This window comes from Burkholderia sp. USMB20, assembly GCF_000949135.2.
Lineage (GTDB): Bacteria > Pseudomonadota > Gammaproteobacteria > Burkholderiales > Burkholderiaceae > Burkholderia.
In genome coordinates this window covers 344,646-458,583 of sequence record NZ_JTAN02000018.1, presented here as the reverse complement: position 1 = coordinate 458,583, position 113,938 = coordinate 344,646, and the positions used below count along the sequence as shown (strand labels likewise).

Sequence of the window (113,938 nt, the reverse complement as noted above, 5' to 3'; positions counted from 1 at the left end):
CACGGTCGCCGCGTTGGCCGGATCGTCGAGCTGGAGGTACAGGCCGACGATCGCATGCGGCACGACGATCAGCACGAGCCCCGACAGCGACATGAACGCGACGCCGAGGCCGAGCGCGACGAAGCCCGCATGCCGCGCGGCGACCGGCTGGCCGGCGCCGACCCAGTAGCCGACCCGCACGTTGGCGGCCTGGCCGATCGCGAGCGGCACCATGAACGCCACCGACGCGACGTTCAGCGCGATCTGGTGCGCGGCAAGCGACGTCGCGCCGAGCACGCCGATGGTCAGGCCCGTGGCGAGAAACAGCGTCGATTCGACCCCGTACGTGATCGCCACCGGCCAGCCGATGCCGATCAGCTCGCCCATCATCGGCAGTTTCGGGCGGGCGGCGGTCACGAAATGGCGGAACCGCTGGCGGCCGTGCAGCAGCCAGATCAGCGCGAGCGCGGTGAGCCAGATGGTGATGGTCGTCGCGACCGCCGAGCCGAGGAAGCCGAGCCGCGGCAAGCCGAATGCGCCGTGGATCAGCCCGTAGTTCAGCACGCCGTTCACGCCGACCCCGCCGATCGACACCCACAGCAGCCGCCGTGCGGCGCCGATCGCCGGCAGGAAGGCGCGCATCAGCCCGACGCCGATCAGGCTGCCGAGCGCCGCGAACCGCAGGATGCCGGTGTACTCGCCGACGTGACGCGCGAGCGTGGGCGGCTCGTGGAACATCAGCAGGATCGGTTCGGACAGCGACAGCGCGACGATCGCCGGAATCGCGAGCAGCACGGACAGCACGAAGCCGGTCCAGTAGATGTGCGGCACGCGGTGTTCCGCCTGCGCGCCGCGCGCATGCGCGACGCTCACGCTGACCGACGACAGCACACCCTGCAGCACGGTCACGATGACGAAGAAGAAGTTCGCGCCGAGGCCGCCGGCCGCGAGTGAATCGGGGCCGAGCGAGCCGAGCAGCACCGTGTCGGTGACGCTCATCGCCATTTGCGAGAGTTGTGCGATCGCGAGCGGCGCGGCGAGGCGCGCGGTATCGGCGGCATGACTGGACAGCGACGGCGGCGCGGCGGCCGTCCGCGTAAGACCGGAATGCGACATGGAATGGGCGCTCGCGCGGGTGCGGGCCCGCGCTGTCTGTATTTATTTTGAGAGACGGCTAGCTTACGGCTTTATTCGAACGGTGTCGAACGCGCGCGCCGATGGCCATGTCACGGTCAGGGGGAACCGCTATGCGTCGTGAACCGCGATCCGCGTATCGCCGAACAGCACGACCTGGCCCGCGCGGATCTTGCAGGTCTTGCGCAGTTCGACCACGCCGTCGACTTTCACCGCGCCGGACGCGACGAACATCTTCGCGGTGCCGCCGCTGTCGGCGAGGCCGGTGATCTTGAGAAGGTTGTGCAGCTCGACGTATTCGCCGGTCAGCGTGAAATCCAGGTTGGGCATGACGAAGGAGGCGCGCGATGCGCGGGAGGAATCGCCCCGCATCATACGGCACCGCGGGCCCGCGCGCGAGTGCGGCCGCGCGCGCATGTTTGCGCCCCGTAGCTGTTAAGGACTGTGAGCGATTCGTCAGCAAATGAAACGGTGGGTAACAGTCTGAGAGATTCGAGAACCGGCCGTGCCGCCCGCGGGTCTTTCATCGTACCTGCTGCGTGTCGCGGCAGGGGACGCGACGGAGCGTATCGATGCGCTCCGCGCCCACAACTTCTTGAGGAGGATTGTCATGTCCAAGATTCGTACGATGCTGATCGGTGCCGCGCTGACGGCGTTCGCCACTTCGGCCGCATTCGCGCAGACCGGCGTCGCGGCGCAGGGCACCGCAGGCGCCGGCGTGCAGACGCAGGCGCCGGCAGCGGGGGCAGGCGCAGACGCGGGTATGCAGGGTGGTGCCGGCGCGAATGCGTCGGGCAACGCGGTCGGCGGCGCAACCGATGCGGTTGGCGCGGCAGCCGACGGCGCGAAGGATACGGCGGCGTCGTCGGTCCACTCGACCAAGAAGCACGCGAAGCATGCGGCGAAGTCGGCCAAGCATCACGCCGGCTCGGCGAAGTCGAAGGTGGGCGACGAAGCGGTCGAAGGCAGTGCGTCGGCCGGCGTGCAGGGCGGTGCATCGGCCTCGGGCGTCGCGCAGTAAGCGGCACCCCGACGTCGCACGACGCTCGCCCCGGACGGCGCGTCGTGACGGCGATCGACCGGCGGCCCGGTTCGCTTCGCGCGAACCGGGCCGTTCTTCATGCGTGGACGCGGGCCGTCACGGCCGGCGCTGCTCCGGCCCCGGTCCGTGCGCCGGTCGTGCCGCGGACGGGGTAAATACGCTGCGCAGCCACGCGGCGAGCCGCGTGAATACGTCGTATGGCTCGTCGACGAAGATCTCGGGCTTCAGCAGCCGCAGGTATTCCATGATCTGCTGCGCTTCCTGTTTCTGGAACGAGCCGTGCGCGAGCCCGAGCCGCAGCAGGCCGCGCAGTTCGCCGAGCTTGTCGCGCGCGGCGCTGCCGACGCTCATCTCGCACGCGAGCTTCGCCTCGTAGATGCGCTGGCGCAGCGATTCCGCGAGCCGCCACGCGGGCGTCTGCATCGATTCCTCGAGCGCCTGGATGTCGTGGACCGCGCTCTTGATCTGCGCCGCGAGCGGATCGACCAGCGACGCATCGCCCTGCGCTTCGGCGACGATCGCCTTGGCCCAGTCGCGGCACGCCTTCGCAAGCTCGTCGGGCGTCCATTCGGAGCGCGACGCGAAGCCGAAGCCGAATTCGCCGGCCTGCCGCATCAGGATCGCGACGACGTCCGGGAATTCCTTGTCGAGCGTGCGCTTCGCCCACGCGTACTGGCCGCCCTCGAGCATCCGCTGCACGGCGTGCTCGGTCAGCGGCACCATGTTGTCGAGCAGCTTGGCGCGCAGGAAATCCTCGAACGACGGCGTCGCGAACTGCGGGTCGAGTTTCAGCGACACGCGCACGAACGCGTCGTAGTCCTTGCGCAGGGACGCAAGCGTATCGTCCTTGAGGGAAAGGGTGATCTGGCCCATGAATCGTCTCGATGGCGGCCCGCGCGGGCCGGCGGCCGACATCGCGCACCGGTGCGGGCGCGGCGTCGACGGACCGGTTCGCGCCGAGGCCGATGGCGGGTCTTCACTTCCTATATCGGCGCGCCGGACGGAAACTTGAGCGCGGCCGGCGAGGTCCGCTCAGGCCGGCAGCCAGTGCGGCATCACGACCCCTTGCCAGAAGAAGAACACCGCGAGCCCGACCGCGATCGTCACGAGCGGCCGGCGTGTCGTCGCCGACACGAGCACGGCGGCGAGCGCGCCGACCAGCTGCGGATTGCGCCAGGTCAGCTCGGCCGTGCCGCCGTGCGGCGAGACGGTCATCGGCACGATGATCGCGGTCAGCACGGTGACGGGCACGAAGCCGAGCGCGGTTCGCACGAGCGGCGGGAAGGTCAGCCGCTCGCCGAACAGGAACAGCGTCGTCCGGATCGCATAGGTGATCACGGCCATCCCGAGGATCAGCAGCGCGTAGCTCACGATGCGGCCTCCGTGCGTGAAGCGGTGCGCGAACGCTCGTGCAGCAGCGTGAGCGCGACGCCGACCACGACGCCGGCGGCGACCGCGCCCAGCAGCCCGAGCTTGTACGGCCAGCCCTGCCAGAAGTACGCGAGCGTGCCGGCCGTCGCGGCGGCCGCCAGATAGCGCAGCGTGCCGAGCTGCGGGACGACGATCGCGATGAAGGTCGCCGCCATCGCGAAATCGAGGCCGAGCGACTGGAGGCCCGGAAAGGCCGCGCCGAAGCCGATGCCCGCGAGCGTCCAGACCTGCCAGTTCAGGTACATCGCGAGGCCCGAGCCGAAGAAGTAGTGCGGGCCGATCGCGCCGGGCGGGAAGTGGCGGTAGTGCGCGTAGGCGACCGCGAACACCTCGTCGGTCATCAGCGCGCCGAGCGTCGCGCGCCAGCGCAGCGGCAGGTGCGCGACATACGGCGCGAGCGTCGCGCTGTACAGCAGGTGACGCAGGTTCACGATCAGCGTCGTCGCGAGCACGACGACGAAGCTCGCGCTGCCCGCGATCAGGCCGAGTGCGATGAATTGCGCGGAGCCCGCGAACACCGCGAGCGACATCAGCGCGCCGTGCCATGCGGCGAGCGGGCCGCCGCCGACGAGCGTGCCGAAGATCACGCCGAACGGTGCCGCGCCGATCATCATCGGGATCGTGTCGCGTGCGCCGTCGAGCCATTCGTTGAGCGGGCGGCGAGGCGGGGGCGTAGGTGTGGGTGTGGGGTTCAAGGGGCGCGTCTCCATGAAATGGAGGATAGCGGGGCGATGCAGCGGCGGCTTGTATGTTCTTGCGCCCGCACGGGTGCCGACGGCGCTGCGTGCGTGCGGGTTGCCGTCCGTCGTCGAATGCAGGGAGCGGCGTCAGCGCGCCTGCCAGCGTCCGGGCGGCACGCCGAACATTCGTTTGAAATGCCGCGTGAAGTGACTCTGGTCGACGAAGCCGCTGGCCGCGGCGACATCGGCGATCGGCACGCCCGCGCGCAACGGCGCAAGCGCGCGCTGCAGCCGCAGCTGGTTGCGCCACGCATGTGGCGGCATCCCGGTCGTGCGCGTGAACAGGCGCGCCGCGTGAAACGGCGACAGGCCGGCGGCCTGCGCGACGTCGTCAAGCGTGACCGTGCCCGTGAGATCGGCGGCGAGCCGCTCGCGCATCGCGTCGACGCGCGGTTCGTCGGCCGCGAGCGCCGCCGGTTGCAGCCGCGCGTCGGCATGGCGCGCGATCAGTGTCGACAGCGCATCGAGCATCGCCGTTTCGGCGGCGAGCGGATCGTACGCGCGCTGTGCCGCGGCGGCCGGATCATTGGCGGCCGGCTGCTCGTGGGGGTGGAACGGCGGCATGCGTTCGCTGCCGGCCTCCATCATCCGGTGGGCCAGCGCGAGCCGTGCCGCGAGATCCGTGTCGCGGATCACGTCGGACGGGAACCATGGCGCATCCTGCGGCCGCCCCGCGATCGCGCTCGCGAGCGCGCGAATGTAGTCGACCGGCACGTAGCTCACGCGATAGCACCAGCCTTCGTCGGTCGCGCGCGAGCCGGTGTGCACTTCGCCGGGATTGATCACGGGCACGGTGCCCGTTTCGGCGACATGGCCGCTGCCGCGACAGGTGTAGCGCTCCGCCCCCTCGAGGATCACGGGGATCGTGTACGCGTCGTGCCAGTGCGGCGCGAACGTATGGTCGCGATAGGTGGCGGTGAGCAGATCCGCGTCCGGCAGCAGCGGCGTGCGCCAGTAACGTGCGGAGTCCGGAAGAAGGCGGGGGGCGGACATGGTCGGGCGCGAGGGCGGTCGAATCGACAGTGTAGCGCTCGCGCGCCCGGCCGGCGCGGGCTTACTTGACCGGAATCGTCGTGCCGGCCGGCATCGGCACGGCGGTCACGGCGTTCTTCGGGCTGCCGCTGACGATGCGGTCGCTGTAGGTCAGGTAGACGAGCGTGTTGCGCTTCTTGTCCACCACGCGCACGACGTGCAGCGTCTTGAAGATGAACGACATCCGTTCGCTGAACACGTCGGTCTGCTGCTTGAGCGGCTCCTTGAAGCTGAGCGGGCCGACTTGCCGGCACGCGATCGACGCTTCGCTCGGATCCTCGGCGACGCCGAGCGTGCCCTTGATCCCGCCGGTGCGCGCCCGCGACACGTAGCAGGTGACGCCCGTCACGAGCGGATCGTCGTACGCTTCGACGACCACGCGGTCGGAGCCCGTCACGCGGAAATGGGTGTTGACGCTGCCGACTTCCTCCGCGTGCGCGAGCGGCGCGGTGGCAAAGGCGGAGAGCAGAAGGGCGAGCGACGCGGCGGAAAGGAGGCGGTGCTTCATCGACGGAACCGGATGCGAATGCGGGACAGAAACTCTAGCATGCGCGGCGGTGACCGGCGGGCGCCGGAAAAACAAAAGGCCCGTCGAATGACGGGCCTTTCGCTGTCTGGCTCCCCGACCTGGGCTCGAACCAGGGACCTACGGATTAACAGTCCGGCGCTCTACCGACTGAGCTATCGGGGAATAAATCGGTACATCTGCTTGCGTGTTCGGTAACCAACAAAAAACCCGTCCACTTTCAACGGGCTTTTGTTTTTTTGGCTCCCCGACCTGGGCTCGAACCAGGGACCTACGGATTAACAGTCCGGCGCTCTACCGACTGAGCTATCGGGGAACAAACAACAACAGCAGAGAAACGAGATTGTATGGAGTGTTCGCTAACCTGTCAACACTTTTGAGCGGCGGCGCACCAAAAATTTTTTCCGGCGCCGCTGCGCGATCAGCGCTCGAGCAGGTGCAGCTTGTCCTGCACGTCCTTCCACTCGTCCGCGTCGGCCGGTGCCGGCTTGGTCTTCGTGATCGACGGCCAGTCCTTCGCCAGCTCGGCGTTCAGCGCGGTGAACTGCTGCTGGTCGCCCGGAACGTCTTCTTCGGCATAGATCGCATTGGTCGGGCACTCGGCGACGCACACGGCGCAGTCGATGCACTCGTCCGGATCGATGGCGAGAAAGTTGGGACCTTCACGGAAGCAATCCACCGGGCACACATCCACGCAATCCGTGTATTTGCACTTGATGCAGCCTTCGGTCACAACGTGAGTCATTAAAACGCTCCTGCTTGGCGGTATATATGGGGTGGCGTGTGCGCCAAAAGCGGCATTGTAACTGAAGCGCAAAACCCGCATGGCGTGGTCGGCTTTCCGGCTTATATCGTTTCGTGATTAGTTTATGGGGCTGGCGGCGGGCGCGGCGCGTGCGGCCGTGCGCCCGGCGCGTCGGGCAGGGTGGTTTCACGATGGTCGGGCCCGCATTCGGGTAACATGGCCGACAGACCGGGCGGCGCGCGGTGCGCCGGGCCTGTCACGATATTGGCGGTGCCGCAAACATGATCATCACTTCGCTGCTCGACACGGATCTCTACAAGTTCACGATGATGCAGGTCGTCCTGCATCACTTTCCTGCCGCAAACGTCGAGTACCGGTTCCGGTGTCGCACGCCCGGCGTCGATCTCGTGCCGTACATCGACGAGATCCGCGACGAGGTGCGCGGCCTGTGTGCGCTGCGCTTCACCGACGAAGAACTCGACTACCTGCGGCGCATGCGCTTCATCAAGAGCGACTTCGTCGACTTCCTCGCGCTGTTCCACCTGAACGAGAAGTACATCTCGATCACGCCTTCGCCGAAGGGCAACGGCGAGATCGACATCGTGATCGAAGGGCCGTGGCTGCACACGATCCTGTTCGAGATCCCGGTGCTCGCGATCGTCAACGAGGTCTATTTCCGCAACACGCAGCGCGAGCCCGACTATCGCGAAGGCCGCGAGCGGCTGGGCGAGAAGATCAAGCTGCTCGGCGCGAAGCCCGAGTTCGCCGACTGCAAGATCGCCGACTACGGCACGCGCCGGCGCTTCTCGAAGGTCTGGCACGAAGAGGTCGCGCTGACGCTGCGCGACGGGCTCGGACCGCAGTTCGCGGGCACGAGCAACGTGTTCTACGCGATGAAGCACGGCCTGACGCCGCTCGGCACGATGGCGCACGAATACCTGCAGGCCTGCCAGGCGCTCGGCCCGCGGCTGCGCGATTCGCAGACCTACGGTTTCGAGATGTGGGCAAAGGAGTATCGCGGCGACCTCGGGATCGCGCTGTCGGACGTCTACGGGATGGACGCGTTCCTGAACGACTTCGACATGTACTTCTGCAAGCTGTTCGATGGCGCGCGCCACGATTCGGGCGACCCGTTCGAGTGGGGCGAGCGCATGCTGCGCCACTACGAGGCGAACCGCTGCGATCCGCGTACCAAGGTGCTCGTGTTCTCGGACGCGCTCGACATCCCGAGGGTCATGCAGCTGTACGAACGGTTCCGCGGCCGCTGCAAGCTCGCGTTCGGCGTCGGCACCAACCTCACGAACGATCTCGGCTACGTGCCGCTGCAGATCGTGATCAAGATGGTCCGCTGCAACGGCCAGCCGGTCGCGAAGCTGTCGGATACGCCGGGCAAGAGCATGTGCGACGACAAGGCGTATCTCGCGTACCTGCGCCAGGTGTTCGGCATCGCGCAGCCGGCCGACGACGCATCGCAGTAAGCGCCGGCCATGCGGCCAGGTGCGTCGCGGCGGGGGCGGCCGGTATAATCCGACGGTATCGCACGCCAACGTCACGAGGACCGTTCATGGACACTTCCGCTGCCCGTCGCCAGATCCTCGCACGCATTCGCGCGGCGCAAGGACGTGCGCCCGAGCCCGATGCAGCGGAGCTCGACGGCGTCGCCGACTATCTTGCCCGCCATCCCGAGGGGCCGCGCCCGCCGATGCCGGCCGACCTCGTCGCCGCATTCGTCGATGAAGCGGCGCGCCTGTCGACGACGGTCGACGAAGTCGCGACGCTGGCCGACGCGCCCGCCGCCGCTGCCCGCTATCTTTCCGCTCACGGCTTGCCGATGCAGGCCGTCGCATGGCGCACGCTGGCCGAGCTCGACTGGGCCGGCGCCGGCCTGTCGGTCGAATGCCGCAAGCCGCGCGACGGCGACCTCGTCGGCCTCACCGGCTGCTTTTGCGCCACCGCCGAAACGGGCTCGCTGGTGCTGCTGTCCGGCCCCGACACCTATGCATCGGCCGGGCTGCTGCCGGAAACCCACATCGCGATCGTGCCGGCGTCGCGGATCGTCGCGGGCCATGAAGACGCATTCGCGCTGATTCGCGCGGAGCGCGGCGAATTGCCGCGCGCGGTCAATTTCGTATCGGGCCCGTCGCGCACCGGCGATATCGAGCAGACCATCGTGCTGGGCGCACACGGCCCGTACCGCGTTCACGCGATCGTCGTGCGCGGTGCATGACGATCGCGTCCGATCGATCCTCACTCGACTCACTCGCACAAGGAAGTTCTGCATGAAACGACATGCCGCCTGGGCGGGCATGGCGTCGGGAGCCGCGCTTGGCGCCGTTCCCGCGCTCGCATCGGCCGCCACGCTCGACGGTGCCACGCTGTCCGCACTCTGGGGCATTCCGTTCGCCGGGGTCCTGCTGTCCATCGCGGTGTTCCCGCTCGTCGCGCCGGTGTTCTGGCATCACCACTTCGGCAAGATCGCCGCGGCGTGGGCGATCGCGTTTCTGGTCCCGTTCGCGGTCGCGTTCGGCGCGGGCACGGCGTTCGGAACGCTGGTGCACGCGCTGCTCGAGGAGTACATCCCGTTCATCGTGCTGCTGACCGCGCTGTATACGGTCGCCGGCGGCATTTGCGTCAACGGCAACCTGCACGGCACGCCGAAGCTGAACACCGCGATCCTCGCGCTCGGCACGCTGCTCGCGAGCGTGATGGGCACGACAGGCGCCGCGATGCTGCTGATCCGGCCGCTGCTGCGCGCGAACGACAATCGCAAGCACGTCGTGCACGTCGTGATCTTCTTCATCTTCCTCGTCGCGAACGCGGGCGGCTCGCTGTCGCCGCTCGGCGATCCGCCGCTGTTCCTCGGCTTCCTGAACGGCGTGAGCTTCTTCTGGACGACCACGCATCTCGCGCTGCCGATGCTGTTCATCTGCGCGGTGCTGCTGACGCTGTTCTTCGTGCTCGATACGTACTTCTACCGGAAGGGCGGCGAGGAGCGGCCGGTCGTGCTCGACCCGACACCCGACGATGGCGCGCTGTCGATCGACGGCAAGGTCAACTTCGTGCTGCTCGCGGCCGTGATCGGCCTCGTGCTGATGAGCGGCATCTGGAAGCCGGGCATCGCGTTCGACGTGTGGGGCACGCACGTCGCGCTGCAGAATCTCGTGCGCGACGTCGCGCTGGTTGTCGTGGCACTCGCGTCGCTGGCGCTGACGCCGCGCTCCGCGCGCGAAGGCAACGCGTTCAACTGGGCGCCGATCGAGGAGGTCGCGAAGCTGTTCGCGGGGATCTTCGTGACGATCGCGCCGGTGATCGTGATCCTGCGCGCGGGGGCGGACGGTGCGTTCGCGCAGATCGTCCATCTCGTGACGGGGTCGGACGGCAAGCCGATCGATGCGATGTACTTCTGGGCCACCGGCCTGTTGTCGTCGTTCCTCGACAACGCGCCGACCTACCTCGTGTTCTTCAACCTCGCGGGCGGCGACGCGCAAGCGCTGATGACGGCGGGCGCGACGACGCTCGCCGCGATCTCCGCGGGGGCCGTGTTCATGGGCGCGAACAGCTACATCGGCAACGCGCCGAACTTCATGGTGAAGGCGATCGCGGAATCGCGCGGCGTGAAGATGCCGAGCTTCTTCGCGTATCTCGGTTGGGCGCTCGTGATCCTGGTACCCGTATTCCTGCTGACGTCGTGGATCTTCTTCCCGGCGTAGGCTGACGATTTTCAACCAAGCGCGGACGGTTCCGGCGGCGCACGATGCGCCGCGTTCCGGCCGCGGCATGCGGAGATGGCGATGCAGAAGATCCTCGTCGCACGTCCGATCTTTCCGGACGTGATCGAACGGCTTGAGCAGTATTTCGAAGTCGACTGGAACAACGGCGACGCGCTCGCCCCCGATGCGCTCGCCGCGCGTCTCGCGGACAAGGACGGCGCGCTGACGGCGGGCGACCCGGTCGGCGCGGCGGCGCTCGCGGCGGCGCCGCGCCTGCGCGTCGTGTCGAACATGGCGGTCGGCTACAACAACTTCGACATGGCCGCGTTCAACGCGGCGAACGTGCTCGGCACCAACACGCCCGACGTGCTGAACGAGTCGACCGCGGATTTCGGCTGGGCGCTGATGATGGCCGCCGCGCGCCGGATCGCCGAATCCGAGCACTGGCTGCGCGCCGGGCACTGGCAGAAGTGGGCGTACGACGGTTTCCTCGGCGGCGACATTTACGGCTCGACGCTGGGCGTCATCGGCATGGGGCGCATCGGCCAGGCGCTCGCGCGCCGCGCGCGCGGCTTCGGGATGCAGGTGATCTATCACAACCGGTCGCGGGTCGCGCCCGAGATCGAGGCCGAGCTGAACGCCGAATACGTGTCGAAGGATGCGCTGCTGGCGCGCGCCGATCACGTCGTGCTGGTGCTGCCGTACACGAAGGAGAACCATCACACGATCGGCGCGGCCGAACTCGCGAAGATGAAGCCCACCGCGACGCTGACCAACATCGCGCGCGGCGGCATCGTCGATGACGCGGCGCTGGCCGTCGCGCTGCGCGACGGGACGATCGCCGCGGCCGGCCTCGACGTGTTCGAAGGCGAGCCGAGCGTGCACCCGGCGCTGCTCGAGGTGCCGAACGTCGTGCTGACGCCGCATATCGCGAGCGCGACCGAAAAGACGCGCCGCGCGATGGCGAACCTCGCGGCCGACAACCTGATCGCCGCGCTGGGCGAAGGGCCGCGCGCGGGGCAGCCGCCGAATCCGATCAACCCTGACGTGATCGGGAAGCCGCGCGCATGACGACGATGTTGTTGCTGGCGGCGGTCGTCGTGCTGGCCGTCGCGCTGGCGGTGGCGATCGTCGCGATCGTGCGCGGCGGCGGCCGCCACGACGACGCGGCCGTGCTCGGCGACCAGATCGAGGACGCCGCGCACGCGCAGGCGCTCGCGGTCGAGCGGCTCGAACGCGAGCTGCGCGGCGAGATCGTCGAGAACGCGCGCGGTTCGCGCACCGAGCTGGCCGGCAGTTTCTCGCAGCTTCAGCAGACGCTCGCGACGCAGCTGACGAGCATCGCGACCGTGCAGAACAACCAGATCGACGGTTTCGCGCAACAGCTCGGCAAGCTGGTCGCGGGCAACGCGCAGCAGTTCGACGCGATGCGCGAGAGCGTGCAGCGCCAGGCGCAGCAGGCGCGCGAAGAGCAGACGGTCGCGCTGCGGCTGTTCGGCGACACGCTGAACCGGCAGCTCACGCAACTGACCGAGGCCAACGATCGCCGGATCGGCGAAGTGCGCGCGACGCTCGAACAGCGATTGAAGGAAATCGAGACGAACAACGCGGCGAAGCTCGAGGAGATGCGCCGCACCGTCGACGAGAAGCTGCATGCGACGCTGGAGCAGCGGCTGGGCGAATCGTTCAAGCTCGTGTCGGATCGGCTCGAGCAGGTGCACCGCGGGCTCGGCGAGATGCAGACGCTCGCGGCCGGCGTCGGCGACCTGAAGAAGGTGCTGACCAACGTGAAGACGCGCGGCACCTGGGGCGAGGTGCAGCTCGAAGCGTTGCTCGAACAGATGCTCACGCCCGATCAGTATGCGAAGAACGTCGCGACGGTGCCGAAGAGCAGCGAACGCGTCGAATTCGCGATCCGGCTGCCGGGCCGCGAAGCCGGCACGCGCGACGCGCCGCCGGTGTGGCTGCCGATCGACGCGAAGTTTCCGCGTGAGGACTACGAGCGGCTGATCGATGCGCAGGAGCGCGCCGATTCGGTGGCGGTCGAGGAGGCGGCCCGTGCGCTCGAGGCGCGCGTGCGGATGGAGGCGCGTACGATCGCCGAGAAGTACGTCGCACCCCCGCATACGACCGATTTCGCGCTGCTGTTCCTGCCGACCGAGGGGCTTTATGCGGAGATCCTGCGCCGCCCGGGGCTGACCGACCTGCTGCAGCGCGACTATCGCGTGACGGTGGCGGGGCCGACCACACTGACCGCGTTGCTGAACAGCCTGCAGATGGGCTTCCGCACGCTCGCGATCGAGCAGCGCTCGAGCGAGGTGTGGCAGGTGCTCGGTGCGGTGAAGACCGAATTCGGCAAGTTTGGCGACGTGCTCGCACGCACGAAGGCGCAGCTCGAGACGGTCACGCGTTCGATCGAGGCCGCCGAGCAGCGCACCCGCGTGATGAACCGCAAGCTGAAACAGGTCGAGGCGTTGCCGGGCGAGACGGCGGCCGGGCTGCTCGGCGCGGAAGCCGCCGACGGCGCCGATGCGGACGACGCATGACGCATCCCGCATGATGCGCGCAGCCCGAAACCGGCTGGAACGAAAAACGGGCGCCGCGGCGCCCGTTTTCCTTTGACACGGCGACCGGCGTAGCCGGCGCGCGTTCAGCGTGCGGCGAGCGCGTCCAGTGCGTCGCCGGTGACGCGTACGATGCGCCACTCCGGCAGCACGGTCGCGCCCATCTTCTCGTAGAAGTCGATCGCCGGCTGGTTCCAGTCGAGCACCGACCATTCGAAGCGAGCGCAGCGGCGCTCGACGGCGAGTGCCGCGAGGTGCTGCAGCATCGCGGTGCCGAGGCCCGTGCCGCGCTGCGACGGCTGCACGTACAGATCCTCGAGATACAGCCCGCGACGGCCGAGGAACGTCGAATAGTTGTGGAAGAACAGCGCATACGCGACGATCGCGCCGTCGCGCTCGGCCACCAGCGCTTCGGCGGCGGGGCGTTCGCCGAACAGCGCGTCGGCCAGGTCGGCGTCACTCGCGACGAACAGGTGCGTGAGCTTTTCGAACTCGGCCAGCTCGCGCATCAGCGCGAGGATCGCGCCGACGTCGCGCGTTTCGGCCGCGCGGATCAGCGGTGCGCCGCTCACGCTTCCTCCGGCGGATCGGACAGCACGATCTCGATGCCGCCGAAGCGCGACGCGACCCAGTTGTACGCGTGGCAGGCGATCCACAGCAGTACGAAACCGAGGATCGCGTTCAGCAGCAGCGCGCTCAGGATCGTGCTCAGTTCGACCATCCCGTAACGGATGTACGCGACCAGGATGCCGAGCAGCACGATCGGCACGCTGAACGTCAGGTAGACGAGGATCAGCGCCTTCGCGGTCTGCCCCGCGGCGATCGACGAGATTTGTTTCTTCATGTGCGGATTGCCCCCGTAGAAATATACCGATTGGAATTCAGATCAGGCCGTCGAGCGGCAGGATGTCGACCGGGGCGCCCGCGTCGACTGCCGCGGAATCGTGGCCCAGGACGATGAAACAGTTGGCGGCCGCAAGGCCGCTCAGCGATGCGGAACTCTGCGAACCGGCCGGCGCGACGTCCCACTGGCCGTCGGCGGCGCGCGTCGCGATCGCACGCAGGTATTCGGTACGGCCCGGACGCTTTTTCAGCGCCTGCGTGCTGCGTGCCGTGTACATCGCCGGCGGCGGCGTGTGCGCGCCGGCCAGCGTCAGCAGCGCGGGGCGCACGATCGCGTAGAACGTCACGGCGGAGGCGACCGGATTGCCGGGCAACCCGAAGAACAGCACATGGCCGTCGCCCGTGCGCGCGAGCGTGCCGCACGCGAGCGGCCGGCCGGGCCGCAGCGCGAGGCTCGCGAAGGTCACGTCGCCGAGCCGCGCCATCACGTCGCGCGTGAAATCGGCTTCGCCGACCGATACGCCGCCGGACGTGATCACCGCGTCGGCCTGTGCGGCGATCGCATCGTGCAATGCGCGTTCGAGCGCGGCGGGATCGTCGCGGACGATCCCGAGATCGAGTGCGTCGATGTGCAGCCTTTCGAGCATCGCGACCAGCATCCCGCGATTGCTGTCGTACAGCGTGCCGCGGCCGAGCGGCTCGCCGGGTTCGCGCAGTTCGTCGCCGGTCGAGAACACGGCGACGCGCACGCGGCGGCGCACCGTGACTTCGCGCAATCCGAACGATGCGAGCAGGCCGAGATCGGACGGGCGCAGGATGCGGCCGGCGGCAAGCGCGCAGGCGCCGCGCGCGAGATCCTCGCCGGCCCGGCGGCAGTTTGCGCCGCGCGCGACCTCGTGTGCGGCGAAGCGGATGACGTCGCCGTCGACGCGCACGCGCTCCTGCGGAATGACCGTGTCGCATCCGGCCGGCATCGCCGCGCCGGTCATGATGCGGATGCACGTGCCGGGCACCACGGCCCCATCGAACGGATGGCCGGCGAGTGCCGTGCCGGCGACCGTCAGCGCGATGTCGGCGGCCGCTGCCAGCGCGAGTGCGCTGCCGTCGAATGCGTAGCCGTCCATCGCCGAGTTGTCGTATGCGGGAATGTCGAACGGCGCATTCACGTCGGCCGCGAGCACGCGGTCGAGGGCGTCATGCAGCGGCACCGTTTCGCACGCGTCGACCGGCACCGCGAACCGGCACGCGAGCGCCTGCGCATCGGCGAGCGACAGCGGGGCCGCGGAATCGGGTGCGGTTCGGGAGGCGGGCGAGGATTGCGTGATCATCAGTCGGACTGCGCCGCAAGGCGTATCGGGTTCGTGGCCGGTGGCGCGCGGAGGGCGCCGAAGCGCGAAGGCGCATGCGGCGGGCGGGAACGGATGCCGGTGCCGTCAGCGGCGGGCAAGCGCGGCGAGTTCCTGCCAGGAATTGGCATTGTAAAACGCACGCTCGTCGCGAAACTCGACTTCGACCGTCTTGTGGCGTGCGTACCACGCACGCACCTTGCGCTCGCCGGCCGCGAGCCTGGCCGCGAGATCGTCGGCGAGCGACGCGCGCAGCAGCGCGAAGGTCGGCTGCGGCGAACGCGCGTGGTGCGCGTCGACGGTCACCGCCATCGCGATGTCGGCCTGCCGCGCGTCGAGCGCAGCGTGCAGCCGCGCGACGAGGTCGGCCGGCAAATAGGGCGTATCGCACGGCGAGCACACGACGAGCGGTGCGCGCGCCGCGCGCATGCCGGCGAGCAGGCCCGCGAGCGGGCCGGGGAAATCGGGGGTTTCGTCCGGCACGATGCGCGCGTCGAACGGCGCACCGAGTTCGGCGTAGCGCGCGGCGTTGCGATTCGCGCTGATCAGCGTCTCGTCGACCTGCGGTGCGAGCCGGCGCAGCACGTGCAGCGCGAGCGGCGTACCGTCGAGCAGCTGCAGGCCCTTGTCTGCACCGTCCATGCGCGTCGCGCGCCCGCCCGCGAGCAGCAGGCCGGTGATGGAAGGCGAGGCGGAAGCGGACATCGCGGGAAAGTGGGACGGGCGGCGCGCGTCAGCCGCCGATGTACGACATTTCGACGCGCTTGCCGGCGCCGTCGGGCGCGGCGTCGGCGGCCGCGCTGCCGCGCAGCTGCGAGTAGCGGTCGGTGCGGGCCTGCCAGATCCGGGCGATCGCGGTCGCGATCTCGGCGTCGCTCGCGCCGCCGCGCACCAGTGCGCGCAGGTCATGGCCGGTCGACGCGAACAGGCACAGGTACAGCTTGCCTTCGGTCGACAGCCGCGCGCGCGTGCAGTCGCCGCAGAATGCCTGCGTGACGCTCGAGATCACGCCGATTTCGCCGCTGCCGTCCGCGTAGCCCCATCGCTGCGCGGTTTCCGCCGCCGTGTGCGGCTCGAGCGGCACGAGCGGGAACTGCTCGGCGATCCGTGCGACGACGTCCGCGGACGGCAGCACTTCGGTCATGTTCCAGCCGTTCGACGTGCCGACGTCCATGTATTCGATGAAGCGCAGGATCACGCCGGTGCCGCGGAAGCGCTCGGCCATCGGCAGGATCTCGCCGTCGTTGGTGCCGCGCTTCACGACCATGTTGACCTTGACCGGCGCGAGGCCCGCGGCCTGCGCGGCGAAGATGCCGTCGAGCACGTCGGCGCTCGCGAAGTCGGCGTCGTTCATGCGCTTGAACAGCGTGTCGTCGAGCGCGTCGAGGCTGACCGTCACGCGTGTGAGGCCGGCATCCTTCAGCGCGCGCGCCTTGCGCGCGAGCAGTGAACCGTTGGTGGTCAGCGTCAGGTCGAGCGGGCGGCCGTCGTGGGTCGTCAGGCGCGCGAGGCGCTCGATCAGGAATTCGAGGTTCTTGCGCAGCAGCGGCTCGCCGCCGGTGATCCGGATCTTTTCGACGCCGTGTGCGACGAACAGCCGTGCCACGCGCTCGATCTCTTCGTGCGTGAGCAGGGCGCTGTGCGGCAGGAACGGGTAGTCCTTGTCGAACACGTCCCGCGGCATGCAGTACACGCAACGGAAGTTGCAGCGATCCGTCACCGAGATGCGCAGGTCGCGCAGCGGCCTGGCGAACGTGTCGGCCAGGGCGCCGTCAGGGGTATGCGCGACGCCGGAGATATCCGGCATCCCGCTGACGTCGGCGAGGGGAATGATGCGTCGGGACATGTTGAAAGAAGTGCGAGCCAGTCTTCTATTTTAGCCGCAAGCGGCCGGCCGGGCCGGTGGGCGGAAACCCGCAGCGCGGACATGAAAAAGCCCGCCGGAGGCGGGCTTTTCCTGGTCGGGCGATGCGCCGCTTAATGGTGCGACGTCTCGACCTGCTGCATCGGGGTCGTATCGACCGGCGGCAGCGCCTTGCGCTCGCGCGGCACGCGGGCCGGACGCGGCAGGCGCGACGCGGCTTCCTGGGCAGCGCGGAACTTGTCGGCATCCGTGTTTACCCACACGAGGCCGGCTTGTTCCAGCACGACGTCGAGGCTCGCCGAAGCGGGCGCAGCGGCCGGTTCAACCGGCGCCGGCGCGGGCGCGGCAACGGCTTCGACCGGGGCCGGTTCGACGGCTGCCGGCGCGACCGGTGCTGGGGCGACCGGTGCCGGTGCGACTTCAACCGCGGCGACCGGTGCCGGTGCGGCTTGCTCGACGGGCGCGGACTGCGGCGCTTCGACGGCAGCCGGCACTTCGAACGCATCGGTCGGCGACACCGCGACCGGTGCCGGGCCGGCTTCCGGAGCAGCGGCCGGCGCGACCGGTACCGATTCGGCGACCGGTGCAACCGGGGCGGGCTCGATCGGCGCGACCGGCGTCGCTTCGACGCGAACCGGTGCCGGTTGCGGCTCGACCACGGCCGGCTCGACCGCTTCGGCACGCTGTTCGACTGCGGCCTCGGCTGCCACGGCGCCCGCTGCGGCGACCGCTGCCACGGCGACCGGTGCGGCCGTATGGGCCGGCTCGACCGCGCGCGGGGCTTCCGTCGTCACAGCTTGCACGGCTTCGCCGTCCGCGCCTTGCTCGGCGTGGTCGACGACTGCGCCTTCGTCCTCGCGCTCGCGACGACCGCCGCGGCGACCGCGGCGGCGGCGACGACGTTCCTCGCCGTCACGTGCGCCGGCTTCCGCGTCGGCTGCGACATCGGCGCCCGGCAGGGCGACGGCTGCGGCCTGGTCGGCTTCCGCTTCCGGATGGTTCTCGCCACGGGTGACGGTCTCGAGCGTAGCCGCGTGTTGCGTCGGCTTGCGGCGCTCACCGCGCTCGCGACGTTCGCCGCGTTCCTGGCGCTCGCCGCGGCCGGCTGCCTCGACGGCTTCCGGCTGCTCGGTGCGCTCGCGCGGTTCGCGGTTCTCGCGCGGTTCGCGCGGCTCACGGCTTTCACGCGGCTCGCGCGGTTCGCGGCCTTCGCGCGGGCCACGGCCCTCGCGACCTTCGCGGCCCTCACGACCTTCACGGCTTTCGCGCGGCTCGCGGCCTTCACGCGGTTCGCGACCCTCGCGCGGTTCACGCGGCTCGCGCGCTTCCTTGCCTTCGCGCTCCTGGCGTTGCGACTGGCCACGGCCTGCCGCTGCCTGGTCGCGACCACCCTGAGCCTGCTGGGCGCCGCCACGACGATTGCGGTTGCGATCGCCGCCGCGCTGCTCGGTCTTCTCGGTCCGCTCGCGGGCCGGACGGGCAGCCTGTTCCTTGGCCGGTGCCGGTGCGACCGGCGCGGGCGCCGGAGCCGGCGACATGCCGAACAGACCCTTCAGCCAGCCGATGAAGCCGCCGCTCGCCGCGGCGACCGGTGCGGGTGCCACAACCGGCTCGACCGGGCGCTGCGGTGCCGGGCTCGGCGCCGGACGCTCGGGCGTGATGCCCTTGACCGCCGCTTCCTGCTTCGGCTTCACGTCGGCCGCGCGCTTGCTGTAGCCGGTTTCCGACTCCAGTTCGCGGGCGGCTTCCTCGGCCATCTTCCAGGACGCGCGCGGATCGTCGAGGCGCGCGTCGTCATGGCGCAGGCGCTCGAGCTTGTAGTGCGGCGTATCGAGGTGCTTGTTCGGGATCAGCACGATGCCGACCTTGAAGCGCGACTCGATCTTGTTGATTTCCTGGCGCTTTTCGTTGAGCAGGAAGGCGGTCACCTCGACCGGCACCTGGCAATGGATCGCCGCGGTGTTTTCCTTCATCGCTTCTTCCTGAATGATCCGCAGGACTTGCAGCGCGGACGATTCGGTATCGCGGATGTGGCCCGTGCCGTTACAGCGCGGGCACGTCACGTGGCTGCCTTCCGACAGGGCCGGACGCAGGCGCTGGCGCGACAGTTCCATCAGGCCGAAGCGGGAGATCTTGCCCATCTGCACGCGCGCACGGTCGTGCTTGAGCGCGTCCTTCAGGCGTTGCTCGACTTCGCGCTGGCTCTTCGCCGACTCCATGTCGATGAAGTCGATGACGATCAGGCCGCCGAGGTCGCGCAGGCGCAGCTGGCGGGCCACTTCGTCGGCCGCCTCGAGGTTCGTGCGGGTCGCCGTTTCCTCGATGTCCGCGCCCTTGGTCGCACGCGCCGAGTTCACGTCGATCGCGACGAGCGCCTCGGTGTGGTCGATCACGATCGCGCCGCCCGACGGCAGCGGCACCGTGCGCGAGTACGCGGTCTCGATCTGGTGCTCGATCTGGAAGCGGGAGAAGAGCGGCACGTCGTCGTGGTAGCGCTTCACCTTCGACACGTTGTCCGGCATCACGATGTCCATGAACGCACGGGCCTGATCGTAGATCTCGGTCGTGTCGATCAGGATTTCGCCGATATCGGGCTGGAAATAGTCCCGGATCGCGCGGATCACGAGGCTCGATTCCAGATAGATCAGCATCGGCTGGCCGGCATTGCCGCTTTGCGACGCCGCTTCGATCGCGCGCCACAGCTGCAGCAGGTAGTTCAGGTCCCACTGCAGTTCCTCGGCGCTGCGGCCGATGCCCGCGGTGCGGGCGATCATGCTCATGCCGTCCGGAATCTGCAGCTGCGCCATGGTTTCGCGCAGTTCCTGACGCTCGTCGCCTTCGATCCGGCGCGACACGCCGCCGCCGCGCGGATTGTTCGGCATCAGCACGAGGTAGCGGCCGGCGAGCGAGATGAAGGTCGTGAGGGCGGCGCCCTTGTTGCCGCGCTCTTCCTTCTCGACCTGGACGATCAGCTCCTGGCCTTCGCGCAGGGCATCCTGGATGCGCGCGGAGCGCATGTCGATGCCTTCCTTGAAGTACTGGCGGGCGACTTCCTTGAACGGCAGGAAGCCGTGGCGGTCTTCGCCGTAGTTGACGAAGCACGCTTCGAGCGACGGCTCGATGCGCGTGATGACACCTTTGTAGATATTGCCTTTGCGCTGTTCGCGCCCGGCTGTCTCGATGTCGATGTCGATGAGCTTCTGCCCATCGACGATGGCGACGCGCAGCTCCTCCTGCTGCGTCGCATTGAACAGCATGCGTTTCATGAACGACTCCAGGCGGCTCTGCTGCCGGCGCCTCGCGGTTGTCAGTCGCGAGGGCGGGAACGACGGCAGGCCGCGCCTTGTTGTGTTGTCACAAGCACGCTGGAGCGGGAAGGATGGCGGGGAGAATTGCCTGAAGAGGCGCTTGGGCCCGAAAGACGGGGCCGGCGGCCATAGGGCACCTGCGAACACGGCTTCAAAGCACGGCGTCCACACACCGCACGCTGCGAAAGCGCGCTAAGCCTGAGACCGGGGCACTGCCACGGGGCGCGCGCAATGCGTCGCGCGCGCCGACGGGCGGCAGATGCTGCGGCTTGGGCCGCAGCGGGGAGTATCGAATCCAGCCCGACTTTCCCGCCTGGGGTGTACTTCCCTGGTTTGACGTCGCCAAGCCCCGCACGCTTCGCGGGGCCAAATCGGGCGCAACGCCGTAATTTTCGCAACCGGCAGCCTGCGGACGCACCTCGCGCCGTCGGGCTGCCGATCAAATTCTTTTCAACCAACTTTCCGTTACCGCGGCGCCTGGTCGACCGAATCCGCCTGTGGGCGCGATCCTTGCCGACGGCCGGCGCCGTGCGTGCAACTTGCTGCATCTCTTTGATTAGGGGCGAGCAGCAGACCCCCGGCGCAAGTAAAATAACGGTTTGCGCTTGCGCCTTGCCCGATTCCGTCGGGACCGGCCTGTCAGGCCACCCTCAACGTCAGGCTGGGCAAAATTATATTCAGTATGAATGAGTTAGGCAAAATATCCCAGAATTCAGTCGCAAGCGGCCAGGTATCGATGATCCAGATCGACGAAAACTCGGCCGGTCAGCGGATCGACAACTTCCTGTTGCGCGTCTGTAAAGGCGTGCCCAAAAGCCATATTTACCGGATCCTGCGCAGCGGCGAAGTCCGCGTGAACAAGGGTCGGGTCGACGCCCAGTACCGTCTCGCGTTCGGCGACCTCGTCCGCGTGCCGCCCGTGCGGGTGGCGGCGGCCGACCTCGCGCGTGCCGACACGCCGATCGTGCCGCCCGCGCAGTTCGAGGTGCTGTACGAAGACGACGCGCTGCTCGTCATCAACAAGCCGGCCGGCGTCGCCGTGCACGGCGGCAGCGGCGTCGCGTTCGGCGTGATCGAGCAGATGCGCCAGGCCCGCCCGCGCGCGAAATTCCTCGAACTCGTGCACCGGCTCGACCGCGAGACCTCCGGGATCCTGATGCTCGCGAAGAAGCGCACGGCGCTCGTCGGCCTGCACGAGCAGATCCGCGAGAACCGGATGGACAAGCGCTACTTCGCGTGCGGACACGGCGAATGGCAGCCCGACTGGGGCCGCCGTCGCGTGGTGAAGGTCCCGCTGTTCAAGTATTCGACCCCGGAAGGGGAGCGGCGCGTGCGCGTACAGGACGATGGCCTGCCGTCGCACACGGTGTTCAACCTGATCGAGCGCTGGCCGGACTACGCGCTGGTTGAAGCGGAACTCAAAACGGGTCGGACCCATCAGATCCGGGTGCACCTCGCGCATCTCGGCCTGCCGATCGCCGGCGACGCCAAGTATGGCGATTTCGCACTGAACAAGGCGCTGGCGCGCGCGAACGCGCAACCGTCGCTCAAGCGGATGTTCCTGCATGCGCACCGGCTCAAGCTCGCGCATCCGCTGACCGGCGAGGCGCTGCAGTTCGATGCGCCGCTGCCGGACGAATGCCGGCGCTTCCTCGATCAACTCAGCGCTCTGCGCGATACCGCCTGACTCGCATGGCCCGACAGCAATTTGATCTGATCGTCTTCGACTGGGACGGCACGCTGATGGATTCGACTGCGCACATCGCGCACAGTATCCAGGCCGCCTGCCGTGATCTCGGCCTGCCCACGCCGTCGGACGAGGCGTCCCGCTACGTCATCGGCCTCGGCCTGCGCGATGCACTGCAGATTACTGCTCCGACCCTCGATCCGTCCGACTATCCGCGGCTGGCCGAACGCTACCGCTATCACTACCTCCTGGACGATCAGCGCATCGAGCTGTTCGCCGGCGTGCGCGAACTGCTCGCGGAATTGCGCGATACCGGCTACCTGCTCGCGGTCGCGACCGGCAAGGGCAGGGTCGGGCTGAACCGCGTGCTCGACCAGTCGAAGCTCACGAGCCTGTTCGATGCGACGCGCTGCGCCGACGAAACGTTCTCGAAGCCGCATCCGGCAATGCTGCACGAACTGACCCGTGAATTGGGGCAGGATCTCGCGCGTACCGTGATGATCGGCGACACCACGCACGACCTGCAGATGGCCGCGAGTGCGGGGGCGGCCGGCATCGGCGTCGCGTACGGCGCGCACACGGCCGATGCGCTGGCCGCGTTGACACCGCGCTTCGTCGCGCCGGACGTCGGCGCACTGGCCGCGTGGCTGCGGGAGCACGCATGAGCGCGGCGCCGGATGCCGTGCGCGTGTGCGCATCGGACGCGCTGGCCGACGGCGGTGCCGGCGTGCGCGTCGATGCGACGCTGCGCGGCGAGCAGGCGGTCGTGTTCTTCGTGCGCTACGAAGGCCGTGCATACGGCTACCTGAACCGCTGCGCGCACGTGCCGATGGAGCTCGACTGGGCCGAAGGGCAGTTCTTCGAGTCGTCGGGCCTGTACCTGATGTGCGCGACGCACGGCGCGATCTACGCGCCGGATACCGGCAAGTGCGTCGGCGGCCCGTGCCGCGGCGGCCGCCTGCGGCCGGTCGAGGTCGACGAGCGCGACACGCCGGACGGGCGTGCGGTATTCTGGGTACCGGATGCCGACCTGGGTCCCGCCGCTCCCCCTCCCGCCACGACCGACTGACGACACCACTGCATGGCCGACCAACCGAACCTTCCTGATTCCTCGTCCCGTCCCGACAGCCGCGAACCGAACTGGGAGCGCGCGGCGCTCGAGCGGATCGCGCTTGCGGCCGTCAAGGAACAGCGCGCCGCGCGGCGCTGGAAGATCTTCTTCCGCTTCGCGTTCCTCGGCGTGTTCGTGCTGCTCGCGTTCGCGCTGATCGATTTCTCGAGCGACTCGAAATTCTCGGCGAGCGGGCGCCACACGGCGCTCGTGACGATCGACGGCGAGATCGCGGCGGGCACCAACGCGAACGCCGACGACATCAACACGGCGCTGGATACCGCTTTCGACGACAGCGGCACGGCCGGCGTCGTGCTGCGGATCAACAGCCCGGGCGGCAGCCCGGTGCAGGCCGGGATGGTCTACGACGAGATCCGCCGGCTGCGCAAGAAGTATCCGGACAAGCCGTTGTACGTCGTCGTGACCGACATGTGCGCATCGGGCGGTTATTACATTGCGTCCGCCGCCGACAAGATCTTCGTCGACAAGGCGAGCATCGTCGGCTCGATCGGCGTGCTGATGGACGGGTTCGGCTTCACGGGCCTGATGGGCAAGCTCGGCGTCGATCGCCGCCTGCATACGTCGGGCGAAAACAAGGGCTTCTACGACCCGTTCTCGCCCGAGACGCCGAAGATGGATGCCCACGCGCAGGCGCTGCTCGACCAGGTTCATGCGCAGTTCATCAAGGCCGTGAAGGACGGCCGCGGCAAGCGGCTGCACGAAACGCCCGACATGTTCTCGGGCCTGTTCTGGACCGGCGAAAAGAGCGTCGAGCTCGGGCTCGCCGACGGCTACGGCACGACCGACACGGTCGCGCGCGACGTGCTGAAGGCGCCGGATCTCGTCGACTATACGGTGAAGGAAAGCCTGACGAACCGCGTCGCGCGCAAGTTCGGCGCGGCGGTCGGCGGTGCCGCGATGAAGGCGCTCACCGCGGGCGGCACGTCGTTCAGCCTGCGCTGAGCGGCGGCCGGCCGGCGCCGCGGCGAACGGGGCAGGGCGCCCCGGGTCGCGCGACCGCCGGCTTTAGTTCGCGAGCAGCAGGAAGATGGCGGGGCGCTTCTGCAGATTCGGCGGAGGCGTCTTTTTCCAGTCCGCCACGGAGCGGCTGGCGATCGTCTCGGTCTCGAGGGTCAGGTCGGCCGCGACGCAGATCTGCGTCGACGGCGCGCAGGTCGCGATCAGCGTATCCAGCATCGCCTGGTTCCGGTACGGCGTCTCGATGAAGATCTGCGTCTGGCGCGCCTTGCGTGACAGTTGCTCAAGTTCACGCAAGCGCTTCGCACGCGCGGCCGCGTCGACCGGCAGGTAGCCGTTGAACGCGAAACTCTGGCCGTTCAGGCCCGACGCCATCAACGCGAGCAGGATCGAACTCGGCCCGACGAGCGGCACGACCTTCACGCCGCGTTCGTGCGCGCGGCGCACCAGCAGTGCGCCCGGATCGGCGACGGCCGGGCAGCCGGCCTCCGACACGAGGCCGGCGTCCGCGCCGGCCAGTATGGGCGCGAGCAGCCGGTCGATGGCGCCGGCCGGCGTATTGACGTTCAGCTCGCTGATCTCGATTTCCTGGATCGGCCGCGTCGTGCCGATCTTCTTCAGGAACGCGCGGGTCGTTTTCGCGTTTTCGCCGATGTAATAGCCGAGTGTGCCGGCGCGCGCCTGCACGGCGGCGGGCAGCACGGCGGCGAGCATCGATGCGTCGCCCTCGCCGAGCGTGTTCGGGACGAGATAGAGCGTGCCGGCGGTCATGCGCGGTCTCCTTGGGGTGCGGCGAACAGCGGATAACCGACGGCGCGCAGCATCCGCGTGAGCGCGATCAGCGGCAGGCCGACGAGCGCCGTCGGGTCGTCGGAGTCGATGGCATCCAGCAGCGCGATGCCGAGCCCTTCGGACTTCGCGCTGCCGGCGACGTCGTACGGCGTTTCCGCGCGCAGGTACGCATCGAGTTCGGCTTCGGGCAGCGAGCGAAAGCGCACGTGCGTGACGACGTCCTCGCTCTGCGTTTCGCCGGTGCGGCTGTCGTAAAGGCTGAGCGCGCTGTGGAATTCGACGTCGCGGCCCTGCATCGACAGCAGCTGCGCGAGCGCGCGCTCGTGCGTGCCGGGCTTGCCGATCTGGTGGCCGTCGAAGGTCGCGACCTGGTCCGACCCGATCACGAGCACGCCGTCCGGTGCGTCGATCGTCGCGGCGACCGCGCGCGCCTTCGCACCGGCGAGGCGCAGCGCGGTCGCGGCCGGCGCTTCGTCCGCGAGCGGGGTTTCGTCGAGGTCGGGCGACACGACGTCGAACGGCAGGCCGAGGCGCTCGAGGAGCGCGCGGCGGTAGCGGGAACTGGAGGCGAGAATCAGCCGCGGCGGGCGGCAAACGGTATCCGGCATGGTCGGTTGGGTCGGTGAGTCGTCGGGTGTGGCGCGGTGTTGCAAGGGCGCAAGCATAAGTGATTGACCGCAAAAGGTAAAACAGGTATGCTTTCCCGCTTTTCGTCGGCAGGCTTTCCGCAGTGGTGGCGCCTGCCGGGTCTTCGGAAGTAAAGTACGTAATCGTGCGAGGCGTACGCGGCGTAGATCGCGCACGTGGGCGGCGCCAGGTGAGCAGCGCCAGCAAGCCGGATCCCGCAAGTCAGCCTGTAGGCAGGAGCGCAACATGAACACTTCTTCTGGCAAGCCTGCGGCAGCGCTTGATCCGCACGCGGTCGACCTGTTCGAATTCGCCCGCAGCGGGCGGCAGGCAGCGGGTGCCGTGCGCCTGTCGCAACTGCCGCGCATGCTGAACGAAGTGCCGGCGGACGCGCCCGATCGCGACACGGTCTTCACGTGGCAGGCCGAAGGGTTCACCCAGAAAGAGTTGCAGGACGACGGCGCCGATGGGCAGCAGCCGTATCTGCGCCTCGCGGTGCACGGCCATGCGTGGCTCACGTGTCAGCGCTGCATGACCCCGTACGACCAGACGTTCGACGTCGACATGACGTACCGGGTCGTTGCGACCGAAGAAGAAGCTGAAGAATTTCCGCTCGACGACGATGAAGCCGATGTGATCGTGGGCTCACGCCAGTTCGATCTCGTCGACTTGATCGAAGAGGAATTGCTGCTTTCGTTGCCGCTCGTGCCCAAGCACGAGGTTTGCCCGGCAGTTCACGAAAGCCTCGTGTCGGGTGCGAGCGGTCCTTCGGAAGACGCGGACGACGAGTCCGCCGAAGACGAGGACGAAGGCAAACGGCCGAATCCGTTCGCAGCGCTGGAAGCGCTGAAGAAGGACGGGGACGGCAGCAAGAAACACTAAGCAGTTGTGGCGCGGGAAGGCGTAAGGGCTTTGGGCCAGGGTAGTTAAGCGCCGGATCGGGCTGTGTTAGAATCCGGAAAATTATTTAGGAGTTAGTCATGGCAGTCCAGCAAAACAAGAAGTCGCCGTCGAAGCGCGGCATGCATCGTTCGCACGATTTCCTGACGGCAGCGCCGCTGGCAGTCGAGCCGAGCACGGGTGAAGTGCACCTGCGTCACCACGTCAGCCCGAACGGCTACTATCGCGGCAAGAAAGTCGTCAAGACGAAGAACGACTAAGCGTCAAGTCACGCGTTGCGCGCTACGATCGCCGTTCGCGTGACAACTGGTTCGCTTGACACTTTCCTGGCGCAACAAAAAGGCGGCATTCAACTGCCGCTTTTTTGTGCCTGAAATTCGTCGCATTCCATGACCGTAAAGCTCACAATCGATTGCATGGGAGGCGACCACGGCCCGTCCGTGACCGTTCCCGCGGCAGTCAAGTTCGTCCGCGCGCATCCCGATGCGCACCTGATGCTCGTCGGCATCGAAAGCGCGATCCGCGCTCAGCTGAAAAAGCTGAAAGCCCTCGACGATCCCGCGCTGACCATCGTGCCCGCCACCGAAGTCGTGGCGATGGACGACCCTGTCGAAGTGGCGCTGCGCAAGAAGAAGGATTCTTCGATGCGTGTCGCGCTCAACCACGTCAAGGAAGGCGCGGCCCAGGCCTGTATTTCCGCCGGCAACACCGGCGCGCTGATGGCCGTTTCCCGTTATGTGCTCAAGACGCTGCCCGGCATCGAGCGGCCCGCGATCGCGTTCGCGCTGCCGAACCCGACCGGCTACACGATGATGCTGGACCTCGGCGCGAACGTCGACTGCGAGCCGCAGCACCTGCTGCAGTTCGCGGAGATGGGGCACGCGCTCGTCGCCGCGCTCGAAGGCAAGGAGCGTCCGACGATCGGCCTGCTGAACATCGGCGAAGAGGTCATCAAGGGCAACGAGACCATCAAGCGCGCCGGCGAACTGCTGCGCGCCAGCACGCTGAATTTCCGTGGCAACGTCGAAGGCAACGACATCTACAAAGGCACGGTCGACGTGATCGTCTGCGACGGCTTCGTCGGCAACGTCGCGCTGAAGACGTCCGAAGGGCTCGCGCAGATGCTGTCCGACATCATCCGCGAGGAGTTCGGCCGGTCGCTGATGTCGAAGCTGATGGCGCTGCTCGCGCTGCCGGTGCTGATGCGTTTCAAGAAGCGCGTCGATCACCGCCAGTACAACGGCGCGGCGCTGCTGGGGCTGAAGAGCCTCGTGATCAAAAGCCACGGTTCGGCCGACGCCTACGCGTTTGAGTGGGCGATCAAACGGGGTTATGATGCCGTCAAAAACGGCGTGCTGGAGCGCCTCACGCGTGCGATGGCGGACAATTCGGTGTCGCTCGGCGACGGCGAACACGACGCGGGCGGCGCGGGCCCGACGAGCCCGGCCGCAGGCCACCACGCCGAACCTTCCGCTGCGCAATCCTCTAAAGCATAAATGGCCCAATCGACTCTCTATTCCCGCGTGCTCGGCACGGGCAGCTACCTGCCGCCCGACCGGGTCACGAACCAGCAGCTCGCCGACCGTCTCGCGAAGGAAGGCATCGAGACGAGCGATGAGTGGATCGTTGCGCGCACGGGCATCCATGCGCGCCATTTCGCCGCACCGGACGTCACGACGAGCGATCTCGCGCTCGAAGCGGCGCGCCGTGCGATCGAGGCGGCCGATATCGATCCGCAGTCGATCGACCTGATCATCGTCGCGACTTCGACCCCCGATTTCGTGTTCCCCAGCACGGCCTGCCTGCTGCAGAACAAGCTCGGCATCAAGAACGGCGGCGCGGCATTCGACGTGCAGGCCGTGTGCTCGGGCTTCGCCTATGCGATGGCGACGGCCGACAGCTTCATCCGCAGCGGCCAGCACCGCACGGCGCTCATCGTCGGCGCGGAGACGTTCTCGCGCATTCTCGATTTCAAGGACCGCACGACCTGCGTGCTGTTCGGCGACGGCGCGGGCGCGGTGATCCTGTCCGCGTCGGAAGAGCCGGGCGTGCTCGGCAGCGCGCTGCACGCGGACGGCAGCTATTCGAACATCCTCTGCACGCCGGGCAACGTCAATCGCGGTGTGATCGACGGCAGCGCGTTCCTGTACATGGATGGGCAGGCCGTGTTCAAGCTCGCGGTCAACGTACTCGAAAAGGTCGCGATCGAGGCGCTCGCCAAGGCGAACCTCGCGCCCGAGCAGGTCGACTGGCTGATTCCGCACCAGGCCAACATCCGCATCATGACCAGCACCTGCCGCAAGCTCGGCCTGCCGCAGGAGCGCATGGTCGTGACGGTCGACCAGCACGGCAACACGTCGGCTGCGTCGATCCCGCTGGCGCTCGACGCCGCGGTGCGCGACGGCCGCATCCAGCGCGGTCAGCACGTGCTGATCGAAGGCGTCGGCGGCGGCTTCACGTGGGGCGCGTCCGTCTTCCGCTACTGATCCGCGGCGCGCAACTGCTGCGCGCGGATCCCGAACCGGCGCGCCGTTCGCGCGCGCCGTCCGAATCGATTCAATTGGGGACGATATGAAATTCGCATTCGTTTTTCCGGGGCAGGGCTCGCAGTCGGTCGGCATGCTCAACGCATTCGCCGATCTCGCCGTCGTGCGCGAGACGCTCCAGGAAGCATCCGATGCACTCAATCAGGATCTCGGCAAGCTGATCGCCGAAGGTCCGGCCGAAGAGCTGAATCTGACCACCAACACGCAGCCCGTGATGCTGACGGCCGCCTACGCGTGCTATCGCGCATGGCAGCAGGCCGGCGGTCCGGCGCCGTCGATCGTCGCGGGCCACAGCCTCGGCGAATACACGGCGCTCGTCGCCGCGGGCGCGATCGCGTTCAAGGACGCGGTGCCGCTCGTGCGCTTCCGCGCGCAGGCGATGCAGACGGCCGTGCCGGTCGGCCAGGGCGGCATGGCGGCGATCCTGGGTCTCGATGACGACACGGTGCGCGCCGTGTGCGCCGAAGCCGCGGAAGCGGGCATCGTCGAAGCGGTGAACTTCAACGCGCCGGCGCAGGTCGTGATCGCGGGCGCGAAGGCGGCCGTCGAGAAGGCCTGCGAGATCGCGAAGGCGAAGGGCGCGAAACGCGCGCTGCCGCTGCCGGTATCGGCGCCGTTCCATTCGTCGCTGCTCAAGCCGGCGTCGGACCAGTTGCGCGACTATCTGGCGAACGTCGACGTGAAGGCGCCGCAGATTCCGGTCGTCAACAACATCGACGTCGCGGTGGTCAGCGATCCGGCCGCGATCAAGGACGCGCTGGTGCGCCAGGCCGCGGGCCCGGTGCGTTGGGTCGAATGCGTGCGGCACATCGCGGGCACGGGCGTCACGCACGTGATTGAGTGCGGTCCGGGCAAGGTGCTGGCAGGCCTGACGAAGCGCATCGACGGCAACCTGGTCGGCGCATCGGTGTTCGATCCGGCTTCGCTCGACGAAGCACTGAAGCTGGCGACCGCCTGACGCGGCGCCTTTCCTCAAGAGACGGATATTCGATTCATGGAAAAGACTCTCGATAAACAGGTCGCGATCGTGACCGGCGCATCGCGCGGCATCGGCCGGGCGATCGCGCTCGAACTCGCGCGCCTGGGCGCGACGGTGATCGGCACGGCGACGAGCGAATCGGGCGCTGCCGCGATTACCGCCGGGTTCGCGGAAGCGGGCGTGACGGGCCGCGGCGCGGTGCTGAACGTCAACGACGCGGCGGCAGCCGAAGCGCTGATCGACGCGACCGTGAAGGAATTCGGCGCGCTCCACGTGCTCGTCAACAACGCGGGGATCACGCAGGACCAGCTGGCGATGCGGATGAAGGACGAGGACTGGGACGCGGTGATCGACACCAACCTGAAGTCGGTGTTCCGCCTGTCGCGCGCGGTGCTGCGCCCGATGATGAAGGCCCGCGGCGGCCGCATCATCAACATCACGTCGGTGGTCGGCTCGGCCGGCAACCCGGGCCAGGTCAACTACGCGGCCGCGAAGGCCGGCGTCGCGGGCATGACGCGTGCGCTTGCACGTGAAATCGGCAGCCGTGGCATCACGGTGAACTGCGTCGCGCCGGGCTTCATCGACACCGACATGACGAAGACGCTGCCGGAAGAACAGCAGGCCGCGCTCAAGACCCAGATTCCGCTCGGCCGCCTCGGCAGCCCGGCAGACATCGCCCATGCCGTCGCGTTCCTCGCATCGCCGCAGGCCGGTTATATCACCGGCACGACGCTGCACGTGAACGGCGGCATGTACATGTCGTAACGGTTTTCGTTTACCATCCGCGCCGTATCCCGTTTTTCAGGCGGATCGGTGCTGGATCGACCATCAAGCCAACGCGCGTTTTGCCGTCAGCAAACCTGATAAAATGCGCGCACTTGTAAATCTGAACTTTCCCTCGGAGGGGTAATGGATAACATCGAACAACGTGTCAAGAAGATCGTCGCTGAGCAACTGGGCGTCGCGGAAGCCGAGATCAAGAACGAAGCATCGTTCGTGAACGATCTGGGCGCGGATTCGCTCGACACGGTCGAACTGGTGATGGCTCTGGAAGACGAGTTCGGCATGGAAATCCCGGACGAAGAAGCAGAGAAGATCACGACCGTTCAGCAAGCGATCGACTACGCTCGCGCAAACGTCAAGGCGTAAGCGCCTTTCGCGCTTGTCCGCCACGTCGCCGCGATCTTCGCGATTGACGCGCCATCCTGCCGGCTTCGTGCCGGACGGACTAACAGCCACAGGGCTCGCAGGGCTGGTTCCTGTGGCCACTGTGGCTTTTGTTTTTGTCATCCAATAATGGAAAAGAGGTTACCGTGAGCCGCCGTCGTGTTGTTGTTACAGGCCTGGGGCTGATTTCGCCTGTTGGCAATAATGTTGCCGACGGCTGGGCCAATCTCGTCGCCGGCAAGTCCGGTATCGCCACCGTCACGAAGTTCGATGCGTCGAACCTCGCCTGCCATTTCGCGGGCGAAGTGAAGGGTTTCAGCGCCGAGGAGTACATCCCGGCGAAGGAAGCCCGCAACATGGATACGTTCATCCATTACGGCATCGCAGCCGGCGTCCAGGCGATCCGGGACAGCGGCCTCGAAGTGAACGAAGCCAATGCGGAACGCATCGGCGTGCTGGTCGGCTCCGGTATCGGCGGCCTGCCGATGATCGAAGACACGCACCAGACCTACGTCGATCGCGGCCCGCGCCGGATTTCGCCGTTCTTCGTGCCGGGTTCGATCATCAACATGATCTCGGGTCACCTGAGCATCATGTTCGGCCTGAAGGGCCCGAACCTCGCGGCCGTGACGGCCTGCACGACCGGTCTGCACAGCATCGGCCTCGCGGCGCGCCTGATCCAGGCCGGCGACGCCGACGTGATGGTCGCGGGCGGCGCCGAATCGACGGTGTCGCCGCTGGGCATCGGCGGTTTCGCGGCCGCGCGCGCGCTGTCGACCCGCAACGACGATCCGGCCACCGCGTCCCGTCCGTGGGACAAGGACCGCGACGGCTTCGTGCTGGGCGAGGGTGCAGGCGTGATGGTGCTCGAGGAATACGAGGCGGCGAAGGCACGCGGCGCGAAGATCTATGCGGAAGTCTCGGGCTTCGGCATGACGGGCGATGCGTACCACATGACCGCGCCGAACATGGACGGTCCGCGCCGCTGCATGGTCGCGGCACTGCGCGACGCCGGCGTGAACGCGGACGAGGTCCAGTACCTGAATGCGCACGGCACGTCGACGCAGCTCGGCGACAAGAACGAGTCCGATGCGGTGAAGGCGGCATTCGGCGAGCACGCGTACAAGCTCGTGGTGAACTCGACGAAGTCGATGACGGGCCACCTGCTGGGTGGCGCGGGCGGCCTCGAGTCGGTGTTCACGGTGCTGGCGCTGCACAACAACGTGTCGCCGCCGACCATCAACATCTTCAACCAGGACCCCGAGTGCGATCTCGACTACTGCGCGAACACCGCGCGTGACATGAAGATCGACGTGGCCGTGAAGAACAACTTCGGCTTCGGCGGTACCAACGGCACGCTGGTGTTCAAGCGCGTCTGACGCTGAAATCGCTTGACGAGTCCATTCGATGCTCCGGCCGGGCGTCCGCAATGCTTTGCATTGCGGGCCTCGGCCGTGTCGTATGTGGTGCTGGCCGCGTTCGTCGCGGCGGCGGCCGCCTCCGCGTACCTGTTCTGGGCGCCGCGGGCCGGTGCCGCCGCCGGCGCGTGCGTGTCGGCGGCGACGGCCGCGCTGCTTGCCGTGTGCGCCGCGCGGGCCTGTGCCCGCCGGCTGCCGGCCGAGTTGCGGATCGATGCATTCGGGGAGATTGCGGCGTTTGGCCGCACCGGGCGCTTGCTGGCCCGGGGCCGCGTGACGGGCCATGCGCACTGGAGCAGCCTGCTGCTCGTGCTGTCGGTCGGGCAGGGCGCCCGGCGCGCGCGGCCGTTGCTGATTCCGGCCGATGCGCTCGACGCCGCGTCGTTCAGCGCGCTGTCCGTGCTGGCGCGTACCGCCGGCACGGCGGGGCGGGCATGACGGCGGCGCGGTTACCAGCCGTAACCAGCGGCCGGCGCCGGAACGCTACAATAACGCTCCGCGTTGCATCCCTAGTTAACGGATTTGTCAGGTGAGTGAAAAAGAAATCGATCAGGCTCTGGTCGAGCGCGTACAGAAAGGCGACAAGGCAGCGTTCGAACTCCTGGTCTCCAAATACCACCGCAAGATCATTCGGCTGATCTCGCGCCTCGTGCGGGATCCCGCCGAGGTCGAGGATGTGGCCCAGGACGCGTTCATCAAGGCGTATCGTGCGCTGCCGCAATTTCGCGGCGAGTCGGCGTTCTACACGTGGTTGTACCGGATTGCCGTCAATACGGCGAAGAACTACCTTGCGACGCAGGGCCGGCGGGCACCGACCTCCACCGAGGCCGATGCCGAGGAAGCGGAAACTTTCTCCGACGCAGACCAACTAAGGGATATCAACACGCCTGAGTCGATGTTGATGAGCAAGCAGATTGCCGAGACGGTCAACGCTGCAATGGCCGTCCTGCCCGAAGAGCTGCGCCAGGCGATTACGCTGCGCGAGATCGAGGGCTTGAGCTACGAAGAGATCGCGGAAATGATGGATTGTCCGATCGGGACGGTCCGGTCGCGGATCTTCCGGGCGCGCGAGGCAATCGCTGCGAAATTGCGTCCGCTGCTCGATACGCCCGAAGGCAAGCGCTGGTAAGCGCGACGGGCGCAACGACGCGGGTCGGGGTCTATTACGGATAGAGTCGTGAAATCACGACGGGGTGTGTGCAAGATGGGGAGCATCATGGGGTCGGTCAATACGCAGTCGCAAGCGTGCTCGCGCGGCGAGCGCCTTTCCGCTCTGGTCGACGGTGAACTGTTCGACGGCCCGGATCACGGGCAGTTTCTGGCTGAGCTCGACCGCGCGGATCGCGCTGCGTGGGCCCATTACCACCTGATCGGCGATGCGCTGCGCTCGGACGAGCTCGCGCTGTCGCCCGCGCTGAGCGTCGCGTTCACCGCGCGCATGTCCGCCGCGCTCGAAAGCGAGCCGCACCTGCTCGCGCCGGCCGCCGCGCCGGTCGCGAGCAAGCTGCTGTCGCTGCGCCGGCGTGTCGTGCCCGCGTTCGCGGTGGCCGCCGCGGCAGCCACGCTGACGTGGATCGTCGTCCCGCAGATGCAGACGGCCGGTGTGCCGGGCGCCGTCCAGGTCGCATCGGCAGGCGCGCCGCAAGGCGGCAACCTGCAGCGCGTGACGGTTGCACAGGCATCCGCGCAGCCGGGCCTGCAGGACGTCAACATCATCCGCGACGCAAGTCTCGACCAATACCTTGAAGCGCATCAGCAATTCGCGCAGCAGCCCGTCGTCACGGGCTCGATGCCGCTGATCCGCGCTGCCGTGACCACCACGCCAGGCCAATAAACCCGATGCGGACATTGCAGTTGAATCACGCCATCTCCGGATGGAAGCGGCTGCCGGCTCTCCTGCTTTGCGCAGCCGCCCTGTTGTCCGTTCAATCCCTGCCTGCCAGCGCCCAGCAACCGGACGATCCCGTCGCGACCCGCAAGGGTGCGGCGGACTGGCTCGACCGCATCCAGCAGGCGGCGCAGCAGCAGAGCTACGAGGGTACGTTCGTCTACCAGCGCGGCGGGTATGTCCAGTCGTCGCGCATCGCGCATGTGGCGTCCCGCGACGGCGAGTTCGAGCGGATCGAGTCGCTCGACGGCAAGCCGCGCAAGGTGCTGCGGCATAACGACGAGCTGTACACGTTCGTGCCCGAGCGCAAGCTGTGCGTGGTCGAGCGCCGCCAGACGCGCGATTCGTTCCCCGCGCTGCTCGGTGCCGGCGGCGAGCACGTGATGTCCGTCTACGACGCGAAGCTGCTCGGCAAGGACCGTGTGGCCGGGATCGACGCGCAGGTAGTCGAACTCGTGCCGAAGGACGCGTACCGCTTCACCTACAAGCTGTGGGCCGACGCCCGCACCGGGCTGCTGCTGCGTTCGCAGACGCTCGATGCGAGCGATCACGTGCTCGAGCAGGTCGCGTTTTCGCAGCTGCAGACGGGCGGCGCGACCGGTGACAAATCCGCGATCGCGGCCGGCATGCGCAACCTGAGCGGCTGGACGGTGGTCCGCCCGCCGGTCGCGGCGGTCGACATGGAGGCGCAGGGCTGGCAGATCGCGCCGACCATCGCCGGCTTCCGGAAGATTCGCGAGGTGCGCCGGCCGATGGCCGCGCGCGACGCCGGCGATCCGCCGATTCCGGTCGATCAGGCCGTCTTCACGGACGGCCTCGCGACGATCTCCGTCTTCATCGAGCCGGCCGAAAAGAATACGCGCAAGGAAGGCGCGGGCAGCACCGGCGCGACCCACGTGCTCGTGAAGCGTCGCGGCGACTACTGGATCACCGTGCTCGGCGAAGTGCCGCCGGCCACGTTGCAGCAGTTCGCGTCTGCCATAGAATACAAGGCTTCCAAGTAACGCTACGGCTTCCGACATGACGAAACTCACGCTGCGCAAAGTGTTCGCGGCGGCGGTGCTGTGTGCCTGCCTGCCGCTCGCCCCGCATACCGCGGCCGCGGTCACGCCTCCCGCTGCCAGCCTTCCCGATTTCGCCGATCTGGTCGAAAAGGTCGGGCCGGCTGTCGTGAACATCCGGACCACCGCGAACGTGCCGACGCCCGGCCCGCGCGGCGTGCTCCCGCCAGGCTTCGATAATGGCGACATGTCGGAATTCTTCCGGCGCTTCTTCGGCATTCCGCTGCCGCAGGCGCCCGGCAACGGTGGTGGCGGCGGCAATGGCAATCCGAAGAACGCGCCGGCGCCGGACAATCCGCCCGACACCGAGCAGAACCGCGGTGTCGGTTCGGGCTTCATCGTGTCGGCTGACGGCTACGTGATGACCAACGCGCACGTCGTCGACGACGCGGACACCATCTACGTGACGCTGACCGACAAGCGCGAATTCAAGGCGAAGCTGATCGGCGTCGACGACCGCACGGACGTCGCGGTCGTCAAGATCCAGGCGTCGAACCTGCCGGTCGTCGCGATCGGCGATTCGAACAAGGTGCGCGTCGGCGAGTGGGTCGTCGCGATCGGTTCGCCGTTCGGCCTCGACAACACCGTGACGGCCGGCATCGTGAGTTCGAAGAGCCGCAACACGGGCGATTACCTGCCGTTCATCCAGACCGACGTCGCGGTGAACCCCGGCAACTCGGGCGGCCCGCTGATCAACATGCAGGGCGAGGTGATCGGCATCAACTCGCAGATCTACAGCCGCACCGGCGGTTTCATGGGCATTTCGTTCGCGATCCCGATCGACGAGGCGATGCGTGTGGCCGACCAGCTGAAGGCGACCGGCAAGGTCACGCGCGGCCGCATCGCGGTGGCGATCGGCGAGGTGACGAAGGACGTGGCCGACTCGATCGGGCTGCCGAAGGCGGAAGGCGCGCTCGTCAGCAGCGTCGAACCGGGCGGTCCGGCCGACAAGGCCGGTATCCAGCCGGGCGACATCATCCTGAAGTTCAACGGCCGGCCGGTCGATACGGCGTCGGATCTGCCGCGCATGGTCGGCGACACGAAGCCGGGCACCAAGGCGACGGTCAGCGTGTGGCGCAAGGGTCAGGCGCGCGATCTGCCGATCACGATCGCCGAGACGCCGGCCGAGACGACGGCGAAGGCCGAGCAGCGCAAGAGCGCGCCGCAGAAGCCGCGCCAGGCGAATTCGCTCGGCTTGACGGTCAGTGACCTTTCCGCGGATCAGCTGAAGTCGCTGAAGCTGAAGAACGGCGTGCAGATCGACGGCGTCGACGGCCCGGCGGCCCGAGCGGGGCTGCAGCGCGGCGACATCGTGCTGCGCGTCGGCGACACCGACATCACGAGCGCGAAGCAGTTCGCCGACGTGACCGCGCAGCTCGATCCGCAGAAGGCAGTCGCGGTGCTGGTGCGGCGCGGCGACAACACGCAGTTCGTGCCGGTGCGCCCGCGCGCGGTTCAGAAGTAACGCGCCGATGTTTACGCTCTACGGCCGCGGCTGGTGCCATCTGTGCGACGACCTGCGCGATGCGCTGGCGCCGGTGGCGGCCGAATTCGGCATCGCGGTCGACTACGTCGACATCGATGCGGATCCGGCACTCGTTGCGCGTTACGACGAGGACGTGCCGGTGCTGTTGCTGGACGGCACGGAAGTGTGCCGCCACCGGTTCGACGAGGCGAGGGTGCGCGGCGCGCTCGCGGCCCGGCGCTGAACCCGGCTCCGCTGCCGGCCGGCCGCGCGTTGCGCGGGGCTTCCGGCGGCGGACCCGCCGGCCAGGGCCTCCGGCGGGGCGTCCCTGGCGGGGCGTCCCAAATTACCGCCCGGCAAAGGCCTTTTCGGCTAAAATAAGCCGTTTTTTCACCGACTTACAAGGCGTGCTCCGCAGTCGTCGAGCGCGCCTTTTTCGCTTGATCGGCACTGAATGGATCATATTCGCAATTTCTCGATCATCGCGCACATCGACCATGGCAAGTCGACGCTCGCGGATCGCATCATCCAGGTATGCGGCGGCCTCGCCGACCGTGAAATGGAAGCGCAGGTGCTCGACTCGATGGATATCGAGCGCGAGCGCGGCATCACGATCAAGGCGCAGACGGCTGCACTGAGCTATCGCGCCCGCGACGGCAAGGTCTACAACCTCAACCTGATCGATACGCCGGGGCACGTCGACTTCTCGTACGAAGTCAGCCGTTCGCTGTCCGCGTGCGAAGGTGCGCTGCTCGTGGTCGACGCGAGCCAGGGCGTCGAGGCGCAGACGGTCGCGAACTGCTACACGGCGATCGAGCTCGGCGTCGAGGTCGTGCCGGTGCTGAACAAGATCGACCTGCCGGCCGCGAACCCCGAGAACGCGATCGAGGAAATCGAGGACGTGATCGGCATCGACGCGACCGACGCGACGCGTTGCAGCGCGAAGACGGGTCTCGGCGTCGAGGACGTGCTCGAAGCGCTGATCGCGAAGGTGCCGCCGCCGAAGGGCGATCCGGCCGCGCCGCTGCAGGCGCTGATCATCGACTCGTGGTTCGACAACTACGTCGGCGTCGTGATGCTCGTGCGGATCGTCAACGGCACGCTGCGTCCGAAGGACAAGATCAAGATGATGGCGACCGGCGCGCAGTATCCGGTCGAGCACGTCGGCGTGTTCACGCCGAAGTCGCGCAATCTCGACTCGCTGTCGGCGGGGCAGGTGGGCTTCATCATCGCCGGCATCAAGGAACTGACGGCCGCGAAGGTCGGCGACACCGTCACGCACGCGACCAAGGCGGCCGCCGAACCGCTGCCGGGCTTCAAGGAAGTGAAGCCGCAGGTGTTCGCGGGGCTGTATCCGGTCGAGGCGAACCAGTACGACGCGCTGCGCGAATCGCTCGAGAAGCTGAAGCTCAACGATGCATCGCTGCAGTACGAGCCGGAAGTGTCGCAGGCACTCGGCTTCGGTTTCCGCTGCGGCTTCCTCGGGCTGCTGCACATGGAAATCGTGCAGGAGCGACTCGAGCGCGAGTTCGACATGGACCTCATCACGACCGCACCGACGGTCGTCTACGAGGTCGTGCAGAGCGACGGCTCGACGATCATGGTCGAGAACCCGGCGAAGATGCCGGAGCCCGGCCGCATCGCCGAAGTGCGCGAGCCGATCGTCACCGTGAACCTGTACATGCCGCAGGACTACGTCGGTTCCGTGATCACGCTGTGCGAGCAGAAGCGTGGCTCGCAGATCAACATGCAGTATCACGGCCGCCAGGTGCAGCTCACGTACGAAATCCCGATGGCCGAGATCGTGCTCGACTTCTTCGATCGCCTGAAGTCGGTGTCGCGCGGCTACGCGTCGATGGACTACGAGTTCAAGGAATACCGTTCGTCGGACGTCGTGAAGGTCGACATGCTGATCAACGGCGACAAGGTCGACGCGCTGTCGATCATCGTGCACCGGTCGCAGTCGCAATACCGCGGTCGCGAGGTCGCCGCGAAGATGCGCGAGATCATTCCGCGCCAGATGTACGACGTGGCGATCCAGGCCGCGATCGGCGCGCACATCGTCGCACGCGAGAACATCAAGGCACTGCGCAAGAACGTGCTCGCGAAGTGCTACGGCGGCGACATCACGCGAAAGAAGAAACTGCTCGAGAAGCAGAAAGAAGGTAAGAAACGCATGAAGCAGGTGGGTTCGGTCGAGATCCCGCAGGAGGCGTTCCTCGCGATCTTGCGCGTCGAAGACAAATAACAGGACTGATCCTTTTATGAATTTTGCGCTGATTCTTTTTGTGCTCGTCGTCGTGACGGGCGTAGCGTGGGTGTTGGACAAACTGGTGTTCCTGCCGCAGCGGCGCAAGGCGGCCGACGCGGCGATCGAGGAGTTCGATCGTCAGCAGTCGCGTATCGACGAGCGTTTCGCGGACGAAAACGCGGGGCAGACGCGTTCGAAGCTGCGCGACGAAAAGCTGCGCCAGCCGTGGTGGCTCGAGTACACCGCGAGCTTCTTCCCGGTGATCCTGGCCGTGTTCGTCGTGCGTTCGTTCATCGTCGAGCCGTTCAAGATCCCGTCGGGCTCGATGGTGCCGACGCTGCTGGTCGGCGACTTCATCCTCGTCAACAAGTTCGAATACGGCCTGCGCATGCCGATCACGAACACCAAGATCACGCAGGGCAGCCCGCTGTCGCGCGGCGACGTCGTCGTGTTCCGTTATCCGAAGGACGAGTCGGTCGACTACATCAAGCGCGTGATCGGCCTGCCGGGCGACACGGTCGCTTACCAGGACAAGCAACTGACGATCAACGGCCAGCCGGTGCCCGAAACGCCGCTGCCGGATTTCTTCGACGACGAGCGCCAGAACTATGCGAAGCAGTTCGAGGAAACGATCGGCACGAAGAAGAACGCGATCCTCAACAATCCCGCCGTGCCGCCGTTCGTGATGGGCGCCTACGACTATCCGTATCGTGACAACTGCACGTACAACAGCCGCGGCGTGATCTGCAAGGTGCCGGCCGGTCACTACTTCATGATGGGCGACAACCGCGACAACAGCGCGGACAGCCGCTACTGGGGTTTCGTGCCGGACAACAACATCGTCGGCCGCGCGTTCTTCATCTGGATGAACTTCGGCGACCTGAAGCGCATCGGTTCCTTCAACTGACCGTATTCGACTCGCACGCAATATGCGACGCACGGGCCGCGTCGCGTATTGCCGAACTACTTTAAGAACCGGCGGCAACACCGCCCCGTCACGCCTTTTCGCGTCCGGCCGTGCCGTTTCGGCCCGACCGGCGCCCGCGTTATACTCCTGCACATGCCCCTATCCCAGTTGGAAAGCCGGCTGCGCTACGAATTTCGCAATGCGGAATTGTTGCGCCAGGCTTTGACCCATCGCAGTCACAGTGCCACGCACAACGAACGGCTCGAGTTTCTCGGCGATTCCGTTCTGAATTGCGCGGTGGCCGCCCTTTTGTTCCAGCGTTTCAGCAAGCTGGACGAAGGCGACCTGTCGCGCGTGCGCGCCAACCTCGTCAAGCAGCAGTCGCTGTATGAAATCGCTCAGGCCCTGAATATTTCCGAAGGGTTGCGGCTGGGCGAGGGCGAGTTGCGCAGCGGCGGCTTCCGTCGCCCGTCGATCCTCGCGGACGCGTTCGAAGCCATCATCGGGGCGGTATTCCTCGATGGCGGCTTCGAAGCCGCCCAAGGGGTCATCAAGCGCCTCTATATCCCGATTCTCGACCACATCGATCCGCGCACGCTCGGCAAGGACGCGAAGACGCTGCTGCAGGAATACCTGCAGGGGCACAAGATCGCGCTGCCGACCTACACGGTCGTCGCGACCCATGGTGCGGCGCACAATCAGCAGTTCGAGGTCGAATGCACGGTGCCGAAGCTCGACGTGAAGGTGTCGGGCTCCGGCGCGAGCCGGCGGGCGGCCGAGCAGGCCGCCGCGAAGAAGGCGCTCGACGAGGTGCTGGCGGCCGCGCCGATGCTCGCTTCGAAGCCGAAGCGTTCGAAGAACGCACGCGGGTCGAAGCATGTCGAGCCTGAAATCGTGCCCGGCGTGAAGGGGGTGCAGGAAGCGCTCGACCTGCGTTCTCCGGAACGCAAGGAGCGTGCGGCGGCGCGCGACGCGAAGGCGGCCGCTGCCGCGTCCGCAGCGGCCGATGCCGGCGCACAGCCGGGCGACCGGCCGGCGCAGGCGCCGATGGCCGCGATTCGCGCGGCGCATGTCGATACAGCCGCGGACAAGGCCGACCGGCCCGCGAAGCCGACGGCCGACAAGCCTGCCGAGAAACCTGCCGACAAGGCGACCGACAAACCGTCAGACAAGCCCGCGGATCGCAGCGAACCCGGCGCGCGCGCGGCGGACAAGCCTGCCGAACGCGCCGACAAGCCAGCCGAAGGCGCGCCCCGCGCAGCCGACAAGCCGGCGGGTCAGGCGACCGATCCGGCTGTGTCGTCCGCCGACAAGCCTGCTGCCGGTGCCGACGCCGCTTCGCGCGCGACGCCGCGCGCCCGCGACGCCGCGGCACCCGACACCGAGACGCCGCAGGGCGGCGCCAGCCTCGCTGCCGCGCAGGCGCGCGTGGCCGATGCCGATCACTGAATTGCCCATCGATCGTGCCGCGCGTCGCGCGGCCGTTTCCGAACCTGTCTCCCAAACGATATGAACACTCCCGCTCCTACCGGTTTCCGTTGCGGCATGATCGCGATCGTGGGCCGCCCGAACGTCGGCAAGTCGACGTTGATGAACGCACTCGTCGGCCAGAAGATCAGCATCACGTCGCGCAAGGCGCAAACCACGCGCCATCGCATCACCGGCATCAACACGTTCGACGACGCGCAATTCGTGTTCGTCGACACGCCGGGCTTCCAGACCCGTCACAGCACCGCGCTGAACCGCTCGCTGAACCGCGCGGTCACGTCGACGCTCACGTCGGTCGACGTGATCCTGTTCGTGATCGAGGCCGGCCGCTTCGGGCCCGACGACCAGAAGGTGCTCGACCTGATCCCGCCCGGCATGCCGACGCTGCTGATCGCGAACAAGATCGACCGCGTGAACGACAAGGCCACGCTGTTCCCGTTCATGCAGAAGGTGAGCGAGCTGCGCGAATTCACCGAGCTCGTGCCGCTGTCGGCGCAGAAGCCGGAAGACATCAAGCGCCTGCTGGACACGATCAAGCCGTACCTGCCGGAAGGCGAGCCGATCTACGGCGAGGACGAGCTGACCGACCGCAGCTCGCGCTTTCTCGCGGCCGAAATCCTGCGCGAGAAGGTGTTCCGCTGGACCGGCGACGAACTGCCGTACACGAGCACCGTCCTGATCGACAAGTTCGAGGAGGAAGGGCGCCTGAAGCGCATCTTCGCGACGATCCTCGTCGAACGCGATTCGCACAAGGCGATGGTGATCGGCAAGAAGGGCGAGAAGCTCAAGCAGATCAGCACCGAGGCGCGGATGGACATGGAGAAGCTGTTCGACGGCCCCGTGTACCTCGAGACCTTCGTGAAGGTGAAGAGCGGCTGGGCCGACAACGAGGCGGGGCTGCGTGCCTATGGGTACGAATGACGCGCTGACGTCGACCGAAGATGCGGTGACCGCCGGCGCGAACGACGCGCCGTTGCCGGCACCGCCCGAACCGCCGCGTCGCAAGGCGCGGCGCGCGACCTCTCGCACGTCCGATTTCCGCGTCGCCGAGCAGCCGGCGTTCGTGCTGCACAGCTATCCGTACCGTGAAACGAGCCTGATCATCGACGTGCTGACGCGCGATCACGGCCGGCTCGCGCTCGTCGCGAAGGGCGCGAAGCGCCCGCACTCCGCGCTGCGCGGCGTGCTGCAGACGTTCCAGCCGCTGCTGCTGTCCTGGTCGGGCAAATCCGAAGTGCGCACGCTGACGGGCGCCGAATGGGTCGGCGGGATGCTGCCGCTCGGCGGCGACGGGCTGCTGTGCGGCTTCTACGCGAACGAGCTGCTCGTGAAATTCTGCGCGCGCGAGGATCCGCAGCCGCCGCTCTTCAATCATTACGTGCTGACCTTGACGCGCCTCGCGCACGGCGAGCCCGCGGTGCAGGTGCTGCGCTCGTTCGAGCGCGTGCTGCTGCGCGAGACCGGCTATGCGATGGCGCTGAACCGCACGGTCGCGCGCCGGGCGGTCGAGCCCGATCGCCGCTACGTGTTCGATCCCGAGCGCGGCGTGCGCAATGCGGACGACGACGTGCCGTCGCACTGGCCGGTGATTACCGGACAGACGTTGCTCGACATGGAGCAGGACGATTACCATCGAGCCCAGACGGTCGCGCAAAGCAAGACGCTGATGCGCTTCCTGCTGAACACCTATCTCGGCGGTACGCCGCTTGCCACGCGTCAGATCCTGATCGACCTGCAAAACCTATGAGCTTCTTCCTGACAACGCCCACCGTCATCGACCTCGGCGTGAACATCGACCACGTCGCGACGCTGCGCAACGCGCGCGGCACGGCCTATCCCGATCCGATCCGCGCGGCGCTCGCCGCCGAAGAGGCCGGTGCGGACGCGATCACGCTGCACCTGCGCGAGGACCGCCGCCACATCGTCGACGCCGACGTGCGCACGTTGCGCCCGCTGCTGAAGACGCGGATGAACCTCGAATGCGCGGTGACGGCCGAGATGCTCGACATCGCATGCGAAGTGCGTCCGCACGACGCGTGCCTCGTGCCCGAGAAGCGCGAGGAACTGACGACCGAAGGCGGTCTCGACGTCGCCGGCCGCTTCGAGGCCGTGCGTGCGGCATGCAGGCAGCTCGCCGACGCCGGCGTGCGCGTGTCGCTGTTCATCGATCCGGACGAAACACAGATCCGTGCCGCGCACGAAGCCGGCGCGCCGGTGGTCGAGCTGCATACCGGCCGCTATGCCGATGCGCACGACGAAGGCGAGCAGCAGCGCGAATACGAACGCATCGTCGCGGGCGTGCAGGCCGGCGCGCAACTGGGCCTGAAGGTCAACGCCGGTCACGGACTGCATTACACGAACGTGCAGCAGATCGCCGCGATCGACGGCATCGTCGAGCTGAACATCGGCCACGCGATCGTCGCGCACGCGATCTTCGCGGGCTGGGACAACGCGGTGCGCGAGATGAAGGCGATCATGGTCGCCGCGCGCGTGGCCGCGCTGCACGGCGGCGCGCGCTGACGATGCATTCCGTGCGCGCGCGCTTCGCTCGTCACCCGGCGTCGTCCGTGCGTCACGGCGGGCGCTGACATGGCGATCTACGGCATCGGTACCGACATCGTCCAGGTGAGCCGCATCGCGGCCGTGCTCGAGCGCACGGGCGGCCGGTTTGCCGAGAAGGTGCTGGGCCCCGACGAGCTGCGCGTGTTCCATGCGCGCCGCGCGCGCTCCGAGGCGCGCGGCATCGCGTTTCTCGCGACGCGCTTTTCCGCGAAGGAAGCGTTCTCGAAGGCGATCGGGCTCGGCATGCACTGGCCGATGACGTGGCGCGCGCTGCAGACCCTCAACCAGCGCAGCGGCGAACCGTACGTCGTCGCGTCGGGTGAACTGGCCGACTGGCTCGCCGCGCGCGGCATCACGGCGCGCGTGACGGTCAGCGACGAACGCGACTACGCGGTGTCGTTCGTGGTCGCCGAGACCGACGCAGCGCCGCCTGCACCCGCACCTGTTTCCCGAACCACTCCCTGACGGACTTTCCGATTCGATGAAAACGACTCCCGGCCCGGTCATGCTCGACGTCGTCGGCACGGCCCTGTCGCGCGACGATGCGCGGCGCCTTGCGCATCCGAACACCGGCGGCGTGATCCTGTTCGCGCGGCATTTCCAGAACCGTGCGCAGCTGAGCGCGCTGACCGACTCGATCCGCGCGGTGCGCGAGGACATCCTGATCGCCGTCGATCACGAAGGCGGCCGCGTGCAGCGGTTCCGCACCGACGGCTTCACGGTGTTGCCGGCGATGCGCCGCCTCGGCGAACTGTGGGACCGCGACGTGCTGCTCGCGACGAAGGTCGCGACCGCGGTCGGCTACATCCTGGCGGCCGAGCTGCGCGCATGCGGCATCGACATGAGCTTCACGCCGGTGCTCGATCTCGACTACGGGCACTCGAAGGTGATCGGCGATCGTGCGTTCCATCGCGACCCGCGCGTCGTCACGCTGCTCGCGAAGAGCCTCAACCACGGGCTGTCGCTCGCCGGCATGGCGAACTGCGGCAAGCATTTCCCGGGGCACGGCTTTGCGGAAGCCGATTCGCACGTCGCGCTGCCGACCGACGACCGGCCGCTCGACGCGATCCTCAAGCAGGACGTCGCGCCGTACGACTGGCTCGGCCTCGCGCTGACCGCGGTGATTCCCGCACACGTGATCTACACGCAGGTCGACAAGCGGCCGGCCGGCTTCTCGCGCGTGTGGCTGCAGGACATCCTGCGCGGGCAGCTCGGCTTCACGGGCGCGATCTTCAGCGACGACCTGTCGATGGAGGCGGCACGCGAGGGCGGCACGCTCACGCAGGCGGCCGACGCGGCGCTCGCCGCCGGTTGCGACATGGTGCTCGTCTGCAACCAGCCGGATGCGGCCGAAGTCGTGCTGAACGGCCTGAAGGCGCAGGCGTCGGCCGAGTCGGTGCGGCGCATCAAGCGGATGCGGGCGCGCGGCAAGCCGCTCAAGTGGGACAAGCTGATCGCGCAGCCTGAGTATCTGCAGGCGCAGGCGCTGTTGAGCAGCGCACTGGCGTAAGCGGGAAGGGCGGCGCGAAGCCGCCGGTCCCGTTGCCGAAGCAAAAAAGCCGCGCTTTTGCGCGGCTTTTTCCATTGACGGCGAAGCGCGGGGCGACACGTCCTTGCGCAACTAACCGTCAGCTCCGGCCGGCGCCCCGAACAACGGCCGCCCGGTCAGTTGACCTTCATCCGCTGCAACTTGTTGTACAGCGTCTTGGGGCTGATGCCGAGCAGCGTCGCCGCGCGATGGCGCGTGCCGCCGACCGCGTCGAGCGTCGCGCGGATCAGCAGATCCTCGACGTCGGACAGCGGGGTGCCGACCTTGATCTGCACGCTGCTGCCGTTCAGCGCGGCGCCGGCCGCGAAGCTTGCTTCGCCCGCGCGCAGCGTTTCGATGAAATCGCCGGATGCGTCATAGGCGAAGCGCACGCGCTCCTGCAGTTCGCGCACGTTGCCGGGCCATTCGTAGGACACGCATTCGCGCACGAAGCCCGGCGCCGCGCGCTTGTCGGTCGTGCTGCGGCCGGTGCCGCGCGCTTCGCGGTTGAGGTCGTCGATCAGCGCGTCCGCGATGGCGAGGACATCGCCGTCGCGTTCGCGCAGCGGCGGCATCGTGATCGATGCCGCATCGAGACGCAGCCACAGATCCTCGCGCAGCATGCCGTTCGCGACCGCCTCGCGGGCCGGGCGGCGCGTGGTCGCGATCAGCCGGAAGTCGCTCGCGATCGAGCTCGTGCCACCGATCCGCATGAAGTTCTGCGAGTCGAGCGCATGCAGCAGCGCTTCCTGCAGCACGAGCGGCAGGGCGGTGATCTCGTCGAGGAAGAGCGTGCCGCCGCCGGCCTGTTCGAACAGGCCCGACTCGCGCCGCTCGGCACCGTCGAACGCGCCGCGTTCATGGCCGAACAGCACGCTGTCGAGCGACGCGCCGTGGCGTCCGGCCTGGGCGATCGTGCGGCAGTCGAACGACACGAACGGCCCCTTGCGGCGCCGGCTCAGGTCGTGCAGCGTGCGCGCGGCCAGCTTCTTGCCGGTGCCGGCTTCGCCGGTGAACAGCACGGCCGTTTCGGTGCCCGCGTTGTGCTCGATCATGTCGTACACGTGCTGCATCGCCTCGCTGCGGCCGACCAGCGCGCCGAAGCGGCCGAGGTGGCGCAGCGACGCGCGCAGCGTCCGCACTTCGTCGATCAGTTCGTAGGGGCGCGGAATCCGGGCCAGCAGGCTGCGCAGGCGCGGAATGTTGATCGGCTTCAGCAGGTAGTCCCAGATGCCGTGACGCAGGCCTTCGATCGCGCTCTCGACCGTCGCGTTGCCCGTCAGCACGATCACCGGCAGCGAGCCGTTCGGCTGCTGCTGCGGCAGGTGCTGGAGCAGGTCGAATCCGCTGCCGTCCGGCAGGTTCAGGTCGACCAGGACGACATCGGGAATCGAGCGGCCGAGCGCCGTGCGTGCCTCGGCGAGCGACGTGGCCGTGTCGACCGAGAAGCCGTCTGCGGCGAGCAGCGCGGTCAGGCCGGACAGACTGTTGGGATCGTCTTCGACAATCAGGGCGTGTGGCATGGTGGACGCGAGTCGAGTCAAGAGAGGCGGGCTGTCGGCCATCGGAGCCGGCCGCAGCCGCATGTCAGATTAAAAACTGATTTTATGCCCCGCTGAACGCCTGACGTGCATTATTTCTTTCACGCTATAAAACAGTTACCGATGATACAAATTGAATACCTTTAATGCTGGATTTCGTGCTGTCCATGGTGCCGACGCCCGCTGCTGTTGACGCCAGACAAACAAAAAGCGCCCCGAAGGGCGCTTTGTTCGATCCGGCAATCGCAGGCGATTACGCGCGGCTGCGATATTCGTTCGTACGCGTATCGATTTCGATCTTGTCGCCGGTATTGCAGAACAGCGGCACTTGCAGTTCGAAGCCCGTTGCGAGCTTGGCGTTCTTCAGCACCTTGCCCGACGACGTGTCGCCCTTGACGGCCGGTTCCGTGTAGGTGATCTCGCGAACCAGGATCGTCGGCAGTTCGACCGAGATCGCCTTCTCGTTGTAGAACACGACTTCGCACGCCATGCCGTCTTCGAGGTAGTTCAGCGCTTCGCCCATCATTTCCGCTTCGACTTCGTACTGGTTGTAGTCGGCGTCCATGAACACGTACATCGGGTCGGCGAAGTACGAGTACGTCACTTCCTTGCGGTCGAGCACGACGACGTCGAACTTGTCGTCAGCCTTGTAGACCGATTCCTGGCCTGCGTTCGTCAGCAGGTTCTTCATCTTCATCTTGACGACGGCGGAGTTGCGGCCCGACTTGTTGTATTCCGCCTTTGCGATGACCCATGCTTCGCTGCCGATCTGCACGACGTTGCCTACGCGGAGTTCCTGTGCGGTCTTCATAAAAACTGTCCTGATCCAATCAAATAAATAGGTGCCTGAGCGTTGCGCAACGGCTGACGGCGCAAGCGGCGGTGCGTTCCGGTAGGTGCCAAGAGCCCCAAACGCGAGCGCTTGCGTGGTCAGCCGTCGGATAACCGCTTATTTTAACTGAGATTTTGCGTATTCCGCCAGCTTTCCGGCGAGATCGCCGACGCTCGCCAGCGCGTCGGCCCAGCGCGCCGCGTTGGCATCCAGTGCGGCACGGTGTTGCAGCAAATCGGCCCAGTCGGGCGTGCCGGCGCCGTTCCATGCATGCCAGAAGCGCGCGAGCGCCGCGCGCGGCGCATCGGCGAGGCCGGCCGACAGATGCGCGAGCGCGGCGTCGAGCTTCGGCAGGTGCGCATCGTCGGCCTGCGGGTAGATGTGCCATACGAACGGCTTGCGCGCCCACTGCGCGCGGACGAACGAGTCCTCGCCGCGCACGAAGTTGACGTCGGCCACCCACAGCAGCGGGTCGTAGTCGGCCTGCGGGACGAACGCGAGCCCGTACGCGGTCAGATTGCCGCGGCTTGCGTGCGCGCCGGCGCCGAACGATTCGACCCCGAAGAAGCGGGCGACGGCCGGCGACACGCGGCCGGCGGGCACGAGCGCGACGACGGGCGACGCGCCGTCGCGCCACTGCGCGAGCAGCGCGTCGACGCCCGGATTCTCATACGCGAACAGGCTGACGACGGTCGTGCCCGGCGCCGGTGGCGCGTCGCCCGTCGCATGCCGCCACCAGGCGGTGCGCGCCGCCGCGTCGGCTTCGAAGGCCGTGCGGCGCGCGTCGAGGTCGCGTTCCTTCAGCACGCCGCCCGTGCCGGCCGACAGTCCCGGGAAGAAGAACGTCTTCAGCAGCGGATAGCGTGGATGCGGCGACGGCCGCAAATGGAAATCGGCGACCCAGTCCTCGGCGCTCAGGTATTCGAGGTTGATCCACACCGGGCGGCGCGCGCGGCGCGCCATCGCGGCGAGATACGCGCCGGGCAGCTCGCATGCGAAGGCCTCGATCACGACGTCGGCGATCTCCAGTGCGTCGCCGACTTCCGCATGCCAGTGCTCGATCACGACGCCGTCGAGCGTCTGCCGCCCCGCATCGGGATCGACCCCCGGCAGCAGCCGCGCGAACGTGCGCAGGTCGTCGATGAACAGGCGCACCTGCCAGCCGTGCTCGTGCGCGAGCTGGCGGGCGAGGCGCCAGCACACGCCGATGTCGCCGAAGTTGTCGATCACGGTGCAGAAGAGGTCGCACGCGATCGGTTCGTCGGGTGCGAGCGGCGCAGGAGAGGCAGGGGAGGCGGGGGCGGTGCGGGGCATCGAAGCGGACCGGTGAATGCTCTAAACTGGCGATTCTAATGGACCCGTTCCGCGCCACAAGGCACCCGAATCGCGCATGACATCCCCAGAAGCCGCCGACACCCCGTTCGAACCGAAGAAGATCCTCGTGCAACTGCCGCACATGCCGGGCGTCTACCGCTACTACGATGCGGCGGGCGCCGTGCTTTACGTCGGCAAGGCGCGCGACCTGAAGAAGCGCGTCTCGAGCTATTTCACGAAGACGCAGCTGTCGCCGCGCATCGCGATGATGGTCACGCGCATCGCGCGCATCGAGACGACCGTCACGCGCTCGGAGGCGGAGGCGCTGCTGCTCGAGAACAACCTGATCAAGGCGCTCGCGCCGCGCTACAACATCCTGTTTCGCGACGACAAGTCGTATCCGTACCTGAAGCTCACCGCGCACAGCTTTCCGCGCATGGCGTACTACCGCGGCTCGGTCGACAAGCAGAACCAGTATTTCGGGCCGTTCCCGAGCGCGTGGGCCGTGCGCGAGAGCATCCAGATCCTGCAGCGCGTGTTCCAGCTGCGCACCTGCGAGGATTCGGTCTTCAACAATCGTACGCGGCCGTGCCTGCTGCATCAGATCGGGCGCTGCACGGCGCCGTGCGTCGGCGCGATTTCCGAGGACGACTACGCGATCGACGTGTCGAACGCCGCGCGCTTCCTGCTCGGCCGGCAATCGGAAGTGATGAAGGAACTCGAGCAGAAGATGCACGCGTTCGCGGCCGAGCTGAAGTTCGAGCAGGCAGCCGCCGTGCGCAACCAGATGAGCTCGCTCGCGACGGTGCTGCACCAGCAGGCGATCGAGGTCGGCAGCGACAGCGACGTCGACATCCTCGCGGTGGTCGCGCAGGGCGGACGCGTGTGCGTGAACCTGGCGATGGTGCGCGGCGGCCGGCATCTCGGCGACAAGGCCTATTTCCCGGCGCACGTCGAAAGTGCGCTGACGCTGGCCGAAGGCGGGCTCGGCGACGAGGCCGAGGGCGAGGCAGCGGAGGCTGCCGGCGACACCGCTGCGGCGTTGCCCGACCGGCCCGCGGAAGACGCTGCCGCCGCGCGTGACGCGGGCGCGTCGGTGGAGGCCGAGGTGCTCGATGCGTTCATCGCGCAGCACTATCTCGGCAATCGCGTGCCGCCCGTGCTGGTCGTGAGCCACGCGCCCGCGAGCCGCGACCTGCTCGAGCTGCTGTCCGAGCAGGCCGGTCACAAGGTCTCGCTGGTGCGGCAGCCGCAGGGGCAGCGGCGCGCGTGGCTGTCGATGGCCGAGCAGAACGCGCAGATCGCGCTCGCGCGGTTGCTGTCCGAGCAGGGTTCGCAGCAGGCGCGCACGCGCGCGCTCGCGGAAACGCTCGGCTTCGAAAGCGACGATCTCGCGACGCTGCGGATCGAATGTTTCGACATCAGCCATACGATGGGCGAGGCGACGCAGGCGTCGTGCGTCGTCTATCACCATCACAAGATGCAGTCGGGCGAGTACCGTCGCTACAACATCACCGGCATCACGCCGGGCGACGATTACGCGGCCATGCGGCAGGTGCTGACGCGCCGCTACGAGAAGATGGTCGAGCAGGCCGCGCAGGCAGCGGCCGCCGACGATGCGGCCGGCATCGACGGCGAATCGACGCGCCAGGCCGAGGCATCGAGCCTGCTGCCGAACATCGTGCTGATCGACGGCGGCAAGGGGCAGGTCGAGATCGCGCGCCAGGTGTTCACCGAGCTCGGGCTCGATACGTCGATGCTGGTCGGCGTCGCGAAGGGCGAGGGGCGCAAGGTCGGTCTCGAGACGCTCGTGTTCGCGGACGGCCGCACGCCGCTCGAACTCGGCAAGGAGAGCGCCGCGCTGATGCTCGTCGCGCAGATCCGCGACGAGGCGCACCGCTTTGCGATCACCGGGATGCGCGCGAAACGGGCGAAGGCGCGCCAGACCTCGCGGCTCGAGGAGCTCGAAGGGGTCGGTGCGAAACGCCGGCAGCGGCTGCTTGCGCGGTTCGGCGGGCTGCGCGGTGTGGTCGCGGCGAGCGTCGAGGAGCTGGCGAGCGTCGACGGCATCTCGCACGCGCTCGCCGAGCAGATCTACAAGCAGCTTCACTGATCCGGCCGTGCGACCGGCCACGCCCGAGCGCGATCTCGCGTTCTTGTGGCAGGCCGGTCGACACGGCACAATTGCGAATCCTTTACTGACCCGCATGCCATGCCGTTCAATTTCCCGATTTTCCTGACGTGGGTACGGATCGTGCTGATCCCGCTCGTCGTCGGCGTGTTCTATCTGCCGGACACGGTGATGGGCGGCGCGCACCGCAACCTCGCGGCGGCGGCGATCTTCATCCTCGCCGCGCTGACCGACTGGTTCGACGGGTTTCTCGCCCGCAAGTGGAACCAGACGTCGTCGTTCGGCGCGTTCCTCGATCCGGTCGCGGACAAGCTGATGGTGACGGCCGCGTTGCTGATCCTCGTGCAGATTTCGCGGGTCGACGCGGCGATCGCGCTCGTGATCGTCGGCCGCGAGATCGCGATCTCGGCGCTGCGCGAATGGATGGCACAGATCGGTGCGTCGAAGAGCGTCGCGGTGAACCAGCTCGGCAAGTTCAAGACCGCGTGCCAGATGGTCGCGATTCCGATGCTGCTGTACTACGGCCCGCTGCCGCTCGGCATCGCGACGATCGACACGCGCGTGTGGGGCGAGTGGCTGATGTACCTCGCCGCGGTGCTGACGATCTGGTCGATGCTGTACTACATGAAGCTCGCATGGCCGCAGATTCGCGAGCGCGGCGGCGCGTGACCGGCCCCTGCACGGTCGGTTCGCAGTTTTTTGGAAAAAGGGCTGGAAAAGCCCTTGACACACGAATGTGCCTTCGACATAATCTCGCTTCTCCGCTGCACGACGAAGTAAGTGTGTGACGGGGAAGCAGTAGAAGTAGCGCAGCAATACGCGGGAGTAGCTCAGTTGGTAGAGCGCAACCTTGCCAAGGTTGAGGTCGCGAGTTCGAGACTCGTCTCCCGCTCCAGATTTTTTCTGGCAGCGTGTTGTACGGCAAAGCGCTGCAGATGCAGGACACATGCGGGAGTAGCTCAGTTGGTAGAGCGCAACCTTGCCAAGGTTGAGGTCGCGAGTTCGAGACTCGTCTCCCGCTCCAGATTTTTCTGGCAGCGTGTTGTACGGCAAAGCGCTGCAGGTGCAGGACAATGCGGGAGTAGCTCAGTTGGTAGAGCGCAACCTTGCCAAGGTTGAGGTCGCGAGTTCGAGACTCGTCTCCCGCTCCAAGTCATGGGGAAGCCACGCTTCCCTTTTTATTTGATGGACCGACGGTCCTTGAATAAAAGAATCTGTCGCTTGCCTTCATGGCATCCGGACAGTCCGCTTTTGGCGCGATAGCAAAGCGGTTATGCAGCGGCCTGCAAAGCCGTTTAGGCCGGTTCGACTCCGGCTCGCGCCTCCAGCAAGAAAAGAAAAGCCCCGCTTCGGCGGGGCTTTTCTTTTTTCCGCGCTCGATCCGCGCGGCTACTCCGCCGGATACGTCAGCGTCACCCGCTCGCACTTCGACGTGCTCTTGCCGCTATAGTCGTAAATCGCGAGCAGATGCCGGCCCTTGCTGTTCAGGATCGGCAGCGTGATCGTCCTGCGATTCGGATTGTTGCCGTCGGCCGGTTCGTCTAAAACCTGTTTGCGAATTTCCGATTCGAGATCCGACGGGGTGTCGATGCCGTTTTCCGGACCGCGGCTGCGGCCGCCCGCGTCATCATGCGCGTGCCAAGCATTCGGCGATGCCGATCAGCCATCGACCGGCCGAGCCGGCGTGTCGAGCCTCAGCTGATAGAACGCCGCATCGAGCCAGCGGCCGAACTTGAAGCCGGCTTCGGTGATCGTGCCGGAGTGCACGAAGCCGAGGCGCGTGTGCAGCGCGACGCTGCCGCCGTTGGTCGCATCGATGCAGCCGACCAGCACATGCACTTCGGCTTCACGCGCACGCCGGATCAACTCGCGCAGCAGCAGTTCGCCGAGCCCGCGGCCGCGATGGTCGCGGTGGACGTACACGCTGTGTTCTACCGTGTACTTGAACGCGGGGAACGCGCGGAACGTGCCCCAGCTCGCGAAGCCGACCAGCGTGCCCGATTCATCCACCGCGCCCACGACCGGAAAACCACCGGCGCGCTTCGTCGCGAACCACGTGACCATCGCTTCCGGCGGGCGCGGCCGGTAGTCGTACAGCGCGGTCGAATTCACGATCGCGTCGTTCAGGATGTCGAGGATGGCCGCGGCATGCTCGGCCTCGCTGCAATCGATCAGGCGCACGTCTTCGCGCGGTTTCGGGGAATTCATGCGGGCTCCTGCGCCTGTCGGCCTTGAACGGATGAAACACTCCGCGCGCCGGCGGCGGCGGGGACATCGCAGATCGCGACGACATAGCGCGCGACGTGCGACGACGGGTTGCTGAAAATCAGCGGCTGATCGACGCGCATGGCCAGACAGTCGCCTTCGTGAAGTTCGTGAAGCTGGTCGCCGCACGTGACGTCGACGCGCCCGTGGATGACCCATATTTGTTGATGCAGCGCGCTTTCGCGCCCGCCGGAGTCGTACGCGACGCGCGCACCGGGCGGGAAATCGACCTCGACGAGCTGGATCGGCGACGGCCAGCCGGGTGGCGACAGATTGCGCCGCACGTAACCGGACGCCGGATCGCGCCATTCCGCCTGCTGCGCGCGTCGCACCAGCGGTTGCGCGGGTGCGTCGTCGCGATCGCCGCCGAACAGCCCGGCCAGCGACACGCCGAGACCGGCCGCGAGCTTGTCGAGCACGACGGCCGTCGGGCTCGCCGACGCGCGCTCGATGAGCGAGATCATCGAGCGGCTGACGCCGGAACGCGCGGCGAGCGCATCGAGCGTGTAGCCTCGTAGCGTGCGCAGCTCGCGCACGCGCCGGGCGATGCGTTCGTTGATGCCGATGTCGTCGGCAGGGGCGTTGACTGGTTCTTGCATGGTGGATTTATTTTCCAGCAAGCTGGAATTCGATGTCAACGGGATCCCGGATCGGCGATTCGCAGGCAGCCCGGCGCTTGCCCGGCGACCGAGGTGAGCGTAATATACGAAACGACTATATTTCGTTTAATTAGAGACATATGGGAATCATCAAGATATCCGAGCACATGCACGAACGGCTGCGCTCGACCAGTACCGCGCTGAGCCGTTCGATCAATGCGCAGGCGGAGCACTGGCTGCGCGTCGGGATGCTGGCGGAACTCAATCCGTCGCTGTCCTACGGCGATATCTGCCGGCTGCTGATCGAGACCGAAGCGCGCGGCGGCGATGCCGGCGGCACGGAATCGGTCGTCGCCCACGGCATCGAGCAGGTGGCGTAATGGCGAGGCGCGAAATCCCGATCCGCGGTGCCGCGGAAATCGCCAAGTCGCGCGAGGCCGCGAAGCTCGCGTCCCAGGTGCTGACGATGATCACCGAACACGTGAAACCGGGCGTCACCACCGACGAGCTCGACGTGCGCTGCCGCGAATATATCGTCGACGTGCTCGGCGCGATTCCGGCGAACATTGGCTATCACGGCTATCCGAAAACCCTGTGCACGTCGGTCAATCACGTGGTCTGTCACGGCATTCCGTCGTCGCGGCCGATGCGCGACGGCGACATCGTGAATCTCGACATCGCGGTGATCAAGGACGGCTGGTTCGGCGACACGAGCCGCATGTACTTCGTCGGCGAGCCGGGCGAACTCGCGCGGCGCCTCGTCGCGACGACCTATGAGGCGATGCATGCGGGCATCCGCGCGGTGCGTCCCGGCGCGACGCTCGGCGACGTCGGCTATGCGATCCAGCAGGTCGCGCATCGTGAGGGATTCAGCGTGGTCCGCGAGTACTGCGGGCACGGGATCGGCGACGTGTACCACGACGAGCCGCAGGTGTTGCATTATGGCCGCCCGGGCACCGGCGTGCCGCTGCGGCCGGGGATGATCTTCACGATCGAGCCGATGCTGAATGCGGGCAAGCGCGATACGCGCGTGCTGGCGGACGGCTGGACGGTCGTCACGAAGGATCATTCGCTGTCCGCGCAGTGGGAGCACATGGTCGTCGTGACGGAGCAGGGCTTCGAGATCCTGTCGGACGACGTGAAGCCGCCGGCGTTCGCGGCGCTTTCCGGCACGCACGCGGCCTGACACGCGGCGCGCCGCGCGCAGCGACGCAACGAAAACGGGCCCCGCGTGAATGAGCGGGGCCCGTTTTCGTTGGCGGCCAAGCGGCGCGATCAGCAGGCTGCGGCCTCCGCAGCCGCCGCCGGCAGCGTCACGCGGCTCGACCGCGCGCCTTCTGCCACGCGTGTTCGACGAACACGCGGCACAGCGCTTCCATCCCGTTGCGGTCCTCGTCGTCGAAACGCGCGGCGACGGGGCTGTCGACGTCCCACACACCGATCAGCGTGCCGTCGGCAGCGACCAGCGGCACGACGATTTCCGATTCCGACGCGGCATCGCAGGCGATATGGCCCGGGAATGCATGCACGTCGCGCACGACCTGCGTCTCGCGGGTCTGCGCAGCCGTGCCGCACACGCCCTTGCCGAGCGCGATCCGCACGCACGCGGGCTTGCCCTGGAACGGCCCGACCACGAGTTCCGAACCGTCGAAGAAGTAGAAGCCGGCCCAGTTCAGGCGGTCGAGCGAGTGATAGACGAGCGCAGAGAAGTTCGCGGCGTTCGCGGTCAGGTCGCGTTCCGATTCGATGAGCGCGCGTGCCTGCTCGACGAGCGTCGCATAGAGTTCGGCCTTGGAGGCGTGAGGGTCGGTGGACAGCGTGAACATGGCTGAAAGGCGAAAAGAGGTTGTGAACAGCGGGGTTGTGAAACGGGTCGTGAAAAGCGCGATGCGCGTCCCGCAGTCTACGGCACGCGCGGCCGGTCTGCAGCGTCCGGTTCGCGACGCACACGCCGAAACGCCGAACGCGGGGTGACCGCCGTGGCGATGCCGCTCAATCGGGCTCGAGTTCGGCGAACCGCTCGGCCAGGAAATCGAGCAGCGCGCGCACCGCGGGCAGCAGCCCGCGCCGCGACGCGAACACCGCATGCACGATCTCGCGGCGCGGCGCCCAGTCCGGCAGCACGGTCGCCAGTTCGCCGCGTGCGACTTCGTCGCGCACCATCATCGTCGGCAACTGCACGACGCCGACCCCCGCGACGGCGGCCGCGCGCAGCGCGAGCATGCCGCCCGTGACGAGCCGCGGCTGATGGTGGATTTCCGCGTGCGCGCCGTCGGGGCCGCGTAGCCGCCACACGTGCGTGGCCTGCGGCACGCCGTGATCGAGGCTCGGCAGGCGGGTCAGGTCGGCGGGGACGGCCGGCACGCCGCGCTCGCGCAGCAACGCGGGGCTCGCGACGAGGCACTGGCCGCGCTCGGCCAGCACGCGCAGCGCGAGATCGCTGTCCTCGAGCGGCGGCGGGCGCACGCGGATCGCGACGTCGATCCCTTCGCCGACCACGTCGACGCGCCGGTTGGTCGCTTCCAGGTGAATCTCGACGCGCGGGCACGCGACCATGAACGCGGCGATCATCGTGCCGACCAGCGAATCGAGCAGCACGACCGGGCAGCTGACCCGCACGATGCCGCGCGGCTCCTCGTGCAGCAGCGCGATCGCCTCGTCGGCGGCGTCCGCCTCGACGAGCATCGCGCGACAATGCGCGTAGTAGGTCTGGCCGACGTCGGTGACGGTGAAACGGCGCGTCGAGCGCTGGATCAGCCGCATCCCGAGCCGTGCCTCGAGCAGCGCGATGCGGCGGCTCAGCTTCGACTTCGGCATGTTCAGCGCGCGCCCGGCCGGCGCGAAGCCGCCGTGCTCGACCACCTGCACGAAGTAATACAGATCGTTCAGATCCCGTTCGTTATCGTTCATGAAATAGAACGCTGAGTGCGATTTTGGCAGTCTACCGGATCGATCGTTCCACCTCTATATTCCTACTCAGGTTGCGAAACACGTGTTTCGCCGCAATTCGGAGAAGGCAAATGAAGAAGATCCAGGGTGTGTACAGTGCGCCGCGCGGTCATTGGGTCGGCGACGGTTTCCCGGTGCGTTCGATGTTCAGCTACCAGTCTCACGGGACGCACCTGAGCCCGTTCCTGCTGCTCGACTACGCGGGTCCCGCGAACTTCGAGCCGGCTTCGGCACCGCGCGGGGTGGGCCAGCACCCGCACCGCGGGTTCGAAACGGTGACGATCGTCTATGACGGCGAAGTCGCGCACCGCGACTCGACCGGTGCGGGCGGCGTGATCGGCCCGGGCGACGTGCAGTGGATGACGGCCGCGAGCGGGATCCTGCACGAGGAATTCCACTCGGAAGCGTTCACGAAGCGGGGCGGCCCGCTCGAGATGGTGCAGCTGTGGGTGAACCTGCCCGCCGCCGACAAGATGGGTGCGCCCGGCTATCAGACGATTCTGGACGCGGACATCCCGGTGGTCGAACTGCCGGACGGCGCAGGCCGCGCGCGGATCATCGCGGGCGAATTCGACGGCCGGCGCGGCCCGGCCCGCACGCACACGCCGATCGACGTGTGGGACGTGCGGCTCGCAGCCGGCGGCCGTGCGCGGTTCCCGATCGCCGAAGGGCGCACGCTCGCGGTGGTCGTGCTGAGCGGTACGCTGCTGGTGAACGGCGAGACGGTCGCCCGCGAAGCGCAGTTCGTGCAGCTGAGCCGCGACGGCCGCGACGTCGAGATCGAAGCGAACGGCGACGCCAAGCTGCTGATCCTGAGCGGCGAGCCGATCGATGAGCCGGTCGTCGGTTACGGGCCGTTCGTGATGAACTCGCAAGAGGAAATCCGGGCCGCGATCGACGATTTCAACAACGGCCGCTTCGGCCAGATGCCGGCATGACGGACAGGCCCCGCGCGATGCGGGGCCTTTTTTTCACGCGCGGAAGGGCGGCACGCGTGCCGGGTGCGCTTCGAGGCATAATCGACAGTTGCCGCGCGCCGGCCGGCGCGCCCGAATCAGGACCGACCATGAATGCTTCCGCACCCGCCGCATCTCTGCATGCCGACGATCTCGACTGGCACTGGAAATTCTTCGACGCGCTGACGGCGCGCGAAGTCTATTCGATCCTCGACGCGCGCAGCGCCGTGTTCGTCGTCGAGCAGAACTGCGTCTATCGCGACATCGACGGTGCGGACCAGGCTGCGTGGCACCTGGCCGCATACGATCCCGCGGGCCGTCTCGCCGGTTACCTGCGCGTGCTGCTGCCGGATGCGCAGCACCCTGACGTGCGCATCGGCCGCGTGCTGACGACCGCCGCGTTTCGCGGTGCGGGCCTCGGTAACGCGCTGCTCTCGCGCGCGCTCGGGCACATCCGCGCGCAGTGGCCGGATGCGCAGGTGAGCCTGCATGCGCAGGCGCACCTGCAGCGCTTCTATGGGGCATTCGGCTTCACGCCGAGTTCGGACGTGCACGACGAGGACGGCATCCCGCACGTGTGGATGACCAGCGCGCGCGGCTGACGCGCGGCGCGCCATCAGTGGGCGGCGCGCGTCACCGGCGGGCGTGCCGCGTGCAAGACGGCAGCCCGCTCTTCGATCAAGCGGCCGCGCGCGGACAACCGCAACCAGTGCCGCAGCGCGATCAGCGCGCCGATCACGCTCATCATCGAACCCGGAATCCACAGCAGCAGGCCGCCGATCTGCTGGTCGCGCAGCGGGCTGAGCCACGTGAATGCGCGTCCGCAGATCGAGTAGATCGGATACAGCTCGTGCGGCGTGAAGAAGATCAGCGCGCCGAGCGCGATCTGCGGCGGAATCGCCGCGACGACGATCAGGATCCGGCGGCCCGGCGACAGCCGCGCGGGCGGCGCGGGACGCGGATCGACGACGAGCCACCAGAACAGCAGCCCGTCGATCACCATGCTCCAGTTCATCACGCGATACAGGCGCCAGTCGAGCATCGCGACGAAGTGGATCGGCGACAGCAGCCAGAAATAGATCAGCCCGACGAACAGCACGACCGCGACGACCGGATGGAACACCACGTCGAGCGTCGCGCGCACGGGTGCCCACGCGAGCGCGGGGCGCACGAAGCGCTGCCGCCAGCGAAACGGAATGCCCGCGCGGATCGCGGCGCCCGGGTAGGCCAGTGCGATGAAGAACGGCCCGAGGTGATGCAGCACCAGGTGCTGCGCGCGGTGCAGGAAGAATTCGTGCTCGAAGAAGTAGTCGAGCCGCGTATGCAGCGCGATGTAGAGCGCCGTCAGCCCGAGCCAGAACGAGAACTGCCGCAGCGGCGACACCTTCGCCTTCTTCACGCCGCGCGCGAACAGCACGGCGGCCGTCAGCACCGCGATGACCACGGTCGGCGACGGTTCCCACGGATCGAGCCAGTACAGGACGTTCATCGCGCGCGCATCACTTCGCCTGGGCCGGCGACTTCACGGCGAACGGCGTGTCGACCGTTTCGCCGTCGGAGAACTTCAGGCGCAGGCGCACGGTGTCGCCGGGCTTGATCGCGTGCTTCGGTTCCTCGAGCATGAAGTGATAGCCGCCCGGCGCGATGTCGACCTTGCCGCGCGCTGGGATCGTCAGCTTGTCGACCATTTCCATCTTCTGCGTCGAGCCGTTCGACACGGTCTGGTGCAGCATCGCCATCCCGTAGTCGGGGCTGTCGACGTCGACCAGGTCGACCGGCTTGTCGCCCGTGTTGACGAGCGTCACGTAGCCGCCCGCGGGCAGCCGGTTCGGCAGCCAGCGCACCCATGCATTCTGCGCGGTGATCGCGCCCGCGGCACAGGCTTGCGCAGCGGTGCACAGCGCGGCGAGGAGGGCGAACGTCTTGAGGGTCGTCTTCATGTCGGAGATGTCGGAGTTCGGAATTCAGGAGGAGGTGGAGGCGGTGTCGATGATACGGCGGACATCGGCGGCGATCGCGTCGGGCGAATCGCGGTCGGTCGCGAGCAGGCGCGCGCGGCCGGTCGCGTCGAAGATGTACACGGCCGAGCTGTGCGTGACTTCGTAGCCGCCGGACGGGTCGCGTTTTTCCATCTGGTACGCGACCCGATAGCGTTTCGCGAGCGATTCGATCTGGCCGTCGGTGCCGGTCAGGCCGCGCGCGTGTGCGGCATCGAACGCGGCGACGTACGACTGCATCGCCTGCGGCGTGTCGCGCGCGGGATCGACCGAGACGAACAGGATGCGCACGCCGTTCGCCTGCGGGCCGAGCTTCGCGAGCACTTCCATCAGCCGCGCCATCGTTTCGGGGCAGACGTCGGGACAGTGCGTGTAGCCGAAGTAGACGAGCGCGATGCGGCCGCGAAACGCGTTCGCGTCGACCGTGCGGCCGTCGCCGCCGGTGAGCGTGAACGACAGGTCGGGCAGGTGGCCCGTGACGTTGGTCAGGCGCCAGCCCGGCTCGTCGTGCGTGCAGGCGGCGAGCGCGACGGCGGCGGTCAGTGCCGCGGCCGTGCGGACGAGGCGGGTCAGGCTGAGGAAGCGCCAGTGCGGCGCGGGACGGGCAGACGACATCCTGGGGCTCGATCGGACGGAACGGTCGTCGGCCGGCGCGGCGCCATGCGTCGCGCGGCCGGCGGTTGCCGACTGTAGCGCAATTCCCGCGCCCGCGTCCTTTCGAAACCCGTACGGCACGGGCGAGCGGGGCAATATGTCGCAGTTGACGCGGGCGGCGGCGCGAGGCAAGCCCCGCACCGGTTTCGCCCATCTCGGTACGCAGGCGCGGTAAGATGCGCACAATTCCATTCTCGCAGCGGCGGCCCCCGCGTTGGCAGGCCGCTCTCAGACCATCGAATCGATGCAATCCGTTCCGGCTTCCCTGTCCCTGACCGATACCGCGTTCTTTTTCGACTTCGACGGCACGCTCGTCGAGCTGGCGCCGACGCCCGACAGCATTCACGTGCCGCCGTCGCTGCTGACGCTGCTCGATGAACTGCGGCGCCGTTCGCACGGTGCAGTCGCCATCGTGTCGGGGCGCGGCATCGACAACCTCGACACGTTCCTGAACATGCCGGACCTGCCGATCGCCGGCCTGCACGGCGCCGAGCGGCGCGACGCGAACGGCGACACGCAGCGCATCGGCTTCAACGACGAACGGCTGCTGCGCATCGAGCGCGAGCTCGCGGCCGTCGTCGACCGTCATCCGGGCATGCTGCTCGAAATCAAGGGCGCGGCCGTCGCGCTGCACTACCGCAACGCGCCCGAGCGTGAGCCGGTTGCGCGCGCAGCGGCCGAGCGCCTCGTCGCCGAATACGCGGATGCGTACGTGCTGCAGCCCGGCAAGATGGTGTTCGAGATCAAGCCGAAGGGCGTCGACAAGGGGCGCGCGCTGGCCGCGTTCCTCGACGAGCCGCCGTTCGCGGGCCGCGTGCCGCTGTTCGCGGGCGACGACCTGACCGACGAGAAGGGCTTCGCGGTGGTCAACGCGCGCGGCGGCCTGTCGATCAAGGTCGGCGCGGGCGAGACGTCGGCCCGCACGCGGCTCGACTCGGTCGACGCGCTGCACGCGCAGATCGCCCGCTGGCTTGGCGCGGAGCTGCAGGGCGCATGAGTCGACTCATCATCGTTTCGAACCGCGTCGCCCCGATTTCGGAAGGCGAGCCGGCGGCGGGCGGTCTCGCGATCGGCGTCTACGATGCGCTGAAGGAGACGGGCGGCATGTGGTTCGGCTGGAGCGGCGAGGTGGTCGCGTCCGGTGCGCCGCAGATCCGCATCGAGGAGCGCGGCCCCGTGACATTCGCAACCGTCGGGCTGTCGCGCCGCGATTACGACCAGTACTACCGCGGGTTCTCGAACGCGACGCTGTGGCCCGCGTTCCATTACCGCGCGGACCTGATCCAGTACGACCGCCACGAGTTCGACGGCTACGGCCGCGTGAACGTCTGGCTCGCGCAGCAGCTCGTGCCGCTGCTGCAGGGCGACGACGTGATCTGGGTGCACGACTATCACCTGATCCCGTTCGCGCGTGCGCTGCGTGCGGCCGGCGTGAAGAACCGCATCGGCTTTTTCCTGCACATTCCGTTTCCGGCCGCGCAGGTGCTCGTCAACGTGCCGCCGCATCGCGAGCTCGTCGAGTCGCTGTGCGCGTTCGATCTGCTCGGCTTCCAGACCGAGCCGGACCTGCGCGCGTTCTGCGACTACATCGAGTTCGAGGCCGGCGGCGAAGTGGCGCGCGAAGGGCACACGGTGCGCGTGAGCGCGTTCGGCAACACGCTGCGCGCGGCCGCCTATCCGATCGGCGTGTATCCGGACGAGATCGCGTCGCTCGCGCAGGCGGGCGAGCACGGCAAGGCCGCGCGCATGGCCACGTCGCTACGCGGGCGCCAACTGATCATGAGCGTCGACCGGCTCGATTATTCGAAGGGGCTCGTCGAGCGGTTCCGCGCGTTCGAGAAGCTGCTGGAGCACCAGACCTCGATCCGCAACCGCGTGTCGTTCCTGCAGATCGCGCCATCGACGCGCGCCGACCTGCGCGCGTACCAGGACATCCGCCTGCAGCTCGAAGCGGAGTCGGGGCGCATCAACGGCCGCTATGCGGAGCTCGACTGGGCGCCGATCCTCTACATCCACCGCCAGTACGATCGGCAGGTGCTGGCCGCACTGTATCGCCTCGCACGCGTGGGCTTCGTGACGCCGCTGCGCGACGGGATGAACCTGGTCGCGAAGGAGTACGTGTCCGCGCAGAATCCGGACGATCCGGGCGTGCTGGTGTTGTCGCGCTTCGCGGGCGCCGCGCGCGAGCTGACGGGCGCGTTGATCGTCAATCCGATCGACATCGACGGGATGGCCGATGCGCTGTCGCAGGCGCTGACGATGCCGCTCGCGGAGCGGCGCGCGCGTTATGCGGACATGATCGCGCAGCTGCGCGAGAACAACGTGTCGGTGTGGCGCGACAACTTCCTGCGCGACCTGCAGCGCGTGTGATCCGCGTGCCGCGCGGCGACGGTCGCGCGGCGCCATGAAAAAAACCGCCGTGCTTCGCGCACGGCGGTTTTTTTATCGGCTGCCAGGACGGGATGCTGCCTGGGCGGCGTCAGGCCACGCGTTCGCCGGTCGGCGCGGTGCCGTCGGGGGCGTGATGGCGGCCGTGCTGCTTCGCGAGCAGGTCGCGGTACAGGCCCGGACGATTGCGCAGCACGTCGGGGCTGCCGTCGTCGATCACCTTGCCGTTGCTCATCACGATGATCCGGTCGAAGTTGCGCAGCGTCGACAGCCGGTGCGCGATCGCGATCACCGTGCGGCCGACCATCAGGCGGTCGAGCGCGCTCTGGATCGCTTCCTCGGATGCGCTGTCGAGTGCGGACGTCGCTTCGTCGAGCAGCAGGATCGGCGCGTCCTTCAGGATCGCGCGCGCGATCGCGATGCGCTGGCGCTGGCCGCCCGACAGTTTCACGCCGCGGTCGCCGACGATCGTGTCATAGCCTTCCGGCATCGCCTCGATGAACTCCGAGCAGCGGGCGTCGCGCGCGGCGGCGAGCACTTCCTCGCGGGTCGCCTCGGGGCGGCCATACGCGATGTTGTCGTAGATGGTCCGGTGCAGCAGCGAAATGTCCTGCGGCACGAGCGCGATCGCATGGCGCAGGCTGTCCTGCGTGATCGCCTTCACGTCCTGGCCGTCGACCATCACGGCGCCGTCCTGCGTGTCGTAGAAGCGCTGCAGCAGCGCGAGCACGGTCGACTTGCCGGCGCCCGACTTGCCGATCAGGCCGACGCGCTGGCCCGGTTCGATATGGAGATCGAAATGGTCGAGGATCGCGCGGCGATGCGGATACGCGAACGTCACGCGTTCGAAATCGACGCGGCCGCCCTTGGCCGACAGCGGCTGCGCGTCGGAGCGGTCCGGCATCCCGTGCGGCTCGAGCAGCGTCTTCACGGCTTCGGACAGGCGTGCCACGTGCTGCGTGACGTCGACGAGCGCGACGGCGAGGTCGCGGGTGCCGTGCAGGATCGTGAAGCCGAGCGAGCTGACGAGCACGATGTCGCCGGAGGTCGCGCGGCCCTGGTCCCACAGCCACAACGCCCAGCCGAGCAGGCCGGCGGACAGCATCGCGGTGATCACCGCGTGCAGCAGGCGCAGCTTCTCGAGGTAGAACAGGCTTTGCTGGCGCGCGTCCATCTCGGCCTTCACCGTCGCGCCGAAGCGCTTCTGTTCGCGCAGCGTCATCCCGAATGCGCGCACGAGGCCCATGTTGCCGATCACGTCGACGAGCTCGCCGTCGACCGCGGCGGCCTTCGACGCGAACGCGTGATGGCGCGCGGAGCCGCGCCCGGCGAGCTTGAACAGCACGACGGAGAGCACGGCCGAACAGCCGAGCAGGCCGGCGGCCATCAGCGGGTTCACGACGATGATCATCAGGATCGCGCCCATCACCGCGATGCACGGCGGCAGCACGTTCCACGCCATCGTGTTCTCCGACGTATAGACGGCGTTCGACGTGGCGGTGATGCGGCTCGCGAGCGTGCCCGGCTGCTTTTCCGAGTAGTAGGTCGGCGAATGGCCGATCAGGTACTGGAACAGGTCGCGCCGCAGGTCGCCGGTGACCGCGACGAACGTGTGCGCGGCGGCCCAGCCGCCGACGCGCCACAGCAGGTTGTCGGCCGCGATCAGGCCGACGAGCAGCGCGAACGCGCTCCACAGCGGGCCCGGATGATGGCGCCCGGTCGCGAGCACGTCGATCAGGTGCTTGATCGCGTATTGCGAGCCGAGCGCGCAGCCGACGGCGGCCAGCACGCTGCAGAGCACGACCAGGTGCGCGACCGGATGCAGGCGGATGTAGCGGAACAGGAACGCGATCGGCCGATGCGCGTAGCTCGACAGCTTCGCGTTGTGGGCGTTGCGCTGGGCAGGGGTGAGAGATTCCAAAATATGCGTGCGGTGATTCGGTGGTTGAGCGGATCGTCAGGATCGCAGCCCACGGCCGCCCGGACTGAATAATCCGGCATTGTAAACAAGGCCGTGCATTGCGCAGCGCGAATCTTGCCTTGGTCAGGGGCGCGCGATCAATTTTGAGATAAAATCCGGCATCCGTCCTGCCGCGTGCACCGGAATCACGATGCCGGCCGTGGCGGATGACTCGGAACGCCAAAAAGAGCCTTCCACTCTAGAACGGACACCCAAGTCCGCGGGTTGCAAAGTGTTGCGCCTTTGTAACAAAGCAAAGAGTTTGAAATGTTGTGCGCCGTATCGGGATTAACCCTAGATAATCGGCTCCGGGTTCGATTCCAGGTTTTTACGAACCCCTGTCAACGGGTCTTCGTTTCAAACGTTCTATGCCTGTCGCGTCGCCGACGCTCCTTGAGCAGCGCGGGTTCGACGCCCCCGGCAGGCTGATTCGTCCGATTTTTCGGATGAAATGCATCCAGCCCGGACCGCCGGCAGGTTGCCGACCCATACCTGGTTTTTAGCCGATTTTTTAGGAGTTACGCATGCGAATCGCCCAAATCGCTCCGTTGCACGAAGCGGTGCCCCCGAAACTGTACGGTGGTACCGAGCGAGTGGTGTCCTACCTCACCGAAGCACTTGTCGAGATGGGGCATGACGTCACGCTCTTCGCGAGCGGCGATTCGCAAACGTCGGCGAAGCTCGAAGCGTGCTGGCCGCAGGCACTGCGCCTCGACCCGACGATCCGCGATGTGATGGCTCCGCACATGCTGCTCCTCGAGCAGGTGCGCCGCCGCGCGGAAGAGTTCGATGTGCTGCACTGCCACATCGACTACTACCCGTTCTCGCTGTTCTCGCGCCAGCCGGTCCCGCATCTGACGACGATGCACGGCCGTCTCGACCTGCCGGAACTGCAGCCGATCTTCAATGCGTTCAGCGACGTGCCGGTCGTGTCGATCTCCGACAACCAGCGCATCCCGCTGCCGCAGGCGAACTGGCTGTCGACCGTGTATCACGGCCTGCCGGAAAACCTGCTGACGCCGATCCCGAACGTGAAGCCGAGCTACCTCGCGTTCCTCGGCCGCATCTCGCCGGAAAAGCGCGTCGACACCGCGATCCGCATCGCCGAGCAGGCCGGCCTGCCGATCAAGATCGCCGCGAAGCTCGACAAGGCTGACCGCGCGTACTACGAAGAGAAGATCAAGCCGCTGTTCGCGCTGCCGCACGTCGAGTACATCGGCGAAATCAGCGAGTCGGAAAAGACCGAATTCCTGGGCAACGCGCACGCGCTGCTGTTCCCGATCGACTGGCCGGAGCCCTTCGGCCTGGTGATGATCGAGGCGATGGCGTGCGGCACGCCGGTGATCGCGTTCAAGCGCGGCTCGGTGCCGGAAGTGATCGAGAACGGCGTGTCGGGCTTCGTCGTCGAAGACGAACTGTCGGCCGTCGCGGCGCTCAAGCGCCTCGATACGCTGCCGCGCGAGAAGGTGCGCGCCGCGTTCGAAGCCCGTTTCTCGTCGAAGGTGATGGCGCAGAACTACGTGAAGGGCTACGAGGAACTGCTGCGCCAGAAGCGCCGCACCGTCCTGCGCGAAGTCAACGCAGGCTGATGCCGGGCCGCCGGCCGCACCGCGGCTGAGGCCCCGTCATCGACGCCCCGTCCGGGTCTCCGGCGGGGCGTTGTCACATCTGCGGCGCGGATCTGTTGTATTCTCGCCGCGCCCGGCGCCGCGAACGGCCGCGGAAGCGGTCCGGCACGCCATCCGGCCGTCTGTCCAGACGGTAATGTCCCTATAATGGCCGTGCCGTGAAATCCGGCCCCGCACGAACATCGAGAGGAGAGCAGTCTTGGCGAGAACGAAAACCACGCGCGCAGCACCGGCCCCCGGCGCCGGCGTGATCTTCGCGTTGCGCGCGATCGGTCTCGTGCTGCTCGCGCGCTGGCTGTTCTCGATGTCCCAGATGGGCTATCGCGCGTCGCTGTCGGCGATGGTGTCGTCGCCCTGGGCGTTCGTCTATCTCGTTCTGATCTTCCTGCTGCTCGCGCTGCCGGGCGCCGTCGCGCGCGCCGAGCGGCCGTTCCATCCGCTGCCGCAGTGGCTGCGCCAGGCGCTGCGGGTCTTCGCGCTGATCGGTTTCCTGTTCGCCGTGTGGTCGATCGGCGCGTTCGCGTGGGCGGCCGGCTGGCGCCGCGCGCTGCACGCGGTGACGGCGACCAACGGCTGGCTCGTCGCCGCGCCGGCGCTGTATGCGGCGATCGTCTGGATGTGCCGCCCGCGGCCGCTGTGGCGCACCAACGTGGCCGCGCGCCGCTTCGCGGTCGGCCGCTACGCGATCTCGCTCGACACGCTCACGCGTACCGCGATCGTCTGGATGGAGAGCCGCAAGGTCGGTCAGTACGACGCGCGCGAACTGTCGGTGCGCTGGCCCGGCCGGGTCGCGCCCGCCGCGGGCGAGCAGGGTGCGCAGCCGGCCGTCGTGCCGCCGCGTCGCGGCAGCCTGTTCCGGCGGCCGAAGGTGGAACTGCTGTGGGATTCGCCGGCGGCCGTCGGCCATAACCGGCAGATCGTGATGCGCGCGCCGCTCGCGACCGAGGGCGACCGCGTCGCGGTGCTCGCGCTCGACGCGGCGCTCAAACAGATCGTCTGACAAGGCCTGCGCGGCGCGCGGGCGACAAGGAGGCGCAATGATCGTCCGCTGGTTGCTGGCAGCCGTTCACCTGATGGCATTCGGCGTCGCGTTTGCCGCGATCGCGGGACGCAACCGTGCGCTGCGCCGGGTCATCGCGTCGGCGCAGGCCGCCGACCTGCCCGGCGTGTTCAAGGCCGACGCGGCCTGGGGATTGTCCGCGCTGGTACTGATCGCGACCGGGCTCACGCGCGCATTCGGCGGCTTCGAGAAGGGCTCGTCGTACTACCTTCATGAGCCGCTCTTTCACCTCAAGATGACCGCGCTCGTGCTGATCCTGCTGCTCGAGATCGTGCCGATGCTCGGGCTGATCCGCTGGCGCATCGCCGCGCGGCAGCAGCAGATGCCCGATCTGGGCCGCGCACGGAGCTATGTGCGGATCGGCCACTGGCAGGCCGTGCTCGTGATGGTGATCGTGCTCGCCGCGTCGGGGATGGCGCGGGGGATTGGGCTGGCCGGGTAGGGGCGGCCGGCTAGGTGCGGCCGGCTAGGTCTGGCCGGGTAGGTGCGGCCGGCTACGCCCGGCCGGCCGCGCATGTCGACCGGGCGGACCCGCCGCCCGTTTCGTCCCGCGCTCAGCGCACGAGGCAGGGGCGCTTGTTGTTGAACGTCCACCCCGGAATCAGATACTGCATCGCGGCCGCGTCGTCGCGCGCGCCGAGCCCGTGCTGCTTGTACAGTTCGTGCGCGACCGCGACCGCCTCCATGTCGATGTCGATGCCGAGGCCCGGACGCTTCGGCACTTCCACGAGCCCGTTCTCGATCTTCAGCGGCTCGCGCGTCAGCCGTTCGCCGTCCTGCCAGATCCAGTGCGTGTCGATCGCGGTGACCTGGCCGGGCGCGGCGGCCGCGACGTGCGTGAACATCGCGAGCGATACGTCGAAGTGGTTGTTCGAATGCGAGCCCCACGTGAGGCCCCAGTCGCGGCACATCTGCGCGACGCGCACCGAGCCCTGCATCGTCCAGAAGTGCGGATCGGCGAGCGGGATGTCGACCGCCTGCAACTGCACCGCGTGGCCCATCTGGCGCCAGTCGGTCGCGATCATGTTGGTGGCCGTCGGCAGCCCGGTCGAGCGGCGGAATTCGGCCATCACCTCGCGGCCCGAATAACCGTTCTCCGCGCCGCACGGATCTTCCGCATACGCGAGCACGTGATGCAGGTCGCGGCACAGCCGCACGGCCTCGTCGAGCGACCACGCGCCGTTCGGATCGAGCGTCACGCGCGCTTCGGGGAAGCGCTCGGCAAGCGCTGTCACGGCGTCGACCTCGCGCGCGCCTTCGAACACGCCGCCCTTCAGCTTGAAGTCGTTGAACCCGTAGCGCGCATGCGCGGCTTCGGCGAGGCGCACGACCGCCTCGGGCGTCAGCGCGGCTTCGTCGCGCACGCGGGTCCAGTCGTCGGTCGCGCCGCGGCCGTCGCGATAGGGCAGCGCAGTTTGCGTGCGATCGCCGATGTAGAACAGATAGCCGAGCATCTCGACGCGCTCGCGCTGCTGCCCTTCGCCGAGGAGGGCAGCCACGGGCACGCCGAGATGCTGGCCGAGCAGGTCGAGCAGCGCGGCTTCGAGCGCGGTGACCGCGTGGATCGTGGTGCGCAGGTCGAAGGTCTGCAGGCCGCGGCCGCTCGCGTCGCGGTCGGCAAAGGTGCGCCGCACGTCGTTGAGCACCGCATGGTAATTGCCGACCGGCTGACCGACGACGAGCGCGCGCGCGTCCTCCAGCGTGCGGCGGATGCTTTCGCCGCCCGGCACCTCGCCGACGCCGGTCCGGCCCGCGCTGTCCTTCAGGATCACGAGGTTGCGGGTGAAGAACGGGCCGTGCGCGCCGCTCAGGTTGAGCAGCATGCTGTCGTGGCCGGCGACCGGAATGGCTTGCAGGTCGACGATGCGCGGCGTGTCGTGGGAAGGCGAGGCAGTGACGGCGTTCATGGCGGCGGTGGCAAAAGAGTGGGCGATGCCGTGCGGCAAAATCTTTGCTGCGCGCGGCGGGAGGTGCGATCATTCGACAACCGACGTGCGCGGTGCGCAAGCCCCGCATGTCGACAGCAACCCGAAAGGATGGGGGCGACCCGCTCGATGCCGGTGTCGCGACAGGCCGGAGCACGCGCGCAAGCGCGCTTCGATCGGTCGCGAAACCGGGCGCCGGCAGCCGCGCAGAAGCGCGAATGCCGGCCGATCGCGAACCACGGGACCGGGCAGCGCTGGAGCGCCAGCCTCGGTCGACAGGAGATCCGTGTCGCGATCATCAGTCGTCGGATGACTTGTGACGCAGTATAATGAATCATCGGCGTTCGCTCAAACCCCGCGTAAACCCTCGGCTCACATTACGATCATTCAAAAAGGAACCGGCCTCATGTCCGTGCCCACGCTTCCCGCAGCGCCGCGCCGTCGCGCACGCAGCCTCGCACAAGATGTCGTCGACGCGCTGACCGCGCAGATCGAAAACGGCACGCTGCGTCCCGGCGACAAGCTGCCGACCGAAACCGAAGTCATGGCGGCGCAGGGCGTCAGCCGCACGGTCGTGCGCGAAGCGATCTCGCGGATGCAGGCGAGCGGCCTCGTCGAGACGCGCCACGGCATCGGCAGCTTCGTGCTCGAGCCGGCGCGCCGGCAGACGCTCGGTATCGATCCCGCGACCATCACGACGCTGCGCGACGTGCTGGCGGTGCTCGAGCTGCGCATCAGTCTCGAAAGCGAATGCGCGAGCCTCGCCGCGCAGCGCGCGAACGATACCGACCTCGCCGCGTTGCGGCGCGCGCTCGACGCGATCGCGTCGGGGGCGGGCGGCGGCCGCGACACGGCACCACTCGATTTCCAGTTCCACCTGCAGATCGCGCAGTCCACCGGCAACCGCTATTTCGTCGACATCATGACGCAGCTCGGCGCGTCGATCATTCCGCGCACGCGCGTGAATTCGGCGCGCTTCGCCGGCGACGACCTCGAGCGCTATGTCGCCCGGCTCAATCACGAGCATGAAGACATTTACGAGGCGATCGCGCGTCACGACCCGGAAGCCGCGCGCGCCGCGATGCGCACGCACCTGACCAACAGCCGCGAGCGGCTGCGCCGTGCGCACGAGGCGGCCGAGGCGGAACGCGACACGCAGGCCAGCTGACGCGTGGCCGCTGACATGGCCTGCGCGGCGCCGCAGGCCTTGACGAGTATCGCTGCAACATCAGTCATCGTATGAGATCGATGCGATTGCGCCGATCGTTTTAGCGCCGGCTGCGGATCGTCCGGTCACCTGCATCGTGGGAGGGGCGCCGGGGCGGCGTTCCCGCCGTCGCCCGCGCCCCGGGCGCGGCCCGGCTGCCCGGACCGCCGATCCTCCGATCAGCCCCCCTTCGTCACGATGGTCTTCCACGCGCCGCTCTTCACCTGGTACAGCGTCGACATCCCGCTCTTCAGCGAGCCGTCGTTCGCGAACGAGATGCGGCCGGTCACGCCTTCGAAGTCGACCTTCTTCAGCGCCGGGCGATAGACCTTCGGGTCGGTCGAGTTGGCCGCCTGCATCGCCTTGATCGCCGCCCACGCCGCGTCGTAGCCGAACTGCGCGTACGACAGCACGTCGACGCCGAAGCGCTTCTTGAAGCGCTGCTCGAAATCCTTGCCCTGCGGCAGCTCGTCGAGCGGCCGTCCGTATTCCCACGCCATCGCGCCTTCCGCGGCCGGGCCGGCGATCTTGATGAACTCGTTGTCCTTCACACCGCCGCCGCCGACGAACTGCGCGTTCAGCCCGAGCTGGCGCATCTGCTTGATGAAGTTCGCGGCGAGCGAGTCGAGACCGCCGAAGAAGATCAGGTCGGGGTTCTTGCCCTTCAGGCTCGTGATCTGCGCGCGGAAGTCGACCGCCTGGTTGCTGGTGAACTCGCGGCCGATGATGTTGCCGCCGGCCGCCTTCACGGCCTTCTCGAACTCGTCCGCCTCACCCTGGCCGAACGCGGTGCGGTCGTCGATGATCGCGATGCGCTTCGCCTTGGTCACGTCGACCGCGTACTTGCCCGCGTTGCCGGCGTTCTGGCCGTCGGTCGCGATCACCATGAACATGTTCGCGAGCCCGCGCGACGTGAGCGTCGGGTTGGTCGCGGCCGGGTCGATCACCGGAATGCCGGCCTTGTCGTAGACCACCGACGCCGGAATCGTCGTGCCCGAGTTGAAGTGGCCGACCACCACCGACACGTTCTGGTCGACGAGCGCCTGCGCGGCCTGCACGCCGATGCGCGGGTCGGCCTGGTCGTCCTGCACGACCAGGTCGAAATGCACGGGCTTGCCGGCGATCTGCACCTTCTGCGCGGCGGCGTCGTCGAGCGCGAGCTGCACGCCGTTCTGGAGATCCTTGCCGTAGCCGGCGTTCACGCCGGTGAGCGGCGCGGCAAAGCCGACCTTCACGTCGGACGCGTCGGCGGCCTGGGCGGCGTGTTGCGAGAGAAGGGCTACCGCGGATACGACCGATACCGACAACAGGGAATGACGGAATGTCATGTTCGTTCCTCTTGTTCTAACACCAGCGGGTGGGTACCGCACGCAGCCGGCGGGCCGGGCGCGTGCGACGGGCGGGCGGTTCGACCGCTTCTCGGAATCGGACGTGGAGGTCGGCTTGCTGATGCTTCCCGGAAAGGACCTCCCGTCAGGCTCTGCGAGGAGCCCCGATCGTCTCGATATATAGGTCGCCGATATGCGCGGGTCTTGGCAATTTGCCGCGCATTCGATGCGGATTTGCGCATAGCTTCCGCGCGAGCGCGGGTGGCCGGTATCGGGAGTTTCCCGTCACGAACGGACGGGAGGCGGGTGCGGGCGCGCGGCGCAGCCCCCGGCGGGGCCGCGCCGCGTTCGCCGTCGTCAGTCGGACAGGGCGTCCGACGCGGCTTCGGCGTCGTCATGCGACGCGCTCGTGCGGATCGCCGGGTCGCTCGTGCTCGGGCGGCCGGTCTCCACGTGGCCCGCGAAACGGCGCAGGAAGCCGAGCGGGCGGCCGTCGCTGACGGTCAGGTCGTACCAGCCGTGGCTGCCGCGCAGATCCCAGTAGTCGTCGACGTGCGTACCCGGCTTGAGGTCGAACTCGCGCGGATGGTCGTGGCCGTATGCGCTCGTCACCTTGAGCCGCACGGCCTGGTGGCCGCGGTTCATCAGGCGCAGCGTGATGTTGCCGTTCGCGACGTCGTAGCCGTAGATCACCTCGGGGTTGATGCTCGCGGGGCCGACCGCCGTCGCCGCGGGGCTGCGGAAGTGGCAGTAGAAGCCGTTCGGGCCGTACACGTCGAGGTCGTACAGGCCGAGCGACGGCGCCGGGCTCCACAGGTCGGAAAGCCGCTTGCCGGCGTCGACCGTGTAGGTCCACGGGCCGTCGACACGATTGCGCGCCTGGACCTGGAACGCCGCGCCCGCGGTGCCGGTGTTCGCGAAAGTCAGCCGGAACTGGCCGCTCGCATTGTCGATCCGGCCGTGCACGAACAGTTCGTACGGCAGCGCGCGCGCCGGACGCAGGCCGGCCTCCTGCTTCGGCAGATGCTGGACGACCGGCGGCACCGGGATGTAGTCGGGGTGACGGTTGCGGTCGGGCGGCGCGTAGCCGCTCGTGTCCGGGAGCTGCGGCCAGCTTGCGTCGGGCGTCGCGAAGTCGAACGCGGACGTCAGGTTGCCGCACACCGTGCGGCGCCACGGCGACACGTTCGCCGCGGTGACCGCGTACTGCGCGCCGAAGCGTGCTTCGATGAATTGCAGCAGCGACGTGTGATCGAAGGTCTGCGAGCAGACCCAGCCGCCCTTGGTCCACGGCGACACCACCAGCATCGGCACGCGCGGCCCGAGCCCGTACGGGCCGGCCATGTGCGACGCGTCGCCGGCGAATGCCTCGTTGGTCGTCGCGACCGTCGACAGCCCGTTGTCGCGCGACTGCGGTGCGAACGGCGGCGGCACGTGGTCGAAGAAGCCGTCGTTCTCGTCGTAGGTGATGAAGAGCGCGGTCTTGCTCCACACGTCCGGATTCGATACGAGCACCTTCAGCACCTGCTCGATGTACCACGCGCCGTAGTTCGCCGGCCAGTTCGGGTGCTCCGAGTACGCTTCCGGCGCGCAGATCCACGACACCTGCGGCAGCGTGCCGTTCTTCACGTCCTGCTGCAGCACGTCGAACAGCGTGCCGCCGGCGCCGATGTTGGTGCCGGTGCGCGCCTTGTCGTACAGCGGCGTGCCGGGCAGCGCACTGCGGTACTGGTTGAAGTAGAGCAGCGCGTTGTCGCCGTAGTTGCCGATGTACGGGTTCTGCGTCCAGCCCCACGAGCCGTTCGCGTCGAGCCCCGTGCCGACGTCCTGGTAGATCTTCCATGACACGCCGGCCTGCTCGAGCACTTCCGGATAGGTCGTCCAGCCGTAGCCCTTTTCCTCGTTGCCGAGCACCGGGCCGCCGCCCGTGCCGTCATTGCCGACGTAGCCGGTCCACATGTAGTAGCGGTTCGGGTCGGTCGAGCTCGGGATCGCGCAGTGGTACGCGTCGCAGATCGTGAATGCGTCGGCGAGCTGGTAGTGGAACGGGATGTCGTCGCGCTTCAGGTACGCCATCGTCGTGGTGCCCTTGTTCGGCACCCACTGGTCGTAGCGGCCCTTGTTCCATGCGGCGTGCATGTCCTGCCAGCCGTGCGGCAGGTCCTGCAGGAACTGCAGGCCGAGCTTGTCGGCGCCCGGGTGGAACGGCAGCAGCTCGGCCGGGCCGACCGGCTGATGGAACACCGACTTGCCGTTCGCGAGGCGCAGCGGGCGCGGGTCGCCGAATCCGCGGACACCACGCATCGTGCCGAAGTAATGGTCGAACGAACGGTTCTCCTGCATCAGGATCACGATGTGTTCGATATCGCGGATCGTGCCGGTACGGCGGTTCGCGGGGATGGCGAGCGCATCGCGGATCACGGGCGGGAACAGGTTCAGCGCGGCTGCGCCGGCGGTGCCGGCGGCGACGCGCAGGAAGTCACGACGGTTCGATCGGGTCATGGTCGTTATCGTGCGTTAAAGGGGGGAGCCGGTTGGCGGGACATGCGGAAAATGGACGCGCCCCGTGGCGCAGGATGCGGCTGCGCCGGGTCGTGCCGCCGCGAGCATAGCGAGAAATCGGTGTCATTCATGTGAAGTCCGGAAACGTTTGCAGGCGCGGCGTTGAACGGACAACGGCCGACGGTCGCGGTGCAACGGGCAGCGGGGACGCGGATAGCGGGAAAGCGGACAGCGGACAGCGGACAGCGGGAAAGCGGGAAAGCGGGAAAGCGGGAAAGCGGGAAAGCGGGAAAGCGGGAAAGCGGGAAAGCGGGAAAGCGGGAAAGCAGGAAAGCAGGACAGCAGGACAGCAGGACAGCAGGACAGCAGGACAGCAGGACAGCAGGACAGCAGGACAGCAGGACAGCAGGACAGCAGGACAGCAAATGGCGCTTGACGCGCGCCGGCGATGCGGATGCAGCGGCGTCAGGCGTCCGTCACCCACGCGCCGAACCATTCGCTCGGGCGCGCGATTTCGTCCTGCGCGGCGACAAGTTCGAGCTCGTAGCGGCGTGCGTCGTAGGTTGCCTTCACGACCGCGTGCACCGCCGCGAGCGTGTGCTCGAACGCGGCGCGCACCGAGTCGCCGCGCAACCGGCGCGCGACGAAAATGGCGCTCGTGAGGTCGCCGACACCGACCGGATGGCGCGGAAACGCATACAGCGGGCGCTGGCCGATCCACGCTTCGGTCTCGGTGACGGCGAGCATGTTGAAGCGGTCGGCCGGACTGCTGCGGTCGTGCAGGTGCTTGACGAGGATGATTTTCGGGCCGCGGCGGATCAGCGCGCGGCACGCGTCGACGGCTTCGGCGACGGTCTCGATGCGCCGCCCGGCGAGCTTCTGCAGCTCGGTGTGGTTCGGCGACATGCCGTCCGCGAGCGCCGGCATCTCCGCGACGATGAATTCCTCGACGCCGGGTTCGGGGCGGATGCCGCCCGTCTGGCCCATCGCCGGATCGCAGAAGTACCACGCGTTCGGGTTCATCGCCTTCACCGAGCGCACGATCTCGACCGTCGCGCGCGCCTGCGCCGGCGAACCGACGAAGCCGGACAGTACCGCGTCGCAGCGCTTGAGCGCGCCGATCGCGGCGACGCCGTCGACCAGCTGCTCCATCTTCGCGGCGTCGATCGCGCTGCCGGCCCAGTGGCCGTACTGCATGTGATTCGACAGCTGGACGGTGTTGAGCGGCCAGACGTTGACGCCGAGGCGCTGCATCGGGAACACGGCCGCGCTGTTGCCGGCGTGTCCGTAGATGACGTGCGACTGAATGCTGAGGACGTTTTTCATGAGCGTTCGCCTGCAGGCGTTTCAGGGTCTCGTCACACGATACCCGAGTTCGTCGCGTGCGCGGAAGTCGCTCGGCCGACGAGTGTTGCGCGCCGTCGTCAGCCCGACCGCGTAGAATCGCGGGGCGTGAAGCCGCCCGGCTGACCGCGTGCATTTCCCATTACCGTGAGCGCCATGCCTTCGAATTGCAAGATGTTCTCCCTCGCGCGCGCGGCCGTGCTCGGCGCGGGCGTCGCCGCCGCATGCGCGACGTCGGTCGCGGCCAACGTCCCGGCACCGGCCGGCAACGACGGGCCCGCGTACGGCCCTCGCCTGGAAGGCTTCGCCTATCCGGAGCCTGTGCATCGCTACGCGTTCGTGTCGCAGCGCGACACCCTCGAGATGATGTACATGGACGTGCAGCCGGCGCACCCGAACGGCCGCACCGTCGTGCTGCTGCACGGGAAGAACTTCTGCGCGGCGACCTGGGAAGACACGATCGGCGTGCTGAGCCGCGCCGGCTATCGCGTGATCGCGCCGGACCAGATCGGCTTCTGCAAGTCGTCGAAGCCCGAGCGCTACCAGTACAGCTTCCAGCAGCTCGCGCGCAACACGCATGCGCTGCTCGAGTCGGTCGGCGTGAAATCGGCGACGATCGTCGGCCATTCGACGGGCGGGATGCTCGCGATGCGTTACGCGCTGATGTACCCGAAGGCGACCGAGCAGCTCGTGCTGGTGAACCCGATCGGCCTCGAGGACTGGAAGGCGCTCGGCGTGCCGCCGCTGTCGGTCGACTACTGGTACGCACGCGAGCAGAAGACGACGGCGGACGGCATCCGCCGCTACGAGCAGGCGACCTACTACGCGGGCAAGTGGGCGCCGTCCTACGAGCGCTGGGTGCAGATGCTCGCCGGCATGTATCGCGGCCCGGGCCGCGACGCGGTCGCATGGAACTCGGCGCTGATCTACGACATGATCCTCACGCAGCCGGTGGTCTACGAACTCGGCGCGATACGCGTGCCGACGCTGCTGCTGATCGGCGACAAGGACACGACCGCGATCGGCAAGGACGTGGCGCCGCCGGACGTGCACGCGAAGCTCGGCCGTTACCCGGAACTCGCGAAACGCACGCAGGCGGCGATTCCCGGCGCGCAGCTCGTCGAATTCCCGGCGCTCGGGCACGCGCCGCAGATCCAGGATCCGGACGCGTTCCACAAGGCGCTGCTCGACGGGATGGGGGCGGTGCACCCGCAGTGACGCGCAGGCGGGCGCACCCGCCTGGGTGGGCCGCCCGCCGGGTCAGCGGGTTTCGTTCGCGAGTTCGTCGCGGATCTGCGCGGCCAGCTCGAACGAGCGCACGCGCGCGGCGTGATCGTAGATCTGCGCGGTGATGATCACCTCGTCCGCGCCGGTTTGCGCGATCCGGTCGCGCAGCTTGTCGCGCACCGTGTCGCGCGAGCCGACGGCCGCGAACGATAGCGCATGCGCGACGTTCGCGAGTTCGAATTCGCTCGCCTCGAGCGCGTCGACGGGCGGCGGCAGCTTGCCGGGCGTGCCGCGGCGCAGGTTGATGAACTGCTGCTGCAGCGACGTGAAGAGGCGCCGCGCCTCGTCGTCGGTATCGGCCGCGAACACGTTGACGCCGACCATCGCATGAGGCTTCGGCCACGCGGCCGACGGCCGGTACTGCGCGCGATAGACTTCGAGCGCGCGCATCAGGTAGTCGGGCGCGAAGTGCGACGCGAACGCGAACGGCAGCCCGAGCATCGCGGCGAGTTGCGCGCTGAAGAGGCTCGAACCGAGCAGCCACACGGGCACGTCCAGCCCCGCGCCGGGCACCGCGCGCACGCGCTGGCCGGGCACCGGTTCCGCGAAGTAGCGCTGCAGTTCGGCGACGTCGTCCGGAAACGAGTCGGCGCTGCCGATCAGGTCGCGGCGCAGCGCGCGCGACGTGGTCTGGTCGGTGCCGGGCGCGCGGCCGAGCCCGAGGTCGATGCGCCCCGGATACAGCGACGCGAGCGTGCCGAACTGCTCGGCGATCACGAGCGGCGCATGGTTCGGCAGCATGATCCCGCCCGAGCCGACGCGGATCGTCTTCGTCGCACCCGCCACGTGGCCGATCACGACGGCCGTCGCCGCGCTCGCGATGCCGGGCATGTTGTGATGTTCGGCGAGCCAGTAGCGGCGATAACCGAGGCGCTCCGCGTGCTGCGCGAGATCGACGGTGTTGCGGAACGCCTGCGCGGCGTCGGCGCCGGCGGGAATGGGGGCGAGATCGAGTACGGAAAACGGAATCATCGGGTTGCCTTCGGAAGGGAGGGGCGCGGTGATGCGCATGCGCAACAGATGGCGATGATTTTGCCAAAGGGTTCCGGAACGCGCTGGCGACGCGCGGATACCCATGCGCCTTTCAGGGGCGCAAGGTGGCGCGGGCAACTGTTGCAAAAATCAATCTAATCGCCGAATAATTGCCGATCTTTACGGCGATTGGGCATGTCTTCGCATCGACATACAAATTTCCACGAAACGTTTGATTTTCAAGGCTGCAATCCGCCTGCAAAGTGCTTACGCTAACGTGAACGAGGTGGCACCGGAATGGTTCCCCGGCCGCACAGCTTTGCCGAAATCGCAGCAGTCCGTTTCGCGTGGTGCCAAGCGCGGGGTGGCGCGGGCTGCTAAAATCCGGCGCCTGTCCATGTTGTGCCGACGGTAGCCATTAGAATCTTCCCGCATCCCGTCCGGGCATCGCGCGAGGATGTGCCACGCGATGCCGGGCATGGCCGCTTTCGGGGAAATGGGCCGTGCCTCCCCATTTACACAGACGCTGCTGGAACAAGGAGTCGGGTCGTGCCCGCGTTCGTTGCTGTCGGAATACCCAATCACGTTCAACCCGGTTCGATCTGTCGGCAGGGCGCCCGCGTCGCCGGAGGGCGTCGCGCATGACGCCGACCGTCACGCTGCTCGACTGGCTCCTGACCGTGTTCACGCTGGCTGCGGCCGGCTATGCGTTCGTCGCGGCGTTCGCGCCGCGCCCGCGCACGCCGCGCACCGCCGCGCGCGACGGTTTCGAGCCCGTGAGCGTGCTCAAGCCGCTGTGCGGCGCCGAGCCGCACCTGTACGAGAACCTCGCGACGTTCTGCGAACAGCGCCACCCGCGCCATGAAGTGCTGTTCGGGGTCGCGTCGGCATCCGATCCGGCGGTCGCCGTGGTCGAGCGGCTGCGCGCCGACTATCCGGAATGCGACATCACGCTCGTGATCGACGCGCGCGTGCACGGCAAGAACCTGAAGGTCAGCAACCTGATCAATCTCGCCGAACGCGCGAAGTACGGCCGCATCGTGATCGCGGACAGCGACATCGCGGTGAAGCCGGACTATCTGGAGCGCGTGACGGCGCCGCTCGCCGACGCGTCGGTCGGGGTCGTCACGTGCCTGTATCATGCGCGCAGCGTCGGCGGGTTCTGGACGCGGATCGGCGCGCAGTTCGTCGATGCCTGGTTCGCGCCGTCGGTACGGATCACGCACCTCGGCCGCTCGAGCCGCTTCGGCTTCGGCGCGACGCTGGCGCTCACGCGCGACACGCTCGAGCGGATCGGCGGTTTTCTCGCGTTGAAGGACGAGCTGGCCGACGACTTCTGGCTGGCCGAGCTGCCGCGCCGCCTCGGGCGGCGCACCGTGCTGTCCGAGGTCGAGGTCGCGACCGACGTGATCGAGCCGTCGTTCGGGCCGCTCTGGCACCGCGAGACGCGCTGGCTGCGCACGATCCGTTCGCTGAACCCGGCCGGCTTCGCGTTCCTGTTCATCACGTTTACCGCGCCGTGGCTCGCGATCGGCGCGGCGCTCGCGCTGCGTCTCGACGGCACTGTCGCCGGCACGCTGGCGGGTGGCGCGGCCGTGGTGGGCGCGTTCGGGCGGCTGGTGCTGCACGCGCGCGGCGAGGACGGCTGGCGCGCGTTCTGGCGCGACCTGCCGCTCGTCGCGGTGCGCGACACGCTGCTCGCGCTCGAATGGCTCGCGGCCGTGTTCGGCACGCACGTCGTGTGGCGCGGCGCGCGGATGACGGTCGTCGGCGGCGAACGCGCGACGGTGATCGTGGAAGGCGGGGACGGCCGCTGACGTACGTTTCCCGAAGGGAACCGGCGATGCGCCCGGTCCCGATCGAATCCGGCCCGAGGGCCGAGACGCGCCGCGCGGCCACGCCGCGCGACGCGACATGACAGAGAGGCGGGCGCCGGCAGGGCGGCCCGCGGTTGATTGACTGAATCGTTGAAACGAATCGAACTATGCAGGCTACCGGAGCATTCATGAAAACGCTGTTCTTGCAGGCCCCTTCGTATGACGGCTTCGACGGCGGAGCCGGCTCGCGCTATCAGGCGAAGCGCGAAATCCGTTCCTTCTGGTACCCGACGTGGCTCGCGCAGCCGGCCGCGCTCGTGCCGGGCAGCCGCGTCGTCGACGCGCCGGCCGACGGCCTGTCGGTCGAGGAAACGCTGAAGATCGCCAACGACTACGATCTCGTGATCATCCACACGAGTACGCCGTCGTTCCCGACCGACGCGATGTTCGCGCAGGATCTGAAGAAGATGAAGCCGTCGATGCTGGTCGGCATGGTGGGCGCGAAGGTGATGGTCGATCCGCACAACTCGCTCACGGCGAGCGACGCGATCGACTTCGTGTGCCGCGAGGAATTCGACTACACCTGCAAGGAAATCGCCGAAGGCAAGCCGTTCCCCGAGATCAAGGGCTTGAGCTGGCGCGCGAAGGACGGCTCGATCGAGCACAACGAAGCGCGTCCGATCCTCGAGAACATGGACGAACTGCCGTTCGTCGCGCCCGTCTACAAGCGCGACCTGAAGATCGACAACTACTTCATCGGCTACCTGAACTACCCGTACGTGTCGATCTACACGGGCCGCGGCTGCAAGTCGCGCTGCACGTTCTGCCTGTGGCCGCAGACGGTCAGCGGCCATCGCTACCGCACGCGCTCGGTCGAGAACGTGCTCGCGGAAGCGAAGTGGATCCGCGACAACATGCCGGAAGTGAAGGAACTGATGTTCGACGACGACACCTTCACCGACGACCTGCCGCGCGCCGAAGCGATCGCCATCGGCCTGGGCAAGCTCGGCATGACGTGGTCGTGCAACGCGAAGGCGAACGTGCCGTACAAGTCGCTGAAGATCATGAAGGAAAACGGCCTGCGCCTGCTGCTGGTCGGCTTCGAATCCGGCGACGACCAGATCCTCGTGAACATCAAGAAGGGCGTGCGCACCGATTTCGCGCGCCGCTTCAGCGCGGACTGCAAGAAGCTCGGCATCAAGATCCACGGCACCTTCATCCTCGGCCTGCCGGGCGAGACGCAGGACACCATCAAGAAGACGATCGAGTACGCGAAGGAAATCAATCCGCACACGATCCAGGTGTCGCTCGCCGCGCCGTATCCGGGCACGACGCTTTACAAGCAGGCCGTCGAGAACGGCTGGATGGAAGAGAACAAGACCATCAACCTGGTCAGCAAGGAAGGCGTGCAGCTCGCGGCGATCGGCTATCCGCACCTGTCGCGCGACGAGATCTATCACCATCTCGAGCAGTTCTATCGCCAGTTCTACTTCCGCCCGTCGAAGATCTGGGAGATCGTCCGCGAGATGCTGACGAGCTGGGACATGATGAAGCGTCGCTTGCGCGAAGGCGTCGAGTTCTTCCGCTTCCTGCGCGCGCACGAGGCCTGATTCGTGGCGACGCAGCGGGCGGCGCGGGCGCTGATCTTCACCGCGGACGACTTCGGGCTGCATCCGCGCGTCAACGCGGCGGTCGAGCGCGCGCATCGCGACGGCGTGCTGAACGCCGCGAGCCTGATGGTCGGTGCGTCCGCGGCGCAGGATGCGATCGAACGCGCGCGGCGCCTGCCGTCGCTCGCGGTCGGCCTGCATCTCGTCCTCGCGGACGGGCCGGCCACGCTGCCCGCGCATGACATTCCCGCGCTCGTCGGCCGCGACGGGCGCTTCGGCGATGCGATGGCGAAGGATGGCTGCCGCTTCTTCTTCCTGCCGCACGTGCGTGCGCAGCTGCGCCGCGAGATCCGCGCGCAGTTCGACGCGTTCGCGGCGAGCGGCCTGCCGCTCGACCACGTGAACGCGCACAAGCATTTCCACCTGCATCCGACCGTGCTGTCGATGATCATCGAGATCGGCCGCGACTACGGACTGCGTGCGGTGCGGCTGCCGTACGAAACGCGCGCGCCCGCGCTGCTCAAGCCGTGGATCGCGCTGGTGCGCGCGCGGCTCGACCGTGCGGGGCTCGCGCACAACGACTACGTGGTCGGGATCGAGCATACGGGCGCGATGGACGAGGCCGTGCTGCTCGACGCGCTCGCGGCATTGCCGCCCGGGGTCGGCGAGATCTACTGTCATCCGGCGGAAGCCGGCGACGGCCCGATCACGCCGACGATGGCCGCTTACCGGCCGGTCGACGAACTGGATGCGCTGCTGTCGCCGCGCGTCGCGGCCGCGCTGAAGGCCGCGGGCGTCGCGACCGGCGGTTTTGCCGACGTGTTCGGCCAGCCGGCGGCGCGGCGCGGCACGCACGCGTCGCGCGAAGCGGGGGCGCAGCCGTCATGACCAAGTGGATCAAATGGCTCGGCTGGCCGATCGGCATCGGGATCCTGCTCGCGCTCGGGCTGCACGAAGGCATCGGCGACGTGACGCGGATGCTCGAGCGCGCCGGCTTCGCGCTGCTGTGGCTCGTGCCGTTCCATGCGCTGCCGCTGCTGCTCGACGCGTATGCGTGGCACCAGCTGCTCGACCGGCGCGCGTCGCTGTCGTTCCTGTGGTGGGTCGCGACCGTACGCGAGGCGGTGAACCGGCTGCTGCCGGTGGTCGGGATCGGCGGCGAGCTGGTCGGGATCCGGATGGCGCGCTGGCAGGTGCCCGACGCGAGCCGCGTGACCGCGTCGGTGATCGTCGAGGTGCTGGTGACGATCGTCGTCCAGTATGCGTTCGCGGCGCTCGGCCTCGTGCTGCTGCTCGCGACGACGCACGACATGGGCGGCGGCACGATCGGCCTCGCGCTGCTGCTGACCCTGCCGCTGCCGGTGCTCGGCGTCGTGCTGATGCGGCGCGGCGGGATCTTCCATGCGATCGAGCGGTTCGCGGGGCGCCTGCTCGGCGATTCGCACCGGTTGCTGCAGGGCGTCGACGGCCGCCGCCTCGATGGCGACATCGACGCGCTGATGTCGCGCACGCCGCTGCTGTTCAGTGCGTTCTTCTGGCAGCTGTCCGGCTACGTGCTCGGCGCGCTCGAAATTTACTGGGCGCTCGCGCTGCTCGGTCATCCGGTCTCGATCGGCGGCGCGATCGCGATCGAGGCGATGACGCAGGCCGTGCGGCATGCGGCGTTCATGGTGCCGGGCGGTCTCGGCGTGCAGGAGGCGACCGTCGTGCTGCTCGCGCAGATGTTCGGCGTCGATCGCGAGACGGCGCTGTCGCTCGCGCTGGTCAAGCGCGGCCGCGAGGTGCTGTTCGGCTGTCTCGCGCTCGGGTCGTGGCAACTGGCCGAGCTGGTGCGCACGCGCCGCCGGATCAAGGCGGTGCCGGCCGGGCCGCGCGCCCCGCAAGCGGGCCGCGAGGCCCAGGTGCAAACCGAAACGACGCATTGATCACGAGACGGGCCGCGCGGTCCGTCTCGCGCTTTTGGCGTTGCGCGGGTATCCTTGCCGCGTGTTTTCTCGACGCGCATTTCTTCCAATGATCTTCCGTTTCCGGCTGCTTCCCGTCACGATGCTGGCCGCCGCGCTGGCGCTGACCGGCTGCGACGACAAGCAAGGCAATCTCGACGTGCAACGTATCAGGGACTTCTTCAACGCGATCAAGCCGGCGCCGCTGCTGCTCAAGGGGCTGAAGGCCGGCGTCTCGACCGAAGCCGATGTGCGCGCCACGATGGGCAAGCCCGAGACCGAGCGCGCGTTCACCGACGGCTCGAAGCGCCTCGAATACCCGCGTGGCCCGATGGGCAACCAGACCTGGTTCGTCGACCTCGACCCGGGCGGGTATTACACGGGCGCGACGCAGGTGCTGACCGCCGAGAACTTCGCGAAGGTGCGCCCGGGGATGACCGAGGACGAGGTGCGGCGCCTGCTCGGCAAGCCGGGCGACGTCGCGCAGTACCCGCTGAAGCCCGAGACCGTATGGAGCTGGCGCTGGCTCGAGGACGGCGTCAACACCGACGCGTTCTTCAACGTCCATTTCGGCCCGGACGGGCTTGTCTATACGACTTCGCGCTCCGACATCCTGAAAGGGCGCTGAACCCGCGTCCGGCGCTATATCGAAAAAGCGACCGGAAAATTGCAAAAAGTCCGCTTCCCTGCGTGTCATCCGACTGTCAGGAAGCGGCTTTTTTCCTTTTGAAACAGCGCGGTAGGCCGTGCCTGCAAATGGTGGGATGAATTGCTGCGACGCAGCAATCGCGCGCACGGTGATTTGAGGCAATCAATTTCGCTTGCGACTATCCGCGTCAGCCCGGCGCCGGACAGTGATGCGCGCCGGTGTTCACATCAACACTGGAGACGCGCGTGTTCCTTTACGGCTTTGGTCCTGTCCTCTGGGCCGGCACCGTGCAGACCATCGAGCTGTCGGTGCTGTCGCTCGCCGCTGCGGTGGCGCTGGGGCTGATCGGCGCGGTGGCGAAGCTGTCGCACAACCGGGTGCTGCGAGCGGTCGCGACCGGTTATACGACGCTGATCCGCTCGGTGCCCGATCTCGTCCTGATGCTGCTGTTGTTCTACAGCATCCAGATCTGGCTGAACCAGTTCACCGACCTCGTCGGCTGGGACCAGATCGACATCGACCCGTTCGTCGCCGGCGTGCTGACGCTCGGCTTCATTTACGGCGCGTACTTCACCGAGACGTTCCGCGGTGCGTTCCTGTCGGTGCCGCGCGGCCAGCTCGAGGCCGGCTCGGCGTACGGGATGAGCGGGCTGCGCGTGTTCGTGCGGATCATGTTTCCGCAGATGATGCGCTTCGCGCTGCCGGGCATCGGCAACAACTGGCAGGTGCTCGTGAAGGCGACCGCGCTGGTGTCGATCATCGGCCTCGCCGACGTCGTGAAGGCGGCGCAGGACGCGGGCAAGAGCACGTTCAACATGTTCTTCTTCATCCTCGTTGCGGCGCTGATCTACCTCGCGATCACGACCGTTTCCAACCTCGTGCTGATCCAGCTCGAGAAACGTTATTCCACGGGCGTGCGCCACGCAGAACTATGATCGAGATCCTCCAGGAATTCGGCCAGGCGTTCCTTTACTGGGACGGCCAGCGCCTCTCCGGCCTTGCGGTGACGCTGTGGCTGCTCGTCGCGTCGATTTCGCTCGGCTTCGTGTGCGCGGTGCCGCTCGCGGTCGCACGCGTGTCGAAGAAGAAGTGGCTGTCGATGCCGGTGCGGTTCTACACGTACGTGTTCCGCGGCACGCCGCTCTACGTGCAGCTGCTGTTGCTGTACACGGGCATGTACAGCCTCGAGTTCGTGCGCTCGCACTCGCTGCTCGACGCGTTCTTCCGCAGCGGCTTCAACTGCGCGATCCTCGCGTTCGCGCTGAACACCTGCGCGTACACGACCGAGATCTTCGCGGGTGCGATTCGTGCGATTCCGCACGGCGAGGTCGAGGCGGCGCGTGCGTACGGGATGTCGCCGTTCACGATGTATCGCCGGGTGATCCTGCCGTCGGCGCTGCGCCGTGCGTTGCCGCTGTACAGCAACGAGGTGATCCTGATGCTGCACGCGACCACCGTTGCATTCACGGCGACCGTGCCCGACATCCTGAAGGTCGCGCGTGACGCCAATTCGGCGACCTACATGGCGTTCCAGTCGTTCGGGATCGCCGCACTGATCTATCTTGCGGTATCGTTCGCACTCGTCGCGGCATTTCGCCGGGCGGAGCGCCACTGGCTCGCGTATCTCGCGGCCGGCCGTCATTGATTTCATTCGAGGAGAGCCAGATGGCCGAGATCACTCAAACGAGCGCGTCCGCTTCCACCAAGCTTGCCGCGGTCGACATTCACAAGCGCTATGGCGACAACGAGGTGCTCAAGGGCGTGTCGCTGAACGCGAAGGCCGGCGACGTCATCAGCATCATCGGCGCCAGCGGTTCCGGCAAGAGCACGTTCCTGCGCTGCATCAATTTTCTCGAGCGGCCGAATGCGGGGCAGATCGTCGTCGACGGCGAGGCCGTGCGCACGAAGACCGACCGCGCCGGTGCGCTCGAGGTGGCCGATCACAAGCAGCTGCAGCGCATCCGCACCAAGCTCGCGATGGTGTTCCAGCACTTCAATCTGTGGGCGCACATGAACGTGCTCGAGAACGTGATGGAAGCGCCGGTGCACGTGCTCGGCATTGCGAAGAAGGAAGCCGAGGAGCGTGCGCGCGAGTACCTGGAGAAGGTCGGTTTGCCGCCGCGCGTCGAGAAGCAGTATCCGTCGCATCTGTCGGGTGGCCAGCAGCAGCGTGTCGCGATCGCGCGGGCGCTGGCGATGCATCCGGACGTGATGCTGTTCGACGAGCCGACGTCGGCGCTCGATCCGGAGCTCGTCGGTGAGGTGCTGAAGGTGATGCAGAAGCTGGCCGAGGAAGGCCGCACGATGATCGTCGTCACGCACGAGATGGGTTTCGCGCGCAACGTGTCGAATCACGTGATGTTCCTGCATCAGGGGCGGACCGAGGAAGAGGGTGATCCGAAGGAGGTGCTGGTGCGTCCGCAGAGCGAGCGTCTGAAGCAGTTCCTGTCGGGTAGCCTCAAGTAACGCAAAGGGCGTTTCATACGTGGTACCGGTGTCTCGTCCCGCAGGCGCCACCCGCACGACGCAGGTGGCGATCGTTGCATTGCCGCCCGTGTCGATGTCGGGTGTGGGTCCGATCGTCGATGCGTTGCATCTCGCGAACGAGATCGACGGGCGCTTGCTGTATCGCTGGCAGGTGTGTTCGTGGGACGGGCGGCCGGTGCCGCTCGCCGGCGGCGCGCAGTGGCATGCCGATGCGGCGTTCAACGATGCGATCGCGTGCGACTGGCTGATCGTCGTGTCGGAGCGATTTCAGCAGTTTGCCGACTATCGGTTGTTTCTCGCGAGTCTCGCGCGGGTGGGGCAGCGCACGCCGGTCGTCACGGGGATTCACCACGGCGTGTGGTGGCTCGCGATGGCCGGGCAGCTTTCCGGATATCGCGTGAGCGTGAACTGGGAGACGTATCAGCAGTTCGCCGAACAGTTCGAGCGGTCGATCGTCACGCAGCAGATCTTCGAGATCGATCGCGATCGGGCGACCTGTGCGGGCGGGCAGGCGACCGTCGATTTCATGCTGGCCATGATCGGCCGGGAACACGGGGCGGATCTGGGTGAGCGCATTGCCGATGCGCTCGGGGCCGGCACGCTGCGCAGCGGCGAGGAGCGCCAGCGGATTCCTTTTGTGACCGCGCCCGGTGAGCGGCATCCTCGGCTGAACGATGCGTTGCTTTTGATGGAAGCCAATGTCGAGGATCCTTTGACGACCGATGAGATCGCCGGGCTCGTCGGCGTGTCGCGGCGGCAGCTCGAGCGGCTCTTTCGACAGTATCTCGGGGCGATGCCCTCCAAGTATTACCTCAATCTTCGGTTGCTCAAGGCTCGCACGCAGTTGCAGCGGACCAGCAAGTCGGTCGTTCAGGTGAGCCTCGCCTGTGGGTTTTCTTCTGCTGCGCACTTTTCCAATGCGTATCGCGAGAGGTTTGGGGTCACGCCTCGGGAGGATCGGAGAGCCTGGCTCGAGAAGCAGACCGGCGGTGGGGGGGAGCCTCGCGGGGGCGCGCTTGTTGAGCGGGGTGGCAAGGATTGATTCTGTTTTTTGTGGTGCGCTTGCATTTGTCGTGAAGCACCTGCGATCGTGTCGGTCTATTAGCGTCGCCCTGCGCGGGGCGGCGGTTACTTTTTTTGTCTTGCCAAAGAAAAGTAACCAAAAGAAAGGCCCGGGATAACGCATGACTTCCCGGTGCCATGGCACCGGAGTGGCCCTCGCCTAAGTGTCCGCGCCAGTCGGGAACCCGGAGTGGTTCGAGCAATGGTTCTGACACCACTCCCTACGCAACGGAGCGGTATACCGCCCGCTAGCTCCATCCTCGCTATGCTCGGCTGCAAGGTTCTTCGGCCGCAATTCATCCGCTCGCGCCACACATGGACACCCACTGATCAGTTCCCCAAATCAGTGGGGTGCCGCTGCACCGCAACGACGAGTTCAATTTATTGAATTCATGCGCCACCCGCCGCAATTGTGGAAGCCAATCAACCGACAGCTTTCAAAGCGGAGCGTGTGGACCTGTCGACCGAGCGAAGCGAGGGCGGAGCTAGCGGGCGGTATACCACTCCGCGGGGTGGTGAGTGGTGTCAGAACCATTGCTCGAACCACTCCGGGTTCCTGACTGGCGCGGACACTTAGGCGAGGGCCACTTGGTGGACTACGGCACCGGGAAGTCATGCGTTATCCGGGCGCCTTTCTTTTGGTTACTTTTCTTTGCAAGACAAAGAAAAGTAACCGCCGCCCCGCGCAGGGCGACGCTAATAGACCGACACGATCACAGGTGCTTCACGACAAACGGCGAGCGCACCGCCAAAAAACCGCGAAAACAGCAACCGAGCACAAAACGCCACCACCCCCACCGGGGAGAGGCAAAATAAAGCGCCCTATCCGCTTCCGATAGAACCCGTCGCAATTCCGCAAGACGCTTGCGTCACCCTTACCTAAACTTGATCCTGTTGAACCCTCTTACGAAACCGAAAGGAACGACCATGACGACCTCGACCGTGACCCGCCAGACATTCGACGAAGTGATGGTGCCGGTATTCTCCCCCGCGCCGTTCGTGCCGGACCGTGCAGAGGGCTCGCGCGTGTGGGACACGGCCGGCCGCGAATACGTGGATTTCGCCTGCGGCATCGCCGTCACGTCGCTCGGCCACGGCCACCCGGAACTGCTGAAGGTCCTGGACGAACAAGGCCGCAAGCTCTGGCACATCGGCAACGGCTACACGAACGAGCCGGTGCTGCGCCTCGCGAAGCGCCTCGAAGCGCTGACCTTCGCCGACCGTGCATTCTTCGCGAACTCGGGCGCGGAAGCGAACGAAGCCGCCCTCAAACTCGCGCGCCGCGTCGCATTCGACCGCCACGGCGCCGACAAATACGAAATCGTGTCGTTCGTCCAGTCGTTCCACGGCCGCACGTTCTTCACGGTCAGCGTCGGCGGCCAGCCGAAATACTCGGAAGGCTTCGGCCCGGTGCCGGAAGGCATCAAGCACCTGCCGTTCAACGACATCGAAGCGGCCAAGGCCGCGATCGGCCCGCAAACCTGCGCGGTGATCGTCGAGCCGGTGCAGGGCGAAGGCGGCGTGATCCCGGCCGATCCGGCCTTCCTGAAGGCACTGCGCGAAGCGTGCGACGCCAACGACGCAGTGCTGATCTTCGACGAAGTGCAGACGGGCGTCGGCCGCACGGGCCAGTTCTACGCATACATGGACACGGGCGTCACGCCGGACATCCTCACGACCGCGAAGGCACTCGGCAACGGTTTCCCGATCGGCGCGATGCTGACGACGAACGAACTGGCCGCCCACTTCAAGGTCGGCGTGCACGGCACGACGTACGGCGGCAACCCGCTCGCGTCGGCGATCGCGGACAAGGTCGTCGAGCTGATCGGCGACCCGGCGCTGCTCGAAGGCGTGCGCGAACGCAGCGTGCGCCTGAAGGGCGCGCTGGAACGCATCAACGCACGCTTCGGCATCTTCAAGGACATCCGCGGCAAGGGCCTGCTGGTCGGCGCGGAACTCACCGCCGCATTCGACGGCCGCGCGAAGGACTTCGTCACCGCCGCCGCCGAGAACGGCCTGATCATGCTGATCGCGGGCCCGAACGTGCTGCGCTTCGTGCCGTCGCTCGTGATCCCGTTCGACCTGCTCGACGAAGGCGTGAAGCGCTTCGAGAAGGCAGTCGAGCAGGTGCTCGCGGCCCAGGAAGCCACCGCGCGCTGATCGGCGCGCCCATCGCAGACAGGAACGACGATGCTATTTGTTCGCCCCGGCAAACTCACGGATCTCGATGCGCTCGCGCACATGGCGCGCACCGCGCAGCCGGTCCTGCACTCGCTGCCGCACGATCGCGCGGCGCTCGAAGCGCGCGTGGCGCTCTCCGAGGATTCGTTTCGCGCGGACGTCGACTTCGCCGGCGAGGAGTTCTATCTCTTCGTGCTCGAGGATTCGTCGACGGGCAAGCTGCTCGGCACGGCGAGCATCGTGGCCGCGGCCGGCTACTCGGAACCGTTCTACGCATTCCGCAACGATGCACTGATCCACGCGTCGCGCGAGCTGCACGTGAACCGCAAGATCCATGCGCTCACGATGTCGCACGAGCTGACCGGCAAGAGCCGGCTGGCGGGCTTCTACGTCGATCCGTCGCTGCGCGGCGACGCGGCCGCGCACCTGATCTCGCGTGCGCGGATGATGTACATCGCCGCGAACCGCCGCCGCTTCACGCCGGAAGTGTTCACGCTGCTGCTCGGCGTGAGCGACAGCACGGGCGCATCGCCGTTCTGGGAAGCGGTGGGCCGCAAGTTCTTCGGCCGCAACTTCACCGACGTCGACATCGCGTCGGGCGGCCGCAGCCGCACGTTCATCGCGGAAGTGATGCCGGCGTATCCGCTCTACGTGCCGCTGCTGCCGGAAGCCGCGCAGCGCGTGCTCGGCGAGCCGAACGAAACGGCGCTGCTCGCGTACGACATCCATCTCGAGGAAGGCTTCGAGCCGGACCGCTTCGTCGACATCTTCGACGCGGGCCCCGTGCTGACCGCGCAGGTCGACCGCACCGCATGCGTGAAGCACGGCGCGGAGCGCACGGTGCGCGAAGCCGCGCATCAGCAGGGCGACGTCGCATACATGGTGTCGACCGGCAGCGGCGAATCGTTCCGCTGCGTGCTGGCCGACCTGCCGGGCGATACGGCCGACGCGCCGCTCGCCGGCGACGTGCGCGCGGCGCTCGATGTGAAGGATGGTGATGTCGTGCGCTGCGTGCCGCTGCACCGCCGCGACGATGAAGACATGAAGGGAGACGCAGCATGATCGTCGTTCGGGTCGTACAAACGGGCGACGTCGACGCGCTCGTGTCGCTCGCGAAGGAAACCGGGCCGGGCCTGACCACGTTCAAGCCCGATCGCGACGCGCTCGCCGCGCGCATCGAACGCACGCGCCGCACGCTCGACGGCGAGGCCGCGCCGGGCGAGGCCGGCTACTTCTTCGTGATGGAAGAATCGAAGACGGGCGACATCGCGGGCGTGTGCGGGATCGAGACGCAGGTCGGCCTCGAACAGCCGTTCTACAACTATCGCGTGAGCACGGTCGTGCACGCGAGCCAGGAACTCGGCGTGTGGACGCGGATGTCCGCGCTCAACATCTCGCACGACCTGACGGGCTACGCGGAAGTGTGCTCGCTGTTCCTGAGCCCGCGTTACCGCACGGGCGGGGTCGGCGGCCTGCTGTCGCGCTCGCGTTTCATGTTCATCGCGCAGTTCCGGGAACGCTTCCCGGAACGCATCTGCGCGGAACTGCGCGGCCACTTCGACGAGGACGGCACGTCGCCGTTCTGGCGCGCGGTCGGTTCGCACTTCTACCAGATCGATTTCAACGCGGCGGACTACCTCAGCTCGCACGGCCGCAAGTCGTTCCTCGCGGAACTGATGCCGCGCTATCCGGTGTACGTCGACCTGCTGCCGCAGGACGCGCAGGACGCGGTCGGCCTCACGCACCGCGACACGCTGCCGGCCCGCAAGATGCTCGAGGCCGAAGGGCTGCGCTACCAGAACCACGTCGACATCTTCGACGCGGGCCCGGTGCTCGAATGCCACATCAACGACCTGCGCACGGTGCGCGAGAGCGTCGTCGTGCCGGTCGCGATCGGCGTGCCCGACGTGCGGGACGATATGCCGAAGTCGCTCGTATCGAACACGTCGCTCGGCGATTTCCGCGTCGGCGTCGCGCCGGGCGTGGTCGTGAACGGGTCGTTCGTGCTGTCGGCCGACGATGCCGCCGCGCTCGACGTGAAGGCCGGCGATCCGGTCCGCGTGCTGCCGCTCAAAGTCAAACAGGGATAAACGAATCATGACGGAACTCTTCATCGACGGCGCCTGGGTCGCAGGCTCGGGCCCCGTCTTCGCTTCGCGCAACCCGGGCACCGACGCGATCGCATGGCAGGGCGAAAGCGCGTCGGCGGCCGACGTCGACCGCGCGGTCGCGAGCGCGCGCCGCGCGTTCGCCGGCTGGTCGGCGCTCGACTTCGAAGCGCGCTGCGAAATCGTCAAGCGCTTCGCCGCGCTGCTCACCGAACGCAAGGAAGCGATCGCGACCGCGATCGGCCGCGAGACGGGCAAGCCGCTGTGGGAAGCCCGCACCGAAGTCGCGGCGATGGCCGCGAAGGTCGGCATCTCGATCCAGGCCTACCAGGAACGCACCGGCGAGAAGCGCCAGGACATGGCCGACGGCGTCGCGGTGCTGCGCCATCGCCCGCACGGCGTCGTCGCGGTGTTCGGTCCGTACAACTTCCCCGGCCATTTGCCGAACGGTCATATCGTGCCGGCGCTGATCGCGGGCAACACGGTCGTGTTCAAGCCGTCGGAGCTCGCGCCGGGCGTTGCGCGCGCGACGGTCGAGGTGTGGCAGGAAGCCGGTCTGCCGGCCGGCGTGCTGAACCTCGTGCAGGGCGAGAAGGACACGGGCATCGCGCTCGCGAATCACCGGCAGATCGACGGGCTGTTCTTCACCGGCAGCTCGGATACCGGCACGCTGCTGCACAAGCAGTTCGGCGGCCGTCCGGAAATCGTGCTCGCGCTCGAGATGGGCGGCAACAACCCGCTCGTGATCGGCGAAGTCGAGGACGTCGACGCGGCCGTGCATCACACGATCCAGTCGGCGTTCCTGTCGGCCGGCCAGCGCTGCACGTGCGCACGCCGCATCTTCGTGCCGCAGGGCGCGTTCGGCGACCGCTTCCTCGCACGCTTCGCCGACGTCACGTCGAAGATCACGGCCGACGTGTTCGACGCCTATCCGCAGCCGTTCATGGGCGCGGTGATCTCGGCACGCGCGGCCGCCAAGCTCGTCGACGCGCAGTCGCGCCTGATCGAGCAGGGCGCGCAGCCGATCATCGCGATGACGCAGCGCGATCCGCGCCTCGGCTTCGTGAACGCGTCGATCATCGACGTGACCGGCGTGGCGAACCTGCCCGACGAAGAGCACTTCGGCCCGCTCGCGCAGATCGTCCGCTACGCGACGTTCGACGAAGCGATCGAGCGCGCGAACGACACGGCGTTCGGCCTGTCGGCCGGCCTGCTCGCCGACGACGCCAACGCATGGGACCACTTCCGCCGCACGATTCGTGCGGGGATCGTCAACTGGAACCGCCCGACCAACGGCGCATCGTCCGCCGCGCCGTTCGGCGGCACGGGCCGCTCGGGCAACCATCGGCCGAGCGCGTACTACGCGGCCGACTATTGCGCATATCCGATGGCGTCGGTGGAAAGCACCCAACTGACCTTGCCCGCGAGCCTGTCGCCGGGCCTGCATTTCTGATCGAGGGAACGACGATGAACGCACAAGAAGCCAATTTCGACGGACTCGTCGGCCCGACCCACAACTACGCCGGGCTGTCGTTCGGCAACGTGGCGTCGCTCAACAACGAGAAGTCGGCCGCGAATCCGAAGGCCGCCGCGAAGCAGGGGCTGCGCAAGATGAAGCAGCTCGCGGATCTCGGCTTCGCGCAAGGCGTGCTGCCGCCGCAGGAGCGCCCGTCGCTGCGCCTGCTGCGCGAGCTCGGCTTCTCCGGCAAGGACGCGGACGTGATCGCGAAGGCCGCGAAGCAGGCGCCCGAGCTGCTCGCCGCGGCGAGCTCGGCGTCGGCGATGTGGACCGCGAACGCGGCGACCGTCAGCCCGTCGGCCGACACGAGCGACGGCCGCGTGCACTTCACGCCGGCCAACCTGTGCAGCAAGCTGCATCGCGCGATCGAGCACGAAGCGACGCGCCGCACGCTGTCGACGCTGTTCGCCGACCCCGCGCACTTCGCGGTGCACGAGGCGCTGACGGGCACGCCGGCGCTCGGCGACGAGGGCGCGGCCAACCACACGCGCTTTTGCGCCGAATACGGCCTGCCGGGCGTCGAGTTCTTCGTGTACGGCCGCGCGGAATACCGACGCGGCGTGGAGCCGAAGCGCTTCCCGGCGCGCCAGACCTTCGAGGCGAGCCGCGCGGTCGCGCATCGCCACGGTCTCGCCGAAACGGCGACGGTCTATGCGCAGCAGGATCCGGACGTGATCGATGCAGGCGTGTTCCACAACGACGTGATCTCGGTCGGCAACCGCGACACGCTGTTCACGCACGAGCGCGCGTTCGTCAACAAGCAGGCGATCTACGACACGCTGACGGCCACGCTCGACGCGCGCGGTGCGCGGCTGAACGTGATCGAGGTGCCCGATGCGGCCGTGAGCGTGAACGATGCGGTCACGTCGTACCTGTTCAACAGCCAGCTGCTGTCGCGCGCGGACGGCTCGCAAGTGCTCGTCGTGCCGCAGGAATGCCGCGAGAACGCGAACGTTGCCGCCTATCTCGACCAGCTCGCGGCCGGCAACGGCCCGATCCGCGACGTGCTCGTGTTCGACCTGCGCGAAAGCATGAAGAACGGCGGCGGCCCGGCTTGCCTGCGCCTGCGCGTCGTGCTGAACGACGCCGAGCGTGCGGCCGTCACGTCGAACGTGTGGATCAACGACACGCTGTTCGCGTCGCTCGACGCGTGGATCGAAAAGCACTACCGCGACCGTCTCGCACCGGAAGACCTCGCCGATCCGACGCTGCTCGACGAATCGCGCACGGCGCTCGACGAGCTCACGCAGATCCTGCGCGTCGGGTCGCTGTATGACTTCCAGCGCTGAGTCCCGCATGCCGGCCGCCGTGCTGCTCGACGACTTCCTCGCGTTCACGCTCGCGGGCGGCGCGCCGGCCTCCGACGGCGGCGTGTGCGCGAACGGCGCGGTGCGCTGGCATTGGCTCGGCGACGGGCTGCTCGCGCTCGAGCCGGCAGCGGACGAAGCGGGCGCTGCGGCGCGTGCGAGCGTGCTCGTGTCGGCCGGCGTGCATGGCGACGAGACCGCGCCGATCGAGCTGCTGTCGATGCTCGTGCGCGATCTCGCGGCGGGCACGCTGCCGCTCGCGTGCCGGCTGCTCGTCGTGCTCGGCAACGTGCCGGCGATGCGCGCGGGCGCACGCTATCTCGACGACGACCTGAACCGCCTGTTCAGCGGCCGTCACGCGCAAGTGCCCGCGAGCCGCGAAGCGCCGCGCGCGGTGCAGCTCGAAGCGGCTGCCGCCGCGTTCTTCGCGGCCGCGCCGGCAGGCAGCGCGCGCTGGCACGTCGACATGCACACGGCGATCCGCGCATCGGTGTTCGAACAGTTCGCGCTGCTGCCCCACACGGGCACGCCGCCGACGCGCAAGATGGTCGAATGGCTCGGCGATGCGCGCATCGCGGCCGTGCTGCTGCATACCGCGAAGGGCAACACGTATTCGCATTACACGGCCGAGCACTGCGGCGCGCTCGCGTGCACGCTCGAACTCGGCAAGGTGCGGCCGTTCGGCCAGAACGACCTGTCGCGCTTCGCGCCGGCGGACCGTGCGGTGCGCAGGCTCGTGTCCGGTGCGCCGCGCGACGTCGACGCCGCGTTGCCGCGCGTGTTCACCGTGATCGACCAGATCACGAAGCAGAGCGATGCGCTCGAGCTGTTCGTCGCGGCCGACGTCGCGAATTTCACCGCGTTCGCGCGCGGTACCGTGCTCGCGCAGGACGGCGACTACCGCTACACGGTGCAGCACGACGAGGAGCGCATCGTGTTTCCGAATCCGGCTGTCAAGCCGGGCCTGCGCGCGGGCCTGCTCGTGGTCGATACGACGCGCGAGACGCTGGCCGCACTCGTCTGATCCAAGGCTGGTGGCGCGTGGCTGCGGGGGCCGCGGCCCCCGCATCGTCCGGCCGCATTTCCCTTTTTTGCGATCGACGCCCGCATGCCGCGCAGACGGCCCGTGCGTCGCGCTTGCGTATTTGCGACATCGTCTTGCAAGTTCGACGGCGCACCCTGCCGTCATCGTGCACGCAGCGCAGCATCGCGGGCCGGCGGCCGCTTTGCCATGCCGGGCCGCGCGGATTGGTACAATCGCGGCCTTGCGGCTGTTGCGCCGCATCAAGGCGCGGCATCGGCATTGGCGTCGTCATCCGACCCTGCGATGATGCATGCGCCCGTAGTTCCGGAACATTCGAGTATCGAGGAGAACACCTGATGAAGTTGGATTGGCGTAAAGTGGCCGCGCACGCGGTAGTGGCGGCATCGGCCGTGGCGGCAGGCAGCGCGATGGCAGCGGATCTGAAGGAGATCCGGTTCGGCGTCGAGGCCTCGTACGCGCCGTTCGAATACAAGACGCCCGACGGCAAGCTGACCGGCTTCGACATCGACATCGGCAACGCGGTGTGCGCGAAGCTGAAGACGAAGTGCGTGTGGGTCGAGAACGACTTCGACGGCCTGATCCCCGCGCTGCAGGCGCGCAAGTTCGACGCGATCAACTCGGACATGACGATCACCGACCAGCGCAAGCACGCGATTGCGTTCACCGATCCGATCTACACGATCCCGAACCAGCTGATCGCGAAGCAGGGCAGCGGCCTGCAGCCGACCCCGCAAGCACTGAAGGGCAAGCGCGTCGGCGTGCTGCAGGGCACGATCCAGGAAGCGTACGCGAAGAAGAAGTGGGCGCCGGCCGGCGTCGAAGTCGTGCCGTACCAGACGCAGGACCTGGCCTACGCCGACCTGAAGTCGGGCCGTCTCGACGCGGCGTTCCAGGATTCGGAGGCGGGCTCGAAGGGCTTCCTGTCGAAGCCGCAAGGCCAGGGCTTCGGCTTCGCCGGCGGCACGGTCAGCGATGCCGAGATCCTCGGTTCGGGCGTCGGCTTCGGCCTGCGCAAGAACGACGCGGCGCTGAAGACCGCGCTCGATCAGGCGCTGAAGGAACTGAAGGCCGACGGCACGATCGACAACCTCGCGAAGAAGTACTTCAGCGTGCCGGTCACGCTCAAGTAAGCATTTCGATCCGTCGTACCTGCAGCCGGCCGCTTTTGCGGCCGGTTTGCTTTTGGGGCGCCGCCCGCATCACGCCGATTACGCGGGAAAGAACCGCCCCAGTTCGCGCGCGAGTTCGTTGAGCACGCTCATCTCCTGCTGCGTGATCTTGCGCGCCGGCTGCGCGCCGGCCCAGTCGCCGTACAGCAGGCCGACCGTTTTCGCGCCGACGCGCACCGGCAGCAGCACGAACGCGCGCGTGTCCGGAAGCGCGTCGAGATACCACGCGGGCAGGCGCTTCACCATCTTCGGGTCCTGCGCCTGCTCGATGAAGATGCCGACCGAGTTCGTGATCGCGAGATGGAACACGTCCGGCTCGAAGCGCTCGTCGAAGCACAGCCGGTCGAGCGCCGCATCGACGCCCGGGCCGAAGCCGAGACGCGCGGCGAACGCGCCGTCTTCCCGGCGCACGAACATCACGGTGCGCGTGAACGCGAGGCCCGCGAGCAGGCTTTCCGACGCGAGCGCGAGCACAGGCGTCAGCACGTGCTCGGACGGCAGCGCGCGCAGGTCCGCGAGACCGGCCTCGAGGCATGCCTCGGGATCGGGCTGCGCCCGCGCGATCGCGTCGGCGTTCGCGCGCAGCTCGACGATCTCGCGCATCACGGTGTCGCTCGCTTCCTCGGATGCGAGCCGGTCGGCGATCGCCACCAGCGCGTCGGCGTCGATGTCCAGCTCCTGGCTGTAGTGCTGCGCGAGCACCGCGATGTGCGCGTCGCGCTGCGGCCCCGCGGGCATCGCGAGCGCACCGGCGACATCGGTCGAGCAGCGGCTCACCGCGCGCAGCCAGCGTACGCGGCCGGGGCTGTCGTCGGCGCACGCGTCGCGGGAGCGCTGGCGGTCGGCGTCGTCATCGTCCTCGTCGAGGCTCGCGGCATGCGCGGTACGGCCGTCGTCGTCGGCCATCCCGGCGCGGATCACGTCGGGCAGCCGCCAGCTCGCGGCGGCTTCCAGGCCGATCTCGTCGAAGCCGACGCCGAGCACGTCGATGCACGCGGCCGCATCGTCGCCGTCCAGCTCGGCGGCGCGACGGCGGATCCGGTCCCATTCGCTGTCGAGATAGCAGACCACCAGCAGCTTGCCGACCTGGCGCATCAGCGTGCAGACGACGGCTTCCTCGCCGCCGCGCAGCTCCGCGTGCTCGGTGAGCTTGCGGGCGACGCAGCCGGACAGCAGCGCGCGGTTCAGCTCGAGCTTCGCGTCGATGCGGCGCGGCGTGCTGTGGTGGAAGTGATCGACGAGCTTCAGCCCGACGACCAGATGGCCGACCGTGTCCATGCCGAGCACCATCAGCGCCCGCGTGACGGTCGTGATGTTGCCGCCGAACGCCATGTACATCGCGGAATTGGCGAGCCGCAGGACTTTCTGCGTGAGCGCGAAATCCGACAGCACGACGCGCACGAGCGCGGTGAAGTCGAGGTCGTCGTTCTTCATCGCGGCCATCGTCGCGCGCAGCGACTCCGACAGCAGCGGGAAGTCGCCCCGTTCGTTCATCCGGGCCCACAGCTTGTCGAGCAGCGCCGTGCGGGGCAGGTGTGCGGTGATTGACATACGGATCTATCCGGTTCGCCGCGCGTGTCAGGCGGCGTGCAGGCGCAGCTGTTGCGCCTCGAAGCGCCGTGCGAGTTCCTCGGACGGCAGCGCCTGGCACACGAGCCAGCCCTGGATGTGGTTGCAGCCCATCTCGGTCAGCAGTTCGCGCTGCGCCTCGGTCTCGACGCCTTCCGCGACGAGCTCGAGATCGAGCGTCTGCGCGAGGCCGACCACCGCCGACACGATCGCGCGGTCGTTGCGCGACGTCAGCAGGTTCTCGACGAAGCTGCGATCGATCTTCAGCTTCGCGAGCGGGAAGCGCTGCAGGTAGGCGAGGCTCGAATAGCCGGTGCCGAAATCGTCGATCGCGAAGCGGATGCCGAGCTCGGTCAGCTCCTCGAGCAGCCCCTTTGCCTGCACGGGGTCGTGCATCAGCAGGCTTTCGGTGATTTCCAGCACGATGCGGCGCGGGTCGATGCCCGTCAGCGCGATCGCCTCGCGCACGCTCTGCGTGAAGCGCGGGTCGCGGAACTGCTGCGGCGACACGTTGACCGCCACGTACTGCAGCGCGAGCCCCTGGCGATCCCAGGCGACGAGCTGCATGCACGCGGCCTTGAGCACCCAGTTGCCGAGATAGTTGATCAGGCCGATCGATTCGGCGAGCGGAATGAAGGTCGCCGGCGGCACGAGGCCGTGCACCGGATGACGCCAGCGGATCAGCGCCTCGACGCCGTCCACCGCCCCCGACTGGCTGCGCGTGATCGGCTGGAAGTGGAGCGAGAACTCGCCGTTGCGCACGCCGTCGTACAGGTCGGCTTCGAGCTTGAGCCGCTCGGCGTCGGCCGGATCGTCGACCGGCGCGTGAAACGCGAGCGCGTTGCCGCCCGATGCCTTCGCCTGCGCGAGTGCGTGGTCGGCGCGGCGCAGCAGCGGGCTGTGATGCTGCGCGCGATGGGGCGCAGCCCGTTCGTCCGGGTACACGGCGATGCCGATGCTCGCGGACAGGTGGACGGTCTGCCCCTGGTACGCGTAAGGTTCGCGCACCGCGGCCTGCAGCCGGCGCGCGAGCGCGTCCGCGGCATTGCTCGCGTGCGCGCGGTCCGGTGCGGTGAGCACGACCGCGAACTTGTCGCTCGCGACACGCGCGAGCTGCTCGCCGGGCGCGACGAGCGCCTGCAGCCGCTGCGCGGTGTCGCGCAACAGCGTGTCGCCGGCGTCGTAGCCGAGCGCACGGTTGATGCGCTGGTAGTCGTCGAGGTCGAGCAGCAGCAGGGCGGCACAGGTGCCGCTTTCGTCGGCGGCCTGCTGCGCGCGCATCAGCGCCGGCACGAGTGCGGACAGGTTGCCGAGCCCCGTCATCGGGTCGTGGTGCATCTCGTACGTCAGGCGGGCCTCGAGCGCACGCCAGGCCGACACGTCGAACGCCGCGATCGCGAAGCCGTCGACGCCGTGGTGGCGGCTCTTGAACGCGCGGACCTCGACGTCGAGCGGATAGGTGAGCGACTTGACGATGCACATCGTCGCCTTCTCGACCTGGCCGGAGCGCGCGGCGCGTGCAAGCAGGCCTTCGAGCGTCGCGGTATCCTGTTCCGCGATCAGGTCGCGCAGCGTCAGCGTGTGCAGGTAGTCGCGGTGATAGCCGATGAAGCGCAGGCTCGCATCGGACACGTACAGGAAACGCAGCTCGCGGTCGACATGGGCGAGGAAGTCCACCGTGCCGACCGTCTGTTCCAGCCAGTTGCGCACGGTGTCGTCGCGGCGCGGCGCGCCGGCGCGCGCAGGCATCAGCGCGCCGCCCGACCAGGCGAAGCGGCGCAGCGTATGCAAGGCATTGCGCCAGGAGCCCTTGCGTGGCGTCTGTTTCCTGTTGGCTTCCATGTGTCTCGCTGACGTGAAGGGCTGGAACTGGTTGTCCGGAAGAAATAACGGCAGGCTGCGCGAAATCTTTAACCGGCCGGCCGCGGCTGGCACGGCCGCTGGACCGGGTCGCGCACATCGGCGTTCGACAGGCGAACGCCGATGCGGCCTACATCGAGGCTGACTTTATAAGAAATGAGGACGCAGATGAAGCGAAAACTATGGGTGGGCGCCGCGGCGGCGCTGCTGGTGGCCGGCCATGCGCGGGTCGCGCAGGCGGAATTGAAGCCGGGCGCCGCGGCGCCCGACTTCACGACGCAGGCGTCGCTGGGCGGCAAGACTTACACGTACTCGCTGGCCGATGCGCTGAAGCACGGACCGGTCGTGCTGTACTTCTACCCGGCCGCGTTCACGAAGGGCTGCACCATCGAGGCGCATGCGTTCGCGGACGCGGTCGATCGTTACAAGGCTTACGGCGCGACGGTGATCGGCGTATCCGCGGACAACATCGACACGCTGACGAAGTTCTCGGTGAGCGAGTGCCGCAGCAAGTTCCCGGTCGCGGCCGATCCGGACGCGAAGATCATCCGCGAATACGACGCGAAGCTGCCCGCGCTCGATCGCGCGAACCGCGTGTCCTACGTGATTTCGCCGGAAGGGAAGGTGTTGTACGAATATACGAGCCTGTCGCCCGACAAGCATGTCCAGAACACGCTCGGCGCGGTGAAGGCATGGGCCGACGCGCATCCGAAGCCGTAAGCAGCCACGAGCAGGCGGTCAGCCCGCCGTCAAGCGGCCCGCTTCGCGGGCCGCAGGCGCGATGACACGCGGCCGGCCCGTGGCGGCGCGGGCCGGCCGGGCAAGCGTCAGGCGCGCAACGCCTGTTCGATCGGCACGCTGCCGCCGACGAAGCCGATGACCTTGCGCGAAATGCCCAGCTTGATCGCCTCGATCGCGGCCCACGCGACATCCTGGCGCGACACCGGCGGCGCTGCGTCGAGCGGCTCCTCGGTCAGCGCGATCTTGCCGACGCCCGGGCCGTCCGCGAGCGGGCCGGGGCGCAGGATCACGTAGTCGATGCCCGACGCGATCACGCGGTCGTCGCCTTCGCGCTTCATCTGCGAGTAGTGGCGCAGCGCGTCGCCGCTGCGCTCCGGCCAGTACGCGGTCAGCGAACTGATCACGACCAGCTTCTGCACGTTGTAGGCGAGCGCATGCTCGGCCGCGCGCGCGACCGCGTCGCGGTCGATCTGCTCCTCTTCGGCGGCGCCTTCCGATTCCGCCGAGCCGGCCGCGTAGATCACGTGCGTGATGCCCTGGAACGCGTGCGAGAAATCGCCCGCCAGATCGGCCTCGACGACCTTCGCGCCCGGCAGCGCATAGCCGTGCCGGCGCACCAGCGCAGTCACCTCGAATTCCGGCTGCTCCAGCAGCAGATCCGCGCAGGCCCGGCCGGTGCGGCCGGTCGCGCCAATCAGCAATACCTTCGTCGTCATGAAACCGCTCCTTGCTCGATGCGTCGTCCTTCCAGATAGGGACGGACGACCGATACTCAAGTGTATGTCGATCGGGGCGGCGGCGCTCGGGTAACTGGGGCTGTACCGCACCGAAACGGCCGGCGCGGCGCCCCGTCTACGCGCGCTCGCGCGCACGGATCGCGGAATCGCCCCGCCGACCGGCTATCATGTGCGCGATGCATTTTTCGCCGCCAGGCAATACAACGCGGCGACCAACCGGTTGGAGTACACATGGCATTACCCCTGGACAACGTCAGCATGGCCGTGTTCTGCGACTTCGAGAACGTCGCGCTCGGCGTGCGCGACGCGAAGTACGAGAAATTCGACATCAAGCCCGTGCTGGAGCGGCTGCTGCTGAAGGGCAGCATCGTCGTGAAGAAGGCGTATTGCGACTGGGAGCGCTACAAGGGCTTCAAGGCCTCGATGCACGAGGCGAGCTTCGAGCTGATCGAGATTCCGCACGTGCGCCAGTCGGGCAAGAATTCGGCCGACATCCGGCTCGTCGTGGACGCGCTCGATCTCTGCTACACGAAGTCGCACGTCGATACGTTCGTGATCATCAGCGGCGACTCGGATTTCTCGCCGCTCGTGTCGAAGCTGCGCGAGAACGCGAAGAAGGTGATCGGGGTCGGCGTGAAGAAGTCGACGTCGGACCTGCTGGTCGCGAACTGCGACGAATTCATTTTCTACGACGACCTGGTGCGCGAGCAGCAGCGCGCGCTGGCGAAGCGCGAACAGCAGCGCACCGGCAACGGCGGCGCGAAGCGCGCCGACGAGCCGTCGCGCAAGCCGGAACTGGAAGTGCGCCGCAGCGAGGCGATCGCGCTCGCGGTCGAGACGTTCGATGCGCTGGCGTCGGAGCGCGACGACGTCGGCAAGATCTGGGCGTCGGTGCTCAAGAGCGCGATCAAGCGCCGCAAGCCGGACTTCAACGAGTCGTATTACGGTTTCCGCGCGTTCGGCAACCTGCTCGACGAAGCGCAGGCGCGCGGCCTGCTCGAGGTGGGTCGCGACGACAAGTCGGGCGCGTTCGTGTCGCGGCCGCGCCAGTCCGCGGCGGCGGCCGAGCCGGTGGCGGCGGCGCGCGATACGGGCGGCGCGCAGCACGGTCACGGCGGGCCACGGGGAAGCCCAACGGCCGAGCGCGAGCCGCGGCGCCGGGCAGCGGGCGGACGTGGCTGTCGACGAAAGCGTGCGGCCCGACGCCGACGAGGCGGACGTCGTCGACGTCGTGAACGAAGCGGCGCTCGTGCCGGCCGCGACGGCCGACGCGAATGAAGCTACCGACACGCACGGTGACGCGAAGGACGGCCGCAAGCGCGCGCGCAAGACCGCGGCGAAGAAGGCAGGGGCGAAGAAGGCCGGCGTGAAGCAGGCCGGCGATGCGAAGGGGGCCGGCCGTCACACGGCGGCGAATCCGGACGAGGCCGCGCACGGCGGTGCGAAGCACGGTGGCGACAAGCACACGGACGGCAAGCACACCGAAGGCAAGCAGGCAGTAGCGACGCATCGCGACGCGGACCACGGTGAGGACCGGCACGTCGCGGCGCAGCACGCGGCGCCGACGGCCGGCGAGTACGGTGCGTCGGCGGCTGCCGCGCAGCCGTCGCACGAAGCCGCACCGGCCGCCGAATCGACCGTTGAAGCGGCCGCCGACGCAGCAGCCGGCGCCAAGCCGAAGAAGCCGGCCCGCAAGACGGCGACCCGCGCGCGCCGTCCGCGCAAGACGGCTGCCGCCGCCGAGTAACGGAGTCAGCGGGCGTCAGAGGGCGTCCGGGCGGGACGGCGTCCGACCGAGGGCGCTGCCCGCGCCGCCGCGTCGGCCGGTGCAACACCGGCCGACGCGCTTCGTTATCCGTTCAGCACGTACGGCCGCGTCATCACCTCGAGGAAGTGACCGTCCGGATCGTCGAAATACACACCACGACCGCCGTCATGGCGGTAGATCTCACCGGGCTGCCGCTTCGCCGGATCCGCCCAGTGCGGCAGGCCGCGCGCGCGAATGCGCGCGAACACGCGATCGAAGCCGGCCTCGTCGGTCAGGAACGCGTAGTGCTGGGCCGTGATCTCCCCCTCTTTTTCGTAAAAGTCGAGCGACACGCCGTTGTCGAGCTGGACGACCAGCATCGCGCCGAACGGCGTCGGCGGCGGCAGTTCCAGAAGTTCGGTCAGGAAGCGGCTCGATGCGTGCTTGTCGCGGCACCAGACGATCGTATGGTTCAGCTGGACGTTCATGGCGGGTCCCAGGGACGGGGCGCGAGGGTGGGCATGGACACACGATAGCCGATCGCCGCTTGCGTGCAAGCCTGTCAGGCGGCCGCGTGGCGCGGCCGCCTGCTCGTGGTCCGCTTAATCCCCGGCCACCGCCGGTCCGCCCGAATCGCCGCGGCGGTTGCGGCGCTTTTCGCCCCACACGCGGAACCGGTCCATGTACAGATAGACGACCGGCGTCGTATAGAGCGTCAGCACCTGCGACATGATCAGGCCGCCGGCGATCGCGATCCCGAGCGGCGCGCGCAGCTCGGCGCCGTCGCCGTGGCCGAACGCGAGCGGCAGCGCGCCGAGGAGTGCCGCCATCGTGGTCATCATGATCGGCCGGAAGCGCAGCAGGCACGCCTCGTGGATCGCATCGAACGACGATTTGTTGCCGTTGCGCGTCTGGTCGATCGCGAAGTCGACCATCATGATCGCGTTCTTCTTCACGATACCGATCAGCAGGATCACGCCGATCAGCGCGATGATGCTGAACTCGGTCTTGAACAGCAGCAGCGCGAGCAGGGCGCCGACGCCGGCCGACGGCAGCGTCGACAGGATCGTGATCGGGTGGATGTAGCTTTCGTACAGGATCCCGAGCACGATGTAGACGGCCAGCAGCGCCGCGAGAATCAGGATCGGCTGGTTGCTGAGCGACTGCTGGAACGCCTGCGCGGTGCCCTGGAAGCTGCCGACGATCGTCGGCGGCACGCCGATCTGCGCCATCGTCTGGTAGATCACCTGGGTCGCCTGCGACAGCGACACGCCCGGCGGCAGGTTGAACGAGATCGTCGTCGCGACGAACAGCCCCTGGTGGTTGACCGACAGCGGCGTCGTGCTCGGGCCGAAGGTCGCGATCGCGGACAGCGGAATCATCGTCGACTTCGACGTCGACACCGCCGCGCCCGACGACGCGCTCGACTTGCCGCTCGACGCGATCGAGTTCAGCGCCTGGTTGCGCGCGGAATCGGACGCGATCGCCGCGGCGCTCGTCGCGGCCGTGCCGGCGCTCGACGTGCCGGCCGAGGTCGCGACGAAGGTGCCGGCCGCCGCGTTGGTGGTCTGCGAGCCGTTCGCGCTGCCGCCCGACGTGCTGATCCACACCTGGTTCAGCATCTCCGGGCTCTGCCAGTATTTCGGCGCGACCTCCATCACGACGTGGTACTGGTTCAGCGGGTTGTAGATCGTCGAGACCTGGCGCTGGCCGAACGCGTCGTACAGCGTGTTGTCGATCTGCGCGGGCTTGATGCCGAGCCGCGCGGCGCTCGCGCGGTCGATCGTCACCATCGCCTCGAGGCCGCCTTGCTGCTGGTCGGAGTTCACGTCGGTCAGCTCGGCGCGCTTTTGCAGCGCCTCGGTCAGGAGCGGCGCCCACTTGTACAGCTCGGCGCTCGAATCGCCGAGCAGCGTGAACTGGTACTGCGCGCTGCTTTGCCGGCCGCCGACGCGGATGTCCTGCGCGGCCTGCAGGAACGTGCGCGCGCCCGCGACGTCCGACAGCGGCCTGCGCAACTGCTGGATCACCTGGTCGGCCGACAGCTTGCGCTCGGTGCGGTCCTTCAGCGTGACGAACATGAAGCCCGAGTTGGTCTGCGTGCCGCCGGTGAAGCCCGCGACGCTCTTCACGTTCGGGTTGGCCTGCACGATCCGCATCATCTCGGCGAACTTCAGCTTCATCGCCTGGAACGAGGTCGACTGGTCGGCCTGGATGCCGCCGATCATCAGCCCGGTGTCCTGCTGCGGGAAGAAGCCCTTCGGCACGATGATGTACAGGTAGACGTTCAGCCCGATCGTCGCGAACAGGATCAGCAGCACCAGCAGCGGGCGGCGCAGCGCCCACGACAGCGAGCGCTCGTAGCCGCGCTGCATCCGCGTGAAGAAGCGCTCGAGGAAGCGGCCGAGGCGGCCTTCCTCCTGCACGTCGTGCGCTTCGCGCAGCAGCCGCGCGCACATCATCGGCGTGACGGTGAGCGACACCGCGAGCGACACGCCGATCGCGAGCGACAGCGTCAGTGCGAACTCGCGGAACAGCCGCCCGACGATGCCGCCCATCAGCAGGATCGGCAGGAACACCGCGACGAGCGAGATGCTCATCGACAGCACGGTGAAGCCGACCTCGCGCGCGCCGTCGAACGCGGCCTGCAACCTCGGCTTGCCGTTCTCGATGTGGCGCGTGATGTTCTCGAGCACGACGATCGCATCGTCGACGACGAAGCCGGTCGCGACGATCAGCGCCATCAGCGACAGGTTGTCGATCGAGAAGCCGAGCAGGTACATCGCGCCGAACGTGCCGACGATCGAGATCGGCACCGCGACGCTCGGGATCAGCGTCGCGCGCCAGTTGCGCAGGAACAGGAACACGACCATCACGACCAGGCTGACCGCGATCAGCAGCGTGTGCTCGGTGTCCTTCAGCGACGCACGGATCGTCGTCGAACGGTCGAGCACCGGCGTGACCGTGATGTCGGCCGGCAGCGACGCGGTGAGCTGCGGCAGCGCCGCGCGCACGCGGTCGATCGTCTCGATGATGTTCGCGCCGGGCGAGCGGTAGAGGATCACGAGCACCGCGCGCTTGCCGTTCGACAAACCGAGGTTGCGCAGGTCCTCGACGCCGTCCACGACCTCGGACAGGTCGGACAGCCGCACGGCCGCGCCTTTGCGGTAAGCGACGACGAGGTCGCTGTACTGCGACGCCTGCGACGCCTGGTCGTTCGTATAGAGCTGGTAGTGCTTCGGGCCGAACTCGATCGCGCCCTTCGGGCTGTTCGCGTTCGCGGACGCGAGCGCGGCCCGCACGTCCTCGAGACCGATCCCGTAGTGGAACAGCGCATGCGGCTCGAGCTCGACGCGCACGGCCGGGTTCGCGGAGCCGCTCACCGACACCTGGCCGATCCCGTCGATCTGCGACAGCGACTGCTGCAGCACCGTCGATGCGGCGTCGTACAGTTTCGCGGGCGACGACGTTTCCGACGTGAGCGACACGATCATGATCGGCGAGTCGGCCGGGTTGACCTTGCGATACGTCGGGTTGCTCCTGAGCGACGCGGGCAGGTCGGCGCGCGCCGCGTTGATCGCGGCCTGCACGTCGCGCGCGGCGCCGTCGATGTCGCGGTTCAGCCCGAATTGCAGGATGATCCGCGCGTTGCCGACGGTGCTGGTCGACGTCATTTCGCTGACGTCGGCGATTGAGCCGAGGTGCCGCTCGAGCGGGCTCGTCACGCTGGTCGCGACCGTCTCGGGGCTCGCGCCGGGCAGCGACGCCTGCACCGAGATGGTCGGGAAGTCGACCTGCGGCAGCGGCGACACCGGCAGCCTGATGAATGCGAACAGGCCCGCGAGCGCGACGCCGAGCGCGAGCAGCGTCGTCGCGACGGGGCGGGTGATGAAGGGGCGCGACAGGTTCATGTTGGCACTCGCTGGGCGGCCGCGTGTTCCGACGGATGCGTTTTCGGGAGATGGGGGGGCTGCGCCCCCCCACGCGAACGAAGTGAGCGTGGGGGGCGGTTCATTTACGCACCCGTGTGCTTGCCGGCATCGGCGCCGGGGCCGTGCCGCTCGAACCAGCCGCGCACGCGGCGCGCGAGGCTGTCGAAGCCGAGGTAGATCACCGGCGTCGTGAACAGCGTCAGCACCTGCGACACGATCAGGCCGCCCGCGATCGCGATCCCGAGCGGCTGGCGCAGCTCGGAGCCCGCACCCGCGCCGACGATCAACGGCACCGCGCCGAGCAGCGCGGCGAGCGTCGTCATCAGGATCGGCCGGAAGCGCAGCAGGCACGCCTGGTAGATCGCCTCGCGCGGCGGCTTGCCTTCGACCCGCTCGGCTTCGAGCGCGAAGTCGATCATCATGATCGCGTTCTTCTTCACGATGCCGATCAGCAGCACGATCCCGATGATCCCGATGATGTCGAGGTCGTGCCCGGTGATCATCAGCGCAAGCAGCGCGCCGACGCCGGCCGACGGCAGCGTCGACAGGATCGTGATCGGGTGGATGTAGCTCTCGTACAGCACGCCGAGCACGATGTACATCGTGACGACCGCCGCGAGGATCAGGAACAGCTGGTTCGACAGCGACGCCTGGAACGCGAGCGCGGCGCCCTGGAAGCGCGTCTGGAACGAGCCGGGCAGGCCGATGTCCTGCTCGGCGGCGCCGATCGCCTTCACGGCCTCGCCGAGCGACGCGCCCGGCGCGAGGTTGAACGAGATCGTCGTCGACGGGAACTGCGACAGGTGCGCGACGAGCAGCGGCGACGGCCGCTCGTGGAACGACGCGATCGACGACAGCGGCACCTGGCCGCCGCCCGCGGACGGCAGGTAGATGTCGCTCAGCGATTCGGCGTAATGCTGCTCCTTCGGTTCCGACTCGAGAATCACGCGGTACTGGTTCGACTGCGTGAAGATGGTCGACACGATGCGCTGGCCGAACGCGTCGTACAGCGCGTTGTCGACGGTCGCCGGCGTGATGCCGAAGCGCGCGGCGCTCGCGCGGTCGATCTCGATGTAGACCGACTGGCCGTTGCTCTGCAGGTCGGTCGCGACGTCGGCGAGCGACGGCTCCTTCTGCAGCCGCGTGACGAGCTTCGGCACCCAGGTCGCGAACTCGTCCGGGTTCGGGCTCGTCAGCATGAACTGGTACTGCGTCGGGCTCACGGTCGAGTCGATCGTCAGGTCCTGCACCGACTGCATGAACAGCGAGATGCCGGTCACGTTCGCGACGCGCTGCTGCAGGTCGCGGATGATCTGCGCGGACGATTCGGAGCGGGCGTCGCGCGCCTTCAGGTTGATCAGCATCCGGCCGCTGTTCAGCGTGATGTTGCTGCCGTCGACGCCGATGAACGACGTGAGGCTCGCGACGTTCGGATCCTTCAGGATCTCGGCCGCGAGCGCCTGCTGGCGTTCGGCCATCGCGCCGTACGAGATCGACTGCGGCGCCTGCGTGATCGCCTGGATCACGCCGGTATCCTGCGCGGGGAAGAAGCCCTTCGGTATGAACACGTAGAGCAGGCCGGTCAGCACGAGCGTCAGCACCGCGACGACGAGCGTCGAGCGCTGGCGGTTCAGCACCCATTCGAGCGCGACCCCGTAGCGTGCGATCACCCAGTCGATCGCGCGGTGCACGCGCGCCTCGAAGCGATGGCTCTCCGGCGGCGGCGAATGGCGCAGCAGCTTCGCGCACATCATCGGCACGAGCGTGAGCGACACGATCGCCGAGATCACGATCGTCACCGCGAGCGTGATCGCGAACTCGTGGAACAGGCGGCCGACCACGTCGCCCATGAACAGCAGCGGGATCAGCACCGCGATCAGCGACACCGTCAGCGAGATGATCGTGAAGCCGATCTGTCTCGAGCCCTTCAGCGCGGCCTCGAGGCCCGTGTCGCCTTCCTCGACGTAGCGCGCGATGTTCTCGATCATCACGATCGCGTCGTCGACGACGAAGCCGGTCGCGATGGTGAGCGCCATCAGCGACAGGTTGTTCAGCGAGAAGCCGGCCATGTACATCACCGCGAGCGTGCCGATCAGCGACAGCGGCACCGACAGGCTCGGGATGATGGTCGCGTAGACGTTCGCGAGGAACAGGTACATCACCAGCACGACCAGCGCGACCGCGAGCAGCAGCTCGAACTGCACGTCGCGCACGGCGGCGCGGATCATCGTCGTGCGGTCGGTGACGATCTGCACGTCGAGCGCGGCGGGCAGCGTCTCCTGCAGCTTCGGCAGCTGCGCCTTGATCGCGTCGACGGTCGCGATCACGTTCGCGCCCGGCTGGCGCTGCACGTTCAGGATGATCGCGGGCTCCGCATTGACCCACGCGCCGAGCTTGGTGTTCTCGGAGCCGGCGACGATCTTCGCGACGTCGGTCAGCATCACCGGGCGGCCGCTCTTGTAGGCGACGACCGCGTCGTTGTATTGATCGGCGCTGGTGAGCTGGTCGTTCGCGTTGATCGTGTACGCGCGCGTCGGGCCGTCGAAGTTGCCCTTCGGCGTGTTCACGTTCAGGTTCGAGATCGTCGTGCGCAGGTCGTCGAGGTTCATCCCGTACTGCGCGAGCGCGGTCGGGTTCGCCTGGATCCGCACGGCCGGCCGGTTGCCGCCCGACAGGCTGACGAGGCCGACGCCCGCGATCTGCGAGATCTTCATCGCGAGACGCGTGTCGGTCAGGTCCTGCACCTGGGTGAGCGGCAGGGTCTTCGACGTGATCGCGAGGGTCAGCACCGGCGCGTCGGCCGGGTTGACCTTCGCATAGATCGGCGGGGCCGGGAGGTCGGACGGCAGCAGGTTGCCGGCCGCGTTGATCGCGGCCTGCACTTCCTGTTCGGCGATGTCGAGCGGCAGGTCGAGCGAGAACTGCAGCGTGATCACCGACGCGCCGGCCGAGCTTTGCGACGACATCTGGTTCAGCGACGGCATCTGGCCGAACTGCCGCTCCAGCGGCGCGGTGACCGCCGACGTCATCACCTCCGGGCTCGCGCCCGGATAGAAGGTCTGGACCTGGATCGTCGGGTAGTCGACCTCGGGCAGGGCGGCGAGCGGCAGGAAGCGCAGCGCGACGAGACCGGCCAGCATGATCGCCGCCATCAGGAGGGCGGTGCCGACCGGCCGGAGAATGAAGAGGCGGATGGATTCATCGAGCGGCCCGCCGTTACTGGGCGCGGGGGCCGCTGCCTGCGACGCGCCGTGCTTGTGTCCGCCGCGGCGGGGCCGCGCCCGATGCGCCGGACGCCGCGCCGGCGCCGTGCGCGCCCGACGCGCCTTTCGGCTTGTCGGCCGGGATCGTGATCTTCGCGCCTTCGCGCAGCGGTCGGAGCCGTCGGTGACACGCGCTCGCCGAGCGCGACGCCGCTGACGATGCTCGTGCGCTCGCCGTCGACCGGGCCGATCGTGACCTTGCGCACCGTCACCGTGTTGTCGGGCTTCACGATGTACACGAACTGGCCGATCGAGCCCGTCAGCACGGCGGCCGTCGGCACGATCGTCGCATCGCGCATCACGTCGACCAGCAGCCGCGCGTTCACGAACTGATTCGGGAACAGCAGCCCTTCCTTGTTATCGAAGGTCGCGCGCAGCTTGACCGTGCCGGTGCTGGTGTCGATCTGGTTGTCGAGCGTGGCGAGCGAACCCGTCTCGAGCGGCACCGTGTTGTTGCGGTTGTACGCGGTGACCGACAGTTTCCGGCCCGCGTTCACCTGCTTGACGATCTGCGGCAGGTTGTCTTCCGAGGTCGTGAAGATCACGCTCATCGGCTGCAGCTGCGTGATCACGACGATCCCGTTCGTGTCGCCCGGCGTCACGTAGTTGCCGGGGTCGACCTGGCGCAGGCCGACGCGGCCCGACACCGGCGCCGTGATGCGCGCGTACGCGAGGTTCAGCTTCGCGGAATCGATCGCCGCCTGGTCGGTCTTCACCGTTCCTTCATATTGCTTGACGAGCGATGCTTGGGTGTCGACCGTCTGCGACGCGATCGAATCCTGCGACAGCAGCGTCTGGTAGCGCTTCAGGTCGAGGCGGGCCGTCGCGAGCAGTGCCGAGTCGCGCGCGTGCGTGCCTTCGGCGTTCTCGAGCGCGACCTGGTACGGGCGCGGGTCGATCTGCGCGAGCAGGTCGCCCTTCCTGACGATCTGGCCTTCCTGGAACGCGACCGACTGCAGGTAGCCCGACAGCTGCGTCTTGACCGTCACGCTCGCGAGCGGCGTCACGGTGCCGAGCGCGGACAGCACGATCGGCATCTCGCCCTGCGTCGCGGTCGCGACCGATACCGGTTGCGGAACGTTCGCCATCGCGGCGGGGCCGCCGCGGCCGCGATGGCCGCCGCCTGCGCTCGCGCCGGAGGCCGCGCTGGCCGCCGCCTGCGCGTCGGCCTGCGTGCGGTTCCACGGGTGCCACCACAGCAGGCCGCCGATGACGACGACCGCGAGCGTCCCGATCACCAGCGGGCGGCGCGGGCGGCGCGCGGCGGGGGAGGCGGGATCCTTCGAAGGGGGCGTGGGCTTTTGTTGATTGTCCATCGGGTTCTGTCAGGAAGACGGCTCGGCAGGCCGGGAAACGGGCTCGAAACCGGGCTCGAAACCGGGCCTGGGCGGCGCAGGGGCATGCGGTGCCGGAAGGCCGGCTCGGTCCGGGCCCTTCCGGTCTGCGCGGAAAAAGAAAAGAGCGGTGCGCGCCGCGAATGCGGCGCGACGATGGGCATGATCCTACGTCCCGTCCCCGTTACAGTCCAGTCGTCTATCTTTCAACGGGTTACGGTCGTTACAGAACGCGACGGGGCGATGACGGATCGATTACACGGCGCTGCGCCGGGCCGGCGCGCCGCCGATCTCGCGGGTGATTTTCGCGATGCACTCGTGCAGCGCGGGCACCACGTGTTCCTGCAGCCATTCGGGCGGGCACTGACTGGATGCGCCGCCGCAGTTCACCGAATAGCGCTGGCCCGACGGGCCGACGAACCCGGCCGCGACCGCATTCAGCCCTTCGCGCCATTCGCCGATCGCGATCGCGTGGCCGGCGCGCATCGCGTCCTCGAGGCCGGGGGTTAGGCGCGCCGATACGTGCGGCCAGTCGTCGCCGGCCGTCGCGCGCAGCGCGTCGAGCAGCGTGCGGCGCTCGTCGTCCTCCAGCGCCGCGAGATACGCGCGGCCGACCGCGGTCGCGGTGCGCGCGATGTCCATCCGCGAGCCGATCTCGAGGCGCGTGACGAGCACGGCCGAGCGCGGCCGGATCACGTCGATCGCGACCATGTCGAGCCGGTCGCGCACCGCGAGGTGCACCGACAGCGACGTGCGCTCGGCGAGTTCGATCATGAACGGCCGCGAGCGCGCGCGGATGTCGAAGTTGCGCAGGAAGCCGTGGCTCAGCTCCAGCACCGACGCGGTCAGCACGAAGCGCTCGCTGTCGGGCAGCTGGAACAGGAAGCCGGCGCTGACGAGCGTCGCCGTGATGCGCGACACGGTCGGCTTCGGGATGCCCGTCAATTCGGTCAGCTCGCGGTTGCTGACCGGGGCGTCGGCGGCCGCGATGCGGCGCAGCACGGCGAGGCCGCGCGCGAGCGCGGTGATCTCGTCCGGCGACGATTCGCGGTCTCGGGGCGCGGAAGGCGTTACAGATGTCGACACGAGGGATTCTCTCTATTTCCGAAACTCGATTTCATTTTGTTGGTATTGTAGGATGATTGTCAAAAGATGCATGTTCCATGGGTGAATCGTTCATCGGATGAGATTTTACGGGTTCACCCTTGGTTTATTAGGAAAGTGCTCAAATGAGCGTTGCCGGAAAGTGAACAAACCGGTGCAAATACCGCTTGACTTGTCGGGCGGAAACGGAAAGAATGTCTCACGTTTTCGAAACATCGTTTCAGGAGTTTAACCGGCAACGGTGTTTCGCGCAGTCTCTCAGGTTCTAGCACGGCCCTCGGAATGGCTAGAACTTT

At 67.7% G+C, this 113,938-nt stretch carries 101 protein-coding genes, 6 tRNA genes and 2 pseudogenes (1 of these 109 running past the window's edge); 67 read left to right on the top strand and 42 right to left on the bottom strand.

The genetic code is table 11. The features are described from left to right. Window positions 1-1,095 carry the 5' portion of a multidrug efflux MATE transporter NorM gene (gene norM / locus PL79_RS24345; RefSeq protein ID WP_044844799.1) on the bottom strand. 294 nt of this gene lie to the left of the window's left edge, so 1,095 of the gene's 1,389 nt are visible here — the first part of the coding sequence; the start codon lies at window positions 1,093-1,095; its stop codon lies off the left edge, out of view. 129 nt (window positions 1,096-1,224) lie between these two features. Further along, on the bottom strand, window positions 1,225-1,443 hold the full coding sequence (locus tag PL79_RS24340; protein ID WP_006753074.1) for an RNA-binding S4 domain-containing protein: 219 nt from the start codon (window positions 1,441-1,443) through the stop codon (window positions 1,225-1,227). Window positions 1,444-1,723: 280 nt separating this feature from the next. On the opposite strand from PL79_RS24340, the gene PL79_RS24335 reads away from it, so the two are divergent. Further along, window positions 1,724-2,134, top strand: a complete 411-nt coding sequence (locus PL79_RS24335) for a hypothetical protein (RefSeq protein ID WP_044844798.1) — start codon at window positions 1,724-1,726, stop codon at window positions 2,132-2,134. A gap of 117 nt (window positions 2,135-2,251) precedes the next feature. On the opposite strand, the gene PL79_RS24330 is transcribed toward PL79_RS24335, so the two are convergent. From PL79_RS24330 to fdxA, 8 genes are all read right to left on the bottom strand, one after another. Further along, complete coding sequence (locus tag PL79_RS24330) at window positions 2,252-3,028, bottom strand: DUF4088 family protein (protein ID WP_044844797.1); 777 nt, start codon at window positions 3,026-3,028, stop codon at window positions 2,252-2,254. 159 nt (window positions 3,029-3,187) lie between these two features. Beyond that, window positions 3,188-3,526 (bottom strand): AzlD domain-containing protein, encoded by a 339-nt coding sequence (locus PL79_RS24325; protein ID WP_044844796.1) that lies wholly within the window; start codon window positions 3,524-3,526, stop codon window positions 3,188-3,190. Continuing rightward, on the bottom strand, window positions 3,523-4,296 hold the full coding sequence (locus PL79_RS24320) for an AzlC family ABC transporter permease (protein WP_044844795.1): 774 nt from the start codon (window positions 4,294-4,296) through the stop codon (window positions 3,523-3,525). The genes PL79_RS24325 and PL79_RS24320 overlap by 4 nt, the downstream gene beginning before the upstream one ends. Window positions 4,297-4,413: 117 nt before the next feature. Further along, the gene (locus PL79_RS24315; protein WP_044844794.1) at window positions 4,414-5,319 is read right to left on the bottom strand and encodes an AraC family transcriptional regulator; all 906 of its coding nucleotides are present in this window, start codon (window positions 5,317-5,319) and stop codon (window positions 4,414-4,416) included. A gap of 61 nt (window positions 5,320-5,380) precedes the next feature. Next, window positions 5,381-5,866, bottom strand: coding sequence for a CreA family protein (locus PL79_RS24310; protein WP_044844793.1), 486 nt, complete (start codon window positions 5,864-5,866; stop codon window positions 5,381-5,383). 107 nt (window positions 5,867-5,973) lie between these two features. Then, window positions 5,974-6,049, bottom strand: a tRNA-Asn gene (locus PL79_RS24305). A 75-nt stretch (window positions 6,050-6,124) separates the two neighbouring features. Next, window positions 6,125-6,200: transfer RNA gene (locus PL79_RS24300), tRNA-Asn, on the bottom strand. 105 nt (window positions 6,201-6,305) lie between these two features. After that, a complete protein-coding gene (gene fdxA, locus PL79_RS24295) occupies window positions 6,306-6,629 on the bottom strand; it encodes a ferredoxin FdxA (RefSeq protein WP_011351384.1) in 324 nt (107 codons plus the stop codon). Window positions 6,630-6,910: 281 nt separating this feature from the next. Between fdxA and pncB the strand changes: the two genes are divergently transcribed. From pncB to PL79_RS24265, 5 genes are all read left to right on the top strand, one after another. After that, entirely contained in the window at window positions 6,911-8,107 is a 1,197-nt protein-coding gene (gene pncB, locus PL79_RS24285) for a nicotinate phosphoribosyltransferase (RefSeq protein WP_044844792.1), read from the top strand. 86 nt (window positions 8,108-8,193) lie between these two features. After that, the gene (locus PL79_RS24280) at window positions 8,194-8,856 is read left to right on the top strand and encodes a LutC/YkgG family protein (RefSeq protein ID WP_044844791.1); all 663 of its coding nucleotides are present in this window, start codon (window positions 8,194-8,196) and stop codon (window positions 8,854-8,856) included. A 52-nt stretch (window positions 8,857-8,908) separates the two neighbouring features. Next, window positions 8,909-10,339: a sodium:proton antiporter gene (locus PL79_RS24275; protein WP_044844790.1), complete on the top strand. Its 1,431-nt coding sequence runs from the start codon at window positions 8,909-8,911 to the stop codon at window positions 10,337-10,339. An 81-nt stretch (window positions 10,340-10,420) separates the two neighbouring features. Continuing rightward, window positions 10,421-11,410 (top strand): 2-hydroxyacid dehydrogenase, encoded by a 990-nt coding sequence (locus tag PL79_RS24270; protein ID WP_044844856.1) that lies wholly within the window; start codon window positions 10,421-10,423, stop codon window positions 11,408-11,410. Beyond that, a complete protein-coding gene (locus PL79_RS24265) occupies window positions 11,407-12,885 on the top strand; it encodes a DNA recombination protein RmuC (protein ID WP_044844789.1) in 1,479 nt (492 codons plus the stop codon). The genes PL79_RS24270 and PL79_RS24265 overlap by 4 nt, the downstream gene beginning before the upstream one ends. Window positions 12,886-12,989: 104 nt before the next feature. Here PL79_RS24265 and PL79_RS24260 read toward each other — a convergent pair whose 3' ends face one another. The 6 genes from PL79_RS24260 to PL79_RS24235 all read right to left on the bottom strand — a co-directional run bounded on the left by PL79_RS24260 (window position 12,990) and on the right by PL79_RS24235 (window position 20,222). Continuing rightward, the gene (locus PL79_RS24260; protein ID WP_044844788.1) at window positions 12,990-13,475 is read right to left on the bottom strand and encodes a GNAT family N-acetyltransferase; all 486 of its coding nucleotides are present in this window, start codon (window positions 13,473-13,475) and stop codon (window positions 12,990-12,992) included. Further along, window positions 13,472-13,747: a hypothetical protein gene (locus PL79_RS24255; RefSeq protein WP_006476519.1), complete on the bottom strand. Its 276-nt coding sequence runs from the start codon at window positions 13,745-13,747 to the stop codon at window positions 13,472-13,474. Before PL79_RS24255 ends, PL79_RS24260 begins: the two co-directional genes overlap by 4 nt. Before the next feature lie 37 nt (window positions 13,748-13,784). Then, window positions 13,785-15,074: a molybdopterin molybdotransferase MoeA gene (gene moeA, locus PL79_RS24250; RefSeq protein WP_044844787.1), complete on the bottom strand. Its 1,290-nt coding sequence runs from the start codon at window positions 15,072-15,074 to the stop codon at window positions 13,785-13,787. Window positions 15,075-15,179: 105 nt separating this feature from the next. Further along, window positions 15,180-15,797: a molybdenum cofactor guanylyltransferase MobA gene (gene mobA / locus PL79_RS24245; RefSeq protein ID WP_044844786.1), complete on the bottom strand. Its 618-nt coding sequence runs from the start codon at window positions 15,795-15,797 to the stop codon at window positions 15,180-15,182. A 28-nt stretch (window positions 15,798-15,825) separates the two neighbouring features. Beyond that, window positions 15,826-16,938, bottom strand: coding sequence for a GTP 3',8-cyclase MoaA (gene moaA / locus PL79_RS24240; protein ID WP_044844785.1), 1,113 nt, complete (start codon window positions 16,936-16,938; stop codon window positions 15,826-15,828). Window positions 16,939-17,069: 131 nt separating this feature from the next. After that, a complete protein-coding gene (locus PL79_RS24235) occupies window positions 17,070-20,222 on the bottom strand; it encodes an Rne/Rng family ribonuclease (RefSeq protein WP_044844784.1) in 3,153 nt (1,050 codons plus the stop codon). Between the two features lie 724 nt (window positions 20,223-20,946). Here PL79_RS24235 and PL79_RS24225 point away from each other — a divergent pair. From PL79_RS24225 to PL79_RS24210, 4 genes are read left to right on the top strand one after another with little or no spacing between them, the layout of a single operon-like run. Then, entirely contained in the window at window positions 20,947-21,951 is a 1,005-nt protein-coding gene (locus tag PL79_RS24225) for an RluA family pseudouridine synthase (protein ID WP_044844783.1), read from the top strand. A gap of 5 nt (window positions 21,952-21,956) precedes the next feature. After that, complete coding sequence (locus PL79_RS24220) at window positions 21,957-22,616, top strand: HAD-IA family hydrolase (protein ID WP_044844782.1); 660 nt, start codon at window positions 21,957-21,959, stop codon at window positions 22,614-22,616. Next, window positions 22,613-23,020 carry a Rieske (2Fe-2S) protein gene (locus tag PL79_RS24215; RefSeq protein WP_044844781.1) on the top strand — a complete coding sequence of 136 codons (408 nt, stop codon included), beginning with the start codon at window positions 22,613-22,615 and terminating at the stop codon, window positions 23,018-23,020. Before PL79_RS24220 ends, PL79_RS24215 begins: the two co-directional genes overlap by 4 nt. 12 nt (window positions 23,021-23,032) lie before the next feature. Beyond that, window positions 23,033-24,025, top strand: coding sequence for a S49 family peptidase (locus PL79_RS24210; protein ID WP_044844780.1), 993 nt, complete (start codon window positions 23,033-23,035; stop codon window positions 24,023-24,025). A 63-nt stretch (window positions 24,026-24,088) separates the two neighbouring features. Here PL79_RS24210 and PL79_RS24205 read toward each other — a convergent pair whose 3' ends face one another. Both PL79_RS24205 and PL79_RS24200 read right to left on the bottom strand, forming a co-directional pair. Further along, window positions 24,089-24,811 carry an SAM-dependent methyltransferase gene (locus PL79_RS24205; RefSeq protein WP_044844779.1) on the bottom strand — a complete coding sequence of 241 codons (723 nt, stop codon included), beginning with the start codon at window positions 24,809-24,811 and terminating at the stop codon, window positions 24,089-24,091. After that, a complete protein-coding gene (locus PL79_RS24200; protein WP_044844778.1) occupies window positions 24,808-25,440 on the bottom strand; it encodes a Maf-like protein in 633 nt (210 codons plus the stop codon). Before PL79_RS24200 ends, PL79_RS24205 begins: the two co-directional genes overlap by 4 nt. 265 nt (window positions 25,441-25,705) lie before the next feature. On the opposite strand from PL79_RS24200, the gene PL79_RS24195 reads away from it, so the two are divergent. The 22 genes from PL79_RS24195 (at window position 25,706) to nagZ (ending at window position 45,601) form a co-directional block, all read left to right on the top strand. Continuing rightward, window positions 25,706-26,341 (top strand): YceD family protein, encoded by a 636-nt coding sequence (locus PL79_RS24195; protein ID WP_044844777.1) that lies wholly within the window; start codon window positions 25,706-25,708, stop codon window positions 26,339-26,341. A 98-nt stretch (window positions 26,342-26,439) separates the two neighbouring features. Further along, a complete protein-coding gene (gene rpmF / locus PL79_RS24190; RefSeq protein WP_006051932.1) occupies window positions 26,440-26,619 on the top strand; it encodes a 50S ribosomal protein L32 in 180 nt (59 codons plus the stop codon). Between the two features lie 129 nt (window positions 26,620-26,748). Continuing rightward, the gene (gene plsX, locus PL79_RS24185) at window positions 26,749-27,855 is read left to right on the top strand and encodes a phosphate acyltransferase PlsX (RefSeq protein ID WP_044844776.1); all 1,107 of its coding nucleotides are present in this window, start codon (window positions 26,749-26,751) and stop codon (window positions 27,853-27,855) included. Continuing rightward, window positions 27,856-28,845 (top strand): beta-ketoacyl-ACP synthase III, encoded by a 990-nt coding sequence (locus PL79_RS24180; RefSeq protein ID WP_044844775.1) that lies wholly within the window; start codon window positions 27,856-27,858, stop codon window positions 28,843-28,845. Between the two features lie 85 nt (window positions 28,846-28,930). After that, window positions 28,931-29,863 (top strand): ACP S-malonyltransferase, encoded by a 933-nt coding sequence (fabD, locus tag PL79_RS24175; RefSeq protein ID WP_044844774.1) that lies wholly within the window; start codon window positions 28,931-28,933, stop codon window positions 29,861-29,863. Window positions 29,864-29,899: 36 nt separating this feature from the next. Next, complete coding sequence (gene fabG / locus PL79_RS24170; RefSeq protein ID WP_044844773.1) at window positions 29,900-30,649, top strand: 3-oxoacyl-ACP reductase FabG; 750 nt, start codon at window positions 29,900-29,902, stop codon at window positions 30,647-30,649. Window positions 30,650-30,793: 144 nt separating this feature from the next. Then, window positions 30,794-31,033 carry an acyl carrier protein gene (gene acpP, locus PL79_RS24165; RefSeq protein ID WP_004197638.1) on the top strand — a complete coding sequence of 80 codons (240 nt, stop codon included), beginning with the start codon at window positions 30,794-30,796 and terminating at the stop codon, window positions 31,031-31,033. A gap of 164 nt (window positions 31,034-31,197) precedes the next feature. After that, a complete protein-coding gene (gene fabF, locus PL79_RS24160; RefSeq protein ID WP_044844772.1) occupies window positions 31,198-32,430 on the top strand; it encodes a beta-ketoacyl-ACP synthase II in 1,233 nt (410 codons plus the stop codon). 12 nt (window positions 32,431-32,442) lie between these two features. Further along, the gene (locus PL79_RS24155; RefSeq protein WP_044844771.1) at window positions 32,443-32,907 is read left to right on the top strand and encodes a hypothetical protein; all 465 of its coding nucleotides are present in this window, start codon (window positions 32,443-32,445) and stop codon (window positions 32,905-32,907) included. Between the two features lie 91 nt (window positions 32,908-32,998). Further along, window positions 32,999-33,598 (top strand): RNA polymerase sigma factor RpoE, encoded by a 600-nt coding sequence (rpoE, locus tag PL79_RS24150; RefSeq protein ID WP_006752490.1) that lies wholly within the window; start codon window positions 32,999-33,001, stop codon window positions 33,596-33,598. A gap of 87 nt (window positions 33,599-33,685) precedes the next feature. Further along, a complete protein-coding gene (locus PL79_RS24145; RefSeq protein ID WP_044844770.1) occupies window positions 33,686-34,303 on the top strand; it encodes a sigma-E factor negative regulatory protein in 618 nt (205 codons plus the stop codon). Between the two features lie 5 nt (window positions 34,304-34,308). Beyond that, window positions 34,309-35,361 (top strand): MucB/RseB C-terminal domain-containing protein, encoded by a 1,053-nt coding sequence (locus tag PL79_RS24140; RefSeq protein WP_044844769.1) that lies wholly within the window; start codon window positions 34,309-34,311, stop codon window positions 35,359-35,361. Window positions 35,362-35,377: 16 nt separating this feature from the next. Continuing rightward, window positions 35,378-36,883 carry a DegQ family serine endoprotease gene (locus PL79_RS24135; RefSeq protein WP_044844768.1) on the top strand — a complete coding sequence of 502 codons (1,506 nt, stop codon included), beginning with the start codon at window positions 35,378-35,380 and terminating at the stop codon, window positions 36,881-36,883. A 7-nt stretch (window positions 36,884-36,890) separates the two neighbouring features. Further along, window positions 36,891-37,127 (top strand): glutaredoxin family protein, encoded by a 237-nt coding sequence (locus PL79_RS24130; protein ID WP_044844767.1) that lies wholly within the window; start codon window positions 36,891-36,893, stop codon window positions 37,125-37,127. A gap of 210 nt (window positions 37,128-37,337) precedes the next feature. Continuing rightward, a complete protein-coding gene (gene lepA / locus PL79_RS24125; protein ID WP_044844766.1) occupies window positions 37,338-39,131 on the top strand; it encodes a translation elongation factor 4 in 1,794 nt (597 codons plus the stop codon). Window positions 39,132-39,147: 16 nt separating this feature from the next. After that, window positions 39,148-40,041: a signal peptidase I gene (lepB, locus tag PL79_RS24120; protein ID WP_044844765.1), complete on the top strand. Its 894-nt coding sequence runs from the start codon at window positions 39,148-39,150 to the stop codon at window positions 40,039-40,041. A 153-nt stretch (window positions 40,042-40,194) separates the two neighbouring features. After that, a complete protein-coding gene (gene rnc, locus PL79_RS24115; RefSeq protein WP_044844764.1) occupies window positions 40,195-41,490 on the top strand; it encodes a ribonuclease III in 1,296 nt (431 codons plus the stop codon). A 60-nt stretch (window positions 41,491-41,550) separates the two neighbouring features. After that, on the top strand, window positions 41,551-42,450 hold the full coding sequence (gene era, locus PL79_RS24110) for a GTPase Era (RefSeq protein ID WP_006476493.1): 900 nt from the start codon (window positions 41,551-41,553) through the stop codon (window positions 42,448-42,450). Further along, on the top strand, window positions 42,437-43,276 hold the full coding sequence (recO, locus tag PL79_RS24105) for a DNA repair protein RecO (RefSeq protein WP_014897645.1): 840 nt from the start codon (window positions 42,437-42,439) through the stop codon (window positions 43,274-43,276). The genes era and recO overlap by 14 nt, the downstream gene beginning before the upstream one ends. Then, window positions 43,273-44,049: a pyridoxine 5'-phosphate synthase gene (gene pdxJ / locus PL79_RS24100; RefSeq protein ID WP_044844763.1), complete on the top strand. Its 777-nt coding sequence runs from the start codon at window positions 43,273-43,275 to the stop codon at window positions 44,047-44,049. Before recO ends, pdxJ begins: the two co-directional genes overlap by 4 nt. Before the next feature lie 69 nt (window positions 44,050-44,118). After that, window positions 44,119-44,556, top strand: coding sequence for a holo-ACP synthase (gene acpS / locus PL79_RS24095; RefSeq protein WP_044844762.1), 438 nt, complete (start codon window positions 44,119-44,121; stop codon window positions 44,554-44,556). Between the two features lie 16 nt (window positions 44,557-44,572). After that, window positions 44,573-45,601: a beta-N-acetylhexosaminidase gene (gene nagZ, locus PL79_RS24090; RefSeq protein ID WP_044844761.1), complete on the top strand. Its 1,029-nt coding sequence runs from the start codon at window positions 44,573-44,575 to the stop codon at window positions 45,599-45,601. Window positions 45,602-45,756: 155 nt separating this feature from the next. Here nagZ and PL79_RS24085 read toward each other — a convergent pair whose 3' ends face one another. The 3 genes from PL79_RS24085 to earP form a co-directional block, all read right to left on the bottom strand. Continuing rightward, on the bottom strand, window positions 45,757-47,142 hold the full coding sequence (locus PL79_RS24085; protein WP_044844760.1) for a sigma-54-dependent transcriptional regulator: 1,386 nt from the start codon (window positions 47,140-47,142) through the stop codon (window positions 45,757-45,759). Window positions 47,143-47,413: 271 nt separating this feature from the next. Next, window positions 47,414-47,971 (bottom strand): elongation factor P, encoded by a 558-nt coding sequence (efp, locus tag PL79_RS24080; protein WP_044844759.1) that lies wholly within the window; start codon window positions 47,969-47,971, stop codon window positions 47,414-47,416. A gap of 138 nt (window positions 47,972-48,109) precedes the next feature. Next, the gene (gene earP, locus PL79_RS24075) at window positions 48,110-49,306 is read right to left on the bottom strand and encodes an elongation factor P maturation arginine rhamnosyltransferase EarP (protein WP_044844758.1); all 1,197 of its coding nucleotides are present in this window, start codon (window positions 49,304-49,306) and stop codon (window positions 48,110-48,112) included. A gap of 76 nt (window positions 49,307-49,382) precedes the next feature. Between earP and uvrC the strand changes: the two genes are divergently transcribed. The 6 genes from uvrC (at window position 49,383) to PL79_RS24045 (ending at window position 52,764) form a co-directional block, all read left to right on the top strand. Continuing rightward, window positions 49,383-51,419 carry an excinuclease ABC subunit UvrC gene (gene uvrC / locus PL79_RS24070; protein ID WP_044844757.1) on the top strand — a complete coding sequence of 679 codons (2,037 nt, stop codon included), beginning with the start codon at window positions 49,383-49,385 and terminating at the stop codon, window positions 51,417-51,419. Window positions 51,420-51,518: 99 nt separating this feature from the next. Continuing rightward, the gene (gene pgsA, locus PL79_RS24065; protein WP_006757520.1) at window positions 51,519-52,106 is read left to right on the top strand and encodes a CDP-diacylglycerol--glycerol-3-phosphate 3-phosphatidyltransferase; all 588 of its coding nucleotides are present in this window, start codon (window positions 51,519-51,521) and stop codon (window positions 52,104-52,106) included. Between the two features lie 150 nt (window positions 52,107-52,256). Beyond that, window positions 52,257-52,332 (top strand) — tRNA-Gly (locus PL79_RS24060). A gap of 53 nt (window positions 52,333-52,385) precedes the next feature. Next, window positions 52,386-52,461: transfer RNA gene (locus tag PL79_RS24055), tRNA-Gly, on the top strand. A 51-nt stretch (window positions 52,462-52,512) separates the two neighbouring features. Continuing rightward, window positions 52,513-52,588 (top strand) — tRNA-Gly (locus PL79_RS24050). Window positions 52,589-52,690: 102 nt separating this feature from the next. After that, a tRNA-Cys gene (locus PL79_RS24045) sits at window positions 52,691-52,764 on the top strand. A 332-nt stretch (window positions 52,765-53,096) separates the two neighbouring features. Here PL79_RS24045 and PL79_RS24035 read toward each other — a convergent pair. Both PL79_RS24035 and PL79_RS24030 read right to left on the bottom strand, forming a co-directional pair. Beyond that, window positions 53,097-53,645 (bottom strand): GNAT family N-acetyltransferase, encoded by a 549-nt coding sequence (locus PL79_RS24035; protein ID WP_044844756.1) that lies wholly within the window; start codon window positions 53,643-53,645, stop codon window positions 53,097-53,099. After that, a complete protein-coding gene (locus PL79_RS24030; protein ID WP_044844755.1) occupies window positions 53,642-54,301 on the bottom strand; it encodes a helix-turn-helix domain-containing protein in 660 nt (219 codons plus the stop codon). Before PL79_RS24030 ends, PL79_RS24035 begins: the two co-directional genes overlap by 4 nt. A gap of 140 nt (window positions 54,302-54,441) precedes the next feature. On the opposite strand from PL79_RS24030, the gene PL79_RS24025 reads away from it, so the two are divergent. Both PL79_RS24025 and map read left to right on the top strand, forming a co-directional pair. Continuing rightward, window positions 54,442-54,681: a ParD-like family protein gene (locus PL79_RS24025; RefSeq protein WP_044844754.1), complete on the top strand. Its 240-nt coding sequence runs from the start codon at window positions 54,442-54,444 to the stop codon at window positions 54,679-54,681. Beyond that, window positions 54,681-55,487 (top strand): type I methionyl aminopeptidase, encoded by an 807-nt coding sequence (gene map, locus PL79_RS24020; RefSeq protein WP_044844753.1) that lies wholly within the window; start codon window positions 54,681-54,683, stop codon window positions 55,485-55,487. Before PL79_RS24025 ends, map begins: the two co-directional genes overlap by 1 nt. A 127-nt stretch (window positions 55,488-55,614) precedes the next feature. Here the strand turns inward: map and PL79_RS24015 are convergent, their stop codons facing one another. Both PL79_RS24015 and PL79_RS24010 read right to left on the bottom strand, forming a co-directional pair. Then, window positions 55,615-56,127 carry a GAF domain-containing protein gene (locus PL79_RS24015; RefSeq protein ID WP_044844752.1) on the bottom strand — a complete coding sequence of 171 codons (513 nt, stop codon included), beginning with the start codon at window positions 56,125-56,127 and terminating at the stop codon, window positions 55,615-55,617. Window positions 56,128-56,293: 166 nt separating this feature from the next. Further along, window positions 56,294-57,211, bottom strand: a complete 918-nt coding sequence (locus PL79_RS24010; protein ID WP_044844751.1) for a LysR family transcriptional regulator — start codon at window positions 57,209-57,211, stop codon at window positions 56,294-56,296. Between the two features lie 110 nt (window positions 57,212-57,321). On the opposite strand from PL79_RS24010, the gene PL79_RS24005 reads away from it, so the two are divergent. Continuing rightward, entirely contained in the window at window positions 57,322-58,188 is an 867-nt protein-coding gene (locus PL79_RS24005; RefSeq protein WP_044844750.1) for a pirin family protein, read from the top strand. 128 nt (window positions 58,189-58,316) lie between these two features. After that, the gene (locus PL79_RS24000) at window positions 58,317-58,808 is read left to right on the top strand and encodes a GNAT family N-acetyltransferase (RefSeq protein WP_044844749.1); all 492 of its coding nucleotides are present in this window, start codon (window positions 58,317-58,319) and stop codon (window positions 58,806-58,808) included. A 14-nt stretch (window positions 58,809-58,822) separates the two neighbouring features. Here PL79_RS24000 and PL79_RS23995 read toward each other — a convergent pair whose 3' ends face one another. From PL79_RS23995 to PL79_RS23985, 3 genes are read right to left on the bottom strand one after another with little or no spacing between them, the layout of a single operon-like run. Further along, window positions 58,823-59,695, bottom strand: coding sequence for a cytochrome c oxidase assembly protein (locus PL79_RS23995; protein WP_044844748.1), 873 nt, complete (start codon window positions 59,693-59,695; stop codon window positions 58,823-58,825). A gap of 10 nt (window positions 59,696-59,705) precedes the next feature. Further along, window positions 59,706-60,146, bottom strand: coding sequence for a copper chaperone PCu(A)C (locus tag PL79_RS23990; protein WP_044844747.1), 441 nt, complete (start codon window positions 60,144-60,146; stop codon window positions 59,706-59,708). A 24-nt stretch (window positions 60,147-60,170) separates the two neighbouring features. Further along, window positions 60,171-60,818: an SCO family protein gene (locus PL79_RS23985; RefSeq protein WP_044844746.1), complete on the bottom strand. Its 648-nt coding sequence runs from the start codon at window positions 60,816-60,818 to the stop codon at window positions 60,171-60,173. A 283-nt stretch (window positions 60,819-61,101) separates the two neighbouring features. On the opposite strand from PL79_RS23985, the gene otsB reads away from it, so the two are divergent. Then, window positions 61,102-61,854, top strand: a complete 753-nt coding sequence (gene otsB, locus PL79_RS23980) for a trehalose-phosphatase (protein ID WP_044844745.1) — start codon at window positions 61,102-61,104, stop codon at window positions 61,852-61,854. Further along, a complete protein-coding gene (gene otsA / locus PL79_RS23975; RefSeq protein WP_044844744.1) occupies window positions 61,851-63,227 on the top strand; it encodes an alpha,alpha-trehalose-phosphate synthase (UDP-forming) in 1,377 nt (458 codons plus the stop codon). Before otsB ends, otsA begins: the two co-directional genes overlap by 4 nt. Before the next feature lie 109 nt (window positions 63,228-63,336). Here the strand turns inward: otsA and PL79_RS23970 are convergent, their stop codons facing one another. Next, window positions 63,337-65,166, bottom strand: coding sequence for an ABC transporter ATP-binding protein (locus PL79_RS23970; protein WP_044844743.1), 1,830 nt, complete (start codon window positions 65,164-65,166; stop codon window positions 63,337-63,339). 563 nt (window positions 65,167-65,729) lie between these two features. Here PL79_RS23970 and PL79_RS23965 point away from each other — a divergent pair. From PL79_RS23965 to PL79_RS23950, 3 genes are all read left to right on the top strand, one after another. After that, entirely contained in the window at window positions 65,730-66,794 is a 1,065-nt protein-coding gene (locus tag PL79_RS23965; RefSeq protein ID WP_044844742.1) for a glycosyltransferase family 4 protein, read from the top strand. Between the two features lie 238 nt (window positions 66,795-67,032). Continuing rightward, the gene (locus PL79_RS23955) at window positions 67,033-67,833 is read left to right on the top strand and encodes a hypothetical protein (protein WP_044844741.1); all 801 of its coding nucleotides are present in this window, start codon (window positions 67,033-67,035) and stop codon (window positions 67,831-67,833) included. A 37-nt stretch (window positions 67,834-67,870) separates the two neighbouring features. Continuing rightward, entirely contained in the window at window positions 67,871-68,335 is a 465-nt protein-coding gene (locus PL79_RS23950; protein ID WP_044844740.1) for a DUF2214 family protein, read from the top strand. Window positions 68,336-68,447: 112 nt separating this feature from the next. Here the strand turns inward: PL79_RS23950 and gudD are convergent, their stop codons facing one another. Next, a complete protein-coding gene (gene gudD / locus PL79_RS23945) occupies window positions 68,448-69,800 on the bottom strand; it encodes a glucarate dehydratase (protein WP_044844739.1) in 1,353 nt (450 codons plus the stop codon). A 424-nt stretch (window positions 69,801-70,224) separates the two neighbouring features. Here gudD and PL79_RS23935 point away from each other — a divergent pair, with 424 nt between their 5' ends. After that, window positions 70,225-70,986 carry a FadR/GntR family transcriptional regulator gene (locus PL79_RS23935; protein ID WP_044844738.1) on the top strand — a complete coding sequence of 254 codons (762 nt, stop codon included), beginning with the start codon at window positions 70,225-70,227 and terminating at the stop codon, window positions 70,984-70,986. 218 nt (window positions 70,987-71,204) lie between these two features. On the opposite strand, the gene PL79_RS23930 is transcribed toward PL79_RS23935, so the two are convergent. From PL79_RS23930 to pdxY, 3 genes are all read right to left on the bottom strand, one after another. After that, on the bottom strand, window positions 71,205-72,353 hold the full coding sequence (locus PL79_RS23930; protein ID WP_044844737.1) for a branched-chain amino acid ABC transporter substrate-binding protein: 1,149 nt from the start codon (window positions 72,351-72,353) through the stop codon (window positions 71,205-71,207). Between the two features lie 357 nt (window positions 72,354-72,710). Continuing rightward, window positions 72,711-74,855 carry a phosphocholine-specific phospholipase C gene (locus PL79_RS23920; protein ID WP_044844736.1) on the bottom strand — a complete coding sequence of 715 codons (2,145 nt, stop codon included), beginning with the start codon at window positions 74,853-74,855 and terminating at the stop codon, window positions 72,711-72,713. Window positions 74,856-75,320: 465 nt separating this feature from the next. Then, entirely contained in the window at window positions 75,321-76,181 is an 861-nt protein-coding gene (gene pdxY, locus PL79_RS23910) for a pyridoxal kinase PdxY (RefSeq protein ID WP_044849114.1), read from the bottom strand. Window positions 76,182-76,355: 174 nt separating this feature from the next. Between pdxY and PL79_RS23905 the strand changes: the two genes are divergently transcribed. After that, the gene (locus PL79_RS23905; protein WP_044849115.1) at window positions 76,356-77,417 is read left to right on the top strand and encodes an alpha/beta fold hydrolase; all 1,062 of its coding nucleotides are present in this window, start codon (window positions 76,356-76,358) and stop codon (window positions 77,415-77,417) included. Between the two features lie 42 nt (window positions 77,418-77,459). Here the strand turns inward: PL79_RS23905 and PL79_RS23900 are convergent, their stop codons facing one another. Then, complete coding sequence (locus PL79_RS23900) at window positions 77,460-78,458, bottom strand: LLM class flavin-dependent oxidoreductase (protein WP_044849136.1); 999 nt, start codon at window positions 78,456-78,458, stop codon at window positions 77,460-77,462. 641 nt (window positions 78,459-79,099) lie between these two features. On the opposite strand from PL79_RS23900, the gene hpnI reads away from it, so the two are divergent. The 16 genes from hpnI (at window position 79,100) to PL79_RS23810 (ending at window position 97,316) form a co-directional block, all read left to right on the top strand. Continuing rightward, a complete protein-coding gene (hpnI, locus tag PL79_RS23895) occupies window positions 79,100-80,275 on the top strand; it encodes a bacteriohopanetetrol glucosamine biosynthesis glycosyltransferase HpnI (protein WP_044849116.1) in 1,176 nt (391 codons plus the stop codon). A 167-nt stretch (window positions 80,276-80,442) separates the two neighbouring features. Then, window positions 80,443-81,885: a hopanoid biosynthesis associated radical SAM protein HpnJ gene (gene hpnJ, locus PL79_RS23890; RefSeq protein ID WP_308234889.1), complete on the top strand. Its 1,443-nt coding sequence runs from the start codon at window positions 80,443-80,445 to the stop codon at window positions 81,883-81,885. 3 nt (window positions 81,886-81,888) lie between these two features. After that, entirely contained in the window at window positions 81,889-82,773 is an 885-nt protein-coding gene (hpnK, locus tag PL79_RS23885; protein WP_044849118.1) for a hopanoid biosynthesis-associated protein HpnK, read from the top strand. Beyond that, window positions 82,770-83,810 (top strand): lysylphosphatidylglycerol synthase domain-containing protein, encoded by a 1,041-nt coding sequence (locus tag PL79_RS23880; RefSeq protein ID WP_044849119.1) that lies wholly within the window; start codon window positions 82,770-82,772, stop codon window positions 83,808-83,810. Before hpnK ends, PL79_RS23880 begins: the two co-directional genes overlap by 4 nt. A gap of 88 nt (window positions 83,811-83,898) precedes the next feature. Continuing rightward, on the top strand, window positions 83,899-84,456 hold the full coding sequence (locus PL79_RS23875) for a lipoprotein (protein ID WP_044849120.1): 558 nt from the start codon (window positions 83,899-83,901) through the stop codon (window positions 84,454-84,456). 266 nt (window positions 84,457-84,722) lie between these two features. Continuing rightward, window positions 84,723-85,412 carry an ABC transporter permease gene (locus tag PL79_RS23870; RefSeq protein WP_044849121.1) on the top strand — a complete coding sequence of 230 codons (690 nt, stop codon included), beginning with the start codon at window positions 84,723-84,725 and terminating at the stop codon, window positions 85,410-85,412. Then, window positions 85,409-86,122 carry an ABC transporter permease gene (locus PL79_RS23865; protein ID WP_044849122.1) on the top strand — a complete coding sequence of 238 codons (714 nt, stop codon included), beginning with the start codon at window positions 85,409-85,411 and terminating at the stop codon, window positions 86,120-86,122. The genes PL79_RS23870 and PL79_RS23865 overlap by 4 nt, the downstream gene beginning before the upstream one ends. A 20-nt stretch (window positions 86,123-86,142) precedes the next feature. Then, window positions 86,143-86,943, top strand: coding sequence for an ABC transporter ATP-binding protein (locus PL79_RS23860; protein WP_044849123.1), 801 nt, complete (start codon window positions 86,143-86,145; stop codon window positions 86,941-86,943). A 19-nt stretch (window positions 86,944-86,962) separates the two neighbouring features. Then, window positions 86,963-88,006 (top strand): GlxA family transcriptional regulator, encoded by a 1,044-nt coding sequence (locus PL79_RS23855; RefSeq protein WP_044849124.1) that lies wholly within the window; start codon window positions 86,963-86,965, stop codon window positions 88,004-88,006. A gap of 947 nt (window positions 88,007-88,953) precedes the next feature. Continuing rightward, window positions 88,954-90,186, top strand: coding sequence for an aspartate aminotransferase family protein (locus tag PL79_RS23845; RefSeq protein WP_044849125.1), 1,233 nt, complete (start codon window positions 88,954-88,956; stop codon window positions 90,184-90,186). Between the two features lie 30 nt (window positions 90,187-90,216). Beyond that, entirely contained in the window at window positions 90,217-91,269 is a 1,053-nt protein-coding gene (gene aruF / locus PL79_RS23840) for an arginine/ornithine succinyltransferase subunit alpha (protein ID WP_044849126.1), read from the top strand. Further along, window positions 91,266-92,297, top strand: a complete 1,032-nt coding sequence (gene astA / locus PL79_RS23835) for an arginine N-succinyltransferase (RefSeq protein ID WP_044849127.1) — start codon at window positions 91,266-91,268, stop codon at window positions 92,295-92,297. The genes aruF and astA overlap by 4 nt, the downstream gene beginning before the upstream one ends. Before the next feature lie 7 nt (window positions 92,298-92,304). Then, entirely contained in the window at window positions 92,305-93,768 is a 1,464-nt protein-coding gene (gene astD / locus PL79_RS23830) for a succinylglutamate-semialdehyde dehydrogenase (protein WP_044849128.1), read from the top strand. A 14-nt stretch (window positions 93,769-93,782) separates the two neighbouring features. Then, entirely contained in the window at window positions 93,783-95,123 is a 1,341-nt protein-coding gene (astB, locus tag PL79_RS23825) for an N-succinylarginine dihydrolase (protein WP_044849129.1), read from the top strand. A 7-nt stretch (window positions 95,124-95,130) separates the two neighbouring features. After that, window positions 95,131-96,165, top strand: coding sequence for a succinylglutamate desuccinylase (gene astE / locus PL79_RS23820; RefSeq protein ID WP_193759873.1), 1,035 nt, complete (start codon window positions 95,131-95,133; stop codon window positions 96,163-96,165). Between the two features lie 356 nt (window positions 96,166-96,521). After that, a complete protein-coding gene (locus PL79_RS23810; protein ID WP_044849131.1) occupies window positions 96,522-97,316 on the top strand; it encodes an ABC transporter substrate-binding protein in 795 nt (264 codons plus the stop codon). 78 nt (window positions 97,317-97,394) lie between these two features. On the opposite strand, the gene PL79_RS23805 is transcribed toward PL79_RS23810, so the two are convergent. After that, window positions 97,395-98,906 carry an HDOD domain-containing protein gene (locus PL79_RS23805; protein WP_044849132.1) on the bottom strand — a complete coding sequence of 504 codons (1,512 nt, stop codon included), beginning with the start codon at window positions 98,904-98,906 and terminating at the stop codon, window positions 97,395-97,397. A gap of 27 nt (window positions 98,907-98,933) precedes the next feature. Further along, entirely contained in the window at window positions 98,934-100,673 is a 1,740-nt protein-coding gene (gene cdpA, locus PL79_RS23800) for a cyclic di-GMP phosphodiesterase CdpA (protein ID WP_193759872.1), read from the bottom strand. 279 nt (window positions 100,674-100,952) lie between these two features. On the opposite strand from cdpA, the gene PL79_RS23795 reads away from it, so the two are divergent. Beyond that, the gene (locus PL79_RS23795; RefSeq protein WP_044849134.1) at window positions 100,953-101,504 is read left to right on the top strand and encodes a peroxiredoxin; all 552 of its coding nucleotides are present in this window, start codon (window positions 100,953-100,955) and stop codon (window positions 101,502-101,504) included. 107 nt (window positions 101,505-101,611) lie between these two features. Here the strand turns inward: PL79_RS23795 and PL79_RS23790 are convergent, their stop codons facing one another. Further along, complete coding sequence (locus tag PL79_RS23790; RefSeq protein ID WP_044849135.1) at window positions 101,612-102,241, bottom strand: NAD(P)H-binding protein; 630 nt, start codon at window positions 102,239-102,241, stop codon at window positions 101,612-101,614. A 252-nt stretch (window positions 102,242-102,493) separates the two neighbouring features. On the opposite strand from PL79_RS23790, the pseudogene PL79_RS23785 reads away from it, so the two are divergent. After that, window positions 102,494-104,009, top strand: a pseudogene (locus tag PL79_RS23785) (NYN domain-containing protein). 104 nt (window positions 104,010-104,113) lie between these two features. Here the strand turns inward: PL79_RS23785 and PL79_RS23780 are convergent. The 5 genes and pseudogenes from PL79_RS23780 to PL79_RS23760 form a co-directional block, all read right to left on the bottom strand. Next, entirely contained in the window at window positions 104,114-104,497 is a 384-nt protein-coding gene (locus tag PL79_RS23780; protein ID WP_044848934.1) for a VOC family protein, read from the bottom strand. Window positions 104,498-104,611: 114 nt separating this feature from the next. Continuing rightward, the gene (locus PL79_RS23775) at window positions 104,612-107,920 is read right to left on the bottom strand and encodes an efflux RND transporter permease subunit (RefSeq protein WP_044848933.1); all 3,309 of its coding nucleotides are present in this window, start codon (window positions 107,918-107,920) and stop codon (window positions 104,612-104,614) included. A 104-nt stretch (window positions 107,921-108,024) separates the two neighbouring features. Continuing rightward, on the bottom strand, window positions 108,025-111,135 hold the full coding sequence (locus tag PL79_RS23770; RefSeq protein ID WP_135801130.1) for an MdtB/MuxB family multidrug efflux RND transporter permease subunit: 3,111 nt from the start codon (window positions 111,133-111,135) through the stop codon (window positions 108,025-108,027). A gap of 36 nt (window positions 111,136-111,171) precedes the next feature. After that, window positions 111,172-112,520: pseudogene (locus tag PL79_RS23765) on the bottom strand (MdtA/MuxA family multidrug efflux RND transporter periplasmic adaptor subunit); the annotation flags it as partial. Window positions 112,521-112,793: 273 nt separating this feature from the next. Continuing rightward, complete coding sequence (locus tag PL79_RS23760) at window positions 112,794-113,624, bottom strand: IclR family transcriptional regulator (protein ID WP_044848930.1); 831 nt, start codon at window positions 113,622-113,624, stop codon at window positions 112,794-112,796. Window positions 113,625-113,938 lie beyond the last annotated feature (314 nt).

Excerpts from the sequence above, each read along its gene's own strand:
- PL79_RS24340 (WP_006753074.1), bottom strand. The coding sequence starts at position 1,443 with ATGCCCAACCTGGATTTCACGCTGACCGGCGAATACGTCGAGCTGCAC.
- PL79_RS24335 (WP_044844798.1), top strand. The coding sequence starts at position 1,724 with ATGTCCAAGATTCGTACGATGCTGATCGGTGCCGCGCTGACGGCGTTC.
- PL79_RS24330 (WP_044844797.1), bottom strand. The coding sequence starts at position 3,028 with ATGGGCCAGATCACCCTTTCCCTCAAGGACGATACGCTTGCGTCCCTG.
- PL79_RS24320 (WP_044844795.1), bottom strand. The coding sequence starts at position 4,296 with ATGGAGACGCGCCCCTTGAACCCCACACCCACACCTACGCCCCCGCCT.
- PL79_RS24315 (WP_044844794.1), bottom strand. The coding sequence starts at position 5,319 with ATGTCCGCCCCCCGCCTTCTTCCGGACTCCGCACGTTACTGGCGCACG.
- PL79_RS24310 (WP_044844793.1), bottom strand. The coding sequence starts at position 5,866 with ATGAAGCACCGCCTCCTTTCCGCCGCGTCGCTCGCCCTTCTGCTCTCC.
- fdxA (WP_011351384.1), bottom strand. The coding sequence starts at position 6,629 with ATGACTCACGTTGTGACCGAAGGCTGCATCAAGTGCAAATACACGGAT.
- pncB (WP_044844792.1), top strand. The coding sequence starts at position 6,911 with ATGATCATCACTTCGCTGCTCGACACGGATCTCTACAAGTTCACGATG.
- PL79_RS24280 (WP_044844791.1), top strand. The coding sequence starts at position 8,194 with ATGGACACTTCCGCTGCCCGTCGCCAGATCCTCGCACGCATTCGCGCG.
- PL79_RS24275 (WP_044844790.1), top strand. The coding sequence starts at position 8,909 with ATGAAACGACATGCCGCCTGGGCGGGCATGGCGTCGGGAGCCGCGCTT.
- PL79_RS24270 (WP_044844856.1), top strand. The coding sequence starts at position 10,421 with ATGCAGAAGATCCTCGTCGCACGTCCGATCTTTCCGGACGTGATCGAA.
- PL79_RS24265 (WP_044844789.1), top strand. The coding sequence starts at position 11,407 with ATGACGACGATGTTGTTGCTGGCGGCGGTCGTCGTGCTGGCCGTCGCG.
- PL79_RS24255 (WP_006476519.1), bottom strand. The coding sequence starts at position 13,747 with ATGAAGAAACAAATCTCGTCGATCGCCGCGGGGCAGACCGCGAAGGCG.
- moeA (WP_044844787.1), bottom strand. The coding sequence starts at position 15,074 with ATGATCACGCAATCCTCGCCCGCCTCCCGAACCGCACCCGATTCCGCG.
- mobA (WP_044844786.1), bottom strand. The coding sequence starts at position 15,797 with ATGTCCGCTTCCGCCTCGCCTTCCATCACCGGCCTGCTGCTCGCGGGC.
- moaA (WP_044844785.1), bottom strand. The coding sequence starts at position 16,938 with ATGTCCCGACGCATCATTCCCCTCGCCGACGTCAGCGGGATGCCGGAT.
- PL79_RS24235 (WP_044844784.1), bottom strand. The coding sequence starts at position 20,222 with ATGAAACGCATGCTGTTCAATGCGACGCAGCAGGAGGAGCTGCGCGTC.
- PL79_RS24225 (WP_044844783.1), top strand. The coding sequence starts at position 20,947 with ATGAATGAGTTAGGCAAAATATCCCAGAATTCAGTCGCAAGCGGCCAG.
- PL79_RS24220 (WP_044844782.1), top strand. The coding sequence starts at position 21,957 with ATGGCCCGACAGCAATTTGATCTGATCGTCTTCGACTGGGACGGCACG.
- PL79_RS24215 (WP_044844781.1), top strand. The coding sequence starts at position 22,613 with ATGAGCGCGGCGCCGGATGCCGTGCGCGTGTGCGCATCGGACGCGCTG.
- PL79_RS24210 (WP_044844780.1), top strand. The coding sequence starts at position 23,033 with ATGGCCGACCAACCGAACCTTCCTGATTCCTCGTCCCGTCCCGACAGC.
- PL79_RS24205 (WP_044844779.1), bottom strand. The coding sequence starts at position 24,811 with ATGACCGCCGGCACGCTCTATCTCGTCCCGAACACGCTCGGCGAGGGC.
- PL79_RS24200 (WP_044844778.1), bottom strand. The coding sequence starts at position 25,440 with ATGCCGGATACCGTTTGCCGCCCGCCGCGGCTGATTCTCGCCTCCAGT.
- PL79_RS24195 (WP_044844777.1), top strand. The coding sequence starts at position 25,706 with ATGAACACTTCTTCTGGCAAGCCTGCGGCAGCGCTTGATCCGCACGCG.
- rpmF (WP_006051932.1), top strand. The coding sequence starts at position 26,440 with ATGGCAGTCCAGCAAAACAAGAAGTCGCCGTCGAAGCGCGGCATGCAT.
- plsX (WP_044844776.1), top strand. The coding sequence starts at position 26,749 with ATGACCGTAAAGCTCACAATCGATTGCATGGGAGGCGACCACGGCCCG.
- PL79_RS24180 (WP_044844775.1), top strand. The coding sequence starts at position 27,856 with ATGGCCCAATCGACTCTCTATTCCCGCGTGCTCGGCACGGGCAGCTAC.
- fabD (WP_044844774.1), top strand. The coding sequence starts at position 28,931 with ATGAAATTCGCATTCGTTTTTCCGGGGCAGGGCTCGCAGTCGGTCGGC.
- fabG (WP_044844773.1), top strand. The coding sequence starts at position 29,900 with ATGGAAAAGACTCTCGATAAACAGGTCGCGATCGTGACCGGCGCATCG.
- acpP (WP_004197638.1), top strand. The coding sequence starts at position 30,794 with ATGGATAACATCGAACAACGTGTCAAGAAGATCGTCGCTGAGCAACTG.
- PL79_RS24145 (WP_044844770.1), top strand. The coding sequence starts at position 33,686 with ATGGGGTCGGTCAATACGCAGTCGCAAGCGTGCTCGCGCGGCGAGCGC.
- PL79_RS24140 (WP_044844769.1), top strand. The coding sequence starts at position 34,309 with ATGCGGACATTGCAGTTGAATCACGCCATCTCCGGATGGAAGCGGCTG.
- PL79_RS24135 (WP_044844768.1), top strand. The coding sequence starts at position 35,378 with ATGACGAAACTCACGCTGCGCAAAGTGTTCGCGGCGGCGGTGCTGTGT.
- PL79_RS24130 (WP_044844767.1), top strand. The coding sequence starts at position 36,891 with ATGTTTACGCTCTACGGCCGCGGCTGGTGCCATCTGTGCGACGACCTG.
- lepA (WP_044844766.1), top strand. The coding sequence starts at position 37,338 with ATGGATCATATTCGCAATTTCTCGATCATCGCGCACATCGACCATGGC.
- lepB (WP_044844765.1), top strand. The coding sequence starts at position 39,148 with ATGAATTTTGCGCTGATTCTTTTTGTGCTCGTCGTCGTGACGGGCGTA.
- rnc (WP_044844764.1), top strand. The coding sequence starts at position 40,195 with ATGCCCCTATCCCAGTTGGAAAGCCGGCTGCGCTACGAATTTCGCAAT.
- era (WP_006476493.1), top strand. The coding sequence starts at position 41,551 with ATGAACACTCCCGCTCCTACCGGTTTCCGTTGCGGCATGATCGCGATC.
- recO (WP_014897645.1), top strand. The coding sequence starts at position 42,437 with ATGGGTACGAATGACGCGCTGACGTCGACCGAAGATGCGGTGACCGCC.
- pdxJ (WP_044844763.1), top strand. The coding sequence starts at position 43,273 with ATGAGCTTCTTCCTGACAACGCCCACCGTCATCGACCTCGGCGTGAAC.
- acpS (WP_044844762.1), top strand. The coding sequence starts at position 44,119 with ATGGCGATCTACGGCATCGGTACCGACATCGTCCAGGTGAGCCGCATC.
- nagZ (WP_044844761.1), top strand. The coding sequence starts at position 44,573 with ATGAAAACGACTCCCGGCCCGGTCATGCTCGACGTCGTCGGCACGGCC.
- PL79_RS24085 (WP_044844760.1), bottom strand. The coding sequence starts at position 47,142 with ATGCCACACGCCCTGATTGTCGAAGACGATCCCAACAGTCTGTCCGGC.
- efp (WP_044844759.1), bottom strand. The coding sequence starts at position 47,971 with ATGAAGACCGCACAGGAACTCCGCGTAGGCAACGTCGTGCAGATCGGC.
- earP (WP_044844758.1), bottom strand. The coding sequence starts at position 49,306 with ATGCCCCGCACCGCCCCCGCCTCCCCTGCCTCTCCTGCGCCGCTCGCA.
- uvrC (WP_044844757.1), top strand. The coding sequence starts at position 49,383 with ATGACATCCCCAGAAGCCGCCGACACCCCGTTCGAACCGAAGAAGATC.
- pgsA (WP_006757520.1), top strand. The coding sequence starts at position 51,519 with ATGCCGTTCAATTTCCCGATTTTCCTGACGTGGGTACGGATCGTGCTG.
- PL79_RS24035 (WP_044844756.1), bottom strand. The coding sequence starts at position 53,645 with ATGAATTCCCCGAAACCGCGCGAAGACGTGCGCCTGATCGATTGCAGC.
- PL79_RS24030 (WP_044844755.1), bottom strand. The coding sequence starts at position 54,301 with ATGCAAGAACCAGTCAACGCCCCTGCCGACGACATCGGCATCAACGAA.
- PL79_RS24025 (WP_044844754.1), top strand. The coding sequence starts at position 54,442 with ATGGGAATCATCAAGATATCCGAGCACATGCACGAACGGCTGCGCTCG.
- map (WP_044844753.1), top strand. The coding sequence starts at position 54,681 with ATGGCGAGGCGCGAAATCCCGATCCGCGGTGCCGCGGAAATCGCCAAG.
- PL79_RS24015 (WP_044844752.1), bottom strand. The coding sequence starts at position 56,127 with ATGTTCACGCTGTCCACCGACCCTCACGCCTCCAAGGCCGAACTCTAT.
- PL79_RS24010 (WP_044844751.1), bottom strand. The coding sequence starts at position 57,211 with ATGAACGATAACGAACGGGATCTGAACGATCTGTATTACTTCGTGCAG.
- PL79_RS24005 (WP_044844750.1), top strand. The coding sequence starts at position 57,322 with ATGAAGAAGATCCAGGGTGTGTACAGTGCGCCGCGCGGTCATTGGGTC.
- PL79_RS24000 (WP_044844749.1), top strand. The coding sequence starts at position 58,317 with ATGAATGCTTCCGCACCCGCCGCATCTCTGCATGCCGACGATCTCGAC.
- PL79_RS23995 (WP_044844748.1), bottom strand. The coding sequence starts at position 59,695 with ATGAACGTCCTGTACTGGCTCGATCCGTGGGAACCGTCGCCGACCGTG.
- PL79_RS23990 (WP_044844747.1), bottom strand. The coding sequence starts at position 60,146 with ATGAAGACGACCCTCAAGACGTTCGCCCTCCTCGCCGCGCTGTGCACC.
- PL79_RS23985 (WP_044844746.1), bottom strand. The coding sequence starts at position 60,818 with ATGTCGTCTGCCCGTCCCGCGCCGCACTGGCGCTTCCTCAGCCTGACC.
- otsB (WP_044844745.1), top strand. The coding sequence starts at position 61,102 with ATGCAATCCGTTCCGGCTTCCCTGTCCCTGACCGATACCGCGTTCTTT.
- otsA (WP_044844744.1), top strand. The coding sequence starts at position 61,851 with ATGAGTCGACTCATCATCGTTTCGAACCGCGTCGCCCCGATTTCGGAA.
- PL79_RS23965 (WP_044844742.1), top strand. The coding sequence starts at position 65,730 with ATGCGAATCGCCCAAATCGCTCCGTTGCACGAAGCGGTGCCCCCGAAA.
- PL79_RS23950 (WP_044844740.1), top strand. The coding sequence starts at position 67,871 with ATGATCGTCCGCTGGTTGCTGGCAGCCGTTCACCTGATGGCATTCGGC.
- gudD (WP_044844739.1), bottom strand. The coding sequence starts at position 69,800 with ATGAACGCCGTCACTGCCTCGCCTTCCCACGACACGCCGCGCATCGTC.
- PL79_RS23935 (WP_044844738.1), top strand. The coding sequence starts at position 70,225 with ATGTCCGTGCCCACGCTTCCCGCAGCGCCGCGCCGTCGCGCACGCAGC.
- PL79_RS23930 (WP_044844737.1), bottom strand. The coding sequence starts at position 72,353 with ATGACATTCCGTCATTCCCTGTTGTCGGTATCGGTCGTATCCGCGGTA.
- PL79_RS23920 (WP_044844736.1), bottom strand. The coding sequence starts at position 74,855 with ATGACCCGATCGAACCGTCGTGACTTCCTGCGCGTCGCCGCCGGCACC.
- pdxY (WP_044849114.1), bottom strand. The coding sequence starts at position 76,181 with ATGAAAAACGTCCTCAGCATTCAGTCGCACGTCATCTACGGACACGCC.
- PL79_RS23905 (WP_044849115.1), top strand. The coding sequence starts at position 76,356 with ATGCCTTCGAATTGCAAGATGTTCTCCCTCGCGCGCGCGGCCGTGCTC.
- PL79_RS23900 (WP_044849136.1), bottom strand. The coding sequence starts at position 78,458 with ATGATTCCGTTTTCCGTACTCGATCTCGCCCCCATTCCCGCCGGCGCC.
- hpnI (WP_044849116.1), top strand. The coding sequence starts at position 79,100 with ATGACGCCGACCGTCACGCTGCTCGACTGGCTCCTGACCGTGTTCACG.
- hpnJ (WP_308234889.1), top strand. The coding sequence starts at position 80,443 with ATGCAGGCTACCGGAGCATTCATGAAAACGCTGTTCTTGCAGGCCCCT.
- PL79_RS23880 (WP_044849119.1), top strand. The coding sequence starts at position 82,770 with ATGACCAAGTGGATCAAATGGCTCGGCTGGCCGATCGGCATCGGGATC.
- PL79_RS23875 (WP_044849120.1), top strand. The coding sequence starts at position 83,899 with ATGATCTTCCGTTTCCGGCTGCTTCCCGTCACGATGCTGGCCGCCGCG.
- PL79_RS23865 (WP_044849122.1), top strand. The coding sequence starts at position 85,409 with ATGATCGAGATCCTCCAGGAATTCGGCCAGGCGTTCCTTTACTGGGAC.
- PL79_RS23860 (WP_044849123.1), top strand. The coding sequence starts at position 86,143 with ATGGCCGAGATCACTCAAACGAGCGCGTCCGCTTCCACCAAGCTTGCC.
- PL79_RS23845 (WP_044849125.1), top strand. The coding sequence starts at position 88,954 with ATGACGACCTCGACCGTGACCCGCCAGACATTCGACGAAGTGATGGTG.
- aruF (WP_044849126.1), top strand. The coding sequence starts at position 90,217 with ATGCTATTTGTTCGCCCCGGCAAACTCACGGATCTCGATGCGCTCGCG.
- astA (WP_044849127.1), top strand. The coding sequence starts at position 91,266 with ATGATCGTCGTTCGGGTCGTACAAACGGGCGACGTCGACGCGCTCGTG.
- astD (WP_044849128.1), top strand. The coding sequence starts at position 92,305 with ATGACGGAACTCTTCATCGACGGCGCCTGGGTCGCAGGCTCGGGCCCC.
- astB (WP_044849129.1), top strand. The coding sequence starts at position 93,783 with ATGAACGCACAAGAAGCCAATTTCGACGGACTCGTCGGCCCGACCCAC.
- astE (WP_193759873.1), top strand. The coding sequence starts at position 95,131 with ATGCCGGCCGCCGTGCTGCTCGACGACTTCCTCGCGTTCACGCTCGCG.
- PL79_RS23810 (WP_044849131.1), top strand. The coding sequence starts at position 96,522 with ATGAAGTTGGATTGGCGTAAAGTGGCCGCGCACGCGGTAGTGGCGGCA.
- PL79_RS23805 (WP_044849132.1), bottom strand. The coding sequence starts at position 98,906 with ATGTCAATCACCGCACACCTGCCCCGCACGGCGCTGCTCGACAAGCTG.
- cdpA (WP_193759872.1), bottom strand. The coding sequence starts at position 100,673 with ATGCCTGCGCGCGCCGGCGCGCCGCGCCGCGACGACACCGTGCGCAAC.
- PL79_RS23795 (WP_044849134.1), top strand. The coding sequence starts at position 100,953 with ATGAAGCGAAAACTATGGGTGGGCGCCGCGGCGGCGCTGCTGGTGGCC.
- PL79_RS23790 (WP_044849135.1), bottom strand. The coding sequence starts at position 102,241 with ATGACGACGAAGGTATTGCTGATTGGCGCGACCGGCCGCACCGGCCGG.
- PL79_RS23780 (WP_044848934.1), bottom strand. The coding sequence starts at position 104,497 with ATGAACGTCCAGCTGAACCATACGATCGTCTGGTGCCGCGACAAGCAC.
- PL79_RS23775 (WP_044848933.1), bottom strand. The coding sequence starts at position 107,920 with ATGAACCTGTCGCGCCCCTTCATCACCCGCCCCGTCGCGACGACGCTG.